Below are 115,343 nucleotides of genomic sequence, written 5' to 3'. Positions count from 1 at the left end.
GAGCGTAGCGCGCAGTTCGTGGTGATCGACCAGGGCCGGGAACTGAATGTGTTCATCGACCCGTACCACGGCGACGTTCTCGGCGAACAGGATGCGAAGAACAATTTGCAAGCCATGGCCCGGGCGATCCACGGCGAGTTGCTGATCGGTACGGTCGGTGACCGATTGGTGGAAATGGCCGCCGGCTGGGGCGTGGTGCTGGTGGTCTCCGGGCTGTACCTGTGGTGGCCACGCGGGCAATCAACGGCCGGCGTGCTGTGGCCGCGCTGGAGCGCCCGCGGGCGATTGTTCTGGCGTGACCTGCATGTCGTCGTCGGTTTCTGGGGCGCGGCATTCCTGCTGGTGATGCTGCTCAGTGGCATGACCTGGACCGGCTTCTGGGGCAAGCAATACGCCAACCTCTGGAACCGCTTCCCGGCGGCGATGTGGAATGACGTGCCCAAGTCCGACGTCGAGGCCGGCAGCCTCAACAACGCCCACCGCCAGACCGTGCCCTGGGCCATGGAAAATACGCCGATGCCGATGTCCGGCGACCATGCCGAGCACATGGGCCACGGTGGCATGCACGAAGGCCCCGCCGCCCCGACCGTCAGCCTGCAAGCGGTGCAGGATATCGCCACCGAACGCCAGGTCACGCCCGGCTTCAGCATCACGTTGCCCACCACGGCCAGCGGCGTGTTCACCGTCGCCGTGTTCGCCGATGACCCACGCCACGACGCCACCCTGCACGTGGACCAGTACACCGGCAAGGTCCTGGCCGACGTGCGCTGGGAGCACTACAGCATCGTGGCCCGCGCCACCGAAACCGGGGTGATGCTGCACGAAGGCAAGATGTTCGGCCCGGTGAACCAGATCCTCGTGCTGCTGGTTTGCCTGATGATCCTGCTCAGCGCCGTGAGTGGCCTGGTGATCTGGTGGAAGCGCCGGCCCCAGGGCAAGTTCGGCGTGCCGCCGCTGCGTCACGACTTGCCGACGTGGAAGACCGGGGTCTTCATCATGCTGGCCCTGGCGCTGGTGTTCCCGTTGGTGGGGGCTTCGCTGGTGGTGGTGTGGCTGTTGGACCGGCTGCTGATCCGCTTCAATCGCGGGCCTGAAGTGGCTTCATCTTCAAGCTGAGACAGTGCACTAACGGAAGGCGGCGCGAACGCTCTACTATCGCGCCCGCCATCTAAACGCAGACCCCAGCCCCCTATGGGAGCGAGCTTGCTCGCGATGGCGTCAACCCATCCAGCATTGATGTGGCAGACAAACAGCTATCGCGAGCAAGCTCGCTCCCACAGTTGATCGTTGACGACCGTGACATCGGCGCCCCAATGCGGCGCACTCCATCGCACCAGCGCCGAATCGCGATCACTCATGGTGCACCGCCCTTCCTCCCCTCCTCGCCACTTCCCTGTTTCCGGGCTTTTTTCCGACCGGGCACACCCCTTGCAAAAGCGCCTTCAGCGTCTGCATCTGCCTTCGAAAAAAAACTCATAAGTCCACGGAGATCGCACAATGAAGCGTCGTAGCTTGATCAAGGCTTTTACACTCTCGGCAAGCATTGCCGCGATGGGCATGGCCTGGACCGTCCAGGCCGCCGAAACCATCAAGGTCGGCATCTTGCATTCGTTGTCCGGCACCATGGCGATCTCCGAGACGTCCCTCAAGGACATGGCGCTGATGACCATTGACGAGATCAATGCCAAGGGTGGTGTGAACGGCAAGAAGCTTGAAGCGGTGGTCGTGGACCCGGCGTCGAACTGGCCGCTGTTCGCCGAAAAGGGCCGGCAGTTGCTGACCCAGGACAAGGTCGCCGTGGTGTTCGGCTGCTGGACATCGGTGTCGCGTAAATCGGTATTGCCGGTGTTCGAAGAACTCAACGGCCTGCTGTTCTACCCGGTGCAATACGAAGGCGAAGAGATGTCGCCGAACGTGTTCTACACCGGCGCCGCGCCGAACCAGCAGGCGATTCCGGCGGTGGAATACCTGATGAGCGAAGAAGGCGGCAGTGCCAAGCGCTACTTCCTGCTGGGCACCGACTACGTCTACCCGCGCACCACCAACAAGATCCTGCGCTCGTTCCTGCACTCCAAAGGGGTGGCGGACAAGGACATCGAAGAGGTCTACACCCCGTTCGGCCACAGCGATTACCAGACCATCGTGGCCAACATCAAGAAGTTCTCGGCCGGTGGCAAGACCGCGGTCATCTCCACGGTCAATGGCGACTCCAACGTGCCGTTCTATAAAGAACTGGCCAACCAGGGCCTGAAGGCCACCGACGTACCGGTCGTGGCGTTCTCGGTGGGCGAAGAGGAACTGCGCGGCATCGACACCAAGCCGCTGGTGGGCAACCTGGCGGCGTGGAACTACTTCGAATCCGTGGATAACCCGGCGAACAAGAAATTCGTCGATTCCTGGAAAGCCTACGCCAAGGCCAAGAACCTGCCAGGTGCCGACAAAGCGGTAACCAACGACCCGATGGAAGCCACCTACGTCGGCATCCACATGTGGGCGCAAGCGGTGGAGAAAGCCAAGTCCACCGACGTCGACAAAGTCCGCGAAGCCCTGGCCGGCCAGACCTTCGCCGCACCGTCGGGCTACACCCTGACCATGGACAAGACCAACCACCACCTGCACAAGCCGGTGATGATCGGCGAGATCCAGGCCGACGGTCAGTTCAACGTGGTCTGGCAGACCGAAGGCCCGATCCGCGCGCAACCGTGGAGCCCGTTCATCGCCGGCAACGACAAGAAGCCTGACTATGCGGTGAAGAGCAACTGAGCCCATGGGTGTCGGCCTCAATCCCGGGCCGACACACAACCCCTGTGGGAGCGGGCTTGCTCGCGATAGCGATGGATCAGCCAGAAGAACAGTGACTGACACACCGCTATCGCGAGCAAGCTCGCTCCCACAAAAAGCACTGCGCAAGGCCTAGCATATGCCCACCGCCCTCTACCGCCTCATTCTCGCCCTGGTGCTGCTGTTGCCACTGGAGGCCCACGCCGGCGACGCCGAAGACTTCGTCGCCGCCAACCCGACCCAGCAGGCCAAACTCCTGGAAACCTGGGCCGCGCAGCCGGAGCCTGAACGTGTCGAACTGATCAACGCCCTGCAACAAGGCCAGTTGATCGTCGACGGCCAGCCAAAAACCCTGCGCCTGAACAACCGCTTGCGGGGACTGATCGAAACCGCCCTGGCCAGCCATCAACTGCTCGCCGTCGATGCCCGCGTACGCCTGGCCGCCGCGCAGCAACTGCAAAAAAGTGCCCGCCCGGCGCAACTGGCGTTTCTCGACCGGCAACTGGCCGGTGAGCAGGACGAAACCGTACACGCCGCCCTGAGCCTGGCCCTGGCGAACCTGCAACTGGTGGACACCAACCCGAACGTGCGCCTGGCCGCCGTCCGCCTGTTGGGGGAAACCGGCGATCCACTGGCCCGCACCCGCCTGGAAGGCCTGCTCGAACCCGGCGTCGAAACCGATGCCGCCGTGCGCACCGCCGCTGAAACCAGCCTGGGCCAGGTCAAGCGCAAGCTCCTGGTGGGCGAGTTGCTCGGCCAAGCCTTCAGCGGCATGTCCCTGGGCTCGATCCTGCTGCTCGCCGCCCTCGGCCTGGCGATTACCTTCGGCCTGCTGGGGGTGATCAACATGGCCCACGGCGAGATGCTCATGCTGGGGGCCTATTCCACTTATGTGGTGCAACTGCTGTTCCAGCGCTTCGCCCCGAACGCCATCGAGTTCTATCCGCTGATCGCCTTGCCGGTGGCATTTTTCATCACCGCGGCCATCGGCATGGCCCTGGAGCGTACGGTGATTCGCCACCTCTACGGGCGGCCGCTGGAAACCCTGCTCGCCACCTGGGGCATCAGCCTGATGCTGATCCAACTGGTGCGCCTGGTGTTCGGTGCGCAGAACGTCGAAGTCGCCAACCCGGCCTGGCTCTCGGGCGGGATCCAGGTGTTGCCGAACCTGGTGCTGCCGTACAACCGCATCGTGATCATCGCCTTTGCCCTGTTCGTGGTGGTGCTGACCTGGCTGCTGCTGAACAAGACGCGCCTGGGCCTGAACGTGCGCGCCGTAACGCAGAACCGCAACATGGCCGCCTGCTGCGGCGTGCCCACCGGCCGGGTCGACATGCTCGCCTTCGGCCTCGGCTCGGGCATCGCCGGGCTCGGTGGCGTGGCCCTGAGCCAGATCGGCAACGTCGGCCCGGACCTGGGCCAGAGCTACATCATCGACTCGTTCCTGGTGGTGGTGCTCGGGGGTGTCGGTCAGTTGGCCGGCAGTGTGTTCGCCGCGTTCGGCCTGGGCATCGCCAACAAGATCCTCGAACCGCAGATCGGCGCCGTGCTCGGCAAGATCCTGATCCTCGCGCTGATCATTCTGTTCATCCAGAAGCGTCCGCAAGGCCTCTTCGCGCTCAAAGGACGGGTAATCGACTGATGAACCAGCCCCTGATGCTCACGGCCACGCAAAAGGCCGGTCCCAAAATCACCCTCGCCGTCGGCGCGCTGATCCTGGCCGTGCTGCTGAGCCTGCCCTTGCTGTCGCTGCTGGCGGCGGACAATCCGCTACACGTCTCGGCCTACACCCTGACCCTGGTGGGCAAGATTCTCTGCTACGCCATCGTCGCCCTGGCACTGGACCTGGTCTGGGGCTACGCCGGCCTGCTCTCCCTGGGCCACGGCCTGTTCTTCGCCCTGGGCGGCTACGCCATGGGCATGTACTTGATGCGCCAGGCCGCCGGGGATGGCTTGCCGGCGTTCATGACCTTCTTGTCGTGGACCGAGTTGCCTTGGTACTGGGCCGGCACCGACAGTTTCCTCTGGGCGATGTGCCTGGTGGTGCTGGCGCCGGGGTTGCTGGCCCTGGTGTTCGGCTTCTTCGCCTTCCGCTCGCGGATCAAGGGCGTGTATTTCTCGATCATGACCCAGGCCCTGACCTTCGCCGGGATGCTCCTGTTTTTCCGCAACGAAACCGGGTTTGGCGGCAACAACGGCTTCACCAATTTCCGCTCGATCCTGGGCTTCGGCATCACCGAGCCCGGCACCCGGGCGGTGCTGTTTTTCGCCACGGTGTTGCTGCTGGTGGCGAGCCTGTTCATCGGCTGGCGCCTGGCCCGCAGCAAGTTCGGCCGGGTACTGACCGCCCTGCGGGACGCGGAAAACCGCCTGATGTTCTGCGGCTACGATCCCCGTGGTTTCAAGCTGTTCGTCTGGGTGTTGAGCGCGGTGTTGTGCGGCCTGGCCGGGGCGTTGTACGTGCCGCAGGTGGGCATCATCAACCCCAGCGAAATGTCGCCGACCAACTCCATCGAGGCCGCCGTGTGGGTCGCCCTTGGCGGGCGCGGCACGTTGATCGGGCCGTTGCTGGGCGCCGGGGTCGTGAATGGCATGAAGAGCTGGTTCACCGTGGCGTTTCCTGAATACTGGCTGTTCTTCCTCGGCGCCCTGTTCATCGTCGTGACCCTGTATCTGCCCAAGGGTGTGATCGGGTTGCTGAAGAAAAGGAGCGAATGATGCGAATCACACCTACGGCGGATTTCATGCTCGAACCCATCCTGGAGCCCAACAAGGACCAAGGCAGCAGCCGCGACGCCATCGGCCTCGGCCAGGCAGCCGGCGTGGGCCTGAACACCCGCCACGGCACCATCCTGACCCTGGAAGACATCAGCGTCAGTTTCGATGGCTTCAAGGCCTTGAACGATTTGAACCTGTACATCGGCGTCGGCGAATTGCGCTGCATCATCGGCCCCAACGGCGCCGGCAAGACCACCCTGATGGACGTGATCACCGGCAAGACCCGCCCCAGCCACGGCAAGGCCTGGTTCGGCGAGACCCTGGACCTGACGAGCATGAGCGAGGTGCAGATCGCCCAGGCCGGCATCGGGCGCAAGTTCCAGAAGCCCACGGTGTTCGAAGCCCTGAGCGTGTTCGAGAACCTGGAGCTGGCGCTCAAGACCGACAAATCGGTGTGGGCCAGCCTGCGGGCAAGGCTCACCGGCGAGCAGCACGACCGTATCGACGAAGTGCTCGAGACCATCCGCCTTGCCACGTCGGTCGACCGCGCCGCCGGGTTGCTGTCCCACGGGCAGAAGCAGTTCCTGGAGATCGGCATGCTGCTGGTGCAAGACCCGCAATTACTGTTGCTCGACGAACCGGTGGCGGGCATGACCGACGCCGAGACCGAGTTCACCGCCGAACTGTTCAAGTCCCTGGCGGGCAAGCATTCGCTGATGGTGGTGGAACATGACATGGGCTTCGTCGGCGCGATCGCCGACCACGTCACCGTGCTGCACCAGGGCAGTGTGCTGGCCGAAGGGTCGCTGGAACAGGTGCAGGACAATGAGCGGGTGATCGAGGTGTATCTCGGTCGCTAGAGCGGCAAATGCTACTCCCTGTGGGAGCGAGCTTGCTCGCGATGGCAGCGACACATTCAGCACCTAAGCAAGCTGACCCACCGCTATCGCGAGCAAGCTCGCTCCCACAGGGAACTTGAGGAGAATCTGGAACATGCTGCAGGTCGACAAGCTACACCAGTACTACGGCGGTAGCCACATCCTGCGCGGCCTGTCGTTCGACGCCAAGATCGGCGAGGTGACGTGCCTGCTGGGGCGCAACGGCGTGGGCAAGACCACCCTGCTCAAATGCCTGATGGGCCTGTTGCCGGCCAAGGAAGGCGCGGTGAGTTGGGAAGGCAAGGCCATCACCACGTTCAAGCCGCACCAACGGGTGCATGCCGGCATTGCCTACGTGCCCCAGGGCCGGGAAATTTTCGGACGACTGACGGTGGAAGAAAACCTGCTGATGGGCCTGTCGCGCTTTCCCGGCGCCGAAGCCAAGGAAGTGCCGGCATTCATCTACGAATTGTTCCCGGTGCTGCTGCAGATGAAGCAACGCCGTGGCGGTGACCTGTCCGGCGGCCAGCAACAGCAGCTCGCCATTGGCCGGGCCCTGGCCAGTCGCCCGCGCCTGCTGATTCTCGACGAGCCCACCGAAGGCATCCAGCCCTCGGTGATCAAGGAGATCGGCATGGTGATCAAGAAGCTGGCGGCCCGGGGCGACATGGCGATTTTGCTGGTGGAGCAGTTCTACGACTTCGCCGCCGAGTTGGCCGATCAGTACCTGGTGATGTCCCGGGGCGAGATCGTGCAGCAGGGGCGCGGAGAAAATATGGAAGCCGAGGGTGTGCGCGGACTGGTTACGATCTAGTCTGTAGCGTCCTGACGATAATCAGAAATCATGAATCTACCTGTCTGTTCATTGGCGCCTTCGGCCCTGTTCACCCCCAGCTGGCACGCCGAGCTGGAATTGGGCTATGCCCGCTTCGGCGAGTGCACACGCCCGGTACAGCGCCGCCACAAAGGTCCGCTGCGGGTGCAGAAGCACTTGTACGCCGAAGGTCCCGAGGTGTGCCAGCACATCATCGTCCACCCGCCCGGTGGGATTGCCGGCGGTGACCGGCTGGACATCTCGGCCCATGTCGGCCCTGGCGCCTGGGCGCAACTGACCAGCCCCGGCGCGGCCAAGTGGTACCGCGCTGCCGGCCCGGCGTACCAACAATTGACACTGAGCGTGGCCCCCGGCGCGACCTTGGAATGGCTGCCCCAGGAAACCATCGTCTTCAGCGCGGCCCAGGCCGAACTCGGCACGAATATCGACCTGCAGGGCGACGCACGCCTGTTCTACTGGGACATGGTCGCCCTCGGCCGACCGGCCAGCGGCGAGCGGTTCGACCTGGGGCACTTTCAATCGCGACTGGACATTCGCCGCGACGGCCAGTTGCTGTGGCATGAGCGTCAGCGCATTGTGGGCGGTGATGGGCTGCTGGACTCGCCCATCGGGCTGGGCGGCGATCCGGTGTTTGCCACGTTGCTGGTGACCGGCGAGATCGACAGCGAGTTGCTGGAACACTGTCGATCCCTGGGCCACGCCGTGCGCGGCGACCTGACCCAATTGCCCGGCCTGGTCGTGGCGCGGTGCCTGGCGAGCGAGGCGTTGCTGGCGCGGGGGTGGTTGATTGAATTGTGGCGGCTTCTGCGCCCGGCGCTGCTCGGTCGGGAGGCCATGCCCCCGAGAATCTGGAGCACCTGAATTGGCTTTCCTGTGGGAGCGAGCTTGCTCGCGATAGCGGTGTACCAGCCAACGGTTATGTTGAATGTTCGATAGCTATCGCGAGCAAGCTCGCTCCCACAGTGGAATGGGTTTACAGCGAATTTATTTATCTGCCTTTATGGACTGCACATGGACCTGACCCCACGCGAAAAAGACAAGCTGCTGATCTTCACCGCCGGCCTCGTCGCCGAACGACGGTTGGCCCGGGGCCTGAAGCTCAACTACCCGGAGGCCATGGCCTACATTTCCGCTGCGCTGCTGGAAGGCGCCCGTGACGGCCAGACCGTCGCCGAGCTGATGCACTACGGCACCACGCTGTTGAGCCGCGAGCAGGTGATGGAAGGCATCCCGGAAATGATCCCGGAGATCCAGGTCGAAGCGACGTTTCCCGACGGCACCAAATTGGTCACCGTCCACCAACCCATCGCCTGAGGCCACGCCATGACTGCCCATGTTCGTGACGCCCATGCCGCAGACCTGCCGGCGATCCGCGAGATCTACAACGACGCCGTCCTCAACACCACGGCGATCTGGAACGAACAAGCCGTGGACCTGGGCAATCGCCAGGCCTGGTTCAGCGCCCGGCAGACCCAGGGCTACCCGGTACTGGTGGCCGTCAACGCCGAAGACAACGTGCTGGGCTACGCTTCGTTCGGCGACTGGCGGCCGTTCGACGGCTTTCGCCACACCGTGGAGCATTCGGTGTACGTGCGCAGCGATCAACGTGGCAATGGCCTTGGCCCGCTGCTGATGGCCGCGCTGATCGAACGTGCCAGGGCCTGCGATAAACACGTCATGGTCGCGGCCATCGAAAGCGGCAACGCGGCCTCGATTCGCCTGCACGAGCGGGCCGGGTTCGTGATCACCGGGCAGATGCCCGAGGTGGGGACCAAGTTCGGCCGCTGGCTGGACCTGACCTTCATGCAGTTGAACCTCAACCCCGGGGCGCTACCGCCTGCCATCAACAAGGAGTGAAAAGCCAATGAACGCCGCCCAGTTGCGTCGGGTCCACGCCGAGAGCTTTGCGCATTATCGCCAGGGCCTGATCGATCTGTTGCTCGACGCCGTCGGCTACGGGGCCAGCGTGGGGTTCATGGCCGATCTCGATGCCGTCCAGGCCCGCGCCTATTTCGACGAGGTCCAGGCCAGCCTCAACCAGGGCCACCTGCTGCTGTGGGTGGTGGTCAAGGATGAACAGGTACAGGCCAGCGTCCAGCTTGCCCTGTGCCAGAAGCCCAACGGCCTCAACCGCGCCGAAGTGCAGAAGCTGCTGGTCCGCGGAGAGGCTCGCCGCCGCGGGCTGGGCCAGCAATTGATGAGCGCCCTGGAACTTGGCGCCCGCCAGCACAAGCGTGGCCTGTTGTACCTCGACACCGAGGCCGGTTCCGAGGCCGAGGCCTTCTACCGCGCCATGGGCTACACCCGCGTCGGTGAACTGCCCGACTACTGCCAGAGCCCGGACGGGACCTACACCCCGACCGCCATTTACTACAAGATTTTGGGGCAACCGCAATGATTCCAGGGCAATACCAGGTCCAGCCCGGCGACATCGAACTCAACGTCGGTCGCCGCACGCTCACGCTGAACGTCGCCAACAGCGGTGACCGACCGATCCAGGTCGGCTCGCACTATCACTTTTTCGAGACCAACGACGCCTTGACCTTCGACCGCGCCGCCAGCCGTGGCATGCGCCTGAACATCCCGGCCGGCACCGCGGTGCGTTTCGAACCGGGCCAGAGCCGCGAGGTGGAGCTGGTGGACCTGGCCGGGCATCGCCGGGTGTTCGGGTTTGCCGGGCGGGTCATGGGCGACCTGTAAGTCATAGGGTGCCTGCACTGGCCTCATCGCGAGCAAGCTCGCTCCCACAGGGAAACGCGATCAAATGTGGGAGCGAGCTTGCTCGCGATGAGTGAGCGCAGCGAACGGTTTCAACATTCAATTGAATTCCAAGGCAAGCACATGAAGATTTCGAGACAAGCCTACGCCGACATGTTCGGCCCCACCGTCGGCGACAAGGTCCGCCTGGCCGACACCGAGTTGTGGATCGAAGTGGAAAAAGACTTCACCACCTACGGCGAAGAAGTGAAATTCGGCGGCGGCAAGGTGATTCGCGACGGCATGGGCCAGAGCCAACTGTTGGCCGCCGAGGTCGTCGACACCTTGATCACCAACGCGCTGATCATCGACCACTGGGGCATCGTCAAGGCCGACGTCGGCCTCAAGGACGGGCGTATCGCCGCCATCGGCAAGGCCGGCAACCCGGACATCCAGCCCGATGTGACCATCGCCATCGGCGCCAGCACCGAAGTGATTGCCGGCGAAGGCATGATCCTCACCGCCGGCGGTATCGACACCCACATCCACTTCATTTGCCCCCAGCAGATCGAAGAAGCGCTGATGAGCGGCGTCACCACCATGATCGGCGGCGGCACGGGCCCGGCCACCGGGACCAACGCCACCACTTGCACCTCCGGGCCGTGGCACCTGGCGCGCATGCTCCAGGCCGCCGATGCCTTCCCGATGAACATCGGCTTCACCGGCAAGGGCAACGCCAGCCTGCCGGAACCGTTGATCGAGCAGGTCAAGGCCGGGGCCATCGGCCTGAAGCTGCACGAAGACTGGGGCACCACGCCTGCGGCCATCGACAACTGCCTGAGCGTGGCCGACCAGTACGATGTGCAGGTGGCGATCCACACCGACACCCTCAACGAGTCGGGCTTCGTGGAAACCACCCTCGCCGCGTTCAAGGGCCGCACCATCCACACCTACCACACCGAAGGTGCCGGTGGCGGGCATGCACCGGACATCATCAAGGCCTGCGGTTTTCCCAACGTGCTGCCCAGTTCCACCAACCCGACCCGGCCGTTCACCCGCAACACCATCGACGAGCACCTGGACATGTTGATGGTCTGCCATCACCTGGACCCGAGCATTGCCGAAGACGTGGCCTTCGCCGAAAGCCGCATCCGCCGCGAGACCATCGCCGCCGAAGACATTCTCCACGACCTCGGCGCCTTCTCGATGATCAGCTCCGACAGCCAGGCCATGGGCCGCGTCGGCGAAGTCATCACGCGCACCTGGCAGACCGCCGACAAGATGAAAAAGCAACGCGGCGCCCTGCCCGGCGACGGCGAAGGCAACGACAATTTCCGCATCAAGCGCTACATCGCCAAGTACACCATCAACCCGGCGATCACCCACGGCATCAGCCATGAAGTGGGTTCCATCGAAGTGGGCAAGTGGGCCGACCTGGTGCTGTGGCGCCCAGCGTTCTTCGGCGTCAAGCCGACGCTGATCCTCAAGGGTGGGGCAATTGCCGCCAGCCTGATGGGCGACGCCAACGCCTCGATCCCGACGCCACAACCGGTGCACTACCGACCGATGTTCGCCAGTTACGGCGGCTCACGGCATGCCACCAGCCTGACCTTCATCAGCCAGGCCGCCGCCGAGGCCGGGTTGCCGGAACAACTGGGGCTGAAGAAAAGAATCGCCGTGGTCAAAGGCTGCCGCGACGTGCAGAAGACCGACCTGATCCACAACGACTACCTGCCGAGCATCGACGTCGATCCGCAGACTTACCAGGTCAAGGCCGACGGCGTGTTGCTGTGGTGCGAACCGGCCGACGTGCTGCCGATGGCGCAGCGTTATTTCCTGTTTTGAACCGGTGCAGTTCCTGTGGCGAGGGAGCAAGCTCCCTCGCCACGGTTTTCATTGCCTGAAAGGATCAGCCTACAGGTCGGTACTTCCCGGCAACTGCTCCAGCTCGGTTCGCGTCAACGACTGGACCAGTTCCGCTTCCTTGATTTTGTGTTGCAGGCCCAACGCCTCGGACTGGCTGATGTAGTCGGCTTCCTCCAGGGTCCCGGAGGCCTTCGCTTCATCCAGCTCGATCTGGTTGGCGATAAGGGTGTCATTCAGCGCCTGGAAGGAGGCCCCATGGGCCTGCTTCAAATAATCGATCCAGAAATCCCGGCCCACCAGCGACTGAAACTGCTGGGGGGAATCGTCCAGCCCCAGCACCTCTTTGGCAGCGGCATCGAGCTGTTCAGGGGTGACATCTCCCAGCGTGAGAAAAGCCCCGCCTGCGGGTTGCCCCGGTAGCCCCAGTCGATCCTTGAGCCCCACACGGTAAGCCAGGCGGACCTCGACTTCTTCTATCAGCGCCAGGTTTTCGCGCTTTTCATCGTTGGTCAGGTCGGTGCGGGCATTGATCGCATCACGGCGCCACTGGATATCCTGCAGGGCAATACGCTCTACCTCATCGAGGCGAAACAGCCCCTTGGCCAGCCGGACCAGTGCTGCCGCCTCATCCTTTCCAACCGCCAAGGCCCTCGCGTTGTGGATCATCAAGCGGATTTCCAGATAGCTGAAGGACAAGGCTGCGCGATCTTCACAGGCCGGTTGGCCGGCCAGGTCGAACAGTTCATGACGCAAGTCGGTGGCGTTGCCCATCGCCTCGAGCATCTGCCAGACGCGGGCCTGGAGGTTCGGATAATCCTCCAGCCCCTGATAAGAGTTAGCCAACCGATGCAACAACTCAAAAAACTCTCCCGAGTGCTGCTCATCCGCCAGGCTTTGCCACAAGACTCTTTTTTCCGCCAGTTGGCCCGCAGGCAGGTCGCGCAGCCATTGCTGCATATTCGGTGGCCCGACCGGCGCCGAAAACCCGAACGCCTCGGGCAAACGCAGGACGGCCCATTCAGGACGCGTCTGCAAGACCGTCGCCCAATAATCACGCATGCGCTGTTGGACCCCCTCGCTCAACGGGTTGCCCTGCAGCAACGTCACGCGATTCAGACGTGCCGTGGCATGGGCACGCTCGACGGGCGGGTCGAGCAGGTGATCCGGGACCTGGGTCAAGCCGTTGTCGCGCAAGTCGATCAGCTCCAGCGGCTGGTCGCGCAGACCGGAGGGCCAGGCAGTGATCCCGGTGTTCTTCAGGTGCAATCGTTCCAGGTCAGGTAGCCTGCTGAAGTCCGGCAGGCGCATCAGCAGGTTGTGATCCAGGTCGAGGTTTTTCAGCCGGCCAAGACTTTGCAGGATTTCAACGCTACGACGTGTCAGGCCGATCTGGTTATTCGCCAGCCGAAGCGTCTCCAGATTTCGCATCCCCTCCAGGGTTCCGGGAATATCCATCAGCCTGTTCCTGGACATCTCCAAGCGCTTGAGGGAGGAGAACCCGCTGAGGAAGCCGTCGCAGTGATGCAGCGTCAAGCCCATGTCAGACAACATGAGTACGCCCACATGGCTGAAGTCGGCTGTAAGCCGCGGCAATGGCCCGACGTTCAATCCGCTCAGATCAAGTTCATGCCCGAGCCTGCGACCATCCGCTCCCATCACGACCCGGGTCTGGCGCCTCCAGCATCGCTCGATTTGTTCGACGACCGCCTGTCTGAGCCCTTCCGGTACTTGCAGATAGCTATCGCCCACGTAACGCCACCCCAGGGTAGCGACCCAAAGGTCCAGATCCCGACGCAGCATTTTCAACTCGACTTTACGTCGTTTGAGCTCCCTCACCGCGCCATTGCCCAGCGATCGCAACAGCGCCTCGGTCTGCTCCGCCGTGTAGCTCGGGTACAGCTCCTGCACCCGACTCTCCGGCGAGCGGCCCAGGCGCAACCAATCCCGCAATCCACCCAGGGGGTAACCGACTTGGCCCGAAGCCAGGCGCATCGGCGATTGGAAGGCGGGCTTGAGCGCGGGCATCTTCAAGCGGCTCGCCAGCGTATCCCGGTCCACGGGCGAAGCGCCGATGGCCTCTCTCAACCGGTCGCCGTGATGGATCGAGGGTCGAGCCATGGCCCGGCGTTCGGCATCCGGCAGAGCATGCTGCAAGGCATCGAAGACACTGCCCCAATGGCTCAACTCATTGCCGCTGTCGTCAAAGGCCTGGTAGACATCATCGTCCTTGACCACGACCTTGGTCTGCGTCGCATTTTGCGGCCCGATGCTGTCGATCAAGGCGCCAGACACATCGGCCTCGCGCAATTCGATGCGCACCGTGTCGCTCCAGCCAGGCAAGGTTTCCAGGGTCGCCAACACCAATCGAGGCGTGTCCGCCGTGGCCAAGGCGTCCTGATACAGGCCTTCGTAGGCTCGGTTCAAACGCACCCTGCGCTGATAATGACGCAGCTCTTCGGCGATGCGCAGCGGGATGGGCTTGGTCTGGCTGGCCTCGTCGAAATCCCAGGCGGCCATTTGCTGCAACTCTTCGGTACCGGCCAGGGTGATGATCTGCTCGATCGCTTTTGCCGGAACCGAGGGAAAGCGGGACTTGATCAGCGTGACACGGGGGTCACCTCTCGTCTCGTCCATGGCGTAGTAATCGTTGAGCAACTGCACCTTTTCATTTACGGCCGCTTCGGCGAGTGCCTGGCGCAGGTGCCGGACGCGAGCATCCATGTGGGTTTTCGCAATCGGCGGGCTCGCCGTGGCCAACAGGTCGGCGCCTGCGGCATCCACCGCTTCGATCAGGTTCTTCAACAGCGAAGGTGTGCGGACCTTGGCCTCGGTAAGGCTGGCTTCACGAAACGAGGTCTCGCCTTCCGAGGGCCGGATGTATTCCCAGCGCGTCCGCCCGGCGCCGTCGACAACCTTCAGCTTCAGCCCTCTTGGCCACGGGCCGTATTGGCTCAGCAGGTGCAACATCGGCTCGGCCAAGTCATGGTCCAGCGGCTCCTCGCTTTGCAGTTGCCCGATGAACGTGTCGATTTGTCGGCAGAGGTCGAAACGGTCCAAAGTGTCGGCCAGCAACGCCGGCACCGGCTCGCCCTCGACATGCATCCGTCGCAGCACGTCCTGCGGGGTCGCGCTGGCGAGGCGGATCTGCTCCAGTTCGGCATCGCTAAAGTTCTTGACGCCGTGGCCCAGGCGCCTCATCAGTGTCGGGCCTTCCCAGCTGCGCGGTTGCTCCAGTTCGTGGTGCCAGGCACCGTTGCCGTTGCCCGTCAGCTCGGGCTGGTAGGCCTGCGGACGGGAAGGATGACGAATGCGATAGCGAAGGGTCTGCGGGTCCTGTCGCACTTCATAATGTTGCTCACCCAGCGGCAGAACCTGCCGGTCGCCGACCCGATACAGGCCCTGGGTATCCGGACTCGACGTCGCGGGAGGCGCCAGTTCACTTTGATAAACGCTCAGGTCGGGACGCCACAGGCGCGATTCGCCGTTGGCCAATTGCACCGGCTCCAACTGATCCACCGCGCCCGACCATCGAATGTGCGGCAGCACCGCCGCACCGGTGGCGACGAAGGCCGTGTTGAGGGCCACGCTGGAAAAATGCGCCCACATTTCCCGGGTCTCGCCACGTTCGAACGCCTCGATGCCTTCGAAGGCCTCGTTGAACATCTGCACCGCCCCGACCGTCAACATCAGCGGCCCCAATCCTGGCACGACGAACGCCGCCAGGTTGAACACGTCGACCACCGCGTCCAGGTAACTGTCCAGGCGCGCCAGCCGGGCTTTCCTGTCTTCATCACCGGTAGGCACCGCCACCGCGCGGGCGTCAGCCTGGATCTTCTCGATCTGCCGCAGGCGTAGCGAGCCCCACAAGTCGCCGGGAATCGGCGCCGTGGTCATGGGCAGGTTGCGCAACGACGATCTGAGTGGGTAATCGGCCTGGTCATCGGCCGCCGGGGAGATTTGGTAGAAGTGCTTGAACTGCCGGAAAAACACCCCTTGCTGACGCAGCGGCACGAAACGGCTGAAGAAGCGGCGGTAGGCGCTACCGTGCAGGCGTCGCCGCAGTTCGACCATGAAGTCGGCGCTGGAGGCATAGCCTTTCAGGGGATGCTCGGGGTCGCCCGGAAGGTAGGCCACGACCGGCACCACCCGGCGGCTGTTTTCAAGGTCGGGGCCGATCAACAACGGGCCGACCAGGTCGATGTCGAATACTTTCAGGGAGGTGAAAGTTACGGCCTGGCCATCGAGGGTGACGTCTCTGGCCCCGTCGATCACCCGCTGCAACATCGAGTAGACCGCCGGGATGATATCGGCCTTGGCCCGGGCGATCTCGATGTTCAGCGCCAGGCCCTGCCTGTGATGCTCCTCCAGTGAATGATCCAGCGGGTTGTACGTCTTGCTGTCGTCGGGCCGCAGGACAGCGTTGATGTGCGCCTGATACTGGCGCCCCAGGTCCAGGGTACGGCACAACGTGGCGAAGGCTTGCGGGGCAATCGGCAATGCCCCTGCGCGAACGGCGTCGATGGAAGGCACCACTGCGCCCCCCTCGGACGGACGCACCGTGGTAATGAGGCTGCAATCGGCGCAGGCGGGCTTGCGCGCTTCCTCTGGCGCGAAATTGGCCAGCGCCGCCTCCAGCAATGAAGTGCCACGGTATTCGTAGCGATCGAAGTGGCCGCCCTCGCTGTCCAGGACCAGCGCTCCAAAAAAATCGTCGCGGGTCTTGCGCCCGTACTTGCGGACGAAATACACCTCGTTGACGTTCAGCGTGAGATTGAACTCTTCCAGGAGCGCCTGCTCGAGCAAGGGTTCGGCAAAGGCGCGGATGTCCTGGATATTGCCCAGCCGGTTGTCGACCTGGTTCAGGCGTTCGCGGTAGCGGGAATGACTGTCCTTGAGGCTGTTCCAGAGGTCGGGGGAGGCTTTCGCGTACCAGTCCGGAAGCGTCAGTTCATGGTCGCTCAGTTCCTGCTGGCGTTGCACGATGGCCCCGCTGTACCAGCCGGGAATGCGGGCTTTGAGCAGGTCGAAATGCTCGCCTTGGGGAGTGGCGAGACGGGGGGTGAAGCCTGGCATATCGGGTCATCCTTGACGATGGAAAACTCGAGCCTAACCCGTGTGCCGCCGAGGCGTGCGGTAACTATTTATTGCTTTTTCGACAAGACATGACGGATACGAACCGCCACGGTCATTCCACCCAACGGCCCAATTGCTGGCGCAGCCGACGATTCTCGGCACGCAGTTGCTGGACTTCCTCCAGCAGGTCCAGCGCCAGGGCGACGCCTTCCCATTCCAGTTCCAGCTCGCGGCGCAATTTGGCCGCACGGCGGGCCAGGACCAGTTCATAGTCGGTAAAACGCCAATCCGCAGGAGCCGCGCCGTGGGGTTCGAGGATGCCGTGGGCGACGATCTCGATCACATGGGCGTCGGCCAACGCGGCAGCCTCGCAGAATTCCGTCAGGGTCAGTTCAATGATCGGGTTGTTCATGGTCTGCTTCTCCCAATGCTTTAACTGTCGAGTCTCGCCACAGGTTTTGTGTTCAGTGGGTCATCAACCACAGGTCAGAAATTCTCCCGCGGATCGAACGCCGCTTTCTTCGCCAGTTCGGCCCACAGCGCCTTGACCGCTTCGTCGCTGGCCTTGGGCATCACGGCCTTGAGCTGCACGAACAGATAGCCGCGCTCGCCGGCCTTGTTGCGCAGGCCATGGCCCTTGGCGCGCATGCGCTGGCCGTTCTGGCTGCCGGCCGGGACCTTGAGGTTGATCTTGCCGGTGAGGGTCGGCACCGCCACTTCGGTGCCCAGCGCCAATTCCCACGGGGCCAGGGGCAAGGTGATGATCAGGTCCTGGCCTTCGACGTCGAACTTGGGGTGCGGAGCGAAACGAATGGTCAGGTACAAGTCGCCGTTGGCACCACCACCGACACCCGGCGCGCCCTGGCCCTTGAGGCGGATGCGTTCGCCGTCGGTCACGCCCAGCGGGATCTTCACGTTCAGGCTCTTGCTGGTGTTGCTCACGTGTTGGCCGGCCGCGTTGTATTGCGGCACCTGGAACGAGACCTTCTTCGACTCGTTCGACAGGGTTTCTTCCAGGAAAATCGGTAATTCCATTTCCACGTCTTGCCCTCGACGGCCGGCGCTGCGACCTGCCTGTCCGCCACCGAAACCCGACCCACGGTTACCGAAGATCGAACTGAAGAAGTCCGAGAAATCCCCGGTGTCCTGGCCGCCGAAACCACCACGGCTCTGCCAACCCGGCGGGCCCTGAAACGGCTGGCCGTGCTGGCCGTAGCGGCGCAGGTCGTCGTATTCGGCGCGTTTGTCGGCACTTTTCAGCGCTTCATAGGCTTCGGAGACGTCCTTGAACTTGGTCTCGGCGTCTTTTTCCTTGCTCACATCCGGGTGGTACTTGCGCGCCAGCTTGCGGTAGGCAGCCTTGATCGTGCTGTCGTCCGCCGTGGGCTCGACACCCAGGATCTTGTAATAGTCTTTGAAATCCATCTAAGCATCACCATCCGTTATCGATGTCGCACCGCACGCACAGCATGCCCGGATGACCGGACAGCGGGTTGACCGACCTCAAGATTGGGACCGGGCGGCGCGTCAGAAGTTTATCGGCAGCTGGCGGCGGTTCTTGCACCCGCCTTGCGCTACCAGGCTCATGCCAGCAAGTTTGGGGGTATAAGAGAGTCTTTCAAGGCCTGCGGTCGAGAATTAGCAGATAACCGGCCTTCGAATCCGCGCCCCACTGACATACACTGCGCGGCCGTTTTTTCAACTGGAACCCGAAAGACATGAAAAACGCATCCCCGGCCCGTGCCTGCGGCATCGACTTTGGCACGTCCAACTCCACTGTCGGCTGGCTGCGCCCCGGCATGGAAACGTTGATCGCGCTGGAGGACGACAAGATCACCCTGCCTTCGGTGGTCTTTTTCAATCTCGAGGAACGCCGCCCGGTGTATGGCCGCCTGGCCCTGCACGAATACCTGGAAGGCTACGAAGGCCGGCTGATGCGCTCGCTCAAGAGCCTGCTGGGCTCCAAGCTGATCAAGCACGACACCAGCGTGTTGGGCACGGCCATGCCCTTCAAGGACCTGCTGGGGTTGTTCATCGGCCAGTTGAAGAAACGCGCCGAAGCCACCGCCGGTCGGGAATTCGAAGAAGTGGTACTGGGGCGCCCGGTGTTTTTCGTCGACGACGATGAAATGGCCGACCAGGAAGCGGAAAACACCCTGGTGGACGTCGCCCGCGCCATCGGCTTCAAGGAGGTTTCGTTCCAGTACGAGCCCATCGCGGCGGCCTTCGATTATGAATCGACCATCGAGAAAGAAGAGCTGGTGCTGATCGTCGACATCGGCGGCGGTACTTCGGACTTCTCCCTGGTGCGCCTCTCCCCCGAGCGCCGCACCCACGACAACCGCCACGCCGACATCCTCGCCACCGGTGGCGTGCACATCGGCGGGACCGATTTTGACAAGCAACTCTCCCTGGCCGGCCTGATGCCGCTGTTCGGCTACGGCAGCCGCATGAAAAGCGGCGCCTACATGCCCACCAGCCACCACATGAACCTGGCGACCTGGCACACCATCAACGCGGTGTACTCGCAAAAGTCCACCCTGGCCCTGGGCAGCATGCGCTACGACATCGAAGACACCGGCGGCATCGACCGGCTGTTCAAGCTGATCGAACAGCGCGCCGGGCATTGGCTGGCGATGGAAGTGGAAGAAACCAAGATCGAGCTGACCCACACCGACCAGCGTCATTTGCTCCTGGACCGGATCGAGCCGGGCCTGAGCGTGGACCTGAGCCGCGTGCTGTTCGAGTCGGCCATCGACGGCTTGCTGGAGCGGGTGCGCGGCAGCGTCACGCAGTTGCTGGGCGATGCCGACGTGCGGGTCGATCAGGTCGACACGGTGTTCTTCACCGGCGGTTCCAGCGGCATCCCGGCGCTGCGCAACAGCGTCTCGGCGATGCTGCCCCAGGCGCGGCACGTGGAAGGCAATATCTTCGGCAGTATTGGCAGCGGGTTGGCGATCGAGGCGATGAAGCGCTACGGCACGCAGGTCTGATCCCAGACCGAGGCGCCTGCATCGCGAGCAAGCTCGCTCCCACAGGGATCGCATAGGCACTGATATCTCCTGCGGGAGCGAGCTTGCTCGCGATGGCGCCAGATCTGGCACCATCCCTACCGGATCAGACCATCCCGATCTGTTTCAGCTCACTTTTGATATACGCATAGTAAATCGGCCCCGCCACCACTCCCGGCAACCCGAACGCGGCTTCGAACACCAGCATCGCCATGAGCAATTCCCAGGACTTGGCGCTGATCTGCCCACCGACGATGCGGGCGTTGAGGAAGTATTCGAGCTTGTGGATCACGATCAGGTAACCCAGCGCCGCCACGGCGACCCAGATCGACAGCGACAGACCGACAATGGTGATCAGCGTGTTGGACATCAGGTTGCCGATGACCGGCAGCAGCCCCAGCAGGAAGGTCATCACGATCAGGGTCTTGGTCAGCGGCAGTTTTATCCCGAACAGCGGCAGCACCACCGCCAGGAAAATCCCGGTGAAGAAGGTGTTGAGCAGGGAGATCTTGATCTGGGCGAAGACGATGTTGCGAAACGCCTTGACCAGCAGGTTCAGGCGATCGAACAGCGCCGCGGCCAGGGGTTTGCGCTTGGTCAGGTCGGGGATGCGCTGCAAGGCGACGATGGCCCCCAGTACCATGCCGATCAGCAACGTCACGAACATATGGGCCGCGTCCTTGCCCACCAGTTGCAGGTCGCTCAGGTGCTTGCTCACCCAGTCGCCAATGGCCACTCGGAACTCGGCGGCGCTGGCCGGCAGGTAGGCGTCGATGAATGGCGGCAATTGCCCTCGGGCGCGGTCGACCACCGTCATGAACTTGTCCAGGGAGGCTCCGGGGTTTTCGGCCTCATGGAGCAGGAAACTGATGGCTCCGGCGAAGATCAGCGTCAGCACACTGACCACCAGCGTGCCCAGCAACGCCACGGCCAGCCAGCGGGCACGGCGACCTTCGATCAGGCGCTGCAGCTGTGGGGTGAGCATGTTGACCAGCTCGAACACCAACAACCCGGCCAGCAGGCTCGGCAACAGGCGCAGTGGCAGCACCAGCAACAACCCACCAAAAATGATCACCCAACTGATCACCAACAATACATGACGCTGAGAAAACGTTGGCATACAGCCTCAGGACAAAACGGCGTGAAAGGATCGGCAGTCTGCCAGCGATCCACCAACAGCACTAGACATTGTATCGACCGATCCTGGACAGGGTTCAGCTGTTTTTTTGCAGTGCGTGCCGTCCCCATCGCGAGCAAGCTCGCCCCACCATGGATTTGTAGTGCCCGGTCCATGGTGGGAGCGAGCTTGCTCGCGATAAGGCCCTCACAGGCTGGAGAAAAACCCAGCCCTTATTTTTTCTTCAGGCACTCACTCATGAACGCCTTGCGGGCATCACCCTTCAGGGCCTGGGTGGTGGCCGTGGCGTTACAGGTCTTCATGCGTTCCTGCGGGGTGCTCGATGCAGCCTTGAGGCAGGTGCTCATGAACGCCTTGCGCTCGTCGCCCTTGAGCGCCTTGGCGGTGGCGTCGGCGTTGCAGGTGGTCATCTTGGTCTGCTGCGCCGTCGCGGCGAAGCCTTGGGAACACAACAGCAAACCGATCATCAACAAAGGCACACGCAGCATCTTCATGGTGTTTCTCCTGGCTGCCGCACGAGGGTACGGCGATGAGGTGCAGTGTAGACAAAGCCTGTTACACCTTCATCTGTTGGCTCTGCTGTGCCTGGTCCATCGCCATCGCGAGCAAGCTCGCTCCCACCATGGGCCGAGCGCTGCAAATCCCCTGTGGGAGCGAGCTTGCTCGCGATGGCGGCCAACTCGATCCGACCCCCTACACCCCGGCCGCCTTCAACCGCTGCGCATGCTCGACAAACAACCGGACCGGCTCGGCCCCCTTGCCCACCAGCCCCAGCGACTGGTTGACGATGTCGAAGTGGTCCAGCGGATAATCATCGCCGATGACCGTGCCCAGGTGTGAGCTGCAGCGGCCGACCATGCCGTCGCACTGTCCCGCTTCCCTGACAAAGGTGCGGGCAAATAAACGGCAAGTGCGGTTGGTGCCATCGAACAGATTGCGCCCCTTATCGGTCTTGCCCGGCTGCAAGGTGCCGGACCACGAGTAATAGCGCACGCCATTGACCTCTTCCGGCCCCTGCCCGCCCCAGGTAACCGGCAGGCCCTGTGGATAATCTTGATTGAACAGCGCCACCCCGGCGGTGGTCAGGGAGGCGTGGGAAGCTTGGATATCCACTGTCAGCTTCGGCCCGCGATAGCCGGTGTCCAGCAGGCTCATCAGGGCGTTGATCAGGCGCAACACGGCACTGAGCACACGCCCCTTGGCACTGTCGGCCGGGTAGTGGGCCTGCAGGTAATCGGCCAGTTCGGAGCCATGGTTGGGGCCAGCCACCGACGTGACCGACGCCACCAGGTCCGGGCGTTTGGCGGCGGCATAACGGGCGGTTAGGCTGCCCTGGCTGTGGCCGATCAGGTTGACCTTCTGCGCACCGGTTTGCCGCAGGATGTCGTCGATCAATGCCAGCAACTGCTCGCCACGCACCTCGGACGAGTGCAACGGCGAAACCTTCACCGCCACCACCACGGCACCACCGCGACGCAACGCCGAGACGATCCCATACCAGTACGGATACAGCACCAGGCGTATGAACCCGAGCATGCCCGGGACCAATACCAGCGGGTAACGAGTGGCGCAACGTTGCGACATGGCGACATCCTTGTGATCAAGAGGGATCAGCATCCGTACCGATGATGACCCGTCTATGACACCCGTGTCACTTCATGTACGTGCAGGCGTCCATGGCGAGCGCGCTTGCGCCCGTTGGGCCGCTTCAAAAGGTCCGCGCCAGCGCGAGCAGACGCTCCTCGGCCTCGGCACAAGACAACGCGAAACTGCGCTCGGCCGACTCTTCGCCTTCGGCCGCCACCACCGTCACATCGGTGATGCCGAATGGGAATTGCATTGACACATTTCATTAAACTTTTTGCCTCGTTCCTCACTCCACCTAAGAAGTGATCGCGCCAGCAGAGCGTGACGCTCCAACCGGATCAGCCTCCAGGAGAACGAGATGAGCGACATGCACTTATCCGATGTAACCACCCTTCGCGAACGTGCACGGCAGAACGTGCAGAACGGCGCAGTGACCGAAGGCTATGGCGCCGACCGGCAGGAAGTCATCCGCCTGCTCAACGAAGCGCTGGCCACCGAACTGGTCTGCGTGCTGCGCTACAAGCGTCACTACTTCATGGCCACCGGCCTCAAGGCCAGCGTGGCGGCCAGTGAGTTCCTCGAGCACGCGAACCAGGAAGCCGAACACGCCGACAAACTCGCCGAGCGTATCGTGCAGCTGGGCGGCGAGCCGGAGTTCAACCCCGACCTGTTGACCCGCAATTCCCACGCCCAGTACGTCGCGGGCAACACCCTCAAGGAAATGGTGTACGAGGACCTGGTGGCCGAACGGATCGCCATCGACAGTTACCGGGAAATCATCCAGTACATCGGCGAAAAAGACCCGACCACCCGGCGCATCTTCGAAGACATCCTGGCCCAGGAAGAAGAACATGCCGATGACATGGCCGATATCCTGGCCGATCTGTAATAGCCTTCAGGGCCCCAATCGCGAGCAAGCTCGCTCCCACAGGGGACTGCATTCTGTCTGAAAGAATGCGGTCAACCTGTGGGAGCGAGCTTGCTCGCGATGAGGCCAGCCGCCTCTCCGTACAACCGGGCTACCGGGTAGGCTTGACCGTCACCGGCGCCTTGCCCGCCTTCATCTGCTCCAGTAGCGGCGCGCACTGGTTCGGCTCTCCGCCACTGGGCGCCACCAGCGCCAGCAACCCGGCCGCCGGCGCGGCGATCACGCCCAACGCCACCATCCCGGCACCGCGCAGCATCAGGGGCACGGCCTTGACGCCAGCGGCGGGCTTGGCGAACGGGCCGCGCACGTACAACGGCGAGCGCAGGGAAATCAGACGCCAGCCCTTGGACTCGGGGGTGACGGTCAGGTCCAGTTGCTCGCTCGCCATGTTCGCCGTGCCGTCGATGTAGATGATCGCGTTCTCCGTGTCGAACACGAACAGGCGCGTGGTCGCCAGGCCCGTCTTGATGTCGAAGTCCGCCGCCGCGCAATTGATCTTCACTTCTTTGTCGCCAAAGATTTTTCCCACCACGTAGTTGCCGACGTTCAGTCCCGCCAGCTCCATCAATTCCCGACTGATGGCGCCATCGTTGATGAGCATTTTCAGCGTGCCATTGGCCGTGCCCAGCAGTGCCGCCACCGAATTGCCGCGCCCGGTGATGTCGGCATCGCCGTTCAATTCGCCGAAACTGGTTTTCATCGGTTCAAAACCCGGGAACAGCTGCTTGAGCTTGAACCCTCGCGCCGTCAGCTTCGCCTGGCCTTCAAGGGGCTGGGTGTGCCCGTTGAGGCGGATCTGCGCATCGAGGCGGCCACCGGCTACGCCGAAGCGCAGGGGCTCCAGGCTCAATTGCCCATCATTGAGCACCAGGTGGGTATAAAGGTCGTTGAACGGCAATTGTTCGCTGTGAACGATGCGTTTGCCGGTGAACTCCACATCGGCGTCCATCACGCTCCAGCGCTCGGTGCGGAACTCTTCCACGGGCAAGACCTTGTCGGTCGGCTGTTTGCTGGCGCCGCCCCGGGCCTTTTGCTCGGCATTGGAGTCCGCACCGATCAGCGGCGCCAGGTCGCTGAACAGCAGTTGATTGGAGACCAGCGCACCACTGAGTTTCGGCCGCGGCTGGCTGGCGACATAGGCCAGGTCGCCATGGATATCGCTGTCGCCGATCTTGCCGTTGAACGCCTCGTAGCGGAACAGCGCCCCACCCGGCTCATGCAGCTTGGCAATCAAGCGGCCATCGGTGGCGTAAGGCGGCGAATCCGGCAAGGTCACGCCGGTCAGTGGGTAGAGATGAGCGAGGCTTTTGCCGGCCAGTTTCAGGCGCAAGTCCAGGGCCCCGAGATTCAGCGGGTCGGTGAGGGTGCCAGCCAGTTCGATACGGGTGTCGCCGATCTTCGCCTGGGCCTGGAGCGGAAAGGGTTGTGACGCATCCTGCAGGGCCAGCAAGCCACCGACCTTGCCGGAGCCGCTCAGGCTTTGCCCGTGATACTGCCCGTTGACCTTGAAGGCGAACGCGTAGTCCTGCGGCGTCGCGCCTTGGTCCTGGGCTTTTTTGGCGACCTTATCGCCAACGATGTCGCTGAACGGAATGGGTTTGCCCAACGGGTCGATCAACAGGTCCAGGCGGGTCTTGAGTGTCTGGTCGTCGAGGGTGACGTGGCCCTTGTCGAAGCCGATGGCGCCAATGTCCACCACCCAGCTGGACGGTTCGGCGTCCGGATCCTTCGGGTCGAACTGGAAGGTCCAGTTGGCGCGACCGTCCGCCAGGCGTTGCAGGTTGGCATCGGGCTCCGTCAGGTCGATGCGCGGAATCACCACTCGCCGGGCCAGCAAGGCCAAGGGCGAAACGCGTAGCTCGACACGCTTGAGCGTGACCATTTGCGGGGTTTTCGACCAGTCCGGGTTACCCAGGCTCAAGTCTTCGGCCACCACATGGGGCCACGGCAACCACGCGCGCCAGCCACCTTCCCCCGGTTCGCGCTGCCAGACCACCGCCAGGTTGCCGTTGATGGCGAAGGGGCGATGCAACTCCTCGGAAACCTTGGCATTGAGCGGGGGCTTGATGCGGTTCCAGTCGAAGAACGCGATGACCAGGACCAGCACCGCCAGCAGGACAACAAGGCTGGCAAAGCTCCAGGCGAGGATTTTCGAGGTGCGCGTCATGCACAAGGCTCCTGATGACAAGTCAGCGTCCGCAACCACGGCGCTGTTGGAAAGACGAACCTGCAGTGGGTTCGTCATGAAAGGTTGGACTGATGAAACGACCAACAGGTGCCGATGAACGGCACAAAAAAATGCCGGGATCCTGACCGATCAGCCAACAAACTGTTACCGCACCCGCACATTTACGAGTCACAAATGGGTACAAAATACCCATCACAGTGCAAAACCGCACCCCGGAAACGCCCGTTCTAGAGCCTTCGCCCGGAACAATCAATTCCGTTGATTATTACCATTGCGTTTTTGAACTTTTATATCGACTTATCGAGAGTAGCATTGCCCTCGTACCCACTTTATCGCCCCTCCAAGGAGCAACGATCATGAAACGCCAATTACTGATGAGTCTTTCACTTTCACTGCTGGCCTCTACCGCCTTCGCGCTGCCAGCCTCCGAACAAGCCACGCCACAGGTCAAGGACAGCCATTCTGTCTACAGCCAGACAGTCGCCGAAGGCGGTTCCGACCGTACCAAGTTGGGTGAGTCCCTTGCCGAAGGCGGTTCCGACCGTACCAAATTGGGCCAGACCCTCGCCGAAGGCGGTTCCGACCGTACTAAATTGGGTCAGACCCTCGCCGAAGGCGGTTCCGACCGTACCAAATTGGGCGAGTCCCTTGCCGAAGGCGGTCGTGACCGACTCGAAGCAAAAGGTCTGGTCGAAGGCGGCTACGAACATACCCCACAAGGTCAACTCCTTGCCGCAGACGGTGGCGACCGCGTCATCGAACGTCGCGACCAAGTGAGCTGAGCCCATGCTGGCCCAGAAAAAAGCCCGATTCCTGCAATCGGGCTTTTGACTTTTCAAACCCCTCGTTTTCCCCCCCCCGATCCCTCTCTACCGTTCGACGTCGACAAAGCCGATTTGCTAGAGTGCATCGCTCCCGTGACCAGAAGCCAGCCCTGCGATGCTGCCCCGCGCCGAACAGAAACAACAGACCCGAATTGCCCTGATGGACGCAGCCCGTCATTTGATGGAGTGCGGCCGGGGCTTCGGTAGCCTGAGCCTGCGGGAAGTCGCCAGGACGGCAGGTATCGTGCCCACCGGGTTCTACCGGCACTTCGAGGACATGGACCAACTGGGCCTGGCGTTGGTCAGCGAAGTCGGCCAGACCTTCCGCGAGACCATCCGCCTGGTACGCCACAACGAGTTCGTCATGGGCGGCATTATCGATGCGTCGGTGCGAATCTTTCTCGATGTGGTACAAGCCAATCGATCCCAATTCCTGTTCCTGGCCCGCGAGCAATACGGCGGTTCCCTGCCGGTGCGCCACGCCATCGCCCAATTGCGCGAAGGCATCAGCTCGGACCTGGCCGCCGACCTAGCCTTGATGCCCAAGCTGCAACACCTGGACCTGGCCGCCCTGGGCGTGATGGCCGACCTCATTGTCAAGAGCGTGTTCGCCACCCTGCCGGACATCATCGACCCACCGGCCCAAGCCCTCCCCGAACACCTCACACCCCAGGCGAAGATTACCCAGCAACTGCGGTTCATCTTCATTGGCCTCAAGCATTGGCAAGGGTTGGGCAGTACCGAATAGCTGTCAGCAAGCCCACTCCCACAGGTTCTTTTTGTGCGTGCCATGAAATGGTGCGCAACACCCCGCCGCGCACCAATATGGCACGCAATCCGCCCCATCCTGAAACGCCATCCCAGCTATTTCCTACACCTTCTTCGATTGGCAAGCCCCTTGCTCTAAACACAGCACTGTTCATTGCTGGAAGCACTCCGATGCTGGTGATCCACCGCAGAATCGACACTCAACCGCGCTGGGACGCCGAGCTGCAGCTGACCTTCGACGCCCGCAGTAAAAGCCGCCTGCGCTGTTTCAGTGCCGAGGGTGAAGACGTGGGGTTGTTCCTGGAACGAGGCCAGCCGCCCCTGTACGACGGCGAATGCCTGCAGGCCGAAGACGGGCGCATCGTGCGCGTCCGCGCCCGCGCCGAACAATTGCTGCATGTCACCTGCGCCAACGCCTTCGAACTGACCCGCGCCGCCTATCACCTGGGCAACCGCCACGTGGCCCTGCAAGTGGGCGATGGCTGGCTGCGCCTGCTGGACGACTACGTGCTCAAGGCGATGCTCGAGCAACTGGGCGCCAGCGTCGAATCCATCGAAGCCCCATTCCAGCCAGAACACGGTGCCTATGGCGGCGGCCATCATCACTCCCGGCACGGCGACGAAGACTTCAACTACGCGCCGCGCCTGCATCAGTTTGGCGTGCGCACATGAATCCGGCCTGGGCGCTGCTGCGTCTGGCCAGCCCGCAGCTGCCGATTGGCGGCTACAGCTATTCCCAGGGGCTGGAGATGGCGGTGGACAACGGCCAGGTAAAAAACCCCGACGATGCGCGGCGCTGGATCAGCGATCAATTGCTGCTGAACCTGGCACGCTTCGAAGCGCCCTTGCTGCTGGCGCACTGCACCGCAGCCGCCGCTGACGATTGGGTTACGCTGCTGCGACGTTGCGAAGAGCACCGTGCCAGCCGGGAGACCCGCGAGCTGTATCAGGAGAGCCGGCAGATGGGCTACTCGTTGCAGCAATTGCTCGCAGGCTTGCCGGAACTCGACCACGCCGCGCGAGGCTTTCTCGAACAGCGCAGCGAGCCGCATCTGGCGCTGGGCTGGGCCCTGGCCGCCCGCGCCTGGCAGATCGCCCCCCAGGACGCCCTCGCCGCCTGGCTGTGGAGTTGGCTGGAAAACCAACTGGCGGTGCTGATGAAAACCCTGCCCCTGGGCCAGCAAGCGGCCCAGCGCCTGACCAGCGAACTGCTGCCGCTGTTGCAACAGGCCCAGCACGACGCCTCGAACATCGACCCCGATCATTACGGCAGCGCCGCGTTTGGCCTGTCCCTGGCGTGCATGGCCCATGAGCGCCAGTACAGCCGTCTGTTCCGTTCCTAGGAGACACACATGAATACACAACCTCTGCGCGTCGGTATCGGCGGCCCGGTGGGCTCCGGCAAGACCGCCCTGACTCTGGCCCTGTGCCTGGCTCTACGTGAACGCTACAACCTGGCGGTGGTCACCAATGACATCTACACCCGCGAAGACGCCGACTTCCTGGTGCGCAATGAGGCCTTGGCGCCGGAGCGGATCATTGGCGTGGAAACCGGCGGCTGCCCGCACACGGCGATTCGCGAAGATGCGTCGATCAACCTTGAAGCGGTGGACCAGTTGAACCGGCGCTTCCCGGGCCTGGACCTGATCCTGGTGGAATCGGGCGGCGACAACCTGTCGGCGACCTTCAGCCCGGAGCTGTCGGACCTGACGATCTATGTGATCGACGTCTCGGCCGGCGACAAGCTGCCGCGCAAGGGCGGGCCGGGCATTTGCAAATCCGACCTGCTGGTCATCAACAAAATCGACCTGGCACCCCTGGTGGGCGCATCCCTGGAGATGATGGACAGCGACACCCGGCGGATGCGCAACGACAAGCCTTTCGTGTTCAGCAACCAGAAGACCGGCCAAGGCCTGGACGACATCATCGCCTTCATCGAGCGCCAGGGCCTGCTGAGCGCCGCCTGATTTTTCGACTGACAACAAGGAAGCTTATCCATGACGTTCAAACGCATTCTCGGCGCCTTCGCCCTGCTGCTGACCCCGGCCCTGGCCTTCGCTCACCCCGGCCACGGCGACAACGGCCTGATCGCCGGCCTCGGCCACCCCATCGGCGGGCTCGACCATTTGCTGGCGATGCTGGCGGTCGGTTTGTGGGCTGCGCAACAACAAGGCGCCGCGCGCTGGGCACTGCCATGCACCTTCGTCGGTACGATGCTGCTTGGCGGCCTGCTGGGCTTTGAAGGCCTGGACCTGCCGGCGCTGGAAAGCGGGATCGCCGCCTCGGTGCTCGCCCTGGGCCTGGCGGTGGCACTGGCGGTGCGTCCGCCGTTGAGCCTGGCGGTCGGTGCAACCGCCCTGTTTGCGCTGTTCCATGGCGTGGCCCATGGCTTGGAACTGCCGGGCATGTCGAGCCCGTGGGCCTATGCGGCAGGCTTCGTCGCGGCCACGGCGGCGCTGCATGGCGCAGGTTTTGCGCTGGTGCGGGTGTTGCCGCAAGCGGCGGCGCCATTGGTCAGGTTGGCCGGGGCGGCTTCGGCGGGGGCTGGGGTGTGGTTGTTGGCCAGCTGATTCTTTAGCGTCTGCCTGGCCGCTATCGCGAGCAAGCTCGCTCCCACAGTTTCATCGGGCTTTCACACTTTGATCGGGGCCCTGTGGGAGCGAGCTTGCTCGCGATGACGGACTTACAGGTGCCACCTCTCTGGAGTCGGTCACTCTGCTACCATGTCGCGCAATCGCCCCCAGCCGTGACGACCTCCGCCGATGCCTGATGCTTCCCGCCCCGCTCCCCAGCCTGAATTGATCGCCCTGTTCGCAACAGTGCGTCAGCATTTTCACGACGTGATCGTGCCGATGTGGCAAGGCCCGGGTTGGAATGCCGAACTGGCGCTGCCCTATGAATCCCTGGATGCCGGACACGCGCCGCTGCCGCCCCAGCGCTACCGCGCCATGGCCTGTGCGCGGCAGTTGTATGTGTTCGCCAGCCTGATTGGCGAAGTCCCCGAGGCCGAGGAGCGGGCCAGTGCCCTGTTCCGCTCGCTGCAACGGCATTTCCACGATGCCGAACATGGCGGCTGGTTCTACAGCATCGGCCCTCAAGGCGCGCCGCTGGACACCGGCAAAGACCTCTACACCCACGCCTTTATCCTGTTCGCCTGCGCCCATTACTGGGACAAGGTCCGCGAACCGCTGGTGGAGTCGGTGCTCAACGCCAGCCTGGAGGTCATCGCCCAGCGCTTTGCCAGCACGGAGGGCCTCTACGAAGCCAGCCTCAAGCGCGATTGGTCAACGACCGGCTCCGGCCCGTTGCAAAACCCCTTGATGCACCTGGCCGAAGCTTTCCTCGCCACGCTCTCGGTCCGCGAGGACGCCACCGTCCGTCAAGCATTGCTGAGCTTGTGCGACGGGATGACCAAGCATTTCATCGAGCCGCAGCAACGGGTCATGATGGAAAAACCGCTCAAGGCTGTGGATAACTGGTTCGAGCCGGGCCACCAGTTCGAATGGTATTACTTGCTGGCTTCATCGCCGCTGTTGCGCAACGGCAAGCTGCACACCGCCCTGGAGCGCAGCTTCGACCATACCCAACAATGCGGCGTCGATCCGGAATCCGGCGCCGTGTGCGCGATGCTGGACCCGGAACCACAAGCAAGCCCGCGCGATGCCACCCAACGCATCTGGGCTCAGGCCGAGTACCTGCGGGCACTGACATTACGCCCTGGCAACCAGGGGCTGTTACTGCGTCAATTGCAGGCTTTGCAGCAACACTTCCTGCATGCCAAGGGCTGGAACGAATGCCTGGACGCCGACGGCATGGTCAGCCGCCGGGACATGCCGTCCACCACGCCGTATCACCTGCTGACCTGCTATCGCGGGCTGGCCGATTACTTGGTGTAACGCCTCTGTGGCGAGGGGATTTATCCCCGCTGGGCTGCGCAGCAGCCCTAAAAAGATAGATCATGGGCTCAGGTATTAGGGGAGCTACGCTCCCCAACGGGGATAAATCCCCTCACCACAGGCTCTCCCGCTACGCCTTGTTGCGCTCGATGGCAAACCCGGCCCAGGTCTGGCTCACCGGCATCAGCTCCAGGCTGTTGATGTTGATGTGCGCCGGTGTGTTGAGCACCCAGAAAATCGTATCGGCGATGTCCTGTGGCTGGATCGGCTCGGCGCCGGCATAAGTCGCGTTGTAGCGCTCCTGATCGCCACCGAAGCGCACCAGGGAGAACTCGCTCTCGCACAGGCCCGGCTCGATGTTGCTCACCCGCACGCCGGTGCCTTGCAGGTCGCAACGCAGGTTCAGGGAGAACTGTTTGACGAACGCCTTGCTCGCGCCATACACGTGACTGCCCGGATACGGGTAGTTGCCGGCGATGGAACCCAGGTTGACGATCCCGGCTCCACGGCCGTGGGCGATCAGCCGCGGCAATAGCAGGCGTGTGCTGTAGATCAGCCCTTTGACATTGGTGTCGACCATGGTGTCCCAATCATCGAGGTCGCACTTGGGGGCCGGGTCGACGCCCAGGGCCAGGCCGGCATTGTTGATCAGCCCGCGCAACTTGGCGAAGGATGGCGGCAGGTTGGCGACGGCCTCTTCCATGGCCTTGCGATCACGCACATCCAGGACCAGGCCATGGACTTCGGTCTGCTTCGACAACTCGGCACACAGGGCATTGAGGCGTTCTTCACGACGACCGGTCAGCACCAGTTTCCAACCGGCCTCGGCAAACCGACGGGCACAGGCTTCACCAAAACCGGACGTCGCGCCAGTGATAAACAGGGTGTCAGACATCGTGTTCTCCTTGTTTGAACTGCAAAAGCCATTGAATGGAAATCGGCCCACAGCATGCCCGGCCTGGCACGCCAGGGGCAAGGCTTGCGCATGAGCTTTTGGCCACGGCTGCTCATAAAACAACCAATCCACGCCAAGCCTTTCCCAACAAGGCCCGCAGCCGGTTGCCCGCACCTTATCCACAGGCACGTCCACAGTAATCGGGGGCAAGTGAAAATCCCGCAGGCCGCTGTGCATAAGGCTTTTCGGGGTATTTGGAAAATTTTTTCGCTTGACCCTGCAAGAGAGGTTGTGCAGCGCAAGTTATCTGCTATAAGCCAGCGCAAAATAGGCGATGGCTCCAAGCCAGTAACGACGGCCCTCAGCGCGGTCTTTCCAGAGTTTAGTCACAGACTTATCCACAGGCTTGACCACACGCTTTCGAGTCCATTCCCGCCCTCATAAAAGTGTTGACAACAGCCGCTCCCGGCTAACCAAAAACGCCTGATCAAAAAATGTCCATAGCCCTGCAAGCCACGTATTAAAAGGCTTGCAGCCAGCTACTCCCACGTTACCCACAGCCAGTTCCACAGCAAACGGGGACAAGTCAAAACCGTGACAAAACAACTGTTTGCGGCGACTTTATGTCGCGGTTTCGCAGGGGCTCAGGATTGTTGTCCACAATTCTCCCTAGCGACCAAAGTCCCCTTGTGGGAGCGGGCTTGCTCGCGAATACGGTGGATCAGCCGGCATCGTGTTGATTGAAACACCGCATTCGCGAGCAAGCCCGCTCCCACAGGGAATGCGTGGTGCATTCGAGGGATAAAAAAACCGGCGATCTCTCGCCGGTTTTTTTTCATTACAGCAGTCGCCTCAATGCCCGCCCAGGTACGCGTTGCGCACTTCCTCATTGGCGAGCAATTCCTTGCCGGTGCCGGTCAGGCGGATTTCACCGTTGACCATCACATAGGCCCGGTCCGACAACCTGAGGGCGTGGTTGGCGTTCTGTTCCACCAGGAAGATGGTCATCCCGGTGGACGCCAGTTCACGCAGGGTGGCGAAGATCTGTTTCACCACGATCGGCGCCAGCCCCAGGCTCGGCTCATCGAGCAGCAACAACTTCGGCCGGCTCATCAATGCCCGGGCGATGGCGAGCATTTGCTGCTCGCCACCGGACATGGTCATGGCCCGCTGGTTACGCCGTTCTTTGAGCCGCGGAAACAGCTCGAACATGCGCTGCATGTCTTCACTGGCGTACTTGTCACCGATGGGAATAGTGCCCATCAGCAGGTTTTCCTCGACAGTCATGTCCGGGAATACCCGCCGCCCTTCCGGCGACTGCGCGATGCCGTTGGAGGCAATGTAGTGCGACGACTTGTGGGTGATGTCCACGCCCTGGTAGATAATCTGTCCGCCCGCCGCACGGGGCTGGCCGAAGATGGACATCAGCAGCGTGGACTTGCCGGCACCGTTGGAGCCGATCAGGCTCACGGTTTCACCTTCGCCAATGTGCATCGAGACTTTTTTCAGGGCCTGGATCGGCCCGTAGAACACGTCCAATTCCTTGAGTTCGAGGATGGGCCCACTCATACCAGTTCCTCTTCGTCGGCACCCAGGTAGGCCGCGATCACCTTCGGATCGTTGCGAATCGCCTCGGGACCGCCCTCGGCGATCACGTTGCCGTGGTCCAGCACCACGATGTGATCGGAAATGCTCATTACCATGCCCATGTCGTGTTCGATCAGCACCACGGTCAGATCATGCTCGTCGCGCAGCAGCCGGATCATCGCGCTCAGCGCTTCGGTTTCCTGAGGGTTGAGGCCGGCGGCCGGTTCGTCGAGGCAGATGATCTGCGGGCGCGTGCACATGGCCCGGGCGATTTCCAGGCGCCGTTGCTGACCGTAGGAAAGCTCGCCCGCCAGGCGGTTGGCGCAATCCACCAGGTCCACCACTTCCAGCCAATAGAACGCATGATCCAGGGCGTCGCTTTCGGCCTTGCGGTAGCCCTTGGTGTTGAGGATGCCCGCCAGCATGCTGCGGTTGACCCACATGTGCTGGGCCACCAGCAGGTTTTCCAGCACCGACATTTCCTTGAACAGGCGAATGTTCTGGAAGGTGCGGGCCAAACCGGCGCGGTTCACCAGGTGGGTGCCGCCGAACATCTTGTAGTACAGCCGGCTGGCGAAGGACTTCGGCGACACGAAGTCCGTCGGGCGAAACGCTTCTCCCAACAGCTTGATGACGTTGGTTTGCTCGCCCCGCACGTTGAGCTCGATCTTGCCGCCCGTGGCCTTGTAGAAACCGGTCAGGCAGTTGAACACTGTGGTCTTGCCTGCACCGTTGGGGCCGATCAGGGCAAAGATCGAGTTGCGTTTGACTTGCAGGCTGACATCGCTGAGGGCCTTGATGCCACCGAACTGCATCATCAGGCTTTCAACTTTGAGTACGACTTCGCTCATGGCGCTACCCCCTTACGCGGCGTCACGCCGGTACGGCTGATACGGATCAGGCCGCGAGGGCGCCAGATCATCATCAACACCATCAGTACGCCGAACAGCAGCACCCGGTATTCGGAGAAGCTGCGCAGCAGCTCCGGCGCCACGGTGAGCACGAAGGCCGCGATCACCACGCCGACCGTCGAGCCCATGCCGCCGAGCACGACGATCGCCAGGATCAGTGCCGATTCGAAGAAGGTGAACGACGACGGGTTGACGAAGCCTTGGTAGCTGGCGAAGAACACCCCGGCCAGGCCAGCCGTGGACGCACCAATGGTGAACGCCGAGAGCTTGACCAATACATGGTTCAGGCCCATGGAGCGGCAGGCGATTTCATCCTCGCGCAGGGCTTCCCAGGCACGACCGACCGGCATGCGGGTCAGGCGATGCTTGACGTAGAGCACCAGCAGTACGGTGATGAACAACACGATGTAGATGAACAGGAATTTGATGTTGGGGTTGTAGTCGATGCCGAAGAACTCATGGAACGGCACCCCGCCATCCTTCGCCCGCCTGCCGAACTCCAGGCCCAGGAAAGTCGGTGAAGGCACCGGCATGCCATTCGGCCCACCGGTGAACGACAGCCAGTTGTTGAGCACCAGGCGAATGATCTCGCCAAAGCCCAGGGTCACGATGGCCAGGTAGTCACCATGCATTCGCAACACCGGGAATCCCAATATGCACCCCGCCATCGCCGCCGCGATGGCCGCCAGCGGCAGCACCGTCCAGAAGCCTAGCCCCAGGTATTGGTAGCCCAGCGCCAGGCCATAGGCGCCGATGGCGTAGAACGCCACATAACCCAGGTCGAGCAGCCCCGCCAGGCCGACCACGATGTTCAGGCCCAGGCCCAACAGCACATAGATCAGCCCGAGAATGACCACCGTGAGCACGTACTTGTTGGCGAAGAACGGAAACACGATGGCAATCACGATCAGTGCCGGGATGACCCAGCGCAGCCGCGATTTGTAGTCCGGGGGCAGCACGTGCACGCCGGAACCGGTGCTTTCGAAACCCTGGAGAATCTTCAGTCCCTTGGGGGTTTGCAGGAACAGGCTCAAGACAAAGCGCCCGACCATCACGATCGCCACCAGCCAGCCGACGCGGGCCGGTTGCAGGTTGAAGCTGTAGCCGTCGAGCACCACGCCGACAATTGGCCCGAACACGATCAGCGAGATCAGGCCAGCCAGGATCGCGTCGATGACGCTCTGTTTGATATCAAGCGGTTTATTGGCAGCAGACATACTTATACCTTCGCCACGAGTGGGCGACCCAACAGGCCTTGGGGACGGAAAATCAGAATCAGCACCAGCAGCGAGAAACTGAACACATCTTTGTAGTCGGAGTTGATCAGACCGGAGAACAGCGACTCGGAAATCCCGAGGATGATCCCGCCGAGCATGGCCCCAGGCAGGGAACCGATGCCACCGAGTACCGCCGCGGTGAACGCCTTGATACCGATGATGAAGCCGGCATAGAAGTCGAATGTGCCGTAGTTCATGGTGATCAGCACGCCGGCCAGGGCCGCCATGGCCGCACCGATGATGAATACGTAGGAAATCACCCGATCGGTATTGATCCCCAGGATCGAGGCCATCTTGCGGTCTTGCTGGGTGGCGCGGCACATGCGTCCGAGCTTGGTGTACTTGATGATGTAGGTCAGCATGCCCATCCCCGCGAATGCGGCGATCAGGATGAAGATCTTGGTGTAGGTGAGCTGGACGAAACCGCTGCCGAAATCGAAGCGCATGGCGCCTTCGAGCAATGTCGGCACGCCTTGTTGGCGAGCGCCCTGGCTGATCTGCGCATAGTTCTGCAGGATCAGCGAGATACCGATGGCGCTGATCAGCGGTGCCAGCCGGGTGGAGTTGCGCAGGGGTTTATAGGCGACGCGTTCGATGACCCAGCCGTACACCCCGGTGACCACGATCGTGAATACGAGGGTGCCAAGGATCATGAGCGGAAAGGATTCGATACCGAAGTAAGCCAGCAGAGCCAGACTGATTGCCGCGAGGTAAGCGGAAATCATGTAAACCTCGCCGTGGGCGAAGTTGATCATGCCGATGATGCCGTAGACCATTGTGTAGCCGATGGCGATCAGACCATAGACCGACCCGAGGGTCAGGCCATTGATCAGTTGCTGCAGGAAAATACCATCCATAACGCAATCTCACGCAGTGAGAACCTGCACACCTTTGAGTGCGCGGTTCTTCTAAGGAAAATACAGATTAACGTCGGAGCAATGTCAGGCACGACCGGTGCGCGCCCTTTGGAAACCGGGGCTTGCCCGGTTCCCAAAGACGGCGTTGACGGTCGAGTCAGCCCTTACTTCTGTTTTTCCAGCTGGTGGTATTTGCCATCCTTGTCCCACTGGTAGACCACGTAGTCGGAGACTTTCAAGTCGCCCTTGGCGTCCCATTCCTTCTTGCCCATCACGGTCTGGACGGGGTGGGCCTTGAGCCACTTGGCCGCGTCTTCGCCTTTATTGGACTTGGCGCCGTTGAAACCGGCGGCCAGGGCCTGGACCGAAGCGTAGGCGTACAGGGTGTAGCCTTCAGGCTCGGTACCATTCTTGCGGAACTCTTCAACCACGGCCTTGCTGTCTGGCAGCAGGCGCGGGTCGGCGCCAAAGGTCATGTATACGCCATCGACGTATTGCGCGCCGCCGGCGGTGGTGACCAATTCGTCGGTCACGATGCCATCATCGGACATGAACTTCACGTCCTTGAGACCTTGCTCACGCAACTGGCGAACCAGCGGGCCGGCTTCCGGGTGCAGGCCACCGAAATAGACCACGTCGGCACCGACCGAACGGATCTTGGTGACCACGGCGCTGAAGTCTTTCTCGCCGCGGGTCAGGCCTTCGTACAGCACCTCCTTCACGCCACGCTTGGCCAGTTGTGCCTTGGTGGCATCCGCCAGACCTTGGCCGTAGGTGTCCTTGTCGTGCAGCACAGCCACTTTCTTGCCCTTGAGCACGTCGACGATGTAGTCACCTGCCACGATGCCCTGCTGGTCGTCACGACCGCACATGCGGAACATTGCGCTCAGGCCGCGCTCGGTGACCTGTGGGTTGGTGGAACCCGGGGTGATGGCGATGATGCCGGCTTCGTCGTAGACCTCGGAGGCCGGGATGGTATTGGACGAGCAGAAGTGCCCGACCACGCCGATCACCTTGTCCTGGTCGACCAGGCGGTTGGCCACCGCCACGGCCTGCTTGGGTTCGCAGGCGTCGTCACCCGCGACCAGTACGATTTTCTCGCCGTTGACGCCGCCAGCCTTGTTGATGGCATCGGCTGCCGCCTGGGCACCCTTCATGTACTGCTCGCCGAATGCGGCGTTGGCGCCGGTCATCGGCCCCGCCACACCAAATTTCACATCAGCTTGGGCAAACGCAGAAACACCCAGCGCAGCTGCCACTGCGAGGGCCAGGAAACCTTTCTTGTAAAACGTCTGGGACATGAGGTGGTGCTCCAAGGTTTTTTTTAGTTGGCACTGCGACTTCATTTCACTGAAAAGCTCAGAGCAAGGGCCGTGCCATCGGTTTTTTATTCTGAAAAAAGTCGCTGCTTTATTGTTATTTCGACTGTTTCGGGCCCTTTTTCATGGGGCGTGCAACCGTCTAAACCGCACAAGGTGCAACCTTTTGTCCAGGCGGGTAAAACCCTTCATGAGCCATCATTGCAACCATCGTGCGAAACGGTGTGCAACCACTGTGTAACAACCCACGTCACCGAACTGCACACTGTCGGTGCGCGACTGCTACAACCCGCACCATAACAGGCTAGACGCTACGCCGGAAAACGCGGCGTCCAGCAACAATTTTCAACACTCAAATGACGATCCGCAGGCACTGGCCCGCGTGATACAGCGAAAAGCCCGCCTCATACAGGCAACTGCGCAATCCCACCCCGGCCAGCGGCTGCATGGGGGCGAACGGGATTGGCAGGGCCTGGGCATTGCCATGACACAAGTAATCGGCGAACGCTTTGCCGACCACCGTACCGGTGGTCACGCCCCGGCCGTTGTAGCCGGTCACGGCCACCAGACCCGGCGCCGGTTCGAACAGGCGCATCAGGTGATCAGGCGTGAAGGCGATGCAACCGGTCCAGGTGCATTCCCACTCCACCGGCTTGAGATAAGGAAAGTAGTGTTGCTGCACCCGGTCGGCCCAGGCCTTGAGGAACCAGGTCGGCTTGCGGTTGCCGTTGCCCAGACTGCCCAGCAGCAAACGACCGTCCTTGTCCCGGCGGATGCTGCTCAGCACCTGGCGGGTATCCCACGAGCCCTGCCCGCCCGGCAGAATGCGTTGGGCGGCCTCGTCGGTCAGCGGGACGGACGCGACCTGATAGTAATAACCCGGGAAGAAATTGCGCCGCAGTTCGGTCCAGTCACCCTCGGTATAGGCATTGGAGGCAATCACCACCTGCTCGGCCAGTACCGACCCCTGGGCGGTCTGCACCGACCAGCGCTGGCCTTGACGCTCCAGGCGCATTACCGGCGAATGGTCGAACAACTGGCCTCCAAGGTCCGTGGCGGCCTTGGCCAGCCCGCTGGTGTAGGCCATCGGATTGAGCGTGCCGGCGCGGCGGTCGAGCAAGGCCGCGGCGATTTTCGAGGTGCCTGTCGCCTCGGCACAGGCCTGGCCGGTGAGCAATTCCACCGGGGCGCCACGGCGCTTCCATTGCGCTTCACGACTGCGCAGGTCGGCTTCGCCCCGGGCGTTATGGGCCATGTGCAGGGTGCCTTCGCGGCGCAACTGGCAATCGATGTTGTATTTATCGATGAGGCTGAACACCAGGGCCGGCGCGGCTCCCAACATACGGTTGAGCTGGCTGCCCACCGCCTCGCCGAATCCGGCCTCGATGTCATCCGGCGGGATCCACAGCCCGGCGTTCACCAGGCCGACGTTGCGCCCCGATCCGCCATGCCCGGCCCGATGGGCCTCCAGTACAGCCACGCGCTTGCCTTGTTCGAGCAAGTGCACCGCCGCCGACAGCCCGGTGAACCCTGCGCCGATCACACAGACATCCACCGTGACCTCGCCGGTGAGCGGAGCATTTTCAGGCCTTTGCGGCGTCAGTTTTTCCCACAGACATTCTTCGCGTAACGGCATTGCCAGACTCCGAAAAAGAAACCCAACCACCACACATTCAATTGTGGGAGCGGGCTTGCTCGCGAAAGCGGACGTTCATACAACATCGATGTCGACTGATACACCGCCTTCGCGAGCAAGCCCGCTCCCACATGGGATCACCGCTTGGCTCAAGCCTCAGTCGAAGGTAATCCCCTGGGCCAACGGCAATTCCAGCGAATAGTTCACGGTGTTGGTCTGGCGACGCATGTAGCCGCGCCACGCATCGGAGCCGGATTCGCGACCGCCACCGGTTTCTTTTTCGCCACCGAATGCGCCGCCGATTTCCGCGCCGCTCGGGCCGATGTTGACGTTGGCGATGCCGCAGTCGCTGCCCACGGCCGACATGAACTGCTCGGCTTCACGCACGTCGGTGGTGAAGATGCAGGACGACAGGCCCTGGGGCACGGCATTGTTCAGGTGCAGGGCTTCGGCGAAGTCCTTGTAGCCGACCACGTACAGGATCGGTGCGAAGGTTTCGTGGCGCACCACGTCACTCTGCTCGGGCATCTCGACGATGGCCGGCGAGACATAATAGGCATTCGGGAACTGGTCTTCGAGCTGGCGCTCGCCACCAAACACGCGCCCGCCTTCGCTCAGGGCCTGCTCCAGCGCGTCCTGCATGCCGTCGAAGCTGTGCTTGTCGATCAGTGGCCCGACCAGATTGCCTTCCAGCGGATGACCGATGCGCACTTTCGAGTAGGCAGCCTTGAGGCGGGTGACGATCTCTTCCTTCACCGATTCGTGGGCGATCAACCGGCGCAGGGTGGTGCAACGCTGGCCGGCGGTGCCGACGGCGCTGAACAGGATGGCGCGCACGGCCATGTCCAGGTCGGCGCTCGGTGCCAGGATCATGGCGTTGTTACCGCCCAGTTCGAGGATGCTGCGGGCGAAACGCGCGGCGACTTTCGGCGCCACTTCTCGGCCCATGCGGGTGCTGCCGGTGGCGCTGATCAAGGCCACGCGCGGGTCATCCACCAGGGCTTCACCGGCATCGCGACCGCCGATGATCACCTGGCTCAGGTACGGTGGTGCGTCGCTGAAGTTCTTCAGCACGCGTTCGAACAGTGCCTGGCACGCCAGGGCGGTGAGCGGGGTCTTTTCCGAGGGTTTCCAGATCACCGAGTTGCCGCAGACCAGGGCCAGCGTGGTGTTCCAGGCCCAGACCGCCACAGGGAAGTTGAAGGCACTGATCACCCCGACCACGCCCAGCGGATGCCAGGATTCGCGCATGTGGTGGCCCGGACGCTCGGAGGCGATGGTCAGGCCGTACAACTGGCGGGACAGGCCGACGGCGAAGTCGCAGATGTCGATCATCTCCTGCACTTCACCCAGGCCTTCCTGGGTGATCTTGCCGGCTTCCCACGACACCAGCTCGCCGAGGTCGGCCTTGTATTCACGCAACAGGTCGCCGAATTGACGCACCAGCTCGCCGCGACGCGGGGCCGGCACCAGGCGCCAAAGGTCGAAGGCGTGTTCGGCACGGCTGACCTGCTGCTCGACTTCAGCGGCGCCTTCCCAGTTCACGGCGCCGATGCGGCTGCCATCGATAGGCGAATGCACCGGCTGTGCGCCGCCCTGGTACAAGGCCGGATTGACGCCCAGACGATCAAGCAATGCAGCAACCATGGGTAACTCCTCTAAACGAGCGATAAAGATTGGCGGACGGATAATCACCGTACACTCAGGCCTCTAGTTTTAGCTGGCCCGAGTCTTGCCAACAAACGACCATTAAGCGAGATATCATTCCGTTTATTCATGCTGCCCCTCACTCGATTTAAAGAGCAACAAGAAAAAAGGCCCTCGTCATGCTCAACAAGCGCTATTTACCGTCGATTACCGCACTCCAGTGCTTCGAAGCCGTGACTCGCCACCTGAGCTTTACCCGTGCCGCCGAAGAACTCCATCTGACCCAGAGCGCCGTCAGCAAACAGGTCGCCCAACTCGAGGAACTGTTGCAGCACCTGCTGTTTCGGCGTGTGCGCCGCCGCTTGCAACTGACACCGGCCGGGGAGCTGTACTTGGGGGAAGTGCGAAAAATCCTTACCCAGGTGGAGATGTCCACCCACTACCTGCGCTCCTACGGCGGCGATACCGAAGTGCTGCGTGTTTCCACGCCTCCGACCTTCGGTGCCCGCTGGCTGGTCCCGCGCCTGAAGGGTTGGCGGTTGCGTCATCCGAAAATTCATCTGGACCTGTGCAGCGAGCAGGAAGCCGACGACTTGCAGCAGGGGCGCAGTGACCTGGCGTTCTACTTCGGTCAGGGTTCACGCCCTGGCACCGAGTCCCGGAGACTGTTCGACGAAGAGCTGGTGCCGGTCTGCGCGCCCGGCAGCCTGCCTGCCCAGGCCTTCACCGACCCGACCCAACTGGCCGAGCTGGTGCTGCTGCAAAACGCCTCGCGCCCCCAGGCCTGGCACGACTGGTTCGACAGCCAGGGCTACCACACCGAACACAGCTACCACGGGCCGCGTTTCGAAACCTTCTACATGTGCATCCGGGCCGCCCAGGTCGGCTGCGGCGTCGCCCTGCTGCCGCGGTTTCTGGTGGAAGAAGAACTGGCCGATGGCAAACTGGTCATCCCCTGGCAGCATGCGATGCCGAGCACCGATGCTTACTACCTGGCCTACCCCGAACATTCGGCGGAGGTGCCCAAGGTGCGGCTTTTTGTGGAGTGGATGCTCGAACAGCTCGATAGTCCGGGTACGCCACAATAGCCGCAACCAGCACCAAACCCTGTGGCGAGGGAGCTTGCTCCCGCTGGGGCGCGAAGCGGCCCCTTTCCATGCGGGCGCTGCGCACCCGAGCGGGAGCAAGCTCCCTCGCCACAAAGGCCAACGGATACTAAAAATCACTGGCAATACCCACCCAGGTTATGCGCCACTAACCCCTCATCCCAACCCGCCGCAGCGGCCTGTCTGGAGAACCCTATGAGCGAGAGCGTATTTGCCGATCGTATCGTGCAGAACCTGCTCGACACCGACTTCTACAAACTGACGATGATGCAGGCGGTGCTGCACAACTACCCCAACGTCGAAGTCGAGTGGGAGTTTCGTTGCCGCAACAGCGAAGACCTGCGCCCGTACCTGGCGGAGATCCGCTTCCAGATCGAGCGCCTGGCGGAGCTGAGCCTGAGCGCCGACCAGTTGGGTTTCCTGGAACGTATCAGCTTTCTCAAGCCGGACTTCCTGCGGTTCCTGGGACTGTTTCGCTTCAACCTGCGCTACGTCCACACCGGCATCGACAACGGCGAGCTGTTCATCCGCCTGCGCGGCCCCTGGCTGCACGTGATTCTGTTCGAAGTGCCGCTGCTGGCCATTGTCAGCGAAGTGCGCAATCGCTATCGCTACCGTGAAATCGTCCTGGAGCAGGCCCGCGAGCAGCTGTATCGCAAGTTCGACTGGCTGAGCGCCAACGCCAGCGCCGACGAGCTGGCCGAACTGCAGGTCGCGGATTTCGGCACCCGTCGGCGGTTTTCCTTCCGCGTCCAGGAAGAAGTGGTCAACGTGCTCAAGCATGATTTCCCCGGGCGTTTCGTCGGCACCAGTAACGTACACCTGTCCCGGGAGCTGGATATGAAGCCCCTGGGCACCATGGCCCATGAGTGGATCATGGCCCACCAGCAATTGGGCCCGCGGCTGATCGACAGCCAGATCGCCGCCCTCGACTGCTGGGTCCGCGAATACCGCGGCCTGCTGGGGATCGCGCTGACCGACTGCATCACCATGGATGCCTTCCTCAAGGATTTCGATCTGTTCTTCGCCAAGCTGTTCGACGGTTTGCGCCATGACTCCGGCGACCCGGTGATCTGGGGCGAAAAAGCCATCGCCCACTACCACAAGCTCGGCATCGACCCGATGAGCAAGACCCTGGTGTTCTCCGATAGCCTGACACTGCCCAAATGCCTGGAGATTTTTCGGGCGTTGCGTGGTCGCATTAATGTCAGCTTCGGTATTGGCACCAATCTGACCTGTGACATTCCGGGTGTCGAGCCCATGAGCATCGTGCTTAAAATGATCAGCTGTGACGGGCAACCCGTGGCCAAGATTTCAGACGAGCCCGGCAAGACCCACTGCAAGGACCCGAATTTCGTCGCCTACATGCGACACGTTTTCCAAGTACCTGCCGCCCTTTGATACGCAAGGAGTGAATTCATGCAAGCCGTACAGCGTGAGATTGCTGAACAGCTCAAGGTCCAGCCACCGTTCGCCCATGACGCCGACCTCAAGGCCGAAATCGCCCGGCGAGTGAGCTTTATCCAGGATTGCCTGGTCAATTCCGGGCTCAAGTCCCTCGTGCTGGGCATCAGCGGTGGCGTCGACTCGCTGACCGCCGGGCTGCTGGCCCAACGTGCCGTGCGCGAACTGCGGGAGAAAACCGGCGACGCGGCCTATAAGTTCATCGCCGTGCGCCTGCCGTACGACACCCAGTTCGACGAGCATGAAGCACAGGCCAGTGTGGACTTCATCGATCCCGACGAGCGCCACACCGTCAATATCGGCCCGGCGGTCAAGGCCTTGGCCGAGCAAGTCGCCGCGTTCGAAGGCAAGGCGGCGGTCTCGCGGGACTTCGTGCTGGGCAATACCAAGGCGCGGATGCGCATGGTGGCGCAATACACGATCGCCGGCGCCGAGCAGGGTCTGGTGATCGGCACTGACCATGCGGCCGAAGCGGTGATGGGGTTCTTCACCAAGTTCGGTGACGGCGCCTGCGACCTGGCGCCGTTGAGCGGCCTGGTGAAAAACCAGGTCCGGGCCATCGCCCGGGACTTTGGCGCGCCGGAATCGCTGGTGGAAAAAGTCCCCACCGCCGATCTTGAAGACCTGTCGCCCGGCAAGCCGGATGAAGCCTCCCACGGCGTGACCTACGCCGAAATCGATGCGTTCCTGCACGGCCAACCGATTCGCGAAGAGGCGGCCAGGATCATTTGCGACACCTATCGCAAGACCGAGCACAAGCGGGTGATGCCTTACGCCCCCTGATCGGCAATCTCTGTGGGAGCGAGCTTGCTCGCGATAGCGGTGGGTCAGTTTGCATTGATGTTGGATGTGCTGCCGTCATCGCGAGCAAGCTCGCTCCCACAAGGGGTGTTTGCCAGGCATAAAAAAGCGCCCTGCATGGGGCGCTTTTTTGTACCTGAAATTGATCACTTCAGCGTAACGGTGCCTTTCATCATCGAGATATGGCCCGGGAACGAGCAGAAGAAGCCGTATTTTTCAGCGGCATCGAGTTTCGACACGTCGAAGGTCACCGAGTCGGTTTCCTTGGCCCCGATGAGTTTGGTGTGGGCGATGATGCGGGCATCACCTTCCTTGAGGTAGTTCTTGTCGATACCGGCAGCGAGGCCATCGGTGGCGATCGGCTGCATGTCGGCCTCTTTGCTCAGCACCCAGTTATGGCCCATGACGTTTTTCGGCAAGCTGCCCGAGTGGGTCAGCTCAACGGTGAAGGTCTTGCAGCTCTTGTCGATCTCGATGGCCTTGGTGTTGAAGGACATCTGGTCGGTCGAGTCGATGGTGGTCTTGCACTCCGCTGCCATCAGTTGGCTGCTGGCCAGCGTCAGCAGGGATACTGCAACAAGTTTGGCAAACATCGTGAATCTCCAAGGCATGGTTAACAAAAATCCGTCAAAGGGAAAGACTGCCTGATTTTCCGGCAAGTTCCTATGACCTGAGTCAAAGATTGTATACAACTTAAGGCTATCAGCCTGATGGACATAATCAACCAGCCAGAAGTATGACGCGCCCCTATGATCAACCCCATCAACCTCTGGAGCGATCGCCATGAACTTCAATAGCCTGTTATGCAGCTTGCTCGCCGCCTACGCCTGTGGCGCCAGTGGCACCTATGAAAAACCCCTGCGCGAGGTTTAAGTCCTTTGCGCAGCATAGCCCAGGCTTTACTCTGGTGTGGTGACTGACCACGGAGTAAAGCATGTCCATCGTGTCTGTTTGTGTATTTTGCGGCGCCAGCACTGGCACCGACCCAGCGTATCGTGAAGCGGCGCAGGCCCTCGGGCAGGCGTTGGCGGAACGAAAATTGACCCTGGTCTACGGTGGCGGGGCCGTCGGCCTGATGGGCATTGTCGCCGACGCGGCCCTGGCGGCTGGCGGCGAAGTCATCGGCATCATCCCGCAAAGCCTGAAGGACAAGGAAATCGGCCACAGCGGCCTGACCCGCCTGGAAGTGGTGGACGGCATGCATGCTCGCAAGGCGCGCATGGCTGAACTCAGCGATGCCTTCATCGCCCTGCCCGGCGGCCTCGGCACGCTGGAGGAGTTGTTCGAAGTCTGGACCTGGGGCCAGCTCGGCTACCATGGCAAACCGCTGGGGCTGTTGGAAGTGAACGGCTTCTACAGCAAGCTCACCGCTTTTCTCGATCATATCGTCGCCGAAGGCTTCGTCCGCGCGCCCCATCGTGACATGCTGCAAGTGAGCGAATCCGCGCAGAACCTGCTCGATGCCCTGGACGAATGGCAACCGTCCGTACAGCCAAAATGGGCCGAACAAAAACCCAGCTAACGGCTCGGCCCCGATACAGGGCAGAATATGCGCCGCTCAACCTCACCTTCGACCCCAGAGGATCGCCCATGGCCAAACCCAATTATTCCTTCGCCAAACGTCAGAGAGACTTGGCCAAGGAGCAGAAGAAAGAGGAAAAGCTGCAGCGCAAGAAAGCCACAGCTGTAGAAGAAGCCGCACTGAGCCCGGATACCGAAGGCGAAGTAGCAGCAGAAGACGATGTCGATGCACCGAAAGATCAGGCTCCCGACGCCTGATTCCCCCAGGGCCCGATGATCCGATCCACACTGTGGGAGCGAGCTTGCTCGCGATAGCGAATTAACAGTCAACCTCCTCATTGGCTGACACGACGTCATCGCGAGCAAGCTCGCTCCCACAGGGTTCACACAGCGTTTACGCTTCCAACGGCATCACCGTCACCCGCACTTCAGGATCATGGGCACCGCCGCCCAGGATCACCCCTCGCAACGGCGATACATCGGAAAAATCCCGGCCCCAGGCCAGGGTGATGTGTTCCAGGGCCGGTTGGACGTTGTTGGTCGGGTCGAAGTCCACCCACCCCAGCACCGGGCAATACACCGAGACCCAGGCATGGGACGCATCGGCGCCAATCAGCCGGGGCTGGCCGGGCGGCGGCTGGGTCAGTAGGTAGCCGCTGACGTAACGCGCCGCCAAGCCGCGAGAGCGCACGCAGGCCAGCATCAGGTGGGCGAAGTCCTGGCATACGCCCCGCCGCCGCTCCAGCACCTCCACCAGCGGCGTCGCCACTTGGGTCGCCTCGGCATCGAAGGTGAACTCCTCGAAAATCTTCTCCATCAGCGCTCGGACACCCATCATCAACGGTCGCCCCGACGGGAAGCAGCTTTCGGAAAACTCGACGAAGCTGCGCTTGAGGTGCACATACGGTGACTCGAAACGATAGCGGCACGCTTCCAGCAACGGCGCCGCCAGTGGTCGGCCACTGTAGGTCAACGCGTTGCGGGTCGACTCCCAGGCCGGGGACAGGTTGAAATCCAGCTCGGGGCGGGCCAGCACCTCGACGCTCAGGCGGGCATTGACCAACAGCTCGTCATGGGGCCGTTCAAAGGCCAGCCGGGTCAGCGGGTTGCCGAACACATCCTGTTCGTCGCGCCGGGTCGTCGGTTCCGGGCTGATCAACAGTTGCCGTTCGGTGCAACGCTGCCAGTCACAGGCCCGCGGCCACAGATGAGCGAGCTGCTGGGCCAGGGACACCGGGCTGTCGTAGTGGTAATGAGTGTCGTGGAGGATCTGGTAACGAGCGCTCATCAGACAGACACCGTGCGTTGGCTGACGTCATCGACGTGGGCGAAATGACGCAAGGCCAGGCGATCGGACACCTGGCCGCTGGCATCGGCCATTTCCTGCAACAGGTCGGCCAGCCCATCGAGTGCGGCGCGCAGGCTGGCTTCACCGAACAATGGGTTTTCCAGGCAACGCAGGTCAAAGCGTGACAGGCGTGCGACCAGGTCCGGCAAGGCGGTTTCCCTGGGGGCGGCAAAATCATCGTTCAAGCGCTTGAGCGTGCGGGTCACCAGCTTCAACTGGAACAGCACCGCATGGGGGTTCTGTTCGTCCAGCAGCAGCAAGTCCAGCACCGGGATCAACTGGGCCACCGCCAAATAACGCGAGCGATAGGTGATGCTGCTGTTGCCCAGTTCCAGCAACCACTCAAGCCCAGCCTGATCGAATACCGCATCGCTGCGCAGGAACGCCGCCAGGCTGCTGCTGAGAAACTGCAGGCGCTCCAGGCGCCGGCCGATCATCAGGAAGCGCCAGCCTTCGTCGCGGGTCATGTCGTCCAGGGCGAATCCGGACAACGCCGCGAGGGACATCACTAGCCGATTGAGGAAATCCAGCAACTCGCCGAAGTCCGCTTCCTCGGTTTCCAGTTCCATGGCCTCGCGCTGCAGCTCCACCAGCGCCTGCCAGTTCTCCCGGGACAGCTTGCCGCGCACTTGCGAGGCGGCCCATTGCAAGCGCTGCAGGTTGGAGCGCAGGCTGAACGACCAGTCGTCCCCCAGCAGTGCCGCCAGCAAACGCTCGGGCAGTTCGCCCTCTTCGGGCAGCAGCATCAGGCTTTCCCCTAGCGCCACCGCCGATTGCAGGGCCTGCGGGTCGTCGCCATCGACATAACGCGCCAGCATGATCCGCAACAACCGCGCGCTGTCATCGCAACGCTCGCAGTAGCGGCCGAACCAGAACAGGTTTTCCACCACCCGCGAAGGCAGGTACGGATCCCGTCGCACCAGGTCATGGACCCCCACGGTGCGCTGGGCCTTCCATTGTTCACCGCCGGGCACCTGCTCTCCCAAGACCCAGGTGTCCTTGCTGGCGCCACCGCGCTGCATCGACACCACCTCGGCATCGGCCTCGGCGGCCACCCGGGTCAGGCCACCCGGCAGCACCCGATAATCATCCTTGCCGGACACGGCGTACATGCGCATGCCGATCGCCCGGGGCTGGATCTGCCCATCTTCGGCCTGCCAGACCGGTGCCTGGGACAGTTGCGCCAGTTCCTGGGCGACATAGGCATATGGTCGTGCCTGCATGCGCGCCGCCAGTTGGCCGCGCTGCGCCTCGCTCAGGTCGCGACCGAACACCGGGCTGAAACTCTGGGAAGGAAATGCCGGCTTGATCAACAGTTGCGGCAATTTTTCCAGGGCCTGGGCCAACACCGGCGGCTCACCGCACCACCAGGTGGCGATGGACGGCAGCAGCAGTTCTTCGCCGAACAGGTACTGGTTGATCTTCGGCAGAAAGCCCAGGAGGCCCGGCGACTCCAGCACGCCACTGCCCAAGGCATTGGCCACCAGCACCCGGCCCTGGCGCACGGCTTCCAGCAACCCCGGCACGCCGAGGGCCGAATCGGTGCGCAGCTCCAGGGGGTCGCAGAAATCGTCGTCGAGCCGGCGCATGATGGCGTGGACCCGGCGCAGGCCGCTGAGGGTCTTGAGGTAGACCGTAGCATCGCGAACCGTCAGGTCGCCGCCCTCCACCAGCGGATAGCCCAGCTGGCGCGCCAGGTAAAGGTGTTCGAAATAGCTTTCGTTGAACCGCCCCGGCGTCAACAGCACCACCAGCGGCGACTCGCCGTCGCTGGGTGCCTGTCGCGCCAGGGTTTCCTGCAAGGTGCGGAAAAATCCGGACAGGTGCCGCACCTTCAAGTCGCGATACAAGTCGGGGAAGGCGCGGGAAACGATCATGCGATTTTCCAGCGCGTACCCGGCCCCCGAAGGCGCCTGGGTCCGGTCCGCCGTGACCCACCAGCGGCCGTCGGGCGTGCGCGCCAGATCCACCGCATACAAGTGCAGGAAACTGCCGTCCGGCGGCGTGATGCCCTGGCAGGGCCAGAGGAAATTGTTGTGCCCGAATACCAGCTCCGCCGGCAACAGCCCTTCGCTGATCAGCCGCTGCGGTCCGTACAGGTCGGCCAGCACCGCATTGAGCAATCGCGCACGCTGGGCGATCCCGGCTGACAGATGCTGCCATTCCTGTGGGTCGATCACATGGGGCAGCAGGTCCAGTTCCCACGGCCGGTCGGCGCCTTTCGGATCGGCGTAAACGTTGTAGGTCACGCCGTTTTCCTGGATCTGCCGGGCCAGCAGGGCCTGGCGCTGGAGCAACTGGGCCGGCGTGCTGCGCTGCAACTGGTCGAACAGCCGCCGCCAGTGCGCGCGTACCGCACCGCTGTCGTCCATTAATTCGTGATAGGTGCCCGTCGTCAGCGGGTAACGGTCAAGCAGGTCAGGCATGGAAAGCTCGGCAGACGGCAATGAAAGGTGAGACTAGCGCAAGCGCATGACGCCCGGATAGGTGTGTCTTATGTTGGATCCGGCCTGGCTTTCGGACTGCAATCATTGTGGCGAGGGCGCTTGCTCCCGCTGGGCTGCGCAGCAGCCCGAGAATTTTACGGTCGCTGCGCAACCGAGCGGGAGCAAGCTCCCTCGCCACGGGGTTCACTTACACCTTGGGCGCCCCTTGAAAACGTCGCAGGTCGAGCGTGAGTGGAAACTCGTCATCCACCGCCAGGCTGGGTATCGGCAGTTTCCCCGGCGTGTGTCCGAGACGGAAGAAGCGCGCCATGCGCCGGCTCTCGGCCTCGTTGGCATTCACCGGCAGGCTGTCATAGTTGCGCCCGCCCGGATGGGCCACATGATACTGGCAACCGCCCACGGAACGTTGCATCCAGGTATCGAGCAAGTCGAAAACCAGCGGCGCATGCACCGGGATGGTCGGTTGCAGGCAGTTGGCCGGTTGCCACGCTCGGAAACGCACCCCAGCGACAAATTCGCCGACCCGACCAGTCGGTTGCAACGGCACCGGCACGCCATTGCAGGTCAGCAGGTAGCGTTGCGGCGCCAGGCCGCTGAGCTTGACCTGCAAACGCTCCAGGGAGGAATCCACGTAACGCACGGCGCCGCCGACTGCGCCCTCCTCCCCCAGTACATGCCAAGGCTCGAGGGCTTGGCGCAATTGCAGCTCGATACCGCTGACCGCGTAGTCGCCCACCTTGGGGAAGCGGAACTCCAGGTGCGCGGCGAACCATTCGGCCCGCAGCGGGTAGCCGGCGGCGTTCAGCTCATGGATGACGTCGGCAAAATCCTGCTCGATAAAGTGCGGCAGCAGGAAACGGTCATGCAGCTCGGTGCCCCAGCGCGCCAGTTTCGCCGGCGCATAAGGCTCGCGCCAGAACCGCGCCACCAGCGCCCGCAGCAGTAATTGCTGGGCCAGGCTCATGCGGGCGTGGGGCGGCATCTCGAACGCACGCAGCTCCAACAGGCCGAGACGCCCCGTGGCGCCGTCCGGTGAATAGAGCTTGTCGATGCAGAATTCGGCGCGGTGCGTATTGCCGGTCACGTCGATCAACAGGTTGCGCAACAAGCGATCGACCAACCACGGCGGACACGCTTCGCCGGGCTGTGGCATTTGCGCGAACGCGATTTCCAGCTCGTACAAGGCGTCGTTGCGCGCCTCGTCCACCCGTGGTGCCTGGGAAGTCGGGCCGATGAACAACCCGGAAAACAGGTAGGACAACGACGGGTGGTTATGCCAGTAACTGATCAGGCTGCGCAGCAGGTCGGGACGTCGCAGGAACGGCGAGTCGGCCGGTGTCGCGCCACCCAGTACGAAATGGTTACCGCCGCCCGTGCCGGTGTGCCGGCCATCGATCATGAATTTCTCGGTGGTCAGTCGGGTCTGTCGCGCTTCTTCGTACAAAAACTCAGTGCGCTCGACCAACTCATCCCAGGTCGCCGAGGGTTGTACGTTGACCTCGATCACACCGGGGTCGGGGGTAATGCGGAAATTGCTCAGGCGCGGGTCGTTCGGCGGTTCGTAGCCTTCCAACAGCACCGGACACCGCAGTTCCTCAGCCGTCGCTTCGATGGCACTGACCAGTTCCAGGTAATCTTCGACCCGCTCCAGCGGCGGCATGAACAGATAGAGCCGACCTTCGCGGGCCTCGGCACAGAAAGCGGTGCGGGTCAGCCAGTCGGCGGACTTGTCGATCTCCGGGACACGACCCTCCTCGGCCGCCGCCTCGCCGTGCCGCGCCAGTTGCTCGGTACCGGGCAGTTCGGGCAAGTCCTGGTTCGGGTCGGTGGGGTGGATGAACGGGTACTCGGCCGCCGTCACCCAGGGCTGGGACGCCAGCGGCAAACGATACCCCAGGGGCGAATCCCCCGGCACCAGGCGGCAGTGGTTGTCCCGCAGGTACCAGCGACCGCTTTGCCATTGATCCCCCTTGGCGGTGCGAGCCAACGGCAGGACCTGGCCGATGACCTTGTCCAGGCCCTGGCTGAAGACCTTGCGCAACCGTGCACGCTCCAGAGCGTCCTCCAGGCGTGGGTCCTCGGCTGTGACGTTCGAAGGCAGCGCGCCTTCGCGCCAGAGGTAATAGAAGTTGTCTTCGTAGGCCGGAAACACGAACCGCGCAGGAATCTTCAAACGTTCGGCGACGCTCGCCAGGAAGCGCCCGGCCAGTTCGCCATCGGCGCCGTAATCCTCCTGCTCGTCGGCGATCAACGCGCTGTTGTGCCAGATCGGCACCCCGTCGCGCCGCCAATAGCAGTTGAGTGACCAGCGCGGCAGTTGCTCGCCGGGGTACCACTTGCCCTGGCCGAAATGCACCAGCCCCTTGGGCGCATAGTGATTGCGCATGCGCTGGAACAGCTCGGCGGAGAGCCGGCGCTTGTCCGGCCCGAGCGCCGCGGTGTTCCACTCGGCGCCGTCCGGGTCATCGATGGAGACAAAGGTCGGCTCGCCGCCCATGGTCAGGCGCACGTCGCCCTCCAGCAGATCGGCATCGATCTGCCGCCCCAGTGCCTGGATCGCCAGCCATTGCGCGTCGGTGTAAGGCTTGGTCACCCGCGGCGCTTCCCAGACCCGCTCGACGGACATTTCGTGGCTGAACTCACACTCGCAGGGCTCCACCAGGCCACTGATCGGTGCCGCCGAGGACGGATCGGGACTACAGGCCAGCGGGATATGGCCTTCACCGGCGAACAGCCCGGACGTCGCATCCAGGCCGATCCAGCCGGCACCGGGCAGGTAGACCTCGCACCAGGCATGCAAGTCGGTGAAGTCGACGTCGGTGCCGGACGGGCCATCGAGGCTCTTCACGTCGGCGGTCAACTGGATCAGGTAACCGGAAACAAACCGCGCGGCCAGGCCAAGGTTGCGCAACAGTTGCACCAACAACCACGCCGAGTCGCGACACGAGCCGGACGCGTGCTCAAGGGTATGCTCCGGGGTCTGGACGCCGGGCTCCATGCGGATCAGGTAATTGATGTCTTCGCTCAGGCGCTGGTTGAGCGCCACCAGGAAATCCACCGCCGGCAACGGCGTACGGTCGATGCCGTCCAGATAGGCCTGGAACCTCGGCGTCAGCGGCAGGGTTTCCAGGTAAGGCGCCAGCTCCTTGCGTTCGTCAGCCGCGTAGGCAAACGGAATTTTCTCGGCGTAGGGCTCGAGAAAAAAGTCGAACGGATTGAACACCGCCATTTCCGCCAGCAGATCGACTTCGATCCGCAGCTCCCGGGTTTTCTCGGGAAACACCAGCCGCGCCAGGTAATTGCCCTGGGGGTCTTGCTGCCAATTGATGAAATGCTGCTCGGGCGAAACCTTCAGCGCATAGGACAGAATCCGCGTGCGGCTGTGGGCGGCCGGACGCAGGCGAACGATCTGCGGGCCGAGTTCGACGGCGCGGTCGTAGCGGTAATGCGTGACGTGATGCAATGCGACATGGATCGACACGACGTGCCTCCTGCGAGCCTGGGCGGTATCGAAAGCGGCGCAAGACTTATGCCATGCAGGCAGGCCCGACACTTTCTTTGTCTACTCAAGGCAGTAGAGCACTAAAAACGCGCGATGCCCGTATTCATCTGTAAAGGAATGCACATAAATGCGGCGCGAATCGACTCAGCGACGCGGGCGTGAGGCCTTGGCGGCCTGGATGATCAGCGCGCGTTGGCGGCGGATATCGACGAGTTTGCTGCGCATTTCCCGATGACGCTTGCTGTTGAGCAGCAGCAGCCCCAGCAGCGGTAACAACACAGCGAACAGGTACACGCCCTGATGCGCTCCATAAGCGAACGCCGGCAGCACCGCCGCCAGACAGGCCAGGAAATACCCCGCCACCCACCAGACCGCCCAGGCGCGCCCGCGAGCGATCAAGAGGTTGCCCAGGACCAGGACGAGCACCAGAGCCAACGTGCCGAGCCCGACATAGTCGGTCCTGGCTGACGGCTCCAGGGCACGCCAATAAGTGGCCCCGGCCAACACCAGCAGCGTGGACCCGGAAAAGCAGCCCAGCAGGATCGTCCCCATGAACACCGGAAAATAACGGGCGAGAAATGGCTTCAGCGATCCGCCCCCGATCATTCCGTGAACTCCTCGTACAGGCCGACGGCTACCGTCTTCACGGCGCCATCGCCGGTATAACTGCCAATGACCCCCAGCGCGCCTCCCAGGGAATCCTTTATCTGCGTCAGCGTCGCGTGCCTGATCTCGGCAGACGAATAACGTTTGGGCAAGGCTCCCGCGCGTTGCTGCAGCTTGAGCAGCTTCGCGGTCAGGCTCGGGTCCTTCAGCGTCAACAGCTCCTTGGTCAGTTTGCTGCGCTCCTGCCGATTCAGCCCCTTGAGCAACTGATACCAACTCTTTCCGGTGGCGGCCGCCTTGTTGGCCTTGAGCAGCCGGACAGTCGTCAGGGCCGAGCCACCGACCCCCACCAGGGACACACCGTCCAGGATCGGCGACACGATGTTGTACCAGTCGGCGTCGTTCATCTCATCGTTGCCGGTCGGATTGGCCAGCTCATTGGCCACCCGCATCCCGCCAATGACGCATTGCGCGGTACTGGCCGTCGCGGCAGCGGCGCCCAGGGCGACGACAAAGGCACTTGCCCCCGCTGTAAAGGGCACCGCGACGCTGCCACTGAACACCACCACCCAACCAATCACCGCGGCGACACAGGACAAGCCGGCATTGGTTGCTTCAAGCCCGAGCTTGGACTCGCGGGGGCTGCTTTTGACCTGAGCGATGAACTGCTGCGGCGCGATGTATTTTTTCGCCTCGCGCAGAATGATGCGCTTGGGCGCGATGCTGCAAATCGGCTTGAACTCGCGCAGGGTCACGACGTTGTATTCGGAATCGACATACACCACACCCGCCCCGGCAATGCCAGGATCGGCGTCAATGGCAGCAAACAGGCGCGGCAGGTTGATCTGGCTTTCGATGCGTTTGCGGGCCATGAACTGGGAGAAGCTCAGGTCCATGCCGATGCCCGTTGTAGCGCTGCTCATATGAATCGTCCTTGAGAATCGGAAGTGAGTCTTTATCCACACACAATACTGTGGCGAGGGAGCTTGCTCCCGCTGGGCTGCGAAGCGGCCCCAAACAATCCCATGCCATGTTCCCAGGCAGACCGTACCGGCCGGTTTACGACGGCTTTGCCCCCGGGCGGGAGCAAGCTCCCTCGCCACAAGGGCAGCGCTCGGCGTTATTGCATTGGGTAGGCTGGCACCGGCGGCGGCCAAGATAGCAAATGGGCAGCACCGTCGCTAGAAAGCAAAACGCCAGCACTGAGGCTGGCGTTTTGCATCATGGATTGGCCCGTTAGCGTGGCACGACAGGCTTGCGCGCCGGTTTCGGTCCCTTGCCCTTGGCTGCATCCTTGCGCTCCTTGGCGGCCTGCTGGTTGCGGGCGAAAGCCGCGGCCTTGGCCTGCTCGCGCTTGTCCCACGGGTTACCGCCATCGCTGGCCCGCGGCGGCAGGCCGGTGTGCTGGGTCAGGATCTTGGTGGTTTCCTTGCCCACCTTGTGGCTGCCGGCTGGCGTCGAGTTCTTGCGACGGGCGCTCTGGTAGCTGTCGGTGGCCGGCTGGTGCAGCGGGATCAACTGGTTCTTGCCCGGCCCGATCAGGTCGGCGCGGCCCATGCGGGTCAACGCTTCACGCAGCATCGGCCAGCCCTTGGGGTCGTGATAGCGCAGGAAGGCCTTGTGCAGACGGCGCTGCTCCTCGCTCTTGACGATGGTCACCGCATCGCTCTTGTAGGTGACCTTGCGCAGCGGGTTCTTGCCCGAGTGGTACATGGCGGTGGCCGTGGCCATCGGCGACGGATAGAACGCCTGCACCTGGTCGGCGCGGAAACCGTTGCCCTTGAGCCACAGCGCCAGGTTCATCATGTCTTCGTCGGTGGTGCCCGGGTGGGCGGCGATGAAGTAGGGAATCAGGTACTGCTCTTTCCCGGCTTCCTTGGTGTACTTCTCGAACATCCGCTTGAATTTGTCATAGCTGCCGATGCCCGGCTTCATCATCTGGTTGAGCGGGCCTTCCTCGGTGTGCTCCGGCGCGATCTTCAGGTAGCCGCCGACGTGGTGGGTCACCAGCTCCTTGACGTATTCCGGCGACTCGACCGCCAGGTCGTAACGCAGGCCGGAAGCAATCAAAATTTTCTTCACCCCAGGCAAGGCCCGGGCGCTGCGGTACAGCTGGATCAGCGAAGAATGGTCAGTGTTCAGGTTCGGGCAGATGCCAGGGAACACACAGGACGGCTTGCGGCACGCGGATTCGATTTCCGGGCTCTTGCAGGCAATGCGATACATGTTCGCGGTCGGGCCGCCAAGGTCGGAAATCACCCCGGTGAAGCCCGGGACCTTGTCGCGGATCTCTTCGATCTCGCGGATGATCGACTCTTCGGAGCGGTTCTGGATGATCCGGCCTTCATGCTCGGTGATCGAGCAGAAGGTGCAGCCACCAAAGCAGCCACGCATGATGTTCACCGAGAAACGGATCATCTCGTAGGCCGGGATCTTCTCCTTGCCGTACGCCGGATGGGGAACACGCGCGTAAGGCATGCCAAACACGTAGTCCATTTCTTCGGTGGTCATCGGAATGGGTGGCGGGTTGAACCAGACGTCGACTTCGCCGTGCTTCTGCACCAGGGCGCGGGCGTTACCCGGGTTGGTTTCCAAGTGCAGTACGCGGTTGGCGTGGGCATAAAGCACCGCGTCGCCACGGACCTTTTCCACCGACGGCAGGCGAATCACGGTCTTGTCCCGGGTCATTTTCGGGCTCGCCAGGATCTGCACGACCTTGGCTTCGCTCGGGTCCTCAACCGGCCCCTTCTCCTGTTCGATGGCGCAGGCCTGAGTGTCCTGGGTGTTTACGTACGGGTTGATGATCTTGTCGATCTTGCCCGGACGGTCGATACGCGTGGAGTCGACTTCGTACCAGCCTTGCGGCGTATCGCGACGGATGAATGCGGTACCGCGCACGTCGGTGATGTCTTCGATCTTGTGGCCATAGGACAGGCGCTGGGCGACTTCGACAATCGCCCGCTCGGCGTTGCCGTAGAGCAGGATGTCGGCACAGGCGTCGATCAGGATCGAGTTGCGCACCCGGTCCTGCCAGTAATCGTAATGGGCGATGCGGCGTAGCGACGCTTCGATACCACCCAGCACGATCGGCACGTGCTTGTAGGCTTCCTTGCAGCGCTGGCTGTAGACCAGGCTCGCGCGATCCGGCCGTTTGCCCGCCAGGCCACCGGGGGTGTAGGCGTCATCGGAGCGGATTTTCTTGTCGGCGGTGTAGCGGTTGATCATCGAGTCCATGTTGCCGGCCGCGACACCGAAAAACAGGTTGGGCTCGCCAAGCTTCATGAAGTCGTCTTTGGACTGCCAGTTCGGCTGGGCAATGATCCCCACGCGAAAGCCCTGGGCTTCCAGCAAACGGCCAATGATCGCCATGCCGAACGACGGGTGGTCGACGTAGGCATCACCGGTCACGATGATGATGTCGCACGAATCCCAGCCAAGCTGATCCATCTCCTCCCTGCTCATGGGCAGGAATGGCGCCGGGCCGAAACATTCGGCCCAGTACTTGGGATAGTCAAATAACGGCTTGGCTGCTTGCATGTCGATGACCGGTATAAAGGATGAAAAATCGCGGGCGCGGAATATAGCACAAATTTTGACCAATTCCGACGGCTATGGTCGGAAATCGGCGGCACACCTATCGCGAGCAAGCTCGCTCCCACCTTGGAATGCATTCCTCTGTGGGAGCGAGCTTGCTCCGGGCGGCGATCCGACGATGAGGCCGGATCAGACGACGAAGAACTTACTCATCGTCATCGAAATTGTAGCTACCCGGTGCCAGGTTTTCGAAGCGCGTGTACTTGCCGATAAACGCCAGGCGGATGAAGCCGATCGGGCCGTTCCGCTGCTTGCCGATGATGATTTCGGCGATGCCCTTGTGCTCCGTTTCGGGGTGATACACCTCGTCGCGGTACACGAACATGATGACGTCGGCGTCCTGCTCGATCGCTCCGGATTCCCGCAAGTCGGAGTTCACCGGGCGCTTGTTCGGGCGCTGTTCCAGGGAACGGTTCAGCTGGGAAAGCGCCACCACCGGGCAGTTGAATTCCTTGGCCAGGGCTTTGAGGGAACGGGAGATTTCGGAAATCTCGTTGGTCCGGTTGTCGCCGCTGGAACCGGGGATCTGCATCAGTTGCAGGTAGTCGATCATGATCAGCGCGATATCACCGTGCTCACGCACCAGGCGCCGGGTCCGGGCGCGCATTTCCGACGGGCTGATACCGGCCGTATCGTCGATGAACAGCTTGCGGTCGTTGAGCAGGTTGACCGCCGAGGTGAGGCGCGGCCAGTCGTCGTCTTCCAGTTGGCCGGAACGGACCTTGGTCTGGTCGATGCGCCCCAGGGACGACAGCATACGCATGATCAGCGATTCGCCTGGCATCTCGAGGGAATACACCAGCACCGCCTTGTCGCTGCGCAGCACGGCGTTTTCCACCAGGTTCATCGCAAAGGTGGTCTTACCCATGGACGGACGGCCGGCGACGATGATCAGGTCGGACGGTTGCAGGCCGCTGGTCTTCTCGTCGAGGTCGGTGTAGCCGGTGGACAGGCCGGTGATGGCGTTGTCGGTGTTGAACAAGGTGTCGATGCGGTCGATGGCCTTGGTCAACAGGTCATTGACGCTCACCGGGCCGCCGGTTTTCGGCCGAGCCTCGGCAATCTGGAAGATCTGCCGTTCGGCTTCGTCGAGGATCTCGGCGGCGGTGCGACCTTCCGGGTTGAAAGCGCTGTCGGCGATCTCGGTGCTGATGCCGATCAACTGACGCAAGGTCGCCCGCTCGCGGACGATCTGTGCATAGGCCTTGATGTTGGCGACCGACGGCGTGTTTTTCGCCAGTTCGCCCAGGTAACCGAGGCCGCCAACCTGGGACGTCTGCCCTTCCTTGTCCAATTGCTCGGCCAGGGTGACGACGTCGATCGGCATGTTCTGATCGGCCAGACGGGCGATCGCACGGAAAATCAGACGGTGGTCATGCCGGTAGAAATCGCCGTCGGAGACTTGATCGAGCACGCGTTCCCAGGCGTTGTTGTCCAGCATCAGGCCACCGAGTACGGCCTGTTCGGCCTCGATGGAATGCGGAGGCACCTTCAGGGCAGCGGTTTGCAGATCATATTGCTCGGGAGCGGTGATTTCGTTCATGGCCACGTCTGGTTATGAAATTCAGCAATTGCAGAAAGACAAAGGGCACGACCTGTAAACAGGATCGTGCCCGATGTTACCGGCTAGCACCCGAGGGTGCCAACCGACAGGTGTTGCTTAGGCTGCTACCACGACAACGCGTACGGTGGCTTCAACTTCGGCGTGCAGGTGCACGGCTACGTCGAATTCGCCTACGTTGCGGATGGTGCCGTTCGGCAGACGAACTTCGCTTTTCGCCACTTCAACGCCGGAGGCGGTCAGTGCGTCAGCGATGTCGTGAGTACCGATAGAACCGAACAGCTTGCCTTCGTCGCCAGCGGTGGCAGTGATGGTCACTTCCAGCTCGGCCAGTTGGGCAGCACGGCTTTCAGCCGATGCCTTACGGTCTGCGGCGGCTTTTTCCAGCTCGGCACGACGCTCTTCGAACGCAGCCAGGTTGGCAGCGGTCGCAGCGGTGGCTTTGCCGAAAGGCAGCAGGTAGTTACGACCGTAGCCGGCCTTAACGTTTACTTTGTCGCCCAGGTTGCCCAGGTTGGCGATTTTTTCCAGAAGGATCAGTTGCATGTGAAAATCCTCTAACTTTTAACCTTCACCGTTCGCGTTGTCGGCGTCTTTCGGCGCCATACGACCGCGAAAATCAATCAGGCTGTCAACGATGGCCAAGACCACGAGCAACGGACCGAGCAAGTGCATGAAAGGCAACAACGTCACGTATATCCCCACCAGCCAGAACGTGGCCAGTCGCTTCTGCGCCACCAGCCCGTGAATCAGGGCCAGGCCGGCGAAGACCAGCGCAACACTGCACAACGGCAACAGGATCAGTGCATGCAGCCCGAAGAACGGAGCGACACACATGACGGCCAGCAGTGACAGCGCCACGCTCTTGGGGAATCGGATGGCGCGAAACTCGCGACCGAAACCACCGGGGTTATACAACGACGCCTGCCAATAGCGCCCAAGAATCAGGCACAGCACGCTAAAGATCTGCAGCGAAGACGCTATCGAAATGATCATCAGCGGAGCGCTCAGGGCGGTGAGAAATGCCTTCTGGTCTGCCGAGAATGTCTCGTAGACCTCACCCATCGCCAGCGGCAGGACGTGTTCGAACGTCTGCGCCAGTGACTCGATGAAGGAACTGAATACAGTTCCCAGGCTCACCGCACACAACAACCCCACGGCCACGCTGCACAGCAGCACGCGGTTCCAGGTATGGCCGGCGCGCAAAACCAACGCCAGGCCACCAGCCCCGAGCAACACCAGAAGTGTTGTCGGGTCCTTCAGGAAGTACCAGCTCACCAACGCTGACAGCAACCCGATACCCAGGACGCTCAAGGCGTCCGAACCGCGCCGCAGGAGCACAAGGCACCCAGCGGCGGCACTCAACCAGAACAACAGCGGCAATGCCGCGGATCCGGCCACAACCAACGTGGCCTGCACACGTCCCCGCATGATGAAGTCAGCTAAGGCGCGCATGCATTCAATCCCTTACTACTCGTCGACTGCCCGGTCTCAGCGGCCGTGGCTGTCGGTGTAGGCCAGCAGGGCCAGGAAGCGGGCGCGCTTGATAGCGGTGGCCAGCTGACGCTGATAACGAGCTTTGGTACCGGTGATACGGCTTGGAACGATTTTGCCGGTCTCGGATACGTAGGCTTTCAGAGTGTTGAGATCTTTGTAATCGATCTCTTTCACGTCTTCAGCGGTGAAGCGGCAGAATTTACGACGACGGAAGAAACGTGCCATGTGATTGGCTCCTTAAAAGGTCCGTGGATTACTCGTCAGCGTTATCGCTGTTGTCGCTGTCGCTATCGCTGTCATCGCCATCGGCGCTGTCAGAATGCTCAGGACGGTCGCGACGCTCACGGCGCTCACTGCGGTTTTCTTCAGCCTTGAGCATCTCGGATTGGCCGGTGACGGCTTCTTCGCGACGGATGACCAGGTTACGGATCACTGCATCGTTGTAGCGGAAGTTGTCTTCCAGCTCGGCCAGGGCCTTGCCAGTGCACTCAACGTTCAGCATCACGTAGTGAGCCTTGTGAACATTGTTGATTGCGTAGGCCAGTTGACGACGGCCCCAATCTTCCAGACGGTGGATTTTGCCGCCGTCTTCTTCGATCAGCTTGGTGTAACGCTCAACCATGCCGCCGACTTGCTCGCTTTGATCCGGGTGGACCAAAAAGATGATTTCGTAATGACGCATGAATGCTCCTTACGGGTTGTAGCCTGCCGCTCAAAAACGGTCAGACAAGGAGTGAATGACACTTATGGACTTGTGGACGCTAGACACATAAGTGCCTGCCATCACAGCAAGGGGCGCAATTGTAGAGAAGGGCCGAGGGCGGCGCAAGGCAATTGGCGATTATTTGAACAACCCCCAATCTTTGCCTAAATACAAAACGCTGTGGGAGCGGGCTTGCTCGCGAAAGCGGCGTGTCAGTCAATATCGATATCAACTGATCCAACGCTTTCGCGAGCAAGCCCGCTCCCACATTTGACTTGCGCTGACTTAAGGCTTTTTGGCGACAGACTTGACGCTACGCTGGCGCAGCGCCTCGAACAGGCACACTCCGGTGGCCACCGAGACGTTGAGGCTGCTGACGCTGCCCGCCATCGGCAGTTTGACCAGGTAGTCGCAATGTTCGCGAGTCAGGCGACGCATGCCTTTGCCTTCGGCGCCCATGATCAGGATCGTCGGGCCCGTCAGGTCCTGGTCATAGATACTGACCTCGGCCTCGCCCGCCGTGCCGACCACCCACAGGCCGCGCTGCTGGAGTTTCTCCAGGGTGCGCGCCAGGTTGGTCACCGCCACCAACGGGATCACTTCCGCCGCGCCGCAGGCCACCTTGCGCACCACTGGCGTCAGGGTGGCCGACTTGTCCTTGGGCACGATCACCGCCAACGCACCGGCGGCATCCGCCGAACGCAGACAGGCGCCGAGGTTATGCGGGTCGGTCACGCCGTCCAGCACCAGCAGCAGGGGGGCGCCTTCGGTGCGATCGAGCAGTTCGTCGAGCATCGCCTCGCCCCAGACCTGGCTCGGGCTTACGTCCGCCACCACACCCTGGTGGACGCCTTCGACCCACACGTCCATTTCGCGCCGCTCGGCCTGGCCGATGGCAACCTTGTTCTGGGTGGCCAGTTCGACCAGCGCTTGCACACGCGGCTCGCTGCGACCTTCCGCCAACCACACTTGCTTGACACGTTTGGGGTGGTGACGCAGCAGTGCCTCTACGGCATGCACGCCGTAGATTTTTTCCAGACTCATGACTTGGCCTTAGGTTTGCGCGACCCGCCGCTTTTCGCGGGGGCCGACCCCGCCTTTGGCGGGCCTTTACGGTGTTTACTCGGTTTGCTCGACGGCTTTTCCGCCCCGTGGGACTTTCCCCCAGACGCCGCTTTACCACCGCTTTTGGCTTCGTTGAGCAACTGCTGCTTCAATTCGCGGCTCTTGCGCAGCTCGGCATTTTTCGCCGCCGCGTCGCTGGGGCGGTAGGCTTCGGGAGCCTTGTCCTTGACAGACGAACGGCGACCGGCCTTGGCTGGCTCAGGCTCTGCGGTTTTTGCAGGAGCACCTTTACCCCTGGTCGCAGGCGCTGCGGTCTCGCCGCCACGTTTTTTACGGCCAGTCGGTGCTTCGGCGGGTTTGTCAGACATTCCGAAGTCGATCTTGCGTTCATCAAGGTCGACGCGCATGACCTGCACTTCCACGGTGTCGCCCAAGCGGAAGCTGCGACCGGTGCGCTCGCCCGCCAGGCGGTGATGCACAGGATCGAAGTGGTAGTAATCACCCGGCAAGGCGGTGACGTGCACCAAGCCCTCGACGTAGATGTCGGTCAGTTCGACAAACAAACCAAAGCCGGTCACTGCCGTGATCACGCCCGGGAACGACTCGCCCACGCGGTCTTTCATGAACTCGCACTTGAGCCAGTTCACCACGTCACGAGTCGCTTCGTCGGCGCGGCGTTCGCTCATGGAGCACTGCTCGCCCAACTGTTCCAGGGCCGCTTCGTCGTACGGATAGATCCGTGCCTTCGGAATGGTCATGGCACCGGCGCGCTTGACGTGCGGGGTGCTCTGCTTGGAATGGATCACGCTGCGGATCGCACGATGCGTGAGCAGGTCCGGGTAACGGCGGATCGGCGAGGTGAAGTGGGTGTACGCCTCGTAATTCAGACCGAAGTGGCCCTGGTTGTCAGCGCTGTACACCGCCTGGCTCAGGGAGCGCAGCATCACTGTCTGGATCACATGGTAATCCGGACGGTCCTTGATGCTCGCCAGCAGTGCCTGATAGTCCTTCGGCGTTGGGCCGTCCTTGCCTTTGTGCAGGGACAGGCCGAGTTCGCCGAGGAAGGCGCGCAGTTTTTCCAGACGCTCGGGCGGCGGGCCGTCGTGCACACGGTACAACGCAGGAATCTCGTGCTTCTTGAGGAATTCGGCGGTGGCCACGTTGGCTGCCAGCATGCACTCTTCGATCAGCTTGTGCGCATCGTTACGGGTCGTCGGGGTGATCGCGGCGATCTTGCGCTCGGAACCGAAGACAATCCGAGTTTCCTGGGTCTCGAAATCGATCGCGCCACGCACGTGACGGGCACCCAGCAACACCTTGTACAGCGAGTACAGCTGCTTGAGGTGCGGCACCACGCCAGCGTATTCGCTACGCAGCGCCTTGGCTTCACTGCTCTTCGGTGTTTCCAGGATGGTGCTGACCTTGTTGTAGGTCAGGCGCGCCTGGGAGTGGATCACCGCTTCGTAGAACTGGTAGTCGGTCATTTCGCCGGTTTTGGAGATAGTCATCTCGCACACCATGGCCAAACGGTCGACTTTCGGGTTCAGCGAGCACAGGCCGTTGGACAGCTGCTCAGGCAGCATCGGAATCACGCGCTCAGGGAAATACACGGAGTTGCCGCGCACCTGGGCTTCGTTATCCAAGGCCGAACCGATCTTCACGTAGCTGGACACGTCGGCAATCGCGACGAACAACTTCCAGCCGCCGGAGAACAGGCGCAGCTTGCCGGGCTTGGCTTCGCAATAGACCGCATCGTCGAAGTCGCGGGCATCTTCGCCGTCGATGGTAACGAACGGCAGATGGCGCAGGTCGATGCGTTTTTCTTTATCTTTCTCTTCGACTTCCGGCTTGAGCTTGGCAGCTTCCTTGAGCACAGCCTCGGGCCAGACGTGAGGAATGTCGTAGGTGCGCAGCGCAACGTCGATTTCCATGCCCGGCGCCATGTAGTTGCCGACCACTTCAACGATATCGCCCTGTGGCTGGAAGCGCGCAGTTGGCCAATGGGTGATTTTCACCTCGACGAACTGCCCCACCTTGGCGGCGCCATTACGGCCCGGGGTAATCAGTACTTCCTGCTGAACCTTCGGGTTATCCGGCACGACAAAACCGATACCGCCTTCTTCGAAGTAACGGCCAACGATGCTTTCATGGGCACGGGACACCACTTCGACGATCACGCCTTCACGGCGGCCACGACGATCCAGGCCGGACACGCGGGCCAGGGCCCGGTCACCGTCGAACACCAGACGCATTTGCGCCGGACTCATGAACAGATCGTCGCTGCCGTCGTCCGGGATCAGGAAACCGAAGCCGTCACGGTGACCGGCGATGCGGCCCAGGATCAGGTCGAGCTTGTCCACCGGTGCATAGGTGCCACGCCGGGTGTAGATCAGTTGAGCGTCGCGCTCCATGGCGCGCAGACGGCGGCGCAGGGCTTCGAGCTGGTCCTCGGTGGTCAGACCGAACTCTTCGACCAACTGCTCGCGGCTAGCAGGCGAACCCCGATCGGCGAGATGCGCCAGGATCAGTTCACGGCTAGGAATAGGGTTTTCATATTTTTCCGCTTCACGAGCGGCCTCGGGATCGAGGGACTGCCAATCGGCCATTAGAGAGTTTTCACCTTGTCTATATGCGGGTTAGTTTGGCATAGGCTTAATGAAACGGGAAATTTCAAGCATCCGATAGCGTTTCCAGGATCATTTGACCTGCCTTCGAAGCCCCCGGAAAGCACCGCTCGTGAAATTTAGCGGTTTTTTTCTCCGCAGGGGTTTACAGTTAAAAACACGCTCCGTATAGTGCGCGCCATCGACGACGTACACACGTTGCCGATACTGCCCAGATGGTGAAATTGGTAGACACGCCAGCTTCAGGTGCTGGTGACCGCAAGGTCGTGGAAGTTCGAGTCTTCTTCTGGGCACCAATTTCGAGCAGCAGGCCAATGGCCTGGCAGCTCAACAAAAACCCGCGAAAGCGGGTTTTTGCATTTGCGCCCCCTGGAATTGCACTGGGCAATTACTAAAACAAAAACAGGGGTTTACAGATCAAAACGCGCTCCGTATAGTGCGCCACATCAACAGCGGCAACGCTGAAGATGCTGCCCAGATGGTGAAATTGGTAGACACGCCAGCTTCAGGTGCTGGTGACCGCAAGGTCGTGGAAGTTCGAGTCTTCTTCTGGGCACCAATTCAAGCTTCAAGGTCAAGGCCTTGAACCTCACAGAAACCCGCGAAAGCGGGTTTTTGCGTTTCTGGGTTCTGGAAATATCTCTGAGTCGCTGAAATCGCTATCGCGAGCAAGCTCGCTCCCACAGTGGATCTCAAGCGCACACAGATTTTGTGTTCACTGCAATCCCATGTGGGAACGAGCTGGCTCGCGATGGGTCCAGCCCAACCACCCGATCAGGCCCTGAACTGCCCCAGACTTGCCTTCAGTTGCGCCGCCAGGTTGTCCAGCACCTTGCCGCTGGCGGTGGTCTCGACCACGGCCTGGGCCGCTTTCTCAGCCTGGGCATGGATGGTTTCCACTCGCCCACGCACCGCTTGCGCGCCCTGGGCCTGATGAGCCGCCGCCTGGGTCGCCAGGCCGATGGCCGCATGCACCTGCTCGACGGACGCCTGCACCGACTGCTGCAACCGCGCGCTGTCACGCAGCACCAGCAAGCCTTCGCTGGCCTGGCGCCCGGCCTGGCCGATGGCGGCCACCGCCTCGCGAGCCCCCTGCTGCAAGGCCACGATATGCGCCTGGATATCGCCCGTGGAGCTCTGGGTCTTGCTCGCCAACGCCCGCACCTCATCCGCCACCACCGCAAAGCCGCGCCCGGTTTCCCCGGCCCGCGCCGCCTCGATGGCCGCGTTCAAGGCCAGCAAGTTGGTCTGCTCGGCGATGCCGTGAATCACGGTCAGCACCACTTCAATCTGCTCGCTCTGCTGCGCCAACCGCTCGATCACTTTCGCCCCGGTATCGACCTGGCCGGCCAGCGCTTCGATCAAGCCGCTGACCTTGGCCGACGTGCGCGTGTTTTCATCGGTGGCCTGGCGGATCTCCACCACTTGCTGCAGGGCCGCCTGCATCGCCTGGCTTTCCGATTGAGCCTCGTCCGCCATTTGCGACAGCGCGCGCAGGCTCTCGGCCACTTCATCACGCTGCATCCCGGCCGCCGCATCGGCGCCGGAGTTGCGCAAGGTCATCGCACCAATTTCCACACCGGTGCGCTGGGCCACATCGCCCGCCTCACGCACGATGGGCTGCAACTTATCCACAAAGCGATTGACCGCCGAGGCCATGTCGCCGATTTCGTCCTTGCTGTTGATTTGCACGCGCTTGGTCAGGTCGCCCTCGCCCGCCGCCAGGTCGTTCATGGCCGCGATCAGCAGTTTCAAGCGATTGACCACCCGACGCCCCAGCACCACGGCCAGCAACACCAGCACGCCGAAGCCCACCAGCGCCAGGCCCAGGCCGATGCGCCAGCGCAAGGTGCCCGCAGCGTCCTGCACAGTACTGGCGGTGTTGGTCTGCATCTGCGTGGCCGTGGTTTGAGCCGACTCCAGGCGACCGCGCATGGCAGTGGCGCTGTCGGCCGCCGCGCCCTTGAGGCTGTCGCCGACCAATTGATCGCTGCTGGCGATCAAGGCCGAGAAGCGCTGGTCCAGCGCCTTCAGGTCGGTTTCAACGGCCGCCGTGGAAACCCCCATCAAGACTTTGCCGATCTCGACACCATTGGGGTTGATCGAGGCTTCGAGGTAATACACCGACGGATCGTTCTTCGCCGCGTCCAGCACCTTGTCCAACGCCCGCTCGCCCTTGCCTTTTTCCAGCAGCGCCTTGTTGATCGGGTTTTCCCGGTTCAGGTAGCGCGTCAGGTGCTCACCCGCGGCGTCGTCATAGATGACGAACAGCACGTTGGGATTGCGCTGGGCCCGACGGGCGAATTCAGAGAGGGTGGGCACGTCGTTATCCCACATGGCACGCGGTGCAACGGAAGCCAGGAGTTGCGCCATATCATTGGCGGAATCCCTCAAGTCCTTCTCCAAGGTCCCACGCAACTGAGTCTGCTCGTCCTTCAGACGAGCAGACAAGCCGGCATTGAGCCGCTGGCGGGTATTGGCGGACAGGCTGTCCAGGCTCGACGTGACCTCTCGCCCGGCCTGCTCCAGCTCAGCGGAAAGCTTCTGGCTGTCCACCCCCAACCGCGCGCCCAGATCGGCTTCCAACGCCGTGACGGTGCTTCGGGTCAGCGCAACGGCTACCAGCACCTGCACCAAAAGGGCGACCCCCAGGGTAACGAACACAGGCCGCAGCAAACGGCTTTGTAACAGTGAGAGAACGGCCGACACGTGAAATCCCTCTACCAAACGCCATTAATTTGATGGCACTCGGGAAAGCGGTGCCTTAATGGAGTTGCATAGCAAGTGTCGTGCCGTCCGGCAAGCAGAAACGACAAAGGGCCCCAGCGAGGGCCCTTTGCGTTTTACATCAAAGACTTATCAGCCGAACGGATGACGCAGAACGATGGTTTCGTTGCGGTCCGGCCCTGTCGAAATAATGTCAATCGGCGCACCGACCAACTCTTCGACGCGCTTGATGTAGTTGCGCGCGGCCACAGGCAGTTCTTCCAGAGTCTTGGCACCGACGGTCGATTCGGTCCAACCTGGCATCTGCTCGTACACGGGCTCCAGGCCGATGTAGCTGTCGGCGTCGGTCGGTGCGTCGATGACAGCGCCGTCCTGGTTCTTGTAGCCCACGCAGATGTTGATGGTTTCCAGGCCGTCCAGCACGTCCAGCTTGGTCAGGCACAGGCCCGAGATGCTGTTGACGTCGATGGCGCGACGCAGGATGACGGCATCGAACCAACCGCAACGACGGGCACGGCCGGTGGTGGCACCGAATTCGTGGCCACGCTTGGCCAGGAAGGCACCGACGTCGTCGAACAGCTCAGTCGGGAATGGACCCGAACCGACGCGAGTGGTGTAGGCCTTGGTGATACCCAGGATGTAGTCCAGGTACATCGGGCCGAACCCCGAACCGGTGGCGATGCCGCCGGCAGTGGTGTTGGAGCTGGTGACGTACGGGTAGGTACCGTGGTCGATGTCCAGCAGCGAACCCTGGGCACCTTCGAACATGATGTCCTTGCCGGCGCGACGCAGCTCGTGCAGCTCGGCGGTGACGTCGAGCATCATCGGCTTGAGCAGCTCGGCGTATTCCATGCACTCGTCCAGGGTCTTCTGGAAGTCGATGGCCGGTTCTTTGTAGTAATTGACCAGGACGAAGTTGTGGTAGTCCAGCAACTCGCCCAGCTTGGCGGCGAAACGCTCGCGGTGGAACAGGTCACCGATGCGCAGGCCACGACGGGCCACCTTGTCTTCGTAGGCCGGGCCGATGCCACGACCGGTGGTGCCGATCTTCAACTCGCCACGGGCCTTTTCACGGGCCTGGTCCAGCGCCACGTGATAGGACAGGATCAGCGGGCAGGACGGGCTGATACGCAGGCGCTCGCGCACCGGTACGCCTTTTTCTTCCAGCTTGATGATTTCCCGCAGCAAGGCATCGGGCGCAACCACCACACCGTTGCCGATCAGGCACTGGACGCCTTCGCGCAGCACGCCCGACGGAATCAGGTGCAGGACGGTTTTTTCACCGTCGATCACCAAGGTGTGGCCTGCGTTGTGGCCACCCTGGTAGCGCACTACGGCGGCAGCATGTTCGGTCAGCAGATCAACGATCTTGCCTTTGCCCTCATCACCCCACTGGGTGCCCAGGACTACGACATTCTTACCCATAACACTTGTCCTCATTCGCGCAAACTTGGTGCCGGCCGCGGCCGGCGGGAAAACTCAAGAAGCCAGCGGCAATACTTGCCAAAGCCCATTCTGCTGAATCAATTGCCGGTCGCAGTCCGCTTCACGGGCGGCCGCCAAAGGCTGCCCAGGCAAGGCCTGGACCACACGCTGACCCTCACTGCGCAACTGACAGACTGCCTGCCAGAGTGCCGCATCCGTACTGTCAGGCATCCAGATACCGCCAGACGGTAGCTCGACTTCAGCACGCCCCAGGGTCACCAGGGTTTTCAAATCGGTAGAGAAACCGGTCGCCGGACGGGCGCGACCGAAGTCGGCACCGATGTCGTCATAACGGCCGCCCTGGGCGATGGACTGGCCCACGCCCGGCACGAACACGGCGAACACGACGCCGGTGTGATAGTGATAGCCGCGCAACTCGCCCAGGTCGAAATACAGCGGCAACTCGGGGAAGCGCACCGACAGACGCTCGGCAATCGCCAGCAAATCGTCCAGCGCGGCCAACACCGGTGCCGGCGCATGGGCCAGGCGTTCACGGGCAGCGGCCAATACTTCACGCCCGCCGCACAGGTCCACCAGCGCCCGCAGCATGCCCGACAGATCGGCCGGCAGGCCCTCGGTCAGGCTGATGACTTCGTCGATGGCCTTGCGTTGCAGGGCATCGAACAGCTGTTGCTCCACTTCGCCAGACAAACCGGCCGCACGGGCCAGGCCGCGGTAGATGCCGACATGCCCCAGGTCCATGTGGACATCAGGCACGTCAGCCAGTTGCAGCATGGCCAACATCAGGCTGATGACTTCCACGTCGCTGCTCGGGCTGGCATCGCCATACAACTCGGCGCCCAGCTGGATCGGGCTGCGCGAGGATGACAAGGCACGCGGCTGGGCATGCAGCACGCTGCCGGCGTAGCACAGGCGGCTCGGGCCTTCACGGCGCAGGGTATGGGCGTCGATGCGCGCCACTTGCGGCGTGATGTCGGCACGAAAGCCCATCTGCCGGCCCGACTGCGGGTCGATCACCTTGAAGGTGCGCAGATCCAGGTCCTGGCCCGCGCCGGTGAGCAGGGATTCCAGGTACTCGATATGCGGGGTGACGACGAACTCGTAACCCCAGCTCTGGAACAGATCCAACACCTGCCGACGCGCCACTTCGATACGCGCAGCTTCCGGTGGCAGTACTTCTTCGATGCCATCTGGCAGCAGCCAGCGGTCTACCGTTGCCATTACGCCATTCCCCTATGGTCCGGGCGGCCAGCCCTCGGGCAAGCCTTGAGTGAAGCAGAAAATACTTGGCCCACGCGCAAAACACGCGCATGAGCGACGTGACGAATGGCCAGCAATCGGCCTCGCCCAGCACTTTCCTCGAATAACCTGTCGAGTCGTTCAACCCGACGCCTGCAACCAAAACCACAATCAAACGTGCAGACGCAAAAAAGCCGGGAATTTCCCGGCTGCCGCATCATACACACGTTTTCCCAAAGGATCACCCCGCCCGACGCTTTAGCCGCCGGGCGGAATGCTTCAGGTCAACGTCGCATCAAGGCTTGGCCTTTTCCAGGTAGCGGAAGAAGTCACTGCTTGGGTCCAGGACCATGACGTCGGATTTGTTCGCGAAACTTTCACGGTAGGCACGCAGGCTACGGTAGAACGCGTAGAACTCCTGATCCTGGCCATAGGCCTTGGAGTAGATCGCAGCGGCCTGGGCATCACCATCACCCCGGACCTCTTCCGATTCACGATAGGCTTCGGCCAACAGCACCCGGCGTTGGCGATCGGCGTCGGCACGGATGCCTTCGGCCAGCTCGTTACCCTTGGCGCGGTGCTCGCGGGCTTCACGCTCGCGCTCGGTGCTCATCCGCTCGAACACGCTGCGGTTCACTTCCTTCGGCAAATCGATGGCCTTGACCCGGACATCGACCACTTCGATACCCAGCTCTTTTTCCGCCATCGTATTCAGCGAACGGGTGATGTCGGCCATGAGCGCATCACGCTCACCGGACACCACTTCATGCAACGTGCGCTTACCGAACTGGTCACGCAGGCCCGATTCCAGACGACGGGACAGACGCTCGTCGGCGATCTGCTTCAGGCCCGAGGTCGCGGTGTAGAAGCGCTCGGCATCCTTCACGCGCCACTTGGCATAGGCATCCACCATCACGGCTTTCTTTTCCAGCGTCAGGAAGCGTTGCGTCGGCGCATCCAGCGTCATCAGGCGGGCGTCGAACTTGCGCACCTTGTTGACGTACGGCACCTTCACATGCAGCCCCGGCTGGACATCAGCCTGGACCACGCGACCGAATTGCAGCAACACCGCGCGCTCGGTCTGAGCCACGATGTAGAAGCAGTTCCAGGCAGCGATCGCCACGACGACACCGACAATAAGGGCGATCAGCGATTTATTGCTCATCAGCGACTCTCCCTGGTACGTGCTTGCTGTTGTTGCAGGTCCGCCGCCGCGCGGGTGCCGACCTCATTGCTGGCCGCCGCCGAACTGGCCGGTGGCGTGCTGGTGTTGCGACCGCTCTCGACCATCTTGTCCAGCGGCAGGTACAGCAGATTGCTCTGGCCGTTCTTGTTGCCGGTCACGAGGACCTTGCTGGTGTTGCTGAAGACTTCCTGCATGGTGTCCAGGTACAGACGCTCGCGGGTGACTTCAGGGGCCTTGCGATACTCGGCCACCAGCTTGGTGAAGCGATCGGCCTCACCCTTGGCGCGGGAGACCACTTCATCGCGGTAACCGTTGGCATCCTCGATGATGCGCTGGGCCTGGCCACGCGCTTCCGGCACGACGCCGTTGGCATAGGTTTCAGCCTGGTTGCGCGAACGCTGCTCGTCTTCACGGGCACGGATCACGTCGTCGAAGGCTTCCTGGACCTCACGCGGTGCCGCTGCGCTCTGGACGTTGACCTGGGTGACGGTGATACCGGTGCGATAGGTATCGAGGAACCGCTGCAGGCGCTCCTTGATTTCGCTGGCCATCAGTTCACGACCTTCGGTCAGCACCTGGTCCATGGCGGTGGAACCCACCACATGGCGCAAGGCACTTTCGGTCGCGTGCTGCAGGCTGGTTTCCGGCTGGTCGACGTTCAGCACGAAGTCCTGCAGGTTGGTGATCTTGTACTGCACGGTCAGCGGCACCTCGACGATATTCTCGTCTTCGGTCAGCATCTGGCCCTGCTTGGTGTACGCCCGCTCACGCGTGACGTTCTCCATGAACTTCTGGTCGATCGGCGGGAAATAGATGTTCAGGCCCGGACCCACCGTCTCGTAGTACTTGCCGAAGCGCAGCACCACGGCTTGCTCCTGCTCGTCCACGACATAGACCGCGCTGTACAGCCAGACAGCCGCCAGCACGACGAGACCGATGCCGAGCAGGCCGAAACCGCCGCCCTTGCCCGAACGACCGCCCCCCTCGTCACCGCGTTTTTTACCACCACCGAACAAACCGTTCAGGCTTTCCTGCAGCTTTCGGAAGGCCTCGTCGAGATCCGGCGGCCCCTTGCGGTCGCCGTTGTTACGACGCTTGCCACCCCAAGGATCCTGATTATTCGAGTTGCCACCCGGCTCATTCCAAGCCATAGCGCTCTCCATCTGATAAAGCAAAGACGCACCCACGGCGCGCCGACCAATGCTACAGAATGCCTGACACCGCTTTCTCAGGCTTTTATTGCAAAGTGTGTTGCTCGATGAATTCCATCGGTTGCAGCCCTTCGCGACTGACCAGTCGGTTAAGCTCCGCCCGAGGCAGGCGAACAGCCAGCAGGCAGACACCTTCTTCGTCGTGTTCTTCTTTTTGCACGGCCCCCAACTCGAAAAACTGCGCACGCAACCGGGCGAAACGTTGCGGCAACTTCAGGGTGCCGACAAACAGATCGCTGCCCAACAGCTCGGCCACGGCCTGCTTGAGCAGGTCCAGGCCGGTGCCATCACGGGCCGACAGCCAGACCCGTTGCGGCTTGCCATCGGCATCGCGCTGGATCTGCGGCTCCACGCCTTCGAGCAAATCGAGTTTGTTGTATACCTCGAGGATCGGCAAGTCCTGGGCCCCGATCTCGCCCAGCACCACCATCACCTGCTCGATCTGCAGCATCCGGTCCGGCTCGGCGGCATCGATCACGTGCAGCAGCAGGTCGGAGTTGCTCGACTCTTCGAGCGTAGCCCGGAAAGCCTCGACCAGTTTATGCGGCAGGTGACGGATAAAGCCCACGGTGTCGGCCAGCACGATCGGCCCGAGGTCGTCCAGGTCGAGCCGGCGCAGGGTCGGGTCGAGCGTGGCAAACAACTGGTCGGCGGCGTAGACGTCGGATTGGGTGACATTGTTGAACAGGGTCGATTTGCCGGCGTTGGTATAACCCACCAGTGAAACCGTCGGGATATCCGCGCGCTTGCGACCACGTCGCGACTGCTCGCGCTGGCTGCGGACCTTTTCCAGCCGCCCCTTGATCTGGCGCAGGCGAACCCGCAACAGGCGTCGGTCGGTTTCCAGCTGGGTTTCACCCGGGCCGCGCAGGCCGATACCGCCTTTCTGCCGCTCGAGGTGAGTCCAACCGCGGACCAGCCGCGTACTCATGTGCTCAAGCTGAGCCAGTTCGACCTGGAGCTTGCCTTCATGGGTGCGGGCGCGCTGGGCGAAAATATCGAGGATCAGCCCCGTGCGGTCGATCACGCGACACTCGAAGACACGTTCGAGGTTACGTTCCTGACTGGGCGTGAGGATGTGATTGAAAATCACCAGATCGACCTGCTCGGCCTTGACCAGATCGCGCAACTCCTCGACCTTGCCACTGCCGATCAGGAACTTGGCGGTTGGCCGATGACGCGGCACGTTGAAAAACGCGACGGTCTCGGCGCCGGCCGAAAGTGCCAATTCCTGAAACTCCTGCGGATCTTCGCGCGCCTCAGGGTCCTGTCCATCCAAGTGAACGAGAATGGCCCGTTCACCACCACCGTGGCGCTCAAAGAACAAAGGAGGCTCCTATCAGGCGTTACCCGGTTCAGCGTCACCGCCTTCGGATTCGGTTGCGCTAGGCAGACGAATTGGACGAACTGGCACCACTGTCGAGATCGCGTGCTTGTAGACCATCTGGCTGACGGTGTTTTTCAGAAGGATGACGAACTGGTCGAAAGACTCGATCGTGCCTTGCAGTTTGATCCCGTTGACCAGATAGATGGACACCCCAACTTTCTCTTTACGTAAAGTGTTCAAGTAAGGGTCTTGTAGCGAATGCCCTTTTGACATGTGCCGCACTCCTTTAAGGATCAATTATAAAAATCGGAATCAGATGGCTTGGGCCGTCACACCCCCAAGGATAGACGGCAATTGCAAGGACTCAGCTCAATATGGAGATGGTCCCGAGGTATTTCAAGGCGCGTGGCAGATTGTCGCAATCGAGACTGTCGAGCCAATGCAGGTCAGTCCAGCTGCGCAGCCAGGTGAACTGGCGTTTCGCCAATTGGCGCGTGGCAATGATCCCACGCTCCCGCATCTCGGCTGACGTCAGCTTGCCGTCCAGGTAATCCCAGACTTGTCGATAACCTACCGCACGTATAGACGGCAACCCGGCATGCAGGTCACTTCGCGCACGCAGGGCTACGACCTCGTCTATGAACCCCTGTTCCAACATTAGTGTGAATCTTTGTTCAATTCGCCGATGGAGCACTTGCCGGTTCGCCGGAGCGATGGCCAGATTCGCGACAGTATAGGGCAATTGTTGCAGTCCCGAAGCGGCTGCTTCAGTACTTTGCGCAGATTGTCGCTGGCGCAGGGCGGTCATGCTCTGGCCGCTGACCCGATAAACCTCCAGGGCCCGACTGAGCCGCTGCGGGTCATTGGGGTGAATACGCGCCGCCGACTCCGGGTCAATGACCGCCAATTGCTCGTGCAGGGCCTGCCAGCCCAGGCGCGCGGCCTCTTCTTCGATCTGCGCGCGCACCTCGGGATCGGCCGCCGGCATGTCCGCCAGCCCGTCGACCAAGGCCTTGTAATACAGCATCGTTCCGCCCACCAGCAGCGGGATCTTGCCCCGCGCGGTGATTTCGGCCATGGCCTGGAGCGCGTCACGCCGGAAATCGGCCGCCGAATAAGCCTCGGCCGGGTCCAGGATGTCGATCAGGCGGTGGGGAAATTCGGCCAGCAGTTCTTTTGACGGCTTGGCGGTGCCGATATCCATGCCCCGATAGACCAGGGCCGAATCGACACTGATCAACTCGCAGGGCAGGACCTTGGTCAATTCGATGGCCAGGTCGGTCTTGCCGGCGGCGGTCGGCCCCATCAGGAAAATCGCGGGTGGCAACGGGCTCATCAACGACCGCGCAGAAACAGTTTGTCCAGGTCGTCCAGGCCCAGTTGGGTCCAGGTCGGCCGGCCATGGTTGCATTGACCGCTGCGTTCGGTGTTTTCCATGTCCCGCAGCAGACCGTTCATTTCCGGCAGGGCCAGGCGCCGGTTGGCGCGGATCGCGCCGTGGCAGGCCATGGTGCCGAGCAGTTCGTTCAGGTGCGCCTGGATCCGGTCGCTGGTGCCGTATTCCATCAGGTCCGCCAGCACGTCGCTGACCAGGCGATTGGCCTCGGCCTGCTTCAACAAGGCCGGGATCTGGCGGATCGCCAGGGTTTCCGGGCCCAGGCGCTGCAATTCGAAGCCCAGGCGCTGGAACCAGGCCACATGCTCTTCGGCGCAATCGGCTTCGCGCTGGCTAACGGCCAAGGACTCAGGCACCAACAGTGGCTGACCGCTCAGGCCTTCGCTGGCCATGGCGATTTTCAGCCGTTCGTACATGATCCGCTCATGGGCGGCGTGCATGTCCACCAGCACTAAACCCTGGGCATTTTCCGAGAGGATATAAATGCCTTTGAGTTGCGCCAGCGCATAGCCCAGCGGCGGGATATCGCCCTGGCCGTCGGGCAGCGCCGCCGCACCGGCTTCCGGCAAGGGCTTGAAGAACTCGCGATAGGCCGCCTGGGCCTCGGCGGCCGGCACGTTGGATTGCGGGCGCGGGGTGTATTGATACTGATAGCCGCTGCCAGCACCGCTACCGGCCATGTTGTAGCTCGGCTGCGGCTGGGGTTGCTCCAGCAAGGCATTGGCCGCCAGGCGCATCTCGCCCTGGGGTCCGAATTCGCCGGCTTCCAGGCCCGTTGGCCGGACCATGCCAGCCACCGCTGCCGGGGCCGCCAGTTGGTCTTCCGGCCGCACATCGCCCAAGGCGCGGTGCAAGGTGCCGTAGAGGAAATCGTGGACCATGCGCCCGTCACGGAAACGCACCTCATGCTTGGTCGGGTGCACATTGACGTCCACCACCGCCGGATCGACCTCGAAAAACAGCACGAAAGTCGGATGCCGGCCATTGAACAGCACATCGCGATAGGCCTGGCGCACCGCGTGGGCCACCAGCTTGTCGCGCACCGCCCGGCCGTTCACATAGAAGTACTGCAAGTCCGCCTGGCTGCGGGAGAACGTTGGCAAGCCGACCCACCCCCACAGGTGCAGGCCGTTGCGCTCCACCTCGATGGGCAAGGCCTGTTCCAGGAACCCCGCACCGCACACCGCGCCCACGCGCCGGGCGCGGGCGGCATCGTCGTGGGCCTCGTGCAGGCTGAGGATGGTCTTGCCGTTGTGGCGCAAATGGAACGCCACGTCAAAACGCGCCAGGGCCAGGCGTTTGATGACTTCTTGCAGGTGATCGAATTCAGTCTTCTCGGCCTTGAGAAACTTGCGTCGGGCCGGGGTATTGAAGAACAAGTCGCGCACTTCCACCGAAGTGCCCACCGGATGGGCCGCGGGCTGGACGCGAGACGCCATGTCGCGGCCTTCGGTCTCGACCTGCCAGGCCTGCTCGGCATCGCGGGTGCGGGAGGTGAGGGTCAGGCGCGACACCGAACTGATGGACGCCAGCGCCTCGCCCCGGAAGCCCAGGCTCATGACCCGCTCGAGGTCTTCCAGGTCGCGGATCTTGCTGGTGGCATGACGCGCCAGGGCCAGCGGCAGGTCGTCAGAGGGAATCCCGCCACCGTCATCGCGCACCCGCAACAGTTTGACGCCGCCCTGCTCGACATCCACATCGATGCGCCGGGCCCCGGAGTCGAGGCTGTTTTCCAGCAGTTCCTTGATGACCGACGCCGGACGCTCGACCACTTCACCGGCGGCGATCTGGTTCGCCAGCCGAGGGCTGAGCAGTTCGATGCGGGCGGTGTTGCCAATCACTTCGTCACTCATTGCTTGGCCGCCACTTCATTGCCCGGAATGGTCAGGGTCTGGCCAATCTTGAGCTCATCGCTCTTGAGATTGTTGGCGCTGCGCAAGGTGGCGGGCGACACCTGGTAGCGCACGGCAATCATCGCCAGGGTTTCGCCCGGGTTGACGCGGTGATCCCGCGGCCCCTGGGCGATCTTGCCGGAGTCCCGCAGCCAGGCGATGTAGGTGCCCGGCGGTGGGTTCTGCTGGAAGAACTGCCGTACGCCGCTGCTGATGGAGCGGGCCAGGGCCTGCTGATGGCTCGACGTCGACAGTTTCGAGGCTTCGTTGGCGTTGGAGATGAACCCGGTTTCCACCAGGATCGACGGGATGTCCGGCGACTTGAGCACCATGAACCCGGCCTGTTCGACGCGCTGCTTGTGCAGCGGCGTGACACGACCGATGTTGCTCAAGACCTTCTGGCCGACGTTCAGGCTGGAGGTCAACGAAGCGGTCATCGACAAGTCAAGCAAGACACCGGCGAGCATCCGGTCCTTGTCGTCGAGGCTGACGTTGCCGGCACCGCCGATCAGGTCGGAGCGGTTTTCAGTGTCGGCCAGCCAACGGGCGGTCTCGGACGTCGCGCCACGGTCGGACAGGGCAAACACCGAGGCCCCGAACGCTGCCGCCGAAGGTGCGGCGTCGGCGTGAATGGAGACGAACAGGTCGGCGCCTTTCTTGCGGGCGATTTCGGTGCGTCCGCGCAAGGGAATGAAATAGTCACCGGTGCGGGTCAGTTCGGCGCGGAAGCCTTTCATGCCGTTGACCTGGCGCTGCAGTTCCCGGGCGATGGACAGCACCACGTCTTTTTCACGTTGCCCGCGCGAGCCCGAGGCACCCGGGTCTTCGCCACCATGGCCGGCGTCGATCACGACGATGATGTCGCGCTTGCCGGCCGGGGCCGGTGGCAGTTTGAGCGCAGGCTCGGTCGGGGTCACCGGCACTGCCGGCACCGTGGCCACATTGGTTGGCGGCGGTGGCGGTGGCTCGGCATCGGCCGGGTTGTCGAACAGGTCCACCACCAGCCGGTTGCCGTACTGGGCGTTGGGGGCCAGGGTGAAGCTTTTCGGGGTCACGGCTTTTTTCAGGTCGATGACCACCCGCAGGTCGGTCGGCGTACGCTGGGCCGAGCGCATCGCGGTGATCGGCGTGTTGGCGGTAGCGACATTCAGCGGCGCCCCCAGGGTCGCGCCGTTGATGTCGATCACCAGGCGATCCGGGGCGGTCAGGGTGAATACGCTGTGCTGCACCGGCCCCGTCAGGTCAAACACCAGCCGTGTGTTGTCCGGCGCCCGCCAGAGGCGAACGCTGTTGACCTTTGTCTCGGCCACAGCATCGACGGCCAGTGCCGTAAGCAACAGTCCTACGACAGCAACCACCGCGCGAAAGCGCATACCAAACCCCATCATCAATTAGTTTTCCAATGCCAAAGCGGCACACCACGACTCACCACGGGAGCCTTGCGGCGTCAGTTTCAGCGAACGCCCGCCGTTCTGCGCGCCAATGGTAATGGTCAGGTCGGGCTTTGGCAAAAAGCCTGCACCCTTCTGGGGCCATTCGATCAGGCACAAGGCGTCATCTTCGAAATAATCGCGGATGCCGAGGAATTCCAGCTCCTCGGGATCCACCAGTCGATACAGGTCGAAATGGAAGGCGCGAACGTCGCCGATCTCATAGGGCTCGACCAAGGTGAATGTCGGGCTCTTGACTGAACCGACGTGCCCGAGGCCGCGAATGATGCCACGGGACAAGGTGGTTTTCCCCGCGCCGAGGTCGCCTTCGAGAAAAATCAGGCCGTGGCCGGCGGTGATCTGCGCGATGCGGGCGCCAAATTGTGTCATGGCTTGTTCGTCCGCCACGTACAGGGTTACTTCAGACACGGTGAATGCTCCTCCAACAACTGACGAATGGCCGGGATCAGATCGGTCGCCGCCAATCCCCGGCCCGAGCGACCGACCTGGGCACCGGCACTGGCGTGCAGCCAGACCGCCAGGCACGCGGCCTCGAAGCCTTCCATGTCCTGGGCCAGCAAGGCCCCGACCACACCGGCCAGCACATCCCCCAGACCGGCGGTGGCCATGGCCGGATGGCCCTGGCTGCAAACCGCCAGGCGACCGTCCGGGCTGGCGATCAGGCTGCCGGCGCCCTTGAGGATCACCGTGGCGGTGTATTTCTGGCTCAAGGCATGGGCCGCCGCCGGGCGATCGGCCTGCACCTGGGCGGTGGATATCCCCAACAGGCGCGCCGCCTCGCCCGGGTGCGGGGTGATGACGCACTGCTCAGGCAAACGGACATCGCCGCTGCTCAGCAGGTTCAGTGCATCGGCATCCCACACTTGCGGCAGTGGCGCATTGGCCGCCGCCGACAACAGGCTGCGCCCCCAGGCAGCCTGGCCCAGGCCCGGCCCGACCACCAGCACGCTGGCCTGCTGGAGCAAGCCCATCAATTGGTTCGCCGAATGGGTGCCCTGCACCATCACTTCCGGTAAACGCATCAGCGCGGCGGACACATGCTCACTGCGGGTCGCCAGCGAAACCATGCCCGCCCCACAGCGCAGGGCGCTTTCGGCACTCATCTGGATAGCGCCGCCGAAGCCGCGGTCGCCGCCAATCAACAACACATGACCGAACTCGCCTTTGTGGGAAGTGGCGGCACGAGGTGTCAGACGAGGCAGATTGTGGGGCAGGAGCAATCGGGCACAGGCCGGTGCCGTTTCAACGATATCCGGGTCGGCGTGCAGGTCATTGAGCACCAGCTCACCGACCCGGTCCGCCGCTTCGCCGGTGAACAACCCCAGTTTCAAACCAATGAAGGTCACGGTCAGGTCGGCCGCCACCGCCGTGCCCAGCACCCGGCCGGTGTCGGCGCACAACCCCGAAGGGATATCCACCGCCGCGACCGGCAGGCCGCTGACGTTGATCGTATCGATGGCCTGCACATAAGGCTCGCGCACATCGCCATTCAGGCCGGTGCCGAGCAACGCGTCCAATAGCACGCCGCGCAACTCGGCCTCATCCGACCACGGCTCCATCGGCACGCCCACCGCCACGGCCTCGGCATGGGCATTGGCGGCGTCCCCCTGCAATCGCCGGGGCTCGCCCACCGTCAGCACCCGCACCGACCAGCCGGCGCGCCGGGCCAGGGTCGCGACCAGGTAGCCATCGCCGGCATTGTTGCCATGGCCGGCCAGCACGGTCAGCTCGCGGGCGTCAGGCCAGCGTCGGACGATCGCTCGCCAGGTGGCGCGGGCAGCGCGCTGCATCAATTCGAAACCGGCGGTGCCTGCCGCGATCAGTTGAGCATCGAGGGCCCGGACCTGCGCGGCGCTGTACAGCGCGTCGGGAAAATCATCTTTAGTGTGCGGCATGCGTCTTCGGGCTCCGATGTCTGGCAGAATTATACGCATCTCAGCTCCGGTTTCTCTCGCCTCATGCCTGCCATTCCCACAGATCTCCCCGCCCTCGCCCAATCCATCAAGGAATGGGGCCGCGAGCTGGGTTTCCAGCAGGTCGGCATCAGCGGCTTGGACCTGGCCGAGCATGAACAACACCTGCAACGCTGGCTCGAAGCGGGTTACCACGGCGAAATGGACTATATGGGCGCCCATGGCAGCAAACGCTCGCACCCCGAGGAACTGGTGCCGGGCACGCTGCGGGTGGTTTCCCTGCGCATGGATTACTTGCCGGGCGATACGCAAATGGCGCAATTGCTCGGCCAACCGGAAAAAGCCTACGTCTCGCGTTATGCGTTGGGCCGCGATTACCACAAATTGATCCGTAAACGCGTGCAGCAATTGGCGGAAAAAATTCAGGCGGTCATCGGCCCCTTTGGCTACCGCGCCTTTGTCGACAGCGCACCGGTGCTGGAAAAAGCCATCGCCGAACAGGCCGGCCTGGGCTGGATCGGTAAAAACACCCTGGTGTTGAACCGCAAGGCCGGCAGCTATTTCTTCCTGAGCGAGCTGTTTGTCGACCTGCCGCTGCCCATCGACCCGCCCCACGGCACCGAGCATTGCGGAAAATGCACCGCATGCCTGGACATCTGTCCTACGAATGCCTTCGTCGGCCCCTACGTGCTCGATGCTCGCCGTTGTATTTCCTACCTGACCATCGAGCTGAAAAGCGCCATTCCTGAAGAGCTGCGGCCACTGATCGGCAATCGGGTGTTCGGCTGTGACGACTGCCAGATCGTCTGCCCGTGGAACCGCTTTGCCCGACCGTCCGGGGAGAGCGACTTCAAACCGCGGCACAATCTGGACAATGCCGGGTTGGCCGAGCTGTTCATGTGGGACGAAGAGAAATTCCTCAGCAGCACCGAAGGTTCACCGTTGCGCCGTGCCGGTTACGAGCGCTGGCTGCGCAACCTGGCGGTGGGCCTGGGCAATGCGCCGTCAACCATTCCCGTGCTGCAAGCGCTGGAGGCGCGACGCGACTATCCGTCAGAGTTGGTGCGCGAGCACGTAGCGTGGGCGTTGCGCCAACATGCCGAGCGTCAGACCTCGTCGTTGTAGACGAACTTCGGCATTTCCCAGTGAAAGCGAATCGCCAGGAGCCGCAGCAGGAAACCGCCGAACAAGGTGATGAGGATCGCCTGCTCGTTCGGCAATTGCAGGAAGACACACAGCAGATAACACCACGCCGCGGCAAACGAGACGCTGGCATAGAGTTCGCGACGGAAGATCAGCGGAATATCGTTGCAGAAGATGTCCCGCAGGATGCCACCGAACACCCCGGTGATCACCCCACTGACCGACGCCACCAGCATGCCATGGCCCATTTCCAGGGCCGTCATGCAGCCGATCAGGGTGAACGCCACCAAGCCTACGGCGTCGAGCACCAGAAACAGCGAACGTAAATGACGCATCCAGCGCGCCAGGAACACCGTCAGCATCGCCGCCGCGGTGGTCAGCACCAGGTACTCCGGGTGCTTGACCCAGGTGAGCGGGTAATGACCGAGCAGCACGTCGCGCACCGAGCCGCCACCCAGCGCCGTGACACAGGCGATCAGCACCACGCCGAACCAGTCCATGCCCCGCCGCCCGGCAGACAAGGCGCCGGTCATGGCTTCGGCGGTGATGGCGATCAGATAAAGCATCAGCAACATGATGGCGGTCCTTGCAGGAAGGCGCGCAGTCTAGCCAGTTTGGGAAGGCACCAAAAGAGGGCAAGGCCACGATCCCTGCCTAAACACCAGACCCCTGTGGCGAGGGAGCTTGCTCCCGCTCGGCTGCGCAGCAGTCGCAAACCGGACAATGCGGTCTACCTGAAGGACTGTCGGGGCCTGCTTCGCAGGCCAGCGGGAGCAAGCTCCCTCGCCACACAAGCAATCCCGCCCATCGCCGGGGTGCCGGTTAGAACTTGATGAAATGCTTGCGGTAATGCTGCAACTCGGCAATGGACTCGCGAATGTCGTCCAGGGCCAGGTGGGTGCTGCCCTTCTGGAAACTGTCGCGCACTTCTGGTGCCCAGCGGGCGGCCAGCTCCTTGAGGGTGGAGACGTCCAGGTTGCGGTAGTGGAAGTAGCTTTCCAGGGATTTCATGTGGGTATAAAGGAAGCGACGATCCTGGCAGATGCTGTTGCCGCAGATCGGCGACTTGCCCTTGGGCACCCACTGTTCCAGGAAAGCGAGGGTCTGGGCCTCGGCCTCGGCCATGCTGATCTTGCTCTCGCGCACCCGCTGGGTCAGGCCCGAGCCGCCGTGCTGGCGCGTGTTCCACTCGTCCATGCCGGCCAGGACTTCGTCGCTGTGGTGGATCGCGATCACCGGGCCTTCGGCCAGGGTGTTGAGGTCGCTGTCGGTGACGATGGTGGCCATTTCGATGATGACGTCGGTGTCAGGGTTCAGACCGGTCATTTCCAGGTCGATCCAGATCAGGTTCTGCGGGTTTTGCATAGGGAAGCTCCTCGGCGTAGCCACGCAGTTTAGCTTAGGCAGGCCCTTGGGCGTGCTAAACTCGCCGCCGTTTTACCCTATTCGCTGCATTTCTTCATACGGAACACCCATGGCCAAACGCCAACTCAATCGTCGTCAGAACTGGCGCATCGAAAAGATCCAGGGCGAGCGCGCCGCCCGCGCCGCCAAACGCGAATCCAGTGCTGTCGAAGCCCTGGAGGGTGGCGACCTGGGCCCTGAACAGACCGGCCTGGTGATCGCCCACTTCGGCGTGCAGGTCGAGGTCGAGGCCCAGGAAGGCGAACTGGCCGGCCAAGTGTTCCGCTGCCACTTGCGCGCCAACCTGCCGGCGCTGGTGACGGGCGACCAGGTGGTCTGGCGGGCCGGCAACCAAGGCATCGGCGTGATCGTCGCGCAGTTGCCGCGCCACACCGAGCTGTGCCGGCCGGACAGCCGAGGCCAGCTCAAGCCCGTGGCCGCCAACGTCGACATGATCGTCATCGTGTTCGCCCCGTTGCCCGAGCCCCACGCCAACCTGATCGACCGTTACCTGGTGGCCGCCGAACACGCGGGTATCCGTCCGTTGCTGCTGCTCAACAAGTTCGACCTGATCGACGAACACAACGCCCCGGCGCTGAACGCCCTGCTGTCGGTCTATCGGGATCTGGGTTACCCGGTGCTGGAGGTCTCGGCCCATCACGGCAACGGCATGGAGCAGTTGCAACAGCAACTGGACGGGCGCATCAGTGTGTTCGTCGGCCAGTCTGGCGTCGGCAAGTCTTCGCTGGTCAACAGCCTGCTGCCGGAAGTCGAGGCACGCGTCGGGCCGTTGTCCGAGCTGTCCGGCCAGGGCACCCACACCACCACCACCGCGCGGCTGTTCCACTTCCCTGGCGGCGGTGAATTGATCGACTCGCCGGGTATCCGCGAATTCGGCCTGGGCCACGTCAGCCGGGCCGATGTCGAAGCCGGGTTCATCGAGTTCAACGAGCTGATCGGCACCTGCCGCTTCCGCGACTGCAAGCACGACCGCGAACCCGGTTGCGCCCTGCTCAAGGCCCTGGAAGAAGGTCGCGTGCATCAGCAACGGATGAACAGCTACCGCTCGATCATCGCCAGCCTGCCGGAAAGCAGTTACTGAGCTGAAAGGAAGGGAAGCCGGACACAGTTGTGGCGAGGGGATTTATCCCCGCTGGGGCGCGAAGCGCCCCCTCCCTTTCGTACCCCTGTAGGCATAGGGGGCTGCTACGCAGCCCAACGGGGATAAATCCCCTCGCCACAGGTCCATCGACAAACCTTCAGGTCACTGCGCCGGCGGCGCGGCCGGTTTCGGCGCGGCATCGTCGAACAGGTTCAGCCGCTCGCGCAGCTCGTGGGCCGGTACGGGTTGCTGGTCAGCCGGCAACGCATTCGGATCGACCGCCGCGCCAGGTGTGGAGGTCGGAGCAGGCGCTTCACCCGGCGCCCCCTCGCCTGGAACCGGATCGGGCGCCGGATCGTCGGTTTGCGAGCCCTCGATGGCCTTCTGCGCCTTCTTGGTCAACACCACGATATCGATACGCCGGTTGACCGGGTTGAACGGGTTCTTGCGGTCGAACAGCGCCGAAGACGCATAACCGACCACCCGCGCCACCTGCTCGTCCGGATAGCTGCCGGCCACCAGGGCGCGACGGGCCGCGTTGGCGCGGTTGGCGGAGAGCTCCCAGTTACCGTAGTCACCCTTGCCGATGTAGGGTTTGGCATCGGTATGGCCACTGATGCTGATCTTGTTCGGCACCGCCTTGATGGTGTCGGCCATGGCCAGCAGGATGTCCTCGAAATACGGCTTCAGGCGCGCGCTGCCGGAGTCGAACATCGGCCGGTTCTCGGCGTCCATGATCTGGATGCGCAAGCCGTTCGGGGTGATTTCGAACAGGATCTGGTCCTTGAATTTCTGCAGCTGCGGGTTCTCTTCGACCTTGTTCTGCAATTCCTGCAACAGCAGTTCCAGGCGCTCGCGCTCGACCTGTTCGGCCATGCCTTCGACCTGCTCGGCATCCACCGTCACCTTGTCAGGCTGGGGCTGGGACTTGACCTCGGGGTTGAGGGTGTTTTCCGGGGCCAGGGTCGGCGAGCCGCCCAGGTCGATGATGTAGGGCGTGCCGCTTTCGGAAAAGCCGACCGGGTCCTTGAAGTAACCGGCGATGGCGATCTTCTGCTCCGGGGTCGCCGTGGACAGCAACCACAGCACCAGGAAGAACGCCATCATCGCCGTGGCGAAGTCGGCAAAGGCAATTTTCCAGGCACCGCCATGGTGCCCGCCGGCAATGCGCTTGACGCGCTTGACGATGATCGGCTGGTTATTTTCCATGATTTAGCGACCGCGAACCGCTTGTTCCAGCTCGGCGAAGCTTGGACGGTGCGCCGGGTACAGGACCTTGCGCCCGAACTCCACCGCCAACGATGGCGGCATGCCCGAGGCCGAGGCCACCAGGGAAGCCTTGATGGCCTCGTAGACGTTGAGTTCTTCCTTGGCGTCATGGGCCAGGGAGGTGGCCAGCGGCCCGAAGAAACCATACGCCGCCAAGATACCGAAGAAGGTACCCACCAGGGCCGCCCCCACGTGCAGGCCGATGGACTTCTGGTCACCGTCGCCCAGGGAAGCCATGGTCACCACGATCCCCAGTACCGCCGCGACGATACCGAAGCCAGGCATCGCGTCGGCGATCCCGGTGACCGCGTGGGAGGGATGCTCCAGGTCTTCCTTGAGACTGTACAGCTCCATATCGAACAGGCCTTCGAGCTCGTGGGGGGCCATGTTGCCGGACGACATGATGCGCAGGTAATCGCAGATGAACGCCGTCATGCGGGCGTCCTTGAGCACAGCCGGGTACTTGGCGAAAATCGGGCTGGCGGCGGCGTCTTCGATGTCGCCTTCGATCGCCATCATGCCTTCGCGGCGGCTCTTGTTGAGGATCTCGTAGATCAGCCCCAGCACCTCGAGGTAGAAGGTGTGGCTAAAGCGCGAACTGAACATGCCCAGGGATTTCTTGAGCACGTGCATCGTCATATAGCCAGGGTTGGCCTGCAGGAATGCACCGAGGGCCGCGCCACCGATGATCATGACCTCGAAAGGTTGGATCAGGGCGGCAATCTTGCCATGGGAGAGCACGTATCCGCCGAGCACGCTCGCGAACACGACAATGATGCCGATAATTTTAGCCATAGATAGAAAGTACTTATTTAAGTCGGGTTCAAGGTCATATTCGGAAGCTGAAAAATCTCTTCTTCTACTTATCGGCAAAACTGCGCCAGACTATAGGCTGTTCTGGCGAAAAGCCAATTTGCCCCGTTCCGGGCGTAGAGAATTCATACGATGATCACGTCCAGCCATGACTAACGAAACCAAGGTTCCAACGCCCCGACCGAGCACCCTCGAAGGTTGGGTGAAGTTGCTCAAAGGCGTGCATCTGCCGGTGCCCCAGGCCAGCCACGACCTGGTCTGCAAGGCCCTCGCCGACAGCCGTCGCTCCTTGCGCGACATCGCCGACCTGATGCAGGACAGCCCCGCCCTGGCCCTGAGCGTCATCCGCGAGGCCAACCATCACATCCATGGCAGCCTTGCAGAACCTGCGGAAAACCTCGAAGTGGCCATCAACCGCCTCGGCCTCAAGCGTACCGAGGAACTGCTCGCCCGCCTGCCGTCGTTGCCGGAGCATGAAATACCCATCGCCTTGCGCCAGTTGCAATTGATCAGCCAGCACGCCACGCAACAGGCCAATGGTTTTTTTGCCAGCCGCCTGGCGCGGCTGTGGCAAGACATACACTGGGGCAGCCTGTTGTTCCTGTCACCGCTCTGGCCCCTGGCCCTGACCCATCCACGCTTGCTCGGGGAATGGGAACTGCGGGTCGTTCATAAAGGCGAGCCCGCGCCCAAGGTAGAGCGCGAACTGTTCGGTGTCAGCCTGCTGGAAATCTGCCTGGCTCTGGTGGAAACCTGGCGTTTGCCCATCTGGGTGGCGCAAGGTTATCGCCTGCTGCTCAATGAACGCCGCGAGCTGGGGAAAGTCCTGCGCATCGCCCGGGACAGCGAACACCCCCTGCGCCAGCAGAATCGCCTGGACGACGACCCGATCCTGCGACGCTGGCTCAACCAGCCGGCCAACACCGTATTGCTGGCCAACGGCCTGGCACTTGCCGCACAACAGGCCTGGGACAGCCCCGCGCTCACCCGCTGGCAGTACCTCACCAGTTTGTATCTGCAGATGTCGATGGATGAGGTCCAGCAACAGCTGCACCAACAAGCGGCCAACAGCGCCCACCATCACGCCATGCCGGACCTCTGGCACCCGGCCGTGGCGCTGATCTGGCCCTCGGGCAGCCGCCGCATCCACCCCGGCTTGCTGCCCGCCGCCCCGCCCAGCGCCCAAGACCTGAGCCAGTGGCGCAAGCAATGCTCCGCCATGCTGGTGGAGCCGAGCCCCTTCCGCAATGCCATGCACCTGACCACCTCGGCACGGGACGTCCTGGTGGCCTGTGGCATGCGTCGAGTCATGATCCTGATGGCCGACCGCAGCCAGGCCAGCGTGCGCGTGCACCAGACCGCCGGCCTGCCCAAGGAAGCCGCGGCCATGAGCTTTACCATCAGCCAGAGCAAAATATTGCAACGGTTACTGGCCCAGCAGGCCCAGGTTCGCCTGAACCCGGACAACAACGCGCAGTTTTCGGCACTACTGCCGCCGGGCCTGCGCAGCCTGTTCCGGGGTGAGCACCTGCTGTTGCGCTCACTGACCTGCAATGGCCGGGTGATCATGCTGGTGGTGGTGGACCAGGGCGGCGGGCCGTTCTCGGATATCACCGTGCAAGCCTTCGGCAAAACCGTGCAATGCATCGAAAGGGCCCTGCATACCTTTACCAACCGCGGTCGCTGAACTTGCTACAATCCTTTCCCTTTGCGCCCCTGGAGACCTCACATGCCTGACTTCTCTGGCTTGCCGCTGGTGATCGAGCCGAGCGAACTGCTGCCGCGCCTCGACGCCCGCGAACTGATTCTGGTGGACCTGACCAGCGCCGCGCGCTACAGCACCGGGCACATCCCCGGCGCACGTTTCGTCGACCCCAAGCGCACCCAGCTCGGCCAGCCGCCGGCACCGGGCCTGTTGCCGACCAAAACCGACCTGGAAACCCTGTTCGGCGAGCTTGGGCATAACCCGGACGCGGTCTACGTGGTCTACGACGACGAAGGCGGCGGCTGGGCCGGGCGCTTTATCTGGCTGCTGGACGTGATCGGCCACTCGAACTATCACTACCTCGACGGCGGCCTGCTGTCCTGGCTGGACGAAAGCCTGCCAATGTCCGTCGATGTTCCGGCACCGGTTGCCGGCCCGGTGCCGCTGACGTTGCACGATGCCCCCACCGCCACCCGCGAATACCTGCAAAGCCGCCTCGGTGCCGCCGACCTGGCCATCTGGGATGCGCGCGGCCCGCTGGAATACTCCGGCGAGAAAGTCGTCGCAGCCAGGGGCGGACATATTCCAGGGGCGGTCAATTTCGAATGGACCGCCGGCATGGACCCGGCGCGCAACCTGCGCATTCGCAAGGATATGCCGCAGATCCTCGAACGATTGGGCATCACGCCCGACAAAGAAATCATCACCCACTGCCAGACTCACCACCGCTCTGGCTTCACCTACCTGGTGGCCAAGGCGCTCGGTTATCCACGAGTCAAAGGCTATGCCGGTTCCTGGGGCGAATGGGGCAACCATCCCGACACGCCCATCGAGCTTTGAAGGTTCTTAAGGACAGTTAATGAAAAACCGTTTGTTCATCCTCACTCAATACCTGCTGCCCCACCACCTGCTGTCGCGGTTGGCCGGCTGCATTGCCGAATGCCGCGTGCGCTGGTTCAAGAATGCCTTCACCGCGTGGTTCGCCAAGCGCTATCAAGTGGACATGTCCCAGGCCCTGGTGGAAGACCTGACCGCGTATGAGCACTTCAACGCCTTCTTCACCCGCGCCCTGAAAGACGGCGCGCGGCCGCTGGACGAGACCCCGGGGGCTATCCTCAGCCCCGCCGACGGCGCCGTCAGCCAGCTCGGCCCGATCGAGCACGGCCGGGTGTTCCAGGCCAAGGGCCACAGCTTCAGCGTGCTGGAGCTGCTGGGCGGTGACGCGGCCAACGCAGCGCCGTTCATGGGCGGCGATTTCGCCACCATCTACCTGTCCCCCAAGGACTACCACCGCGTGCACATGCCATTGACCGGCACCCTGCGGGAGATGGTCTACATCCCCGGGCGGATTTTCTCGGTCAACCAGACCACTGCCGAAAACGTTCCGGAGCTGTTCGCCCGCAACGAGCGCGTAGCGTGCATTTTCGACACCGAGCGCGGGCCGATGGCCGTGGTGCTGGTGGGCGCGATGATCGTGGCCTCCATCGAAACCGTCTGGGCCGGGCTGGTGACGCCACCCAAGCGTGAGCTGAAAACCTTCCGTTACGACGAAGCCGCCCGCGCGCCGATCCATCTGGAAAAAGGCGCCGAACTGGGACGCTTCAAACTGGGTTCGACCGCCATCGTGCTGTTCGGTCCAGGCCAGGTGAAATGGGCCGAAGACCTGGTGGCCGGGTCGCCCGTGCAGATGGGCCAGAGCCTGGCACTGCCCAAAGGCTGAATAAAAGATCAAATGTGGGAGCGAGCTTGCTCGCGATGGCGATGTAACGGTCACCTCGATGGCGACTGACCTGGCGTCATCGCGAGCAAGCTCGCTCCCACAGGGTATCCAGCATAGATAGCGCACCTCCTTCGGCTACAACTGCTAGAGTTGGAACATCACGTTTATTTCCCGCCGGAGCCCGTACACGGCATGAATGAGACCAGCCCTCTCCAGCGATTGCGCGTCCTGACCCCGACACAATCACGCCTGTCGTTCTGCGACGCTACGCCACGGGACCTCAAGCGCTGGATCGCCAACCTGCCCAAGGCCAACATCGGCGAAACGGCCCGCCTGCTGTACCAGGCCCTGGGCGAACTCAACCAACTGCTCACGCCCAGCGACAATCGCCTGCAACTGCTCGAACTGCTGCGGCCCGAGGTGTACTACGTCTGCAAGCACCTGGAGCGGCACTTCCTGCAACAAGCCATCGTGCTGGATGAACGCTCGCGCAAGATCGTCAACCTGTGCCAGGCCCTGCAAACCCAACTGGCCATGGGCTACAAACAGATCGTGGCGCGTATCGCGTCGAAATACACCAAGGACCGGGCCCGCCTGCTGAGCACCGCGCTGCAACGGGCGATGCATGCCCTCAACGGCCCGCTGCTGCGTGCCAGCCAGCTCTACAGTCCAGTGCCCGAGGGGTTGTGGCTGGATTTGCATCAGTTGTACCGGATCGCCTGCCTGCACCGCTTGCAACACCTGAGCGTGAGCGACGAGCTGGCCAGCCAGGTTCATCAACTGAACGCCGAGCAAACCTATGTCGTCGCCCTGCTGCTGGGCGCGTCACGCAGCAATCAATTGCGCCAGAGCCAGATCGGGCGACTGACCGAGGTGCTCGAATCCTGGAGCCAGTGGGTCAAGCTGGACCCTGCCACCGCTGCCAGCAGCCTGTTCGCCGTCGCTCCAGAGCTGGATGTCGGGCCACGCTACCGCTCCAAGTTCCGGGCCGAACAGCAGCCAACCTTACAGGGCTTCGATCCCCAGCCACTGGTGCGTGCAATCGCCACTCACCTGGAACAACCTGCCGATAATACGTTGCCAGTCCCTGGTGGCATGAGCGTCGACACTTTGCATCACCTGCAAGCCGCCTGGGGCGAAGCGGCTGAACGCAGCTTCCAGCGCACCGAGGGCAACGGCACGCTGACCCTGTGCGTGGGCATGAGTGCGCTGCACTACTACCTTGGCGGCGAGCGCTCGTTCAACGAAATCCTGAAAAGCCCCGCCACCCGCAAGGCCCGCTTCGAAGCCTCGCCGAGCAAGACAAACGACACCTGGAAGCAAGCGTTCGACGCCGCCCCCGCCGGCGACAGCGACCTGCTGCCCTATGAAGAAATCGAGTACCCGGTCAACCCGGCCGATGACGATGGCACCAGCTCCGACAACCAGCATCACTTCCCCACCTACGACCTGCCGATCATCAACCACAGCCCTGGCGGCTATTGCCTCGGTTGGCCCAAGGAGGTGCCGGAACAACTGCAAGCCGGGGAAATGATCGGCATCCGCGACAGCAGCGACCAAGCCTGGAGCGTCGCCGTGGTGCGCTGGATCCGCCAAGTGCGCAACGGCGCCATGCAAATGGGCATCGAACTGGTCGCCCCCCATGCCCAGCCTTGCGGGCTGCAACTGGTCCGGGAAAACGAGCACGGTCACTACCTGCGCGGGCTGTTGCTCCCCGAGATCAGCGCCATTGACCTGCCCCCGACCATGATCGCCCCACGCCTGCCCTTCCAGGAGGGCCAGCGGGTGTTGATCAATACCAACGGCCAGGAACGCCGCGCCGGCCTGGACCGCCGGGTGACCAGCACCCACAGCTTCAACCAGTTTTCCTATCACCCGGAAGATTCGGGAGCCACCGAGGAGAGCGGCGACCAGGAAGGGAATTTTGATTCGTTGTGGAAATCGCTTTGAACAGTCAACACACAACCCTTTGTGGCGAGGGGATAAATCCCCTCGCCACAGATAAATGCCTCCAAAAGATTGCGACAGACTCGAATCAGAGCTGCCCGTCACGATCCCTGAAGCCCAGCAAGTACAACACCCCATCCAGCCCCAGGGTGGAAATCGCTTGCCTAGCCGACTGCTTGACCAGCGGCTTGGCGCGGAATGCCACGCCCAGGCCCGCGATCGCCAGCATCGGCAGGTCGTTGGCGCCGTCGCCCACGGCGATGGTCTGCTCCAGGCGCAGGCCTTCCTTTTCAGCCAGTTCACGCAGCAGGTCGGCCTTGCGCTGGGCATCGACGATCGGCTCGACGGCCACGCCGGTGACCTTGCCGTCCACCACTTCCAACTCGTTGGCGAATACGTAGTCGATACCGAGCTTGGCCTGCAACTGCTTGGCGAAGTAGGTGAAGCCGCCGGACAGGATGGCGGTCTTGTAGCCCAGGCGCTTGAGTTCGGCGAACAGGGTTTCGGCGCCTTCGGTCAGGCGCAGGGAGGCGCCAATGGAATCCAGCACGCTGACATCCAGCCCCTTGAGCAGCGCCAGGCGCTCCTTGAAGCTGGCACGGAAATCCAGCTCGCCGGCCATGGCTCGCTCGGTGATGGCCGAGACCTTGTCGCCCACGCCGGCCGCCTTGGCCAGTTCGTCGATGACCTCGGCCTCGATCAGTGTCGAGTCCATGTCGAACACCGCCAGGCGGCGGTTGCGGCGGAACAGCGAATCTTCCTGGAAGGCAATGTCGACGTTCAGTTCCTGGGCCACGCTGAGGAATTCCGCACGCAACGCCTGGGGATCGGCCGGCTCGCCGCGCACCGAAAACTCGATACAGCCCTTGCCCTTGTCGGCCGGGGTGTCCAGCGGCATGCGCCCGGACAGGCGGTCGATGTGGTCGATGTTCAGGCCATATTGGGCGGTGATCGAGCTGACGCGCTGCAACTGCTCGGCGGTGACCTTGCGAGTCAACAGGGTCACGATATGGCGCTTCTTGCCCTGGCCGGCCACCCAATGCTGGTAATCGTCCTCGGACACCGGGGTGAAGCGCACCTGCTGGTCGAGCTTGTAGGCGGTGAACAGGATGTCCTTGAGCACGGACTTGCTTTGTTCGGCGTCCGGGATTTCAACCAGGATGCCGAACGACAGCGTGTCATGGATCACCGCCTGACCGATGTCGAGAATGTTCACACCACCCTGGGCCAGAACGCCGGTAATGGCCGCAGTCAGACCCGGACGGTCGCTGCCAGTGATGTTTATCAGGACGATTTCGCGCAAGGCGCACCCCCGCAGGTGGAAAAAAACCGCATTCTACCCACATTCAGTGACCATCGGGCACCGCCAGTGCTTTGCCGGCCATGGGCCTGTCGCTATACTGCGCGTCAATTTCACGGACAAAGAGCCGAGCTCAGTGAACCGGCCCACGCCAGTCAAAACCGACAACTTCTTCCTGCTGATCTTCCGTGCACTGCGCCACCGTCGTGTGCCGATCGCATTGCGCATTGCCAGCCATAACGTGATCCTGGTCGCCCTGGCCCTGGTCATCTATGCCTGTGTGATGGGTTTGCAGTTCAAGCAGGCGATGCACGAGCAGGCCGATGCCCTGGGTGAAAGCCTGACCACCCAGACCGCCACGTCCGCCACCGAGCTGCTGGTGTCCAACGACATCCTCAGCCTCAACGTGCTGCTCAACAACCTGACCAAGAACAAGCTGGTGGCCCACGCCGCCATCTACAGCGTGGACAACCGCATCCTCGCCGAGGCCGGCCAGCGGCCCAAGCCTGGCCTGCTGGGCGAGTCCGGCGGCATGTACCAGAGCAAGATCACCTTCCAGGACGTGACCGCCGGGCAACTGCGCATCAGCCTGGACATGGACCAGTTCCAGCAACCGATGACCATCAGCCTGCAAAGCATGGGCATCCTCAGCGCGATCCTGCTGGCCCTGGCACTGGCCCTGAGCCTGCGCCTGGGGCGGCACATCTCCACACCGCTGCTGCAATTGCGCGTCTGGCTGCGAGACATCGACGAACACACGCCGGCCACCCAGCGCCAGGACGAGATCGGCGACCTGGCCCGGCAACTGCACGCCAGCTTCGCCCCGGAACCCGAGCCCCAGCCGGAACCTGAAGACCTCGACTACACGGACGACGATGCCGAGCCAGGCTTCGAAGTGCGTAATCTGCGCGACCCGGGTTTCGACGAAAGCCAGCCGATGCCGGCCTCCAAACCGGCCCCACGCCACGTGGTGCGCGCGGTAGAGGACGAGGAAGACGACGACGCCTTCGCCGACCTGCGTGACGAGTCGATCGATGGGGCACCCCGGCAGGTCGCCAAGCCTGTGGCCTCGAACCTGCCCCAGCACAGCGCCGTACTGGCCGTGCAACTGGGCGCCCAGGATCAACTGCGTCGCCTGCCCCAGGCGCGCCTGAAGGAGTTGCTCGAGCGCTACCGCGACTGCCTCGACCAGGCCGCATCGCTCTATCAGGGCGAATTGCACACCTTGAACGACGGTAGCACGCTGATGCTGTTCCACACCGAGGACAGCGGCGACGACTACCTGACCAATGCCATTTGCTGCGGTGAGTTGCTGCGCGCCCTGGGTCACCAGTTGCAGATCGAAGTCGCCGACAGCGGCATCACCCTGCAACTGCAGTTGGGCCTGACCTTGGGCGATGGCTTGTTCGGCTTGAGCCAGATCGACCTGCTGCTGACCGAAACCGCCCAGGACGCCCTGGCGCTGTCGCAACACAGCCGCAACCTGCTGCTGGTGGAGCGCAAGATCAACGACGACGCCCTGATCCGCCAGCGCGCGCGCATCCGCCCCATCGCCAGCCCCGAAGGCGCGTGTTGCGTGGAGCGCTTGATGGAGCCTTATCCATCGATGCTGGAGCGGCAGTTGGCGCGGATGCATGAGCGCCAGGCCTGAGTCCCGGAACATGAAATAACGAAGCCCGCAGATGAGGGATTGTCTGCGGGCTTTTTGTTGCCTGGGCCGGCCTCATCGCGAGCAAGCTCGCTCCCACAGGGGTCTGACCTCAGGCTTAGCGTGGGAGCGAGCTTGCTCGCGATGAGGCCGGCCCAGGCACGAGAGATCCAACCGGCAGAAACGACAAAGCCCGCATCAACGCGGGCTTTGTCGTGTATACGGTCCACTATTCAGAACCTGAACACTTCCATGTCGGTACGAATCGGCAAGGCCATGGGAATCTTGTCCTTTTCCTTTTCTACCGGTTTGGCCGGGGCTGTCGTGGCCTTGCGAGGCACTTCGGCGGCGACAGGCGGCTGGTTGGCCAGGGGCTTGAGCGACACCGACAGCTGTTCGGCCAGGCGTTGCAGGAGCACGCCCTGGGCCTGGACCTGTGCCGCGGTGGTGCCGGCATGTTGCTCTTGCAGATGAACGATGCGGTTCTCACGCACCTTGCCACGACGGTCGATCAACCGCCATTGGGCATCGAGCACGGCCGGCTGGGCTTTACCCGAGTCCAGGCGGGTAATCGACAGCAGTACCTGCACATCCGGGGTGAAACCCTGGGTCGCCGGTGCCAGCACCACGCGCTGGCTGTCCAGGTGCCCGGCGAGCTGGCGCAACAGCAACTGATCTATATCAGAGGACAGGCTGCCGGCCCAACGGCCGTCAGTGGCGGCTTGCAGGCTGCCGTCCGGTTGGCGTTGCAACAAGGTTTCACGCTGCAGGTAATCAGCGATCAGAACCGGGCCGAGCAATACGGCCATGCCTGTGCTTTGCGCAGGCTGGGCCGGGGTGCCGCTGTCCAGTTGGTACAGCGACACCGGCTGGTTCATGCTGCAGCCCGCCAGGCCAAGCAGGCCGGCGAGCCACAAAATAGGGAGGCGCAGAGCAGTCATCGTTCCGTCCAGGTGGCAGCCACAAGGCTTGCCACAGTGAAAAAATACTCGGTCAATGTGAAGAACGCTCGGCTACGCCGGCGCTTGAAAGGGCCTATCATCCGTGAATATGCGCGCCGACTCCAGCGCGAAAGCACCGATCTGCGGCATTTAATCGCAGACCGAGCCCTCTACTACGCCTAATTGAGGTTTTCGACGAGCAGCGCATCGACCCGCTGAAATCCCCTCGGAAGCTTGTTACCCCGCCGACCGCGTTCACCCTTGTAGTGCTCCAGATCGTCCGCCTTCAACGAAAGCGTACGCTTTCCGGCCTGTAGCACAAGCGTGGCGCCCTCCGGCAACACTGCAATATCCGTGACATATTCCTCACGGCTGGCGACCCGTTCACCGGAAATACCGATAATCTTGTTGCCCTTGCCTTTGCCCAACTGCGGCAAGTCGCTGATCTTGAACACCAGCAAGCGACCTTCGGTGGTCACCGACGCCAGCCAGTTGCTCTCTCGATCGGCCACCGGACGCGGCGCAATCACCTTGGCGTTGTTCGGCAGGCTCAACAACGCCTTGCCCGCCTTGTTCTTGGCTTGCAGGTCCTCGCCCTTGACCACGAACCCGTAACCCGCGTCCGACGCAATGACGTACAGTCCATCATCATCAGGCATCAGCACACATTCAAAAGTTGCACCCGGTGGAGGCGTTAATCGACCGGTCAGCGGCTCGCCCTGGCCGCGAGCCGACGGCAAGGTATGCGCCGGCACCGAATAGCTGCGCCCGGTAGAGTCGACGAACACCGCAAACTGGTTGGAACGCCCGGCCGCCAAGGCCTTGAAACCGTCCCCGGCCTTGTAGGAAAGCCCCGTCGCATCAATATCATGACCCTTGGCGGAACGTACCCAACCTTTTTCCGACAGCACGACGGTGACTTTTTCGTTCGGCAGCAGATCGTGCTCAGTCAGGGCCTTGGCTTCGGCACGCTCGACGATCGGCGAGCGACGGTCATCGCCATAGGTTTCGGCGTCCTTGAGCAGCTCGGTGCGTACCAGCTTCTTGAGCTTGGCTTCACTGCCCAGCAAGGCTTGCAACTTGGCCTGTTCCTTGAGCAATTCATCCTGCTCGGCGCGCAGCTTCATTTCTTCCAAGCGCGCCAACTGCCGCAGGCGGGTGTCGAGGATGTAGTCGGCCTGGATTTCGCTCAGGTCAAAGCGGGCGATCAAGCTGGCCTTGGGGTGCTCCTCGGTGCGGATGATGTGAATCACTTCATCCAGGTTGAGGTAGGCAATCAGCAAGCCGTCCAACAGGTGCAGGCGGCGCTCGACCTTGTCCAGGCGGAATTGCAGGCGCCGGCGCACGGTCTTGACCCGGAACTCCAGCCATTCCACCAGCAATGCCCGCAGGTTTTTCAACTGCGGCTTGCCGTCCAGGCCGATGATGTTGATGTTGACCCGGTAGCTGGACTCCAGGTCGGTGCTGGCGAACAGGTGCTGCATCAGCGCGTCGTGGTCGACCCGGCTGTTGACCGGGATGATCACGATGCGGCATGGGTTTTCATGGTCAGACTCGTCGCGCAGGTCCGCCACTTGCGGCGCCTTCGACGGTTTTGCCTGCATCATCGCGGCAATCTGCTCCAGGACCTTGGCCCCGGAGACCTGATGCGGCAGCGCCGTGACAATGATGTCGCCGTCTTCGATGTGGTAAACGGCGCGCATGCGCACCGAACCGCGACCGGTCTCGTAGATCTTCACCAGGTCGGCGCGCGGGGTGATGATTTCGGCTTCGGTCGGATAGTCCGGCCCCTGGATATGCTCGCAGAGCTGTTCCACCGTGGCTTTTGGCTCGTCCAGCAGACGCACGCACGCCGTGGCCACTTCCCGCAGGTTGTGGGGCGGCACGTCGGTGGCCATGCCCACGGCGATACCGGTGGTGCCATTGAGGAGGATATTGGGCAAACGTGCTGGCAGAACCAGGGGTTCGTCGAGGGTGCCGTCGAAGTTCGGCCCCCAATCCGCGGTGCCCTGGCCCAGCTCGCTGAGCAGCACCTCGGAGTAGCGCGACAGCCGCGCCTCGGTGTAACGCATGGCTGCGAAGGACTTGGGATCGTCCGGCGCACCCCAGTTACCCTGGCCGTCCACCAGCGTGTAGCGATAGCTGAACGGCTGGGCCATCAGCACCATGGCCTCATAGCAGGCCGAGTCGCCGTGGGGGTGGAACTTGCCGAGCACGTCACCGACGGTACGCGCCGATTTCTTGTGCTTGGAATCCGCATCCAGCCCCAGCTCACTCATGGCATAGATGATCCGCCGCTGAACCGGCTTCAAACCGTCGCCGATGTGCGGCAAGGCACGGTCCATGATCACGTACATGGAGTAGTTGAGGTAGGCATTTTCGGTGAAGTCAGCCAGCGATCGGCGTTCTACGCCGTCTAAGCTGTCTGCAAGAATGTCGCTCATGCGGGCCTCATCAGTTCGTTGTCTGGCGCAGCAGCATGGTGCCGTCGCGCTGGGTAAATTCAAGTTTGTTCAAGGCGCTCATGCCCAGCAGCACTTGCGTGCCACCCAGGCCGGGCGCCACCAGGGCACGGACATCGCGCAAGACGATGTCGCCCAATTGCAGCCGGTCGACGCGGGTACGGTAGCCCTCGCTCACACCGTTGGCGGTGCTCAAGGTCACGCCGAACCCTTTTTCCAGTTTGAGGCGCTCGGCCAGCTCCACCGGGATCGCCACGTCAGTGGCACCGGTGTCGAGCATGAAGTCCACCGGCTGGCCGTTGATCTGGCCGCTGGCGACGAAATGCCCCTGTTGATTGCCGACCAGCTTCACCTCGATAAAACCTTCACCTTTTTGCGAATACACCTGGGTATTGGGGTTTTGCTGGCGCTGCTCCCATTGGGCAAAAAACCGCGTCGCCAGAAACAGCGCGGCGCACCAGGCCAGGATCATCAGCACCCGGCCGGCGCGCTTGCCCGGCACCTGTTGGCTCACGGCGAGGCACTCCAGCCACCCTCGGGCGCGGCGAAGCGCCAGACGATTGGCCGCTGTTCACCATCGGCCCGCTTGCCATCGTTGTTGTCCAGGCCGATCCAAGCCCCCTCGGCATCCACCACCAGCGCTTCGGCCAGCCCGTAGGCCTGGGGATAACGGCGGTTATCCTGCAACGCCTCGGCGGCGAACGACCAGCAACGCTCGACCTGGGCGGTCTGCGGGTCACGCCGGCAGATCTGATAGGCGTTGCGCTCCAGGGTAAACAGCTTGCCATTGAACAATGACAGGTCCGCGAAATCCCGCGGAACCGCCTTGGCCTTGGGGAACTGCGCCGGCTGCATCTCCCGCCCGGCTTCGCTCAGCAACACGCAATTGCCATCGCAGTCCCACACCGTCTGCTGACGCTTGATCAGCAGCAGGCCGCGACGTTCGCGCTCGGCCGCCAACCACAGCTGGTCACCGGCCGGGTTGATCGCCAAGCCTTCGAACAACGCATTGAAATGCAGCAACATGCCGCTGGCGCGGGCCTGGCGGATCAGGGTGGGGGCGATTTTCAACCAGGACGCGGGGCCCGACGGCGGCACCTGCAATACCGCGGCATGGGACTCACTGACCACATAACGGTTGCCGGCGCTGTCACAGCTGATGCCTTCGAAATCCAGCTCGCCACCGCGCAGGAACGACGCCGCCCAGGTCCGCGAGCTCAAGCCCCAGGGCAAACCGCTGTCCGGCACCTTCGGCACCTCGATTTCAACCACCTCGGCCTGCCAGACCGGCGCCTCGGAGGGTGCGAGGCGATAGATTCGGTCGTCGTCGCGATCGGACACCGTCCACATCTCGCCGCCGCACAGCGCCAGCCCGGACAGGTTGCCGCCGCGCATGCCATCGACGGCGTGCTCGGACAGCAGCTTCAGTTCTGGCGCAGGTCCTGCGACTACCGCCCCCGCCCACAGCCACAACGCCAGGGCGAAACCGTTGCGCATCAGGCCAGCACCTCGGCCAGGTCCCCTTTGGATTCGAGCCAGGACTTGCGGTCGCCGGCGCGCTTCTTCGCCAGCAACATGTCCATCATTTCCGAGGTCGCTTCGAAATCATCCAGGGTCAACTGCACCAGGCGGCGAGTGTTCGGATCCATGGTGGTTTCGCGCAACTGCGGCGGGTTCATCTCGCCCAGGCCCTTGAATCGGGTGACCTGCGGCTTGCCACGTTTCTTCTCCGCCACCAGGCGATCGAGGATACCGTCGCGCTCGGCCTCGTCCAGGGCGTAGTAGATTTCCTTGCCCAGGTCGATGCGGTACAGCGGCGGCATTGCCACGTAGACGTGACCGGCGTCCACCAACGGGCGGAAATGCTGGACGAACAAGGCGCAGAGCAACGTGGCGATGTGCAGGCCGTCGGAGTCGGCGTCGGCCAGGATACAGATCTTGCCGTAGCGCAGCTGGCTCATGTCCTCGGCGCCCGGGTCGACGCCGATGGCGACGGCGATGTTATGCACTTCCTGACTGGCCAGCACTTCGCTGCCGTCCACTTCCCAGGTGTTGAGGATCTTGCCCCGCAACGGCAGGATGGCCTGGAACTCTTTATCCCGCGCCTGTTTGGCCGAACCACCGGCGGAGTCACCTTCCACCAGGAACAGCTCGGAACGCATCGGGTCCTGCCCGGCGCAATCGGCCAGTTTGCCCGGCAAGGCCGGCCCCTGGGTGATGCGCTTGCGCTCGACCTTCTTGCTGGCCTTGAGACGACGGCCGGCGTTATTGATCGCCAGCTCCGCCAGGGCCAGGCCGGTTTCCGGGTTGGCATTGAGCCACAGGCTGAACGCATCCTTGACCACCCCGGAAACAAACGCCGCCGCCTCACGGGACGACAGGCGTTCCTTGGTCTGGCCGGAGAATTGCGGTTCCTGCATCTTCATCGACAGGACAAAGGCGATGCGTTCCCAAACGTCTTCCGGCGCCAGCTTCACGCCACGGGGCAGCAGGTTGCGGAACTCGCAGAACTCGCGCATGGCATCGAGCAGGCCCTGGCGCAAGCCGTTGACGTGGGTACCGCCCTGGGCCGTAGGGATCAGGTTGACGTAGCTTTCCTGGACGCTTTCGCCACCTTCGGGCAGCCACAGCAGCGCCCAGTCCACCGCTTCCTTGTTACCGGCCAGGCTGCCGCAGAACGGCTCGTTGGGCAGGCGCTCGAAATCGTTGACCGCGTCCACCAGGTAAGAGCGCAGGCCGTCTTCGTAATGCCACTCGACTTTCTCGCCGGTGGCCTTGTCCTCGAAACTGACCAGCAGCCCCGGGCACAACACGGCCTTGGCCTTGAGCACGTGCTTGAGGCGGGTCACGGAGAATTTCGGCGAATCGAAGTACTTCGGGTCCGGGGCGAAATACACACTGGTCCCGGTGTTGCGCTTGCCGACGGTGCCGACCACTTCCAGCTCGGTGGCCTTGTAGCCGTCGGCGAAGGTCATCTGGTATTCGTTGCCGTCACGCTTGACCCGCACCCGCACCTGGGTCGACAAGGCGTTGACCACGGAAATACCCACCCCGTGCAAACCGCCGGAGAACTGGTAGTTCTTGTTGGAAAACTTGCCGCCGGCGTGGAGCTTGGTGAGGATCAGCTCGACGCCCGACACACCCTCTTCCGGGTGTATGTCCACCGGCATGCCGCGACCGTCATCGCTGACTTCCAGCGAGTGATCGGCGTGCAGGATGACCTGCACCGACTTCGCATGCCCGGCCAAGGCTTCGTCGACACTGTTGTCGATGACTTCCTGGGCGAGGTGGTTCGGCCGACTGGTGTCGGTGTACATGCCGGGGCGCTTGCGCACCGGGTCGAGGCCCGAGAGGACTTCGATGGCGTCTGCGTTATAAGAGCTAGCGCTGGGAGTGGCCATGGGGTCTCGTCGTCAGTGTTCAATGAAAAAGGGGCGATGGCTCACAACGAGGTGAAGTCGATCGCCTGGTACAAATCGGCACCAATGCCGGCAAAACTCAACAGCGCCGGCAACTGCTGGGCAAACCCTTGGAAACTGTGGTCGCCGCCGGCCTGGATGCGCAAGGCACAGGCGCGGTAATACTGCTGGGCGTGGCGATAATCCAGCGTTTCGTCACCGGTTTGCAACCATACCTGATACCGCTGCGGATCCCGGGGCGCCGGCACTTCCAGCTCGGCCAGGGCCGTCACGTGGTCGTGGGTCAATTCCCAGGTTTCGTCGGTATACAAGTTCTTCTGCGTACCCAGGTAACCGTCGAACATCCGATGCGGGCTGACGGCCGGGTTGACCAACAGGGCCTTGAGGCCGTGGCGCTCGGCCAAGTGAGTCGCATAGTAGCCGCCGAGCGAGCTGCCGACTAGCAGCGGCCGCCCCAGTTGTGCAATCGCCTGTTCCAGCTGACCGATGGCTTGGCGGGGGTGGTGGTGCAGGGCTGGGACTTGTAGGTGGCCGCTCAGGCCCAATTGCGCCATTACTTTGATCAACTGACTGGCTTTGGTCGACGCGGGGGCGCTGTTGAAGCCGTGGATATAAAGGATAGAACCCGCCATTGCCGACTCCCTGGGTGTGGGGCAAAGGCCGGAGTTTACAGGGAGATTGAAGGGGTTTGGGTGTTTTAACACCGTTCCCAAGTCGCCCATTGGCCTTTGTGGCGAGGGAGCTTGCTCCCGCTGGGCTACGCAGTAGCCCCTAAACCTATGGACGGGGTACATATCCATTGCTGCGGTAACGGCGGCTTATGGTTCCGCTCTTACAGCGGCTCACTTTTGAAAAGCGCAAAAGTAAGCAAAACGCTTTATGCCCCACCACTCGGCACCTCGCCTAGGCTCGGTGTGCCCTCACTCCGGCATTGCTCCGTGGGCCCGCTGCGAAGGGCCATCCATGGCCCAGCGCAGCTATCCCGGCATCCATGCCGGGATGCCCACTCCACAATGCCTGCGTTCGGCCAGCGTGGTTAACGGGGCGCCGAGATCAACGTCCGACGCGAGGCGGCCTGAGAGCCGACCTGGCTTAGGGTGATCGCGTTTCTCCAGTGGGAGCGGGCTTGCTCGCTTTTGCGCGCGGTGTGGTCAGGGTTGTGTATTGACGTTGTCCAGCATCCGATTCGCCAACAAGGCGCCCAGCTCGATCAGTTGCTGAATGCCAAGGGCAACATGGCGTCGCGAGCCTTTCAGGTCGAATGCAAGGTCGCTGACCATGGCATCGGCTGAGGCCAGGGTTTCGCTGAGGTTGGCCAGTAGGCTTTCGGTGTCGACGCCGTCCACGACGGTGAACAGTTGACCTGAGGGCTTTTTCTTTTTGGCTTGAGGTTTGGGGTCGAGATAGTGGTCGATAACGCGCTTGGCGGCTTCATCAAGTATCGGGGGATTCTGGCTGGCTTCGGGAGAAATGGAATCGTTTTTTGTTGGCCCAGAGTTATCTTCAGACATGTTGGCGCTCCATTAGGATTGAAATAAAGCTCCTTTTTTTTTCAGGTTTCCAGGCCTGGCCGCTGAATTTTCAGCGACAGGAAAAGGTTAGCGACAGCCCTTCCCACCCGGCAACCGCCAGGGCTCGTCGGAAAAATCTGCTTGAACCAGGAAGGGCGTCCGACCATTCCCACAAAGCTTGGTCGGCTGCCAGGCCGCCATCGCGAGCAAGCTCGCTCCCACACAGGTTTTTGGTCGTTTATAAGATCAGTGTCCACCGCCGATCCCGGTGGGAGCCGAGCTTGCTCGCGATAGCGGTGGGTCTGCTTGCATCAATGCTGAATGTACCGCCGCCTTCGCGAGCAGGCTCGCTCCCACGGGGGAAACGCGGTCCCCATCAAGAACCAGGCCGGCTATAAGGCCGCCTCGCGGCGGACGTTGATCTCGGCGCCCCGTTAACCACGATGGCCGAACGCAGGCATTGCGCAGTGGGCATCCCGGCATGGATGCCGGGATAGCCGCGCTGGGCCATGGATGGCCCTTCGCGGCGGGCCCACGGAGCAATGCCGGAGTGAGGGCATGCCGAGCCTAGGCGAGGCACCGAGTGGTGGGGCATAAAGCGTTTTGCTTACTTTTGCGCTTTTCAAAAGTGAGCCGCTGTAAGAGCGGAACCCTAAGTGGCCGTTACCGCAGCAATGGATATGTACGCAGTCAACAAGAGCATGGCCGGCTGCCAGGCCGCTATCGCGAGCAAGCTCGCTCCCACAGTTGGGCCGAACTCAGTACCCGTTGGACTCATAGTCCGGAGTAAAAGCAAACCCAACCACCCGCTCAACCCCCGTCTCCAACCGCCCATCCGGCCAAAGCCGCAACCACCGATACCCCGGCGCCTGCGAGCCCACCGCAAAATCCTCACTCCCAGGCTCAAACTGAATACAGGTCGAAGGCGAAGCCAACAAACGAACCCCCTCGCGCACCCGATCGACCTCCTGGTGCACATGCCCCCAGAGTACCGCCCGCACCTGTGGAAACCGATCCAGCACCGCAAACAACGCCTCCGGATTACGCAACCCAATCGGCTCCATCCACGCACACCCAATCGAAACAGGATGATGGTGCAGACACACCAGATGATGCCGCTCCGGCGCCTCGCTCAGCGCATTGGCCAACAGAATCAACTGCTCCTCGGCCAAAAACCCCGGCACCGAACCCGGCACGGCCGAGTCCAGCATCGTCACCCGCCAATTGCCGATGTCCACCACCGGATCGAGCAACGTACTCTTGACCGCCGCCTTGAGCATCACCCGCGGCTCGTCATGGTTGCCGGGAATCCACCGCGCCGGCGCATCGATTCGGGCAGTCAACTGCCGAAACGCCGCGTAGGACTCCAGCGTGCCGTCCTGGGACAGATCCCCCGTGGCGAGCATCAGGTCAATGTCCGGCTGCTGCTCGAGCACCAGGTCGATGACCGCCCGCAAACTGTCACGGGTATTCATGCCCAGCAACGAGGCATCGGCCTCGGCGAACAAATGGCTATCGGACAGTTGGACCAACAACGCCGCGTCGGCAGTGGTCAAGCTGGATACGCTCGGCAAATCGCTTTCTCCCAGGCGCAATCACGCCGTTGCATGAAGCCGCAATTATGCTGGGGGACGATCGAAAGGGGAAACCCGCGAACCGGAACCGGTTCACAACTACCGAACGACTTCGAACTCGTGGCCCAGCGCCAGGCAATGACTCAGCCACTCGCCCAGGAACAGGTTCAACTGGGCCTTTTCATCCGGCTGGTGCATCGAGGCATTGGGATAAGGATAGATGCCACGAAAGCGTCGTGCATGTTCGGCGCTGACGACTTCGGCCATGCGCGCATCGTGATAGACCTGCACTTCCAACTGCGGCACCGGCAACCAGGGCAGGCTGTGCTCCTGGCGCACCTGCAAGGTGGTGGTGTAGGGACAGGTCTGCAGCACTTCCAAGGCCAGCACGCCGAGCATCTGGTCGCCGTGGGTCACGGCGATGCGGCGCGGCAACGGGTCGTTGCGCATGTCCGGCAACAAGCGCATCAGGCGGGCGTAATTGGCCTCGCAGGCGGCCTGCAACCCCACCAGATCGACGCGATAGCGGTCGCGCAGCTTGTTCAGGACCATAGCCCCCTCACTTCATCGCGATTCAAGGCCAGCCATTGCAAGGCAATGATGCTGGCCGCGTTGCAGATACGCCCGTCGCGCACGGCTTGCAAGGCATCTTCGTAGGCCCAGACCTTCACCCGAATGTCCTCGGCCTCTTCCAGAAGGCCATGCAGGCCGCCTGCCCCCGTGCTGTCGCAACGCCCCAAGAACAAATGTACGAACTCATTGCTGCCGCCTGGCGATGGAAAATACTGAGTCATCGGCCAAAGCGCAGCGAAGACAAGCCCAGCTTCCTCCTGCGCTTCGCGATGAGCAACTTCTTCCGGTTGCTCATCCTTGTCGATCAAGCCGGCCACCAGTTCCACCAGCCAGGGGTTGGTGGTCTTGCCAATGGCCCCCACGCGAAACTGCTCGATCAACACCACTTCATCGCGCTGCGGGTCGTAGGGCAGCACGCACACCGCGTCATGGCGCACGAACAGTTCACGGCTGATCTCACGGCTCATGCCACCGGCAAACAACTCGTGGCGCAAGACGAGGCGGTCGAGCTTATAGAAACCCTTGAAGCAGGTTTCACGCTTGACGATGTCCACGGTGTTCGGTGTGGCGTTGGCGAAGTCGGTCATGACAATCCTCGTGTGCAATGGATCAATACGAGGTTCCAACCTCGGCTTCGCGCCATCCTAACGCGCCCGTACCCTTTGATGCAGCCCCTTTCCGGTGATCGGGATGGACGGCTGCGCTGAAAATCACTCTAATGAGCTTAGTGGCGAACTGATTGCCTTGCCGACAGTCGAAGCGGGTAACTTTTTGCCTTTCCGTGTTTCATGAAGGACGCCCATGTCGCTTTTCAAAACCGCCTCCGTGGCTGCCATTGCCCTGACCCTGGGCGCTTGCCAAAGCCTGTTCCAACCCAACTATCGCGCACCGCTGGAGACCACCCGCGACGCTTCGGAACAACTGCAACCCGGCTGCGCCAGCGCCGACTGCCCATTGGTGAACATCGATACCCTGCACTTTCCCACCGAGCCTGCCTTGGACGGCATCGTCGAAAAACGCCTGCTGCAAATGACCCGCACCCCGGACGCCCCGGCGGCACCGACGCTGGCGGCCTACCGCGAACAGTTTTTGCGCAACGCCGCACCGCGCAACAGCAGCTATTTGCAGGCCAAGGTACGCGAGCAACATGACGGCCTGGTGATCATCGAATTGTCCAGCTACCTGGACACCGGCGGTGCCCACGGCACGCCAGGGCGCGGCTTCATCAACTATTCGCGCCAGCAGCACAAGGTGCTGACCCTGTCGGACATGCTGCTGCCAGGCCAGGAAGAAGCCTTCTGGAAAGCCGCCCAGGTCGCCCACAACAGTTGGCTGATCAGCACCAAGCTGGATCAGGAGCCCGAGTTCCTGAAACAGTGGTCCTTCCAGAAAACCCCGCACGTGGCGCTGACCTACGGCGGGGTGATCCTCAAGTACGAAGTGAGCACCATCGCGCCGTACGCCCTGGGTCACATCGAACTGAAGATCGCCTATCCCCGCCTCAATGGCATCCTCAAGCCCGAGCTGTTCCCCGGCCGTAGCTGAAAGCCCGACCCAACAGCAGTTGCAGCAACCCTGCCAGAACCAGCGACGGCAGGGTTGCACCGACATCCGGATAGAGGTTGGCCAGCACGTGATAAGTGCTCACTCCACCCAGCCAGGCCAACAGGGCCGGCCAGCGCAACGCGGCTGACACCACTTGGCTGCTGCGCTTGCGCAGGATGAAGTGGTCCACCAGCACCACGCCGAACAGCGGCGCGAACACCGAGCCGATCAGCAACAGGAAGTTCTGGTATTGCGCCAACGGTGCGAAGCAGGCGATCAAGGTGCAGATGACGCCAATCGCCAAGGCCAGGTGCTCGACCTTCAACCCCGACAGCATGCCGCTGGACACTGCCGCCGAGTGGATGTCGGCGAAGGCGTTTTCCGACTCGTCCAGCAGAATCAGCAACAACGGAATGCCCAGCCCGGCACCGGCCAGGGCCAGCAGCAACGCGTTGACTTCACCGCTCGGCGCGAAGGCCAGGGTGTAGGCCACGCCCAGACTCATCAGCCAGAAATTACCGATGAAGAAACCCACGGCAGTGCCGCCGAAAACGTTTTTGGCGCGCTGGCCGAAACGCGAGTAGTCGGCGATCAGCGGCAACCACGACAGCGGCATGGCAATGGCGATGTCGAACCCCACCGCCAGCGGCATCGAGCCATCGCCTGCCTGGGCCCACAGCGCCGCCAGGTCAGCCTTGGCAAACAGGTTCCAGGTCAACCAGAGGCAGGCCGCCAGCAGCAGCCAGATGCCCCATTTGCGCAGGACCTTGCGCACAAAGGTCAACGGCCCGCTCACGGCAAGCAGGGTCGCCAGGGCGCCGAAGAACAGCGTCCACAGCAACGGGTTCGAACCCAGGCTGCCTTCGCTGAAGGCTCGGGCACCGAGCAGGCTGGCGGCATCGCGCATGACGATGATTTCGAACGAGCCCCAGCCGATCAATTGCAGCAAGTTCAATACCGCCGGCACGCTCGCGCCCTGGGTGCCGAGGCTGAGCTTGAGGGCGGCCATGGCCGACAGGCCAGTGTCACTGCCGATCACCCCGACCGCCGCCAGCAGCAGGACGCCCACCAGCGTGCCGAGGAAGATGGCCAGCAACGAACCGCTCAGGCCCAGGCCCGGCGCGAGCAAGGCACCGACCTGCAAGACCATCAGGCCGATGCCGAGGGAGAACCACAGGGAAAACAGATCGCGGGCGCCGAAGACGCGTTTGTCCAGGGGCACGGCGGTGTCTGGGGAGTAGGTGCTGGGTTGGATGTTCAAGAGTGTTATCTCAGATGGATATTTGTTGTTTTTTAGCCACTATCGCGAGCAAGCTCGCTCCCACAAGGGATCACAGGTGCACACGGATTTTGTGTCCACAGTGGATCCCCTGTGGGAGCGAGCTTGCTCGCGATGAGGGCAGTGAAAACACCGCCCCCTCAGCTCACATCACACTTTCTTGTAAAGCTGACTACCTTCCTTCTTGAACCGCTCCGCCTGCTCCGCCAAGCCTTGGGCGACATCGACATCCACCGCTTCAATGCGCTGGTTGGCGGCGTACTCGCGCACTTCCTGGGTGATTTTCATCGAGCAGAATTTCGGCCCGCACATCGAGCAGAAATGCGCCACCTTGGCCGAGTCCTTCGGCAGGGTTTCGTCGTGGTACGAACGGGCCGTGTCCGGGTCCAGGCCGAGGTTGAACTGGTCTTCCCAGCGAAACTCGAAACGCGCCTTGCTCAAGGCGTTGTCACGGATCTGCGCGCCCGGGTGGCCCTTGGCAAGGTCGGCCGCGTGGGCGGCGATCTTGTAGGTGATGATCCCGGTCTTCACGTCATCCTTGTTCGGCAAGCCGAGGTGTTCCTTCGGCGTGACGTAGCAGAGCATGGCGCAACCGAACCAGCCGATCATCGCCGCACCGATGCCGGAAGTGATGTGATCGTAACCCGGCGCGATGTCGGTGGTCAGTGGGCCGAGGGTGTAGAACGGCGCTTCGTCGCAGCACTCGAGCTGCTTGTCCATGTTCTCCTTGATCAACTGCATCGGCACGTGGCCGGGGCCTTCGATCATGCATTGCACATCGTGCTTCCAGGCGATCTTGGTCAGCTCGCCGAGGGTTTCCAGCTCGCCGAACTGCGCTTCGTCGTTGGCGTCGGCAATCGAGCCCGGACGCAGGCCATCGCCCAGCGAGAAGCTGACGTCGTAGGCCTTCATGATTTCGCAGATGTCTTCGAAGTGGGTGTAGAGGAAGTTTTCTTTATGGTGCGCCAGGCACCACTTGGCCATGATCGAACCGCCACGGCTGACGATGCCGGTGACACGCTTGGCGGTCATCGGCACATAGCGCAGCAACACGCCGGCGTGGATGGTGAAATAGTCGACGCCCTGCTCGGCCTGCTCGATCAACGTGTCGCGGAACAGCTCCCAGGTCAGGTCTTCGGCCACGCCGCCGACTTTTTCCAGGGCCTGGTAGATCGGCACGGTGCCGATCGGCACCGGCGAGTTGCGGATGATCCACTCGCGGGTTTCATGGATGTGCTTGCCGGTGGACAGGTCCATGACCGTGTCCGACCCCCAGCGGATGCCCCAGGTCAGCTTCGCCACTTCTTCTTCGATGGACGAACCCAGCGCGCTGTTGCCGATGTTGCCGTTGATCTTCACCAGGAAGTTACGGCCGATGATCATCGGTTCCAGTTCGGTGTGGTTGATGTTGGCCGGGATGATCGCGCGGCCGCGGGCGATTTCATCGCGCACGAATTCCGGGGTGATGACTTTCGGCACGCTGGCGCCGAAGCTGTGGCCGGCGTGTTGCTGGTCCAGCAGGCCGGCGGCGCGGGCCACTTCCAGCTTCATGTTTTCGCGGATGGCGACGTATTCCATCTCGGCGGTGATGATGCCTTTGCGCGCGTAGTGCATCTGGCTGACGTTGGCGCCCGGCTTGGCACGACGCGGGTTGTTCACGTGGGCAAAGCGCAGCTTGGTCAGCTCGGGGTCGGCCAGGCGTTCCTGACCGAAGTTGGAGCTCAGGCCCGCCAGGCGTTCGGTGTCGCCACGGGCTTCGATCCACGAAGAGCGCACGTCGGCCAGGCCTTTGCGCACATCGATGATCACGTTCGGGTCGGTGTACGGACCCGACGTGTCGTACACCACCACCGGCGCGTTGATCTCGCCGCCAAAGTCGGTGGGGGTCACGTCGAGGCTGATTTCGCGCATGGGCACGCGGATATCCGGGCGGCTGCCCTGGACATAGATTTTTTGCGAGCGGGTAAAGGGCTGGACCGATTGCTCATCGACCTTGGCCGAATCACTGAGGTTGGTCGCGTTTTTTGCTTTTGTCGTCATCACGGGCTCTCCAGACACACATCCAGGCAGTGGATTTTTGTCGGAGCGAACCTGTAACGAATGGACGCACCCAGCACGAAAGTGCGGACGCTGTGCTTGCTGCTCGAGTGCGTTCAATGGTCGAACGACATCCCGGACGAAGCACAAGAGGACTCGCCAGGTGACGAGAAATCTTGTTCCCTACGCAGGCGTTAACCTGATCAGGTTCAACGGGATCCGAAATTATTCGATCTCAGCCTCATAGCAAGGCACCCCGACAAGAACCCGGCCAGTCTAGACATAACCACCACAGAACGCCATCACCCGGGCAAAAGGCGTGATGAATGGCGTATATACAGGATTGTTGCCGTGCGCGGGCGCAACTACACTCGCTACGCCGCGCGCCTCTTGTGCGCACTCAATTCGTGAATTAGGGATTGCCTCATGCTGCGCAAACTTTCACTGGCCCTCGCCGTGTCTTGTGCGTCCAATGGAATGGCCTGGGCTGCCGAAGCGCCCCTGACCACCAAAACCGATCTGGTGAGCGTCTATCAGGAAGCGGTGGACAATAACGCCGACCTGGCGGCCGCCCGCGCCCAATACGGTGCCCAGAAGGAGGTGGTGCCCCAGGCCCGTGCCGGGTTGCTGCCGAACCTGTCCGGCGGTGCGGAAGTCGCCAATGTGCGCACCGATATCGACCAGCCTGCCGCGGTCGCCAACCGCAGCGCCCGCTCCTACCAGGCCACGCTGTCCCAACCCTTGTTCCGTGCCGATCGCTGGTTCCAGTTCCAGGCCGCCAAGTCGGTGAATGAACAGGCCGCACTGCAACTGTCGGCCACCGAGCAGAACATGATCCTGCAAAGCGCCGAGAGCTACTTCAACGTGCTGCGCAGCCAGGACAACCTGGCTTCGACCAAGGCCGAGGAAGCCGCGTTCAAGCGCCAGCTCGACCAGTCCAACGAACGCTTCGACGTCGGCCTGTCGGACAAGACCGACGTGCTGCAATCCCAGGCCAGCTACGACACCGCACGCGCCAACCGGATCCTCGCCCAGCGCCAGGTCGAGGACGCGTTCGAAGCGCTGATCACCCTGACCAACCGCCAGTACAACTCGCTCCAGGGCATCGTCCACACCCTGCCGATCCTGCCGCCGACGCCGAACGACGCCAAGGCCTGGGTCGATACCGCGGCCAAGCAGAACCTCAACCTGCTGGCCAGCAACTACGCGGTCGATGCCGCCGAAGACACTTTGCGCCAGCGCAAGGCCGGGCATGCGCCGACCCTGGACGCCGTGGCGAGATATGAAAAAGGTGACAACGACGCCCTGGGCTTCAGCAACCCGAACGCATTCGGTCGCGCCTACAGCGGCGACGTAGAGCAACGCACGCTGGCCCTGCAATTGAACATACCGATTTTCAGCGGCGGGCTGACAAGCTCCCAGGTGCGCGAGTCCTACTCGCAGCTCACCCAGACCGAACAGCAGCGCGAAGGCCTGCGCCGGCAGGTGGTGGAGAACACCCGTAACCTGCACCGCGCGGTGAACACCGATGTGGAGCAGGTCCAGGCCCGGCGCCAGTCGATCATCTCCAACCAGAGCGCGGTGGAAGCCACGGAAATCGGCTATCAGGTGGGCACTCGCAACATCGTCGATGTGCTCGATGCCCAGCGCCAGCTGTACACCTCGGTGCGCAACTACAACAACGCCCGCTACGACTACATCCTCGACAACCTGCGTCTGAAGCAAGCGGCCGGGACGTTGAGCCCGGCGGACCTGCAGGACCTGTCGCGCTACCTCAAGCCCGACTACAACCCCGACCGCGACTTCCTGCCGCCGGACCTGGCCCAGGCAGCGGCGCAGCAGTTGCGCTCGCGGCCGGCGCAATAACGACGATAGCCTTGATGCTGATCGTTCCCACGCTCTGCGTGGGAATGCCTCCACGGACGCTCCGCGTTCGGCTCTGAAAGGGACGCAGAGCGTCCCGGGCTGCATTCCCACGCAAAGCGTGGGAACGATCACCGTCCAGCGAGCAACCGCCCCAACCCCTCCAGCAACCGCTGCAACGCGCCCTGGTTGGTGCGCATCACCTTCAGCCCTGCCTCGGCCATGCGCTGGGCGTCGCGGGGCAGTTCGAACAGACGCTGCACCGCCAAGGCCAGGCTCTGGGCATCGTCGACTTCCTGCAACGCCCCGGCGGCGCGCAGTTGCGCGGCGATTTCGAGGAAGTTGAACAGGTGCGGTCCACTGAGCACTGGTTTCGCCAGGGCCGCCGGTTCGAGCAGGTTATGCCCACCGTTGGGCACCAGGCTGCCACCGACAAACGCGCTGTCGGCCAATGCGTAGAGAAACAGCAGTTCGCCCATGGTGTCGCCCAGCAACACTGACGTCTGGGCGGTGACCGGTTGTGCACTGGAGCGCCGGACCGTGGCGAAGCCTTGGCTTTCGCACAACTGGTGCACGGCGTCGAAACGCTCGGGATGACGCGGCACCAGGATCAGCAACGCATCGGGATAGCTATCGAGCAACCGACGGTGGGCGGCCAGCACCACTTCGTCCTCGCCTTCATGGGTACTGGCGGCGATCCAGACCGGGCGCTCCGTGGCTTGCCACTGGCGGCGCAAGGCGCTGGCGTCTTCGAGCAGTTGCGGGTCGATGGTCAGGTCGAACTTGATCGAGCCGGTGACTTCGACGGTTTCCGCCCGGGCGCCCAATTGGCGAAAACGCTCGGCTTCGGCCTCGGTCTGCACGGCGAACAGGCTCATCTCGGCGAGCATGGGCCGGGTGAGCTTGGGAAAGCGTGCATAACCCCGCGCCGAACGCTCCGACAACCGCGCATTGGCCAGGGCCACGGGAACGCCGCGCCTGGCGCATTGGTGAATGTGATTGGGCCACAGCTCGGTTTCCATGATCACCGCCAGGACCGGGCGGACCCGGTCGAGAAAACGCTTGGCGGCACAGGGCAAGTCGTAAGGCAGATAACAGTGCTGAATGCGCGGCTCGCTGGCGAACATCGCCTGGATCCTTTCCGAGCCGGTGGGCGTCATGCAGGTGACGGTGATGGGCAGCTGTGGATAACGTTGCAGCAAGGCGCGGATCATCGGCGCGGCGGCAATGCTCTCACCCACCGACACCGAATGCACCCAGATCCCCCCCGGCACCAGGGTCGGCAGGCCCCAGGAAAAACGCTCGCCGATGCGCCGGGCATACGCTGGCGCCTTGCGGGCCCGCAACCACAGCCGAATCGCTACCAGTGGCAGCCCCAGATAAAACAACGCGCTATAGAGAGTTCTGTTCATGGCGGCGGAGTTTATCGGTTTTTCAGCCGATCGCCTGCAACTGCACGGCAAAACGTTCCGCCAGCCAACGGGCCGCCGGCCCCAGGGGTTCGTCGCGGCGCCAGACCAGTTCCACCACCAGGGCCGGCGGGGTCCATTCGCTGCTGAGTTCGACCATGTCCCCCAGGTACGCCGGGTATTGCACCACGTGCCGTGGCAGCCAGGCCCAGCCCAGGCCACTCCTCAGCCACTCGGCCAACACATAGAAACTGTCGGCCCGCCAGACCTGCGGGCTGGCCTGCTCGCTGCCGGGATAGACACTGGACTGGGTCGCCATCAACAACTGGCGGTGCCGGGCCATTTCCCGGCAGGTCACATAAGCATGGTTCGCCAGGGGGTGGCCCCGGCCGCACACCGTGACCATTTCGACGCTGCCCAGTACCCGGCGCTCCAGCGCCTCAGGGATCTGCTCGTGATAGAACAGCAAGCCGAGGTCGGCACGCCGCTCCACCAGTTTGCGCGCCACGTCACCCTGGGCAGCGCTGGCCAGTTGCACTTCGAGGGTGGGAAATTGCTCGGCCAGGGCCGCCAGGCTGTCGATGACCGGTTGATAGGGCATGGCTTCATCCTGGGCCAGGCGCAGCGACGCTTCCTGCCCGCGCATCAAGGCCAGGGCCCGACCGTTGAGGCGCTCGCACTGGCGCAGCACTTCCCTGGCTTCTTCGAGCAGGGCTTCACCCGCGTCGGTGAGCCTGGGCTGACGCCCGCTGCTGCGCTCGAACAGGCTCACCCCCAAGTCGTCCTCCAGCAAGGCGATCGCGCTGCTGATGGCCGATTGCGCCTTGCGCTGGTCCCGGGCCACGGCGGAAAACGAACGTTTCTCGGCGACCCCGACAAACAGCCGCAATTGCTCCAGGTTCCACTGTACGTTCATGGGTCAACCTATCTCTATTACAGATAGGTAATGACTTTACCGCATCTGGGCGGTCTCTAGAATGGCCCCATCGAAAGACGCCACCGTCAAAGAGGAACCGCCCATGAACGCCTACTACTACCTGGCCATCGCCATCTGCGCCGAAGTGATCGCCACTGTTTCGATGAAAGCGATCAAGGGCCTGAGCACCCCCCTGCCCTTGCTGCTGGTCATCGTCGGCTACGGCACCGCGTTCTGGATGCTGACGCTGGTGGTGCGCACCGTACCGGTGGGCGTGGCCTATGCGGTCTGGGCCGGGCTTGGGATCGTCATGGTCAGCGTGGCGGCGTTGTTCATCTACGGGCAGAAACTGGACGTGCCAGCGATGCTGGGGATGGCGCTGATTGTGTTGGGGGTGGTGGTGATCCAGCTGTTCTCCAAGACCGCCGGGCACTGAAAATACACTGATCATTAATTGGAATACCTTGTGGCGAGGGAGATCCCGCCGCGTCTTCGACGCTGCGCTGTCGCGCAGCAAACAGGGATCCCTCTACAGTTGAAGAACGCGCGCGGGGCAAAGGCCGTAACCAGCACTGGTGTGACAGCACCCGAGAGGGAGAGTGGCCTGCACGGTATCGGCGTGGAGTCGTTGATGGCACGGCCAGGCCGTGACCTCGTATAAGAGAGTGAATCCTTTCGCCACCGTGTACCCCGCGCGCGTCATTCAATCCTGCGAGGAATTGTCATGGCGCGCAAGAACCAAAAGCGTTTTGAGATTATCCATCATCACTGTGCCGGTATTGACGTGGGAAGCCGTGAGCATTGGGTCGCTGTAAACCC

General features: G+C 62.5%; 96 protein-coding genes, 2 tRNA genes, 2 pseudogenes and 1 riboswitch (1 of these 101 running past the window's edge). Of the genes and pseudogenes, 38 read left to right on the top strand and 62 right to left on the bottom strand.

Annotated elements, in window-relative coordinates; all coding sequences use genetic code 11:
- The 12 genes from BM321_RS18845 to ureC form a co-directional block, all read left to right on the top strand.
- Positions 1-1,116, top strand: partial view of a PepSY-associated TM helix domain-containing protein gene (locus BM321_RS18845; protein ID WP_092443949.1) — the 3' portion only. Its footprint begins 264 nt before the window's first position; 1,116 of the gene's 1,380 nt are visible here — the last part of the coding sequence; its start codon lies beyond the left edge, outside the window; its stop codon occupies positions 1,114-1,116.
- Positions 1,117-1,497: 381 nt separating this feature from the next.
- The gene (urtA, locus tag BM321_RS18840) at positions 1,498-2,763 is read left to right on the top strand and encodes an urea ABC transporter substrate-binding protein (RefSeq protein WP_025211599.1); all 1,266 of its coding nucleotides are present in this window, start codon (positions 1,498-1,500) and stop codon (positions 2,761-2,763) included.
- Positions 2,764-2,920: 157 nt separating this feature from the next.
- Positions 2,921-4,423: an urea ABC transporter permease subunit UrtB gene (urtB, locus tag BM321_RS18835; RefSeq protein WP_092443947.1), complete on the top strand. Its 1,503-nt coding sequence runs from the start codon at positions 2,921-2,923 to the stop codon at positions 4,421-4,423.
- Entirely contained in the window at positions 4,423-5,499 is a 1,077-nt protein-coding gene (urtC, locus tag BM321_RS18830; RefSeq protein WP_092443945.1) for an urea ABC transporter permease subunit UrtC, read from the top strand. The genes urtB and urtC overlap by 1 nt, the downstream gene beginning before the upstream one ends.
- The gene (gene urtD / locus BM321_RS18825) at positions 5,499-6,359 is read left to right on the top strand and encodes an urea ABC transporter ATP-binding protein UrtD (protein ID WP_092443943.1); all 861 of its coding nucleotides are present in this window, start codon (positions 5,499-5,501) and stop codon (positions 6,357-6,359) included. Before urtC ends, urtD begins: the two co-directional genes overlap by 1 nt.
- Positions 6,360-6,492: 133 nt before the next feature.
- On the top strand, positions 6,493-7,191 hold the full coding sequence (urtE, locus tag BM321_RS18820) for an urea ABC transporter ATP-binding subunit UrtE (protein WP_092443941.1): 699 nt from the start codon (positions 6,493-6,495) through the stop codon (positions 7,189-7,191).
- A 30-nt stretch (positions 7,192-7,221) separates the two neighbouring features.
- Complete coding sequence (locus tag BM321_RS18815; RefSeq protein WP_092443939.1) at positions 7,222-8,073, top strand: urease accessory protein UreD; 852 nt, start codon at positions 7,222-7,224, stop codon at positions 8,071-8,073.
- 150 nt (positions 8,074-8,223) lie between these two features.
- Positions 8,224-8,526, top strand: coding sequence for an urease subunit gamma (gene ureA, locus BM321_RS18810; RefSeq protein ID WP_003197350.1), 303 nt, complete (start codon positions 8,224-8,226; stop codon positions 8,524-8,526).
- 9 nt (positions 8,527-8,535) lie between these two features.
- A complete protein-coding gene (locus BM321_RS18805) occupies positions 8,536-9,069 on the top strand; it encodes a GNAT family N-acetyltransferase (RefSeq protein WP_092443937.1) in 534 nt (177 codons plus the stop codon).
- Positions 9,070-9,076: 7 nt separating this feature from the next.
- The gene (locus BM321_RS18800; protein WP_060739380.1) at positions 9,077-9,610 is read left to right on the top strand and encodes a GNAT family N-acetyltransferase; all 534 of its coding nucleotides are present in this window, start codon (positions 9,077-9,079) and stop codon (positions 9,608-9,610) included.
- Positions 9,607-9,912, top strand: coding sequence for an urease subunit beta (locus BM321_RS18795; RefSeq protein WP_014336352.1), 306 nt, complete (start codon positions 9,607-9,609; stop codon positions 9,910-9,912). Before BM321_RS18800 ends, BM321_RS18795 begins: the two co-directional genes overlap by 4 nt.
- Before the next feature lie 141 nt (positions 9,913-10,053).
- Positions 10,054-11,754, top strand: coding sequence for an urease subunit alpha (gene ureC / locus BM321_RS18790; protein ID WP_092443963.1), 1,701 nt, complete (start codon positions 10,054-10,056; stop codon positions 11,752-11,754).
- Between the two features lie 69 nt (positions 11,755-11,823).
- On the opposite strand, the gene BM321_RS18785 is transcribed toward ureC, so the two are convergent.
- The 3 genes from BM321_RS18785 to BM321_RS18775 all read right to left on the bottom strand — a co-directional run bounded on the left by BM321_RS18785 (position 11,824) and on the right by BM321_RS18775 (position 18,273).
- Positions 11,824-16,848: an NEL-type E3 ubiquitin ligase domain-containing protein gene (locus BM321_RS18785; RefSeq protein WP_092443935.1), complete on the bottom strand. Its 5,025-nt coding sequence runs from the start codon at positions 16,846-16,848 to the stop codon at positions 11,824-11,826.
- 112 nt (positions 16,849-16,960) lie between these two features.
- Positions 16,961-17,260, bottom strand: a complete 300-nt coding sequence (locus tag BM321_RS18780; protein WP_092331010.1) for a chaperone modulator CbpM — start codon at positions 17,258-17,260, stop codon at positions 16,961-16,963.
- 74 nt (positions 17,261-17,334) lie between these two features.
- Positions 17,335-18,273 (bottom strand): DnaJ C-terminal domain-containing protein, encoded by a 939-nt coding sequence (locus tag BM321_RS18775; protein ID WP_092331008.1) that lies wholly within the window; start codon positions 18,271-18,273, stop codon positions 17,335-17,337.
- Positions 18,274-18,566: 293 nt separating this feature from the next.
- Here BM321_RS18775 and BM321_RS18770 point away from each other — a divergent pair, with 293 nt between their 5' ends.
- On the top strand, positions 18,567-19,841 hold the full coding sequence (locus tag BM321_RS18770; RefSeq protein WP_092443933.1) for an Hsp70 family protein: 1,275 nt from the start codon (positions 18,567-18,569) through the stop codon (positions 19,839-19,841).
- 124 nt (positions 19,842-19,965) lie between these two features.
- On the opposite strand, the gene BM321_RS18765 is transcribed toward BM321_RS18770, so the two are convergent.
- From BM321_RS18765 to BM321_RS31015, 4 genes and pseudogenes are all read right to left on the bottom strand, one after another.
- A complete protein-coding gene (locus BM321_RS18765; RefSeq protein ID WP_092204820.1) occupies positions 19,966-20,979 on the bottom strand; it encodes an AI-2E family transporter in 1,014 nt (337 codons plus the stop codon).
- A 230-nt stretch (positions 20,980-21,209) separates the two neighbouring features.
- Positions 21,210-21,491, bottom strand: a complete 282-nt coding sequence (locus BM321_RS18760) for a PsiF family protein (RefSeq protein WP_092443931.1) — start codon at positions 21,489-21,491, stop codon at positions 21,210-21,212.
- 199 nt (positions 21,492-21,690) lie between these two features.
- Positions 21,691-22,581: an esterase/lipase family protein gene (locus tag BM321_RS18755; protein WP_092443929.1), complete on the bottom strand. Its 891-nt coding sequence runs from the start codon at positions 22,579-22,581 to the stop codon at positions 21,691-21,693.
- Between the two features lie 124 nt (positions 22,582-22,705).
- Positions 22,706-22,822, bottom strand: a pseudogene (locus BM321_RS31015) (FMN-dependent NADH-azoreductase); the annotation flags it as partial.
- 120 nt (positions 22,823-22,942) lie between these two features.
- Between BM321_RS31015 and BM321_RS18750 the strand changes: the two are divergent.
- The gene (locus BM321_RS18750; RefSeq protein ID WP_092171445.1) at positions 22,943-23,473 is read left to right on the top strand and encodes a ferritin-like domain-containing protein; all 531 of its coding nucleotides are present in this window, start codon (positions 22,943-22,945) and stop codon (positions 23,471-23,473) included.
- Between the two features lie 130 nt (positions 23,474-23,603).
- On the opposite strand, the gene BM321_RS18745 is transcribed toward BM321_RS18750, so the two are convergent.
- On the bottom strand, positions 23,604-25,679 hold the full coding sequence (locus BM321_RS18745; RefSeq protein WP_092443927.1) for an AsmA family protein: 2,076 nt from the start codon (positions 25,677-25,679) through the stop codon (positions 23,604-23,606).
- 377 nt (positions 25,680-26,056) lie between these two features.
- On the opposite strand from BM321_RS18745, the gene BM321_RS18740 reads away from it, so the two are divergent.
- The 7 genes from BM321_RS18740 (at position 26,057) to BM321_RS18710 (ending at position 31,188) form a co-directional block, all read left to right on the top strand.
- Complete coding sequence (locus BM321_RS18740; protein ID WP_092443925.1) at positions 26,057-26,482, top strand: hypothetical protein; 426 nt, start codon at positions 26,057-26,059, stop codon at positions 26,480-26,482.
- A gap of 157 nt (positions 26,483-26,639) precedes the next feature.
- Complete coding sequence (locus tag BM321_RS18735; RefSeq protein WP_092443923.1) at positions 26,640-27,272, top strand: TetR family transcriptional regulator; 633 nt, start codon at positions 26,640-26,642, stop codon at positions 27,270-27,272.
- Positions 27,273-27,463: 191 nt separating this feature from the next.
- The gene (gene ureE / locus BM321_RS18730) at positions 27,464-27,964 is read left to right on the top strand and encodes an urease accessory protein UreE (protein ID WP_092205336.1); all 501 of its coding nucleotides are present in this window, start codon (positions 27,464-27,466) and stop codon (positions 27,962-27,964) included.
- Positions 27,961-28,635, top strand: coding sequence for an urease accessory protein UreF (locus BM321_RS18725; protein WP_092443921.1), 675 nt, complete (start codon positions 27,961-27,963; stop codon positions 28,633-28,635). Before ureE ends, BM321_RS18725 begins: the two co-directional genes overlap by 4 nt.
- A 9-nt stretch (positions 28,636-28,644) precedes the next feature.
- Positions 28,645-29,259, top strand: a complete 615-nt coding sequence (ureG, locus tag BM321_RS18720) for an urease accessory protein UreG (protein ID WP_092443919.1) — start codon at positions 28,645-28,647, stop codon at positions 29,257-29,259.
- Positions 29,260-29,289: 30 nt separating this feature from the next.
- Positions 29,290-29,862, top strand: a complete 573-nt coding sequence (locus BM321_RS18715; protein WP_092443917.1) for a HupE/UreJ family protein — start codon at positions 29,290-29,292, stop codon at positions 29,860-29,862.
- A 192-nt stretch (positions 29,863-30,054) separates the two neighbouring features.
- Positions 30,055-31,188 carry an AGE family epimerase/isomerase gene (locus BM321_RS18710; RefSeq protein ID WP_092443915.1) on the top strand — a complete coding sequence of 378 codons (1,134 nt, stop codon included), beginning with the start codon at positions 30,055-30,057 and terminating at the stop codon, positions 31,186-31,188.
- A gap of 130 nt (positions 31,189-31,318) precedes the next feature.
- Here the strand turns inward: BM321_RS18710 and BM321_RS18705 are convergent, their stop codons facing one another.
- The 8 genes from BM321_RS18705 to BM321_RS18665 form a co-directional block, all read right to left on the bottom strand.
- Positions 31,319-32,083: an SDR family oxidoreductase gene (locus BM321_RS18705; RefSeq protein WP_058546553.1), complete on the bottom strand. Its 765-nt coding sequence runs from the start codon at positions 32,081-32,083 to the stop codon at positions 31,319-31,321.
- 852 nt (positions 32,084-32,935) lie between these two features.
- Positions 32,936-33,652 carry an ABC transporter ATP-binding protein gene (locus BM321_RS18695; RefSeq protein ID WP_018606262.1) on the bottom strand — a complete coding sequence of 239 codons (717 nt, stop codon included), beginning with the start codon at positions 33,650-33,652 and terminating at the stop codon, positions 32,936-32,938.
- Positions 33,649-34,521, bottom strand: coding sequence for an ABC transporter ATP-binding protein (locus BM321_RS18690; protein WP_092205332.1), 873 nt, complete (start codon positions 34,519-34,521; stop codon positions 33,649-33,651). The genes BM321_RS18695 and BM321_RS18690 overlap by 4 nt, the downstream gene beginning before the upstream one ends.
- Positions 34,518-35,798, bottom strand: a complete 1,281-nt coding sequence (gene livM, locus BM321_RS18685; protein ID WP_092443913.1) for a high-affinity branched-chain amino acid ABC transporter permease LivM — start codon at positions 35,796-35,798, stop codon at positions 34,518-34,520. Before livM ends, BM321_RS18690 begins: the two co-directional genes overlap by 4 nt.
- Positions 35,799-35,800: 2 nt before the next feature.
- Positions 35,801-36,715, bottom strand: a complete 915-nt coding sequence (locus tag BM321_RS18680; protein WP_092443911.1) for an ABC transporter permease subunit — start codon at positions 36,713-36,715, stop codon at positions 35,801-35,803.
- A 164-nt stretch (positions 36,716-36,879) separates the two neighbouring features.
- Positions 36,880-38,016 (bottom strand): branched-chain amino acid ABC transporter substrate-binding protein, encoded by a 1,137-nt coding sequence (locus tag BM321_RS18675; RefSeq protein WP_092443909.1) that lies wholly within the window; start codon positions 38,014-38,016, stop codon positions 36,880-36,882.
- Positions 38,017-38,386: 370 nt separating this feature from the next.
- Positions 38,387-39,670 (bottom strand): L-pipecolate oxidase, encoded by a 1,284-nt coding sequence (locus BM321_RS18670; RefSeq protein ID WP_092443907.1) that lies wholly within the window; start codon positions 39,668-39,670, stop codon positions 38,387-38,389.
- Between the two features lie 156 nt (positions 39,671-39,826).
- Positions 39,827-41,317, bottom strand: coding sequence for an L-piperidine-6-carboxylate dehydrogenase (locus BM321_RS18665; RefSeq protein ID WP_092443905.1), 1,491 nt, complete (start codon positions 41,315-41,317; stop codon positions 39,827-39,829).
- Between the two features lie 179 nt (positions 41,318-41,496).
- Between BM321_RS18665 and BM321_RS18660 the strand changes: the two genes are divergently transcribed.
- The 3 genes from BM321_RS18660 to nadE all read left to right on the top strand — a co-directional run bounded on the left by BM321_RS18660 (position 41,497) and on the right by nadE (position 44,670).
- Positions 41,497-42,405 (top strand): LysR family transcriptional regulator, encoded by a 909-nt coding sequence (locus BM321_RS18660; RefSeq protein ID WP_092333198.1) that lies wholly within the window; start codon positions 41,497-41,499, stop codon positions 42,403-42,405.
- 213 nt (positions 42,406-42,618) lie between these two features.
- Positions 42,619-43,824, top strand: coding sequence for a nicotinate phosphoribosyltransferase (gene pncB, locus BM321_RS18650; protein WP_092443901.1), 1,206 nt, complete (start codon positions 42,619-42,621; stop codon positions 43,822-43,824).
- Between the two features lie 18 nt (positions 43,825-43,842).
- Positions 43,843-44,670 carry an ammonia-dependent NAD(+) synthetase gene (gene nadE, locus BM321_RS18645; RefSeq protein WP_092333200.1) on the top strand — a complete coding sequence of 276 codons (828 nt, stop codon included), beginning with the start codon at positions 43,843-43,845 and terminating at the stop codon, positions 44,668-44,670.
- Between the two features lie 164 nt (positions 44,671-44,834).
- Here nadE and azu read toward each other — a convergent pair whose 3' ends face one another.
- The gene (gene azu, locus BM321_RS18640; RefSeq protein WP_060739405.1) at positions 44,835-45,281 is read right to left on the bottom strand and encodes an azurin; all 447 of its coding nucleotides are present in this window, start codon (positions 45,279-45,281) and stop codon (positions 44,835-44,837) included.
- A gap of 341 nt (positions 45,282-45,622) precedes the next feature.
- On the opposite strand from azu, the gene BM321_RS18635 reads away from it, so the two are divergent.
- Together BM321_RS18635 and BM321_RS18630 are read left to right on the top strand one after the other, a co-directional pair.
- Positions 45,623-46,210, top strand: a complete 588-nt coding sequence (locus BM321_RS18635; protein ID WP_092443899.1) for an LOG family protein — start codon at positions 45,623-45,625, stop codon at positions 46,208-46,210.
- A gap of 68 nt (positions 46,211-46,278) precedes the next feature.
- The gene (locus BM321_RS18630; protein WP_092443897.1) at positions 46,279-46,467 is read left to right on the top strand and encodes a hypothetical protein; all 189 of its coding nucleotides are present in this window, start codon (positions 46,279-46,281) and stop codon (positions 46,465-46,467) included.
- Between the two features lie 136 nt (positions 46,468-46,603).
- On the opposite strand, the gene BM321_RS18625 is transcribed toward BM321_RS18630, so the two are convergent.
- The 13 genes from BM321_RS18625 to rnr all read right to left on the bottom strand — a co-directional run bounded on the left by BM321_RS18625 (position 46,604) and on the right by rnr (position 65,138).
- The gene (locus BM321_RS18625) at positions 46,604-47,497 is read right to left on the bottom strand and encodes a transglutaminase family protein (protein WP_092443895.1); all 894 of its coding nucleotides are present in this window, start codon (positions 47,495-47,497) and stop codon (positions 46,604-46,606) included.
- Positions 47,497-49,983 (bottom strand): circularly permuted type 2 ATP-grasp protein, encoded by a 2,487-nt coding sequence (locus BM321_RS18620; protein WP_092443892.1) that lies wholly within the window; start codon positions 49,981-49,983, stop codon positions 47,497-47,499. The genes BM321_RS18625 and BM321_RS18620 overlap by 1 nt, the downstream gene beginning before the upstream one ends.
- A gap of 208 nt (positions 49,984-50,191) precedes the next feature.
- A complete protein-coding gene (locus BM321_RS18615) occupies positions 50,192-53,485 on the bottom strand; it encodes a transglutaminase family protein (RefSeq protein ID WP_092443890.1) in 3,294 nt (1,097 codons plus the stop codon).
- Between the two features lie 165 nt (positions 53,486-53,650).
- Positions 53,651-54,112: a hypothetical protein gene (locus BM321_RS18610; protein WP_092443888.1), complete on the bottom strand. Its 462-nt coding sequence runs from the start codon at positions 54,110-54,112 to the stop codon at positions 53,651-53,653.
- Positions 54,109-55,035: an Ssp4 family T6SS effector gene (locus BM321_RS18605; protein ID WP_092443886.1), complete on the bottom strand. Its 927-nt coding sequence runs from the start codon at positions 55,033-55,035 to the stop codon at positions 54,109-54,111. The genes BM321_RS18610 and BM321_RS18605 overlap by 4 nt, the downstream gene beginning before the upstream one ends.
- 313 nt (positions 55,036-55,348) lie before the next feature.
- On the bottom strand, positions 55,349-57,649 hold the full coding sequence (locus BM321_RS18600) for a YgiQ family radical SAM protein (protein ID WP_092443884.1): 2,301 nt from the start codon (positions 57,647-57,649) through the stop codon (positions 55,349-55,351).
- 202 nt (positions 57,650-57,851) lie between these two features.
- Positions 57,852-59,249: a replicative DNA helicase gene (dnaB, locus tag BM321_RS18595; RefSeq protein ID WP_027911801.1), complete on the bottom strand. Its 1,398-nt coding sequence runs from the start codon at positions 59,247-59,249 to the stop codon at positions 57,852-57,854.
- Between the two features lie 117 nt (positions 59,250-59,366).
- The gene (rplI, locus tag BM321_RS18590; protein ID WP_003186385.1) at positions 59,367-59,813 is read right to left on the bottom strand and encodes a 50S ribosomal protein L9; all 447 of its coding nucleotides are present in this window, start codon (positions 59,811-59,813) and stop codon (positions 59,367-59,369) included.
- Positions 59,814-59,831: 18 nt separating this feature from the next.
- Positions 59,832-60,722: a YybS family protein gene (locus BM321_RS18585; protein WP_060739415.1), complete on the bottom strand. Its 891-nt coding sequence runs from the start codon at positions 60,720-60,722 to the stop codon at positions 59,832-59,834.
- Positions 60,723-60,758: 36 nt separating this feature from the next.
- A complete protein-coding gene (gene rpsR / locus BM321_RS18580; RefSeq protein ID WP_002551829.1) occupies positions 60,759-60,989 on the bottom strand; it encodes a 30S ribosomal protein S18 in 231 nt (76 codons plus the stop codon).
- 28 nt (positions 60,990-61,017) lie between these two features.
- Positions 61,018-61,446: a 30S ribosomal protein S6 gene (rpsF, locus tag BM321_RS18575; RefSeq protein ID WP_003186395.1), complete on the bottom strand. Its 429-nt coding sequence runs from the start codon at positions 61,444-61,446 to the stop codon at positions 61,018-61,020.
- 306 nt (positions 61,447-61,752) lie between these two features.
- Positions 61,753-62,511 carry a 23S rRNA (guanosine(2251)-2'-O)-methyltransferase RlmB gene (gene rlmB, locus BM321_RS18570; RefSeq protein ID WP_092443882.1) on the bottom strand — a complete coding sequence of 253 codons (759 nt, stop codon included), beginning with the start codon at positions 62,509-62,511 and terminating at the stop codon, positions 61,753-61,755.
- On the bottom strand, positions 62,508-65,138 hold the full coding sequence (gene rnr / locus BM321_RS18565) for a ribonuclease R (RefSeq protein ID WP_092443880.1): 2,631 nt from the start codon (positions 65,136-65,138) through the stop codon (positions 62,508-62,510). Before rnr ends, rlmB begins: the two co-directional genes overlap by 4 nt.
- A 227-nt stretch (positions 65,139-65,365) precedes the next feature.
- Between rnr and BM321_RS18560 the strand changes: the two genes are divergently transcribed.
- Positions 65,366-65,452, top strand: a tRNA-Leu gene (locus tag BM321_RS18560).
- 176 nt (positions 65,453-65,628) lie between these two features.
- Positions 65,629-65,715: transfer RNA gene (locus BM321_RS18555), tRNA-Leu, on the top strand.
- A 215-nt stretch (positions 65,716-65,930) separates the two neighbouring features.
- On the opposite strand, the gene BM321_RS31355 is transcribed toward BM321_RS18555, so the two are convergent.
- The 13 genes and pseudogenes from BM321_RS31355 to BM321_RS18495 form a co-directional block, all read right to left on the bottom strand.
- Entirely contained in the window at positions 65,931-66,635 is a 705-nt protein-coding gene (locus BM321_RS31355) for a methyl-accepting chemotaxis protein (RefSeq protein ID WP_371856637.1), read from the bottom strand.
- A gap of 201 nt (positions 66,636-66,836) precedes the next feature.
- Positions 66,837-66,890, bottom strand: a pseudogene (locus BM321_RS31350) (hypothetical protein); the annotation flags it as partial.
- 1,125 nt (positions 66,891-68,015) lie between these two features.
- Positions 68,016-69,308: an adenylosuccinate synthase gene (locus BM321_RS18545; RefSeq protein ID WP_039592540.1), complete on the bottom strand. Its 1,293-nt coding sequence runs from the start codon at positions 69,306-69,308 to the stop codon at positions 68,016-68,018.
- Positions 69,309-69,362: 54 nt separating this feature from the next.
- The gene (locus BM321_RS18540) at positions 69,363-70,550 is read right to left on the bottom strand and encodes an ATP phosphoribosyltransferase regulatory subunit (protein WP_046065549.1); all 1,188 of its coding nucleotides are present in this window, start codon (positions 70,548-70,550) and stop codon (positions 69,363-69,365) included.
- A gap of 313 nt (positions 70,551-70,863) precedes the next feature.
- The gene (hflC, locus tag BM321_RS18535) at positions 70,864-71,733 is read right to left on the bottom strand and encodes a protease modulator HflC (RefSeq protein WP_092333224.1); all 870 of its coding nucleotides are present in this window, start codon (positions 71,731-71,733) and stop codon (positions 70,864-70,866) included.
- On the bottom strand, positions 71,733-72,905 hold the full coding sequence (hflK, locus tag BM321_RS18530; RefSeq protein ID WP_092333226.1) for an FtsH protease activity modulator HflK: 1,173 nt from the start codon (positions 72,903-72,905) through the stop codon (positions 71,733-71,735). The genes hflC and hflK overlap by 1 nt, the downstream gene beginning before the upstream one ends.
- 85 nt (positions 72,906-72,990) lie before the next feature.
- Positions 72,991-74,292: a ribosome rescue GTPase HflX gene (gene hflX, locus BM321_RS18525; protein WP_092176183.1), complete on the bottom strand. Its 1,302-nt coding sequence runs from the start codon at positions 74,290-74,292 to the stop codon at positions 72,991-72,993.
- Between the two features lie 12 nt (positions 74,293-74,304).
- Positions 74,305-74,565, bottom strand: a complete 261-nt coding sequence (gene hfq, locus BM321_RS18520) for an RNA chaperone Hfq (RefSeq protein WP_003186419.1) — start codon at positions 74,563-74,565, stop codon at positions 74,305-74,307.
- Positions 74,566-74,656: 91 nt separating this feature from the next.
- Positions 74,657-75,628, bottom strand: coding sequence for a tRNA (adenosine(37)-N6)-dimethylallyltransferase MiaA (miaA, locus tag BM321_RS18515; RefSeq protein WP_092333228.1), 972 nt, complete (start codon positions 75,626-75,628; stop codon positions 74,657-74,659).
- Entirely contained in the window at positions 75,628-77,541 is a 1,914-nt protein-coding gene (gene mutL, locus BM321_RS18510) for a DNA mismatch repair endonuclease MutL (RefSeq protein WP_092443877.1), read from the bottom strand. Before mutL ends, miaA begins: the two co-directional genes overlap by 1 nt.
- The gene (locus BM321_RS18505) at positions 77,538-78,968 is read right to left on the bottom strand and encodes an N-acetylmuramoyl-L-alanine amidase (RefSeq protein ID WP_092176170.1); all 1,431 of its coding nucleotides are present in this window, start codon (positions 78,966-78,968) and stop codon (positions 77,538-77,540) included. The genes mutL and BM321_RS18505 overlap by 4 nt, the downstream gene beginning before the upstream one ends.
- A 3-nt stretch (positions 78,969-78,971) precedes the next feature.
- Complete coding sequence (gene tsaE, locus BM321_RS18500; protein WP_092333232.1) at positions 78,972-79,439, bottom strand: tRNA (adenosine(37)-N6)-threonylcarbamoyltransferase complex ATPase subunit type 1 TsaE; 468 nt, start codon at positions 79,437-79,439, stop codon at positions 78,972-78,974.
- The gene (locus BM321_RS18495; RefSeq protein ID WP_092443875.1) at positions 79,427-80,926 is read right to left on the bottom strand and encodes an NAD(P)H-hydrate dehydratase; all 1,500 of its coding nucleotides are present in this window, start codon (positions 80,924-80,926) and stop codon (positions 79,427-79,429) included. Before BM321_RS18495 ends, tsaE begins: the two co-directional genes overlap by 13 nt.
- A gap of 63 nt (positions 80,927-80,989) precedes the next feature.
- Here BM321_RS18495 and queG point away from each other — a divergent pair, with 63 nt between their 5' ends.
- Positions 80,990-82,069, top strand: a complete 1,080-nt coding sequence (gene queG, locus BM321_RS18490; RefSeq protein WP_060739427.1) for a tRNA epoxyqueuosine(34) reductase QueG — start codon at positions 80,990-80,992, stop codon at positions 82,067-82,069.
- On the opposite strand, the gene BM321_RS18485 is transcribed toward queG, so the two are convergent.
- A complete protein-coding gene (locus BM321_RS18485) occupies positions 82,051-82,665 on the bottom strand; it encodes a trimeric intracellular cation channel family protein (RefSeq protein ID WP_170866829.1) in 615 nt (204 codons plus the stop codon). The two genes, queG and BM321_RS18485, sit on opposite strands and share 19 nt — an antisense overlap.
- Before the next feature lie 244 nt (positions 82,666-82,909).
- Positions 82,910-83,452 carry an oligoribonuclease gene (orn, locus tag BM321_RS18480; RefSeq protein WP_060739428.1) on the bottom strand — a complete coding sequence of 181 codons (543 nt, stop codon included), beginning with the start codon at positions 83,450-83,452 and terminating at the stop codon, positions 82,910-82,912.
- 109 nt (positions 83,453-83,561) lie between these two features.
- Between orn and rsgA the strand changes: the two genes are divergently transcribed.
- On the top strand, positions 83,562-84,593 hold the full coding sequence (gene rsgA, locus BM321_RS18475) for a small ribosomal subunit biogenesis GTPase RsgA (protein WP_092443872.1): 1,032 nt from the start codon (positions 83,562-83,564) through the stop codon (positions 84,591-84,593).
- A 162-nt stretch (positions 84,594-84,755) separates the two neighbouring features.
- On the opposite strand, the gene motB is transcribed toward rsgA, so the two are convergent.
- Together motB and motA are read right to left on the bottom strand one after the other, a co-directional pair.
- On the bottom strand, positions 84,756-85,802 hold the full coding sequence (gene motB / locus BM321_RS18470; protein ID WP_092443870.1) for a flagellar motor protein MotB: 1,047 nt from the start codon (positions 85,800-85,802) through the stop codon (positions 84,756-84,758).
- A 3-nt stretch (positions 85,803-85,805) separates the two neighbouring features.
- Positions 85,806-86,657 carry a flagellar motor stator protein MotA gene (motA, locus tag BM321_RS18465; RefSeq protein ID WP_092443868.1) on the bottom strand — a complete coding sequence of 284 codons (852 nt, stop codon included), beginning with the start codon at positions 86,655-86,657 and terminating at the stop codon, positions 85,806-85,808.
- A gap of 166 nt (positions 86,658-86,823) precedes the next feature.
- Here motA and BM321_RS18460 point away from each other — a divergent pair, with 166 nt between their 5' ends.
- The 4 genes from BM321_RS18460 (at position 86,824) to BM321_RS18445 (ending at position 92,050) form a co-directional block, all read left to right on the top strand.
- Entirely contained in the window at positions 86,824-88,362 is a 1,539-nt protein-coding gene (locus BM321_RS18460) for an HDOD domain-containing protein (RefSeq protein WP_092443866.1), read from the top strand.
- A 42-nt stretch (positions 88,363-88,404) separates the two neighbouring features.
- Positions 88,405-89,220, top strand: coding sequence for a rhodanese-like domain-containing protein (locus tag BM321_RS18455; RefSeq protein ID WP_092443864.1), 816 nt, complete (start codon positions 88,405-88,407; stop codon positions 89,218-89,220).
- Positions 89,221-89,239: 19 nt separating this feature from the next.
- Entirely contained in the window at positions 89,240-90,100 is an 861-nt protein-coding gene (asd, locus tag BM321_RS18450) for an archaetidylserine decarboxylase (protein ID WP_092443862.1), read from the top strand.
- A 192-nt stretch (positions 90,101-90,292) separates the two neighbouring features.
- On the top strand, positions 90,293-92,050 hold the full coding sequence (locus tag BM321_RS18445; RefSeq protein ID WP_092443860.1) for a molecular chaperone: 1,758 nt from the start codon (positions 90,293-90,295) through the stop codon (positions 92,048-92,050).
- Between the two features lie 85 nt (positions 92,051-92,135).
- Here BM321_RS18445 and serB read toward each other — a convergent pair whose 3' ends face one another.
- Positions 92,136-93,350 carry a phosphoserine phosphatase SerB gene (gene serB / locus BM321_RS18440; protein ID WP_092205345.1) on the bottom strand — a complete coding sequence of 405 codons (1,215 nt, stop codon included), beginning with the start codon at positions 93,348-93,350 and terminating at the stop codon, positions 92,136-92,138.
- A gap of 133 nt (positions 93,351-93,483) precedes the next feature.
- On the opposite strand from serB, the gene BM321_RS18435 reads away from it, so the two are divergent.
- On the top strand, positions 93,484-94,998 hold the full coding sequence (locus tag BM321_RS18435) for an AhpA/YtjB family protein (protein ID WP_092443858.1): 1,515 nt from the start codon (positions 93,484-93,486) through the stop codon (positions 94,996-94,998).
- 230 nt (positions 94,999-95,228) lie between these two features.
- Here BM321_RS18435 and BM321_RS18430 read toward each other — a convergent pair whose 3' ends face one another.
- The 10 genes from BM321_RS18430 to BM321_RS18385 form a co-directional block, all read right to left on the bottom strand.
- Complete coding sequence (locus BM321_RS18430; RefSeq protein ID WP_092334361.1) at positions 95,229-95,936, bottom strand: PqiC family protein; 708 nt, start codon at positions 95,934-95,936, stop codon at positions 95,229-95,231.
- Between the two features lie 179 nt (positions 95,937-96,115).
- Positions 96,116-98,380 (bottom strand): DNA topoisomerase IV subunit A, encoded by a 2,265-nt coding sequence (gene parC, locus BM321_RS18425; protein ID WP_092334359.1) that lies wholly within the window; start codon positions 98,378-98,380, stop codon positions 96,116-96,118.
- Between the two features lie 10 nt (positions 98,381-98,390).
- Positions 98,391-98,912, bottom strand: a complete 522-nt coding sequence (locus BM321_RS18420) for a retropepsin-like aspartic protease family protein (RefSeq protein ID WP_092443856.1) — start codon at positions 98,910-98,912, stop codon at positions 98,391-98,393.
- The gene (locus BM321_RS18415) at positions 98,909-99,895 is read right to left on the bottom strand and encodes an esterase-like activity of phytase family protein (RefSeq protein ID WP_092443853.1); all 987 of its coding nucleotides are present in this window, start codon (positions 99,893-99,895) and stop codon (positions 98,909-98,911) included. Before BM321_RS18415 ends, BM321_RS18420 begins: the two co-directional genes overlap by 4 nt.
- Positions 99,895-101,799 (bottom strand): DNA topoisomerase IV subunit B, encoded by a 1,905-nt coding sequence (gene parE, locus BM321_RS18410; RefSeq protein ID WP_092205339.1) that lies wholly within the window; start codon positions 101,797-101,799, stop codon positions 99,895-99,897. Before parE ends, BM321_RS18415 begins: the two co-directional genes overlap by 1 nt.
- A gap of 41 nt (positions 101,800-101,840) precedes the next feature.
- On the bottom strand, positions 101,841-102,449 hold the full coding sequence (locus tag BM321_RS18405; RefSeq protein WP_092443851.1) for a YqiA/YcfP family alpha/beta fold hydrolase: 609 nt from the start codon (positions 102,447-102,449) through the stop codon (positions 101,841-101,843).
- Positions 102,450-102,968: 519 nt separating this feature from the next.
- The gene (locus tag BM321_RS18400) at positions 102,969-103,328 is read right to left on the bottom strand and encodes a DUF6124 family protein (protein ID WP_092443849.1); all 360 of its coding nucleotides are present in this window, start codon (positions 103,326-103,328) and stop codon (positions 102,969-102,971) included.
- A 758-nt stretch (positions 103,329-104,086) separates the two neighbouring features.
- The gene (cpdA, locus tag BM321_RS18395) at positions 104,087-104,902 is read right to left on the bottom strand and encodes a 3',5'-cyclic-AMP phosphodiesterase (RefSeq protein ID WP_092443961.1); all 816 of its coding nucleotides are present in this window, start codon (positions 104,900-104,902) and stop codon (positions 104,087-104,089) included.
- Positions 104,903-105,001: 99 nt separating this feature from the next.
- A complete protein-coding gene (locus BM321_RS18390) occupies positions 105,002-105,454 on the bottom strand; it encodes a DUF1249 domain-containing protein (protein WP_024618006.1) in 453 nt (150 codons plus the stop codon).
- The gene (locus tag BM321_RS18385; protein ID WP_072407133.1) at positions 105,445-106,062 is read right to left on the bottom strand and encodes an NUDIX domain-containing protein; all 618 of its coding nucleotides are present in this window, start codon (positions 106,060-106,062) and stop codon (positions 105,445-105,447) included. Before BM321_RS18385 ends, BM321_RS18390 begins: the two co-directional genes overlap by 10 nt.
- Before the next feature lie 214 nt (positions 106,063-106,276).
- Between BM321_RS18385 and BM321_RS18380 the strand changes: the two genes are divergently transcribed.
- The gene (locus tag BM321_RS18380) at positions 106,277-107,020 is read left to right on the top strand and encodes a DUF3298 domain-containing protein (protein WP_092253031.1); all 744 of its coding nucleotides are present in this window, start codon (positions 106,277-106,279) and stop codon (positions 107,018-107,020) included.
- Here the strand turns inward: BM321_RS18380 and cytX are convergent.
- Both cytX and thiC read right to left on the bottom strand, forming a co-directional pair.
- Positions 106,989-108,281, bottom strand: coding sequence for a putative hydroxymethylpyrimidine transporter CytX (gene cytX / locus BM321_RS18375; protein ID WP_092443847.1), 1,293 nt, complete (start codon positions 108,279-108,281; stop codon positions 106,989-106,991). The two genes, BM321_RS18380 and cytX, sit on opposite strands and share 32 nt — an antisense overlap.
- Positions 108,282-108,449: 168 nt before the next feature.
- Positions 108,450-110,339 carry a phosphomethylpyrimidine synthase ThiC gene (gene thiC / locus BM321_RS18370; RefSeq protein ID WP_092443845.1) on the bottom strand — a complete coding sequence of 630 codons (1,890 nt, stop codon included), beginning with the start codon at positions 110,337-110,339 and terminating at the stop codon, positions 108,450-108,452.
- A 160-nt stretch (positions 110,340-110,499) separates the two neighbouring features.
- Positions 110,500-110,605: riboswitch (TPP riboswitch) on the bottom strand.
- A 157-nt stretch (positions 110,606-110,762) separates the two neighbouring features.
- Between thiC and BM321_RS18365 the strand changes: the two genes are divergently transcribed.
- Positions 110,763-112,202 (top strand): TolC family outer membrane protein, encoded by a 1,440-nt coding sequence (locus tag BM321_RS18365; RefSeq protein WP_092253037.1) that lies wholly within the window; start codon positions 110,763-110,765, stop codon positions 112,200-112,202.
- Positions 112,203-112,330: 128 nt separating this feature from the next.
- Here the strand turns inward: BM321_RS18365 and waaA are convergent, their stop codons facing one another.
- Both waaA and BM321_RS18350 read right to left on the bottom strand, forming a co-directional pair.
- Positions 112,331-113,611 carry a lipid IV(A) 3-deoxy-D-manno-octulosonic acid transferase gene (waaA, locus tag BM321_RS18355; RefSeq protein WP_092443841.1) on the bottom strand — a complete coding sequence of 427 codons (1,281 nt, stop codon included), beginning with the start codon at positions 113,609-113,611 and terminating at the stop codon, positions 112,331-112,333.
- Positions 113,612-113,633: 22 nt separating this feature from the next.
- Positions 113,634-114,524: a LysR family transcriptional regulator gene (locus tag BM321_RS18350; RefSeq protein WP_092443839.1), complete on the bottom strand. Its 891-nt coding sequence runs from the start codon at positions 114,522-114,524 to the stop codon at positions 113,634-113,636.
- A 103-nt stretch (positions 114,525-114,627) separates the two neighbouring features.
- On the opposite strand from BM321_RS18350, the gene BM321_RS18345 reads away from it, so the two are divergent.
- A complete protein-coding gene (locus tag BM321_RS18345) occupies positions 114,628-114,960 on the top strand; it encodes a DMT family transporter (RefSeq protein ID WP_003197153.1) in 333 nt (110 codons plus the stop codon).
- Positions 114,961-115,343: the final 383 nt, after the last annotated feature.

This window comes from Pseudomonas sp. NFIX10, from assembly GCF_900111955.1.
Classification (GTDB): Bacteria; Pseudomonadota; Gammaproteobacteria; order Pseudomonadales; family Pseudomonadaceae; genus Aquipseudomonas; species Aquipseudomonas fluorescens_AA.
The sequence above is the reverse complement of the archived record's forward strand: the minus strand, read 5'-3'. Positions and strand labels throughout refer to the sequence as shown.

Coding starts and splice junctions, on each gene's coding strand:
- BM321_RS18725 (WP_092443921.1), top strand. CDS start 27,961: ATGAATCCGGCCTGGGCGCTGCTGCGTCTGGCCAGCCCGCAGCTGCCG.
- BM321_RS18585 (WP_060739415.1), bottom strand. CDS start 60,722: ATGCGCGCCTTAGCTGACTTCATCATGCGGGGACGTGTGCAGGCCACG.
- BM321_RS18625 (WP_092443895.1), bottom strand. CDS start 47,497: ATGAGCGCTCGTTACCAGATCCTCCACGACACTCATTACCACTACGAC.
- hfq (WP_003186419.1), bottom strand. CDS start 74,565: ATGTCAAAAGGGCATTCGCTACAAGACCCTTACTTGAACACTTTACGT.
- urtA (WP_025211599.1), top strand. CDS start 1,498: ATGAAGCGTCGTAGCTTGATCAAGGCTTTTACACTCTCGGCAAGCATT.
- urtC (WP_092443945.1), top strand. CDS start 4,423: ATGAACCAGCCCCTGATGCTCACGGCCACGCAAAAGGCCGGTCCCAAA.
- rsgA (WP_092443872.1), top strand. CDS start 83,562: ATGGCCAAACGCCAACTCAATCGTCGTCAGAACTGGCGCATCGAAAAG.
- hflK (WP_092333226.1), bottom strand. CDS start 72,905: ATGGCTTGGAATGAGCCGGGTGGCAACTCGAATAATCAGGATCCTTGG.
- rnr (WP_092443880.1), bottom strand. CDS start 65,138: ATGGCCGATTGGCAGTCCCTCGATCCCGAGGCCGCTCGTGAAGCGGAA.
- BM321_RS18710 (WP_092443915.1), top strand. CDS start 30,055: ATGCCTGATGCTTCCCGCCCCGCTCCCCAGCCTGAATTGATCGCCCTG.
- BM321_RS18765 (WP_092204820.1), bottom strand. CDS start 20,979: ATGCCAACGTTTTCTCAGCGTCATGTATTGTTGGTGATCAGTTGGGTG.
- livM (WP_092443913.1), bottom strand. CDS start 35,798: ATGTCTGCTGCCAATAAACCGCTTGATATCAAACAGAGCGTCATCGAC.
- BM321_RS18445 (WP_092443860.1), top strand. CDS start 90,293: ATGAATGAGACCAGCCCTCTCCAGCGATTGCGCGTCCTGACCCCGACA.
- rpsR (WP_002551829.1), bottom strand. CDS start 60,989: ATGGCACGTTTCTTCCGTCGTCGTAAATTCTGCCGCTTCACCGCTGAA.
- BM321_RS18670 (WP_092443907.1), bottom strand. CDS start 39,670: ATGCCGTTACGCGAAGAATGTCTGTGGGAAAAACTGACGCCGCAAAGG.
- ureA (WP_003197350.1), top strand. CDS start 8,224: ATGGACCTGACCCCACGCGAAAAAGACAAGCTGCTGATCTTCACCGCC.
- pncB (WP_092443901.1), top strand. CDS start 42,619: ATGAGCGAGAGCGTATTTGCCGATCGTATCGTGCAGAACCTGCTCGAC.
- BM321_RS18455 (WP_092443864.1), top strand. CDS start 88,405: ATGCCTGACTTCTCTGGCTTGCCGCTGGTGATCGAGCCGAGCGAACTG.
- orn (WP_060739428.1), bottom strand. CDS start 83,452: ATGCAAAACCCGCAGAACCTGATCTGGATCGACCTGGAAATGACCGGT.
- BM321_RS18400 (WP_092443849.1), bottom strand. CDS start 103,328: ATGTCTGAAGATAACTCTGGGCCAACAAAAAACGATTCCATTTCTCCC.
- thiC (WP_092443845.1), bottom strand. CDS start 110,339: ATGACGACAAAAGCAAAAAACGCGACCAACCTCAGTGATTCGGCCAAG.
- mutL (WP_092443877.1), bottom strand. CDS start 77,541: ATGAGTGACGAAGTGATTGGCAACACCGCCCGCATCGAACTGCTCAGC.
- BM321_RS18605 (WP_092443886.1), bottom strand. CDS start 55,035: ATGAGCAGCGCTACAACGGGCATCGGCATGGACCTGAGCTTCTCCCAG.
- BM321_RS18415 (WP_092443853.1), bottom strand. CDS start 99,895: ATGCGCAACGGTTTCGCCCTGGCGTTGTGGCTGTGGGCGGGGGCGGTA.
- BM321_RS18505 (WP_092176170.1), bottom strand. CDS start 78,968: ATGATGGGGTTTGGTATGCGCTTTCGCGCGGTGGTTGCTGTCGTAGGA.
- BM321_RS18775 (WP_092331008.1), bottom strand. CDS start 18,273: ATGGATTTCAAAGACTATTACAAGATCCTGGGTGTCGAGCCCACGGCG.
- BM321_RS18740 (WP_092443925.1), top strand. CDS start 26,057: ATGAAACGCCAATTACTGATGAGTCTTTCACTTTCACTGCTGGCCTCT.
- BM321_RS18715 (WP_092443917.1), top strand. CDS start 29,290: ATGACGTTCAAACGCATTCTCGGCGCCTTCGCCCTGCTGCTGACCCCG.
- BM321_RS18385 (WP_072407133.1), bottom strand. CDS start 106,062: ATGACCGACTTCGCCAACGCCACACCGAACACCGTGGACATCGTCAAG.
- BM321_RS18350 (WP_092443839.1), bottom strand. CDS start 114,524: ATGAACGTACAGTGGAACCTGGAGCAATTGCGGCTGTTTGTCGGGGTC.
- BM321_RS18805 (WP_092443937.1), top strand. CDS start 8,536: ATGACTGCCCATGTTCGTGACGCCCATGCCGCAGACCTGCCGGCGATC.
- BM321_RS18600 (WP_092443884.1), bottom strand. CDS start 57,649: ATGCAAGCAGCCAAGCCGTTATTTGACTATCCCAAGTACTGGGCCGAA.
- BM321_RS18635 (WP_092443899.1), top strand. CDS start 45,623: ATGTCCATCGTGTCTGTTTGTGTATTTTGCGGCGCCAGCACTGGCACC.
- nadE (WP_092333200.1), top strand. CDS start 43,843: ATGCAAGCCGTACAGCGTGAGATTGCTGAACAGCTCAAGGTCCAGCCA.
- motB (WP_092443870.1), bottom strand. CDS start 85,802: ATGGAAAATAACCAGCCGATCATCGTCAAGCGCGTCAAGCGCATTGCC.
- BM321_RS18735 (WP_092443923.1), top strand. CDS start 26,640: ATGCTGCCCCGCGCCGAACAGAAACAACAGACCCGAATTGCCCTGATG.
- BM321_RS18680 (WP_092443911.1), bottom strand. CDS start 36,715: ATGGATGGTATTTTCCTGCAGCAACTGATCAATGGCCTGACCCTCGGG.
- BM321_RS18380 (WP_092253031.1), top strand. CDS start 106,277: ATGTCGCTTTTCAAAACCGCCTCCGTGGCTGCCATTGCCCTGACCCTG.
- BM321_RS18815 (WP_092443939.1), top strand. CDS start 7,222: ATGAATCTACCTGTCTGTTCATTGGCGCCTTCGGCCCTGTTCACCCCC.
- miaA (WP_092333228.1), bottom strand. CDS start 75,628: ATGAGCCCGTTGCCACCCGCGATTTTCCTGATGGGGCCGACCGCCGCC.
- urtB (WP_092443947.1), top strand. CDS start 2,921: ATGCCCACCGCCCTCTACCGCCTCATTCTCGCCCTGGTGCTGCTGTTG.
- ureC (WP_092443963.1), top strand. CDS start 10,054: ATGAAGATTTCGAGACAAGCCTACGCCGACATGTTCGGCCCCACCGTC.
- ureG (WP_092443919.1), top strand. CDS start 28,645: ATGAATACACAACCTCTGCGCGTCGGTATCGGCGGCCCGGTGGGCTCC.
- rpsF (WP_003186395.1), bottom strand. CDS start 61,446: ATGCGTCATTACGAAATCATCTTTTTGGTCCACCCGGATCAAAGCGAG.
- BM321_RS18495 (WP_092443875.1), bottom strand. CDS start 80,926: ATGCCGCACACTAAAGATGATTTTCCCGACGCGCTGTACAGCGCCGCG.
- BM321_RS18755 (WP_092443929.1), bottom strand. CDS start 22,581: ATGTCGCAACGTTGCGCCACTCGTTACCCGCTGGTATTGGTCCCGGGC.
- BM321_RS18705 (WP_058546553.1), bottom strand. CDS start 32,083: ATGTCTGACACCCTGTTTATCACTGGCGCGACGTCCGGTTTTGGTGAA.
- BM321_RS18675 (WP_092443909.1), bottom strand. CDS start 38,016: ATGTCCCAGACGTTTTACAAGAAAGGTTTCCTGGCCCTCGCAGTGGCA.
- BM321_RS18785 (WP_092443935.1), bottom strand. CDS start 16,848: ATGCCAGGCTTCACCCCCCGTCTCGCCACTCCCCAAGGCGAGCATTTC.
- BM321_RS18770 (WP_092443933.1), top strand. CDS start 18,567: ATGAAAAACGCATCCCCGGCCCGTGCCTGCGGCATCGACTTTGGCACG.
- waaA (WP_092443841.1), bottom strand. CDS start 113,611: ATGAACAGAACTCTCTATAGCGCGTTGTTTTATCTGGGGCTGCCACTG.
- BM321_RS18665 (WP_092443905.1), bottom strand. CDS start 41,317: ATGGTTGCTGCATTGCTTGATCGTCTGGGCGTCAATCCGGCCTTGTAC.
- BM321_RS18610 (WP_092443888.1), bottom strand. CDS start 54,112: ATGATCGGGGGCGGATCGCTGAAGCCATTTCTCGCCCGTTATTTTCCG.
- BM321_RS18760 (WP_092443931.1), bottom strand. CDS start 21,491: ATGAAGATGCTGCGTGTGCCTTTGTTGATGATCGGTTTGCTGTTGTGT.
- BM321_RS18365 (WP_092253037.1), top strand. CDS start 110,763: ATGCTGCGCAAACTTTCACTGGCCCTCGCCGTGTCTTGTGCGTCCAAT.
- urtE (WP_092443941.1), top strand. CDS start 6,493: ATGCTGCAGGTCGACAAGCTACACCAGTACTACGGCGGTAGCCACATC.
- BM321_RS18660 (WP_092333198.1), top strand. CDS start 41,497: ATGCTCAACAAGCGCTATTTACCGTCGATTACCGCACTCCAGTGCTTC.
- urtD (WP_092443943.1), top strand. CDS start 5,499: ATGCGAATCACACCTACGGCGGATTTCATGCTCGAACCCATCCTGGAG.
- hflC (WP_092333224.1), bottom strand. CDS start 71,733: ATGAGCAATAAATCGCTGATCGCCCTTATTGTCGGTGTCGTCGTGGCG.
- BM321_RS18620 (WP_092443892.1), bottom strand. CDS start 49,983: ATGCCTGACCTGCTTGACCGTTACCCGCTGACGACGGGCACCTATCAC.
- rlmB (WP_092443882.1), bottom strand. CDS start 62,511: ATGAGTCTGGAAAAAATCTACGGCGTGCATGCCGTAGAGGCACTGCTG.
- BM321_RS18430 (WP_092334361.1), bottom strand. CDS start 95,936: ATGACTGCTCTGCGCCTCCCTATTTTGTGGCTCGCCGGCCTGCTTGGC.
- azu (WP_060739405.1), bottom strand. CDS start 45,281: ATGTTTGCCAAACTTGTTGCAGTATCCCTGCTGACGCTGGCCAGCAGC.
- BM321_RS18345 (WP_003197153.1), top strand. CDS start 114,628: ATGAACGCCTACTACTACCTGGCCATCGCCATCTGCGCCGAAGTGATC.
- BM321_RS18460 (WP_092443866.1), top strand. CDS start 86,824: ATGACTAACGAAACCAAGGTTCCAACGCCCCGACCGAGCACCCTCGAA.
- parE (WP_092205339.1), bottom strand. CDS start 101,799: ATGGCCACTCCCAGCGCTAGCTCTTATAACGCAGACGCCATCGAAGTC.
- rplI (WP_003186385.1), bottom strand. CDS start 59,813: ATGCAACTGATCCTTCTGGAAAAAATCGCCAACCTGGGCAACCTGGGC.
- BM321_RS18795 (WP_014336352.1), top strand. CDS start 9,607: ATGATTCCAGGGCAATACCAGGTCCAGCCCGGCGACATCGAACTCAAC.
- BM321_RS18540 (WP_046065549.1), bottom strand. CDS start 70,550: ATGGCAACGGTAGACCGCTGGCTGCTGCCAGATGGCATCGAAGAAGTA.
- asd (WP_092443862.1), top strand. CDS start 89,240: ATGAAAAACCGTTTGTTCATCCTCACTCAATACCTGCTGCCCCACCAC.
- BM321_RS18750 (WP_092171445.1), top strand. CDS start 22,943: ATGAGCGACATGCACTTATCCGATGTAACCACCCTTCGCGAACGTGCA.
- ureE (WP_092205336.1), top strand. CDS start 27,464: ATGCTGGTGATCCACCGCAGAATCGACACTCAACCGCGCTGGGACGCC.
- BM321_RS18780 (WP_092331010.1), bottom strand. CDS start 17,260: ATGAACAACCCGATCATTGAACTGACCCTGACGGAATTCTGCGAGGCT.
- BM321_RS18690 (WP_092205332.1), bottom strand. CDS start 34,521: ATGAGCGAAGTCGTACTCAAAGTTGAAAGCCTGATGATGCAGTTCGGT.
- BM321_RS18630 (WP_092443897.1), top strand. CDS start 46,279: ATGGCCAAACCCAATTATTCCTTCGCCAAACGTCAGAGAGACTTGGCC.
- BM321_RS18695 (WP_018606262.1), bottom strand. CDS start 33,652: ATGAGTGGGCCCATCCTCGAACTCAAGGAATTGGACGTGTTCTACGGG.
- BM321_RS31355 (WP_371856637.1), bottom strand. CDS start 66,635: ATGGCGGACGAGGCTCAATCGGAAAGCCAGGCGATGCAGGCGGCCCTG.
- queG (WP_060739427.1), top strand. CDS start 80,990: ATGCCTGCCATTCCCACAGATCTCCCCGCCCTCGCCCAATCCATCAAG.
- BM321_RS18745 (WP_092443927.1), bottom strand. CDS start 25,679: ATGACGCGCACCTCGAAAATCCTCGCCTGGAGCTTTGCCAGCCTTGTT.
- parC (WP_092334359.1), bottom strand. CDS start 98,380: ATGAGCGACATTCTTGCAGACAGCTTAGACGGCGTAGAACGCCGATCG.
- BM321_RS18405 (WP_092443851.1), bottom strand. CDS start 102,449: ATGGCGGGTTCTATCCTTTATATCCACGGCTTCAACAGCGCCCCCGCG.
- dnaB (WP_027911801.1), bottom strand. CDS start 59,249: ATGAACGAAATCACCGCTCCCGAGCAATATGATCTGCAAACCGCTGCC.
- motA (WP_092443868.1), bottom strand. CDS start 86,657: ATGGCTAAAATTATCGGCATCATTGTCGTGTTCGCGAGCGTGCTCGGC.
- BM321_RS18390 (WP_024618006.1), bottom strand. CDS start 105,454: ATGGTCCTGAACAAGCTGCGCGACCGCTATCGCGTCGATCTGGTGGGG.
- BM321_RS18545 (WP_039592540.1), bottom strand. CDS start 69,308: ATGGGTAAGAATGTCGTAGTCCTGGGCACCCAGTGGGGTGATGAGGGC.
- BM321_RS18800 (WP_060739380.1), top strand. CDS start 9,077: ATGAACGCCGCCCAGTTGCGTCGGGTCCACGCCGAGAGCTTTGCGCAT.